115 protein-coding genes, 1 tRNA gene and 1 riboswitch (2 of these 117 only partly in view) are annotated in these 115,343 nt (G+C 36.2%); of the genes, 44 read left to right on the top strand and 72 right to left on the bottom strand.

From position 1 onward, the window contains the following. Nucleotides 1-578, bottom strand: partial view of a dipeptidase gene (locus tag BD809_RS01725; RefSeq protein WP_148781223.1) — the 5' portion only. The gene continues 817 nt to the left of window position 1, outside the view; the window shows 578 of its 1,395 coding nt (coding positions 1-578); it begins with the start codon at nt 576-578; its stop codon lies off the left edge, out of view. Between the two features lie 238 nt (nt 579-816). Between BD809_RS01725 and BD809_RS01720 the strand changes: the two genes are divergently transcribed. After that, a tRNA-Leu gene (locus BD809_RS01720) sits at nt 817-898 on the top strand. Nucleotides 899-1,023: 125 nt separating this feature from the next. On the opposite strand, the gene BD809_RS01715 is transcribed toward BD809_RS01720, so the two are convergent. After that, the gene (locus tag BD809_RS01715) at nt 1,024-1,383 is read right to left on the bottom strand and encodes a response regulator (protein WP_148781222.1); all 360 of its coding nucleotides are present in this window, start codon (nt 1,381-1,383) and stop codon (nt 1,024-1,026) included. A gap of 9 nt (nt 1,384-1,392) precedes the next feature. Next, nucleotides 1,393-5,436 carry a chemotaxis protein CheB gene (locus BD809_RS01710; protein WP_148781221.1) on the bottom strand — a complete coding sequence of 1,348 codons (4,044 nt, stop codon included), beginning with the start codon at nt 5,434-5,436 and terminating at the stop codon, nt 1,393-1,395. A 428-nt stretch (nt 5,437-5,864) separates the two neighbouring features. Between BD809_RS01710 and BD809_RS01705 the strand changes: the two genes are divergently transcribed. Both BD809_RS01705 and BD809_RS01700 read left to right on the top strand, forming a co-directional pair. Beyond that, nucleotides 5,865-6,056: a cold-shock protein gene (locus tag BD809_RS01705; protein WP_148781220.1), complete on the top strand. Its 192-nt coding sequence runs from the start codon at nt 5,865-5,867 to the stop codon at nt 6,054-6,056. Between the two features lie 267 nt (nt 6,057-6,323). Beyond that, on the top strand, nt 6,324-7,337 hold the full coding sequence (locus BD809_RS01700) for a helix-turn-helix transcriptional regulator (RefSeq protein ID WP_148781219.1): 1,014 nt from the start codon (nt 6,324-6,326) through the stop codon (nt 7,335-7,337). A 51-nt stretch (nt 7,338-7,388) separates the two neighbouring features. Here the strand turns inward: BD809_RS01700 and BD809_RS01695 are convergent, their stop codons facing one another. Continuing rightward, complete coding sequence (locus tag BD809_RS01695) at nt 7,389-7,826, bottom strand: hypothetical protein (RefSeq protein ID WP_148781218.1); 438 nt, start codon at nt 7,824-7,826, stop codon at nt 7,389-7,391. 373 nt (nt 7,827-8,199) lie between these two features. Here BD809_RS01695 and BD809_RS01690 point away from each other — a divergent pair, with 373 nt between their 5' ends. The 4 genes from BD809_RS01690 to BD809_RS01675 all read left to right on the top strand — a co-directional run bounded on the left by BD809_RS01690 (nt 8,200) and on the right by BD809_RS01675 (nt 11,609). Further along, nucleotides 8,200-9,228, top strand: coding sequence for a helix-turn-helix domain-containing protein (locus BD809_RS01690; RefSeq protein ID WP_148781217.1), 1,029 nt, complete (start codon nt 8,200-8,202; stop codon nt 9,226-9,228). Nucleotides 9,229-9,363: 135 nt separating this feature from the next. Next, nucleotides 9,364-9,906, top strand: coding sequence for a hypothetical protein (locus BD809_RS01685; RefSeq protein ID WP_148781216.1), 543 nt, complete (start codon nt 9,364-9,366; stop codon nt 9,904-9,906). A 70-nt stretch (nt 9,907-9,976) separates the two neighbouring features. Next, nucleotides 9,977-10,192, top strand: coding sequence for a hypervirulence associated TUDOR domain-containing protein (locus tag BD809_RS01680; protein ID WP_148781215.1), 216 nt, complete (start codon nt 9,977-9,979; stop codon nt 10,190-10,192). 52 nt (nt 10,193-10,244) lie between these two features. Beyond that, complete coding sequence (locus BD809_RS01675) at nt 10,245-11,609, top strand: NAD-dependent succinate-semialdehyde dehydrogenase (RefSeq protein WP_148781214.1); 1,365 nt, start codon at nt 10,245-10,247, stop codon at nt 11,607-11,609. Between the two features lie 170 nt (nt 11,610-11,779). On the opposite strand, the gene BD809_RS01670 is transcribed toward BD809_RS01675, so the two are convergent. Next, the gene (locus BD809_RS01670; protein WP_148781213.1) at nt 11,780-12,859 is read right to left on the bottom strand and encodes a DNA topoisomerase IB; all 1,080 of its coding nucleotides are present in this window, start codon (nt 12,857-12,859) and stop codon (nt 11,780-11,782) included. A gap of 316 nt (nt 12,860-13,175) precedes the next feature. On the opposite strand from BD809_RS01670, the gene BD809_RS01665 reads away from it, so the two are divergent. The 3 genes from BD809_RS01665 to BD809_RS01655 are packed head-to-tail and all read left to right on the top strand — an operon-like array spanning nt 13,176 to nt 16,614. Continuing rightward, nucleotides 13,176-14,462, top strand: coding sequence for a DUF2254 domain-containing protein (locus BD809_RS01665; RefSeq protein WP_148781212.1), 1,287 nt, complete (start codon nt 13,176-13,178; stop codon nt 14,460-14,462). A 9-nt stretch (nt 14,463-14,471) separates the two neighbouring features. Then, nucleotides 14,472-15,080 carry a DUF2652 domain-containing protein gene (locus tag BD809_RS01660; protein WP_148781211.1) on the top strand — a complete coding sequence of 203 codons (609 nt, stop codon included), beginning with the start codon at nt 14,472-14,474 and terminating at the stop codon, nt 15,078-15,080. A gap of 4 nt (nt 15,081-15,084) precedes the next feature. Further along, on the top strand, nt 15,085-16,614 hold the full coding sequence (locus BD809_RS01655; RefSeq protein ID WP_148781210.1) for a GH3 family domain-containing protein: 1,530 nt from the start codon (nt 15,085-15,087) through the stop codon (nt 16,612-16,614). On the opposite strand, the gene BD809_RS01650 is transcribed toward BD809_RS01655, so the two are convergent. Together BD809_RS01650 and BD809_RS15525 are read right to left on the bottom strand one after the other, a co-directional pair. Beyond that, nucleotides 16,615-17,187, bottom strand: a complete 573-nt coding sequence (locus tag BD809_RS01650; protein WP_148781209.1) for a hypothetical protein — start codon at nt 17,185-17,187, stop codon at nt 16,615-16,617. A 23-nt stretch (nt 17,188-17,210) separates the two neighbouring features. Next, nucleotides 17,211-17,363, bottom strand: coding sequence for a hypothetical protein (locus BD809_RS15525; protein WP_170251722.1), 153 nt, complete (start codon nt 17,361-17,363; stop codon nt 17,211-17,213). 203 nt (nt 17,364-17,566) lie between these two features. Between BD809_RS15525 and BD809_RS01645 the strand changes: the two genes are divergently transcribed. After that, nucleotides 17,567-18,466, top strand: coding sequence for a metallophosphoesterase family protein (locus BD809_RS01645; protein ID WP_148781208.1), 900 nt, complete (start codon nt 17,567-17,569; stop codon nt 18,464-18,466). 5 nt (nt 18,467-18,471) lie between these two features. Here the strand turns inward: BD809_RS01645 and BD809_RS01640 are convergent, their stop codons facing one another. From BD809_RS01640 to trmB, 5 genes are all read right to left on the bottom strand, one after another. Continuing rightward, on the bottom strand, nt 18,472-18,711 hold the full coding sequence (locus BD809_RS01640; RefSeq protein WP_148781207.1) for a NifU family protein: 240 nt from the start codon (nt 18,709-18,711) through the stop codon (nt 18,472-18,474). 3 nt (nt 18,712-18,714) lie between these two features. Then, the gene (locus BD809_RS01635; RefSeq protein WP_148781206.1) at nt 18,715-19,854 is read right to left on the bottom strand and encodes an Mrp/NBP35 family ATP-binding protein; all 1,140 of its coding nucleotides are present in this window, start codon (nt 19,852-19,854) and stop codon (nt 18,715-18,717) included. A gap of 168 nt (nt 19,855-20,022) precedes the next feature. Next, a complete protein-coding gene (locus BD809_RS01630; protein ID WP_148781205.1) occupies nt 20,023-20,352 on the bottom strand; it encodes an MGMT family protein in 330 nt (109 codons plus the stop codon). Further along, nucleotides 20,353-20,979 (bottom strand): LysE family translocator, encoded by a 627-nt coding sequence (locus BD809_RS01625; protein ID WP_148781204.1) that lies wholly within the window; start codon nt 20,977-20,979, stop codon nt 20,353-20,355. A gap of 13 nt (nt 20,980-20,992) precedes the next feature. Next, nucleotides 20,993-21,667, bottom strand: a complete 675-nt coding sequence (gene trmB, locus BD809_RS01620; RefSeq protein WP_148781203.1) for a tRNA (guanosine(46)-N7)-methyltransferase TrmB — start codon at nt 21,665-21,667, stop codon at nt 20,993-20,995. Between the two features lie 187 nt (nt 21,668-21,854). Here trmB and BD809_RS01615 point away from each other — a divergent pair, with 187 nt between their 5' ends. Continuing rightward, nucleotides 21,855-22,910: a glycosyltransferase gene (locus BD809_RS01615; protein WP_148781202.1), complete on the top strand. Its 1,056-nt coding sequence runs from the start codon at nt 21,855-21,857 to the stop codon at nt 22,908-22,910. Here the strand turns inward: BD809_RS01615 and BD809_RS01610 are convergent. From BD809_RS01610 to chrA, 5 genes are all read right to left on the bottom strand, one after another. Then, the gene (locus BD809_RS01610; RefSeq protein ID WP_148781201.1) at nt 22,848-23,927 is read right to left on the bottom strand and encodes a sensor histidine kinase; all 1,080 of its coding nucleotides are present in this window, start codon (nt 23,925-23,927) and stop codon (nt 22,848-22,850) included. The two genes, BD809_RS01615 and BD809_RS01610, sit on opposite strands and share 63 nt — an antisense overlap. Beyond that, a complete protein-coding gene (locus BD809_RS01605; protein WP_148781200.1) occupies nt 23,927-24,610 on the bottom strand; it encodes a response regulator transcription factor in 684 nt (227 codons plus the stop codon). Before BD809_RS01605 ends, BD809_RS01610 begins: the two co-directional genes overlap by 1 nt. A gap of 225 nt (nt 24,611-24,835) precedes the next feature. After that, entirely contained in the window at nt 24,836-27,229 is a 2,394-nt protein-coding gene (locus BD809_RS01600; RefSeq protein ID WP_148781199.1) for an inorganic phosphate transporter, read from the bottom strand. Between the two features lie 80 nt (nt 27,230-27,309). Continuing rightward, complete coding sequence (locus BD809_RS01595; protein WP_148781198.1) at nt 27,310-28,512, bottom strand: porin; 1,203 nt, start codon at nt 28,510-28,512, stop codon at nt 27,310-27,312. A 254-nt stretch (nt 28,513-28,766) separates the two neighbouring features. Continuing rightward, nucleotides 28,767-29,900 carry a chromate efflux transporter gene (gene chrA / locus BD809_RS01590; RefSeq protein ID WP_148781197.1) on the bottom strand — a complete coding sequence of 378 codons (1,134 nt, stop codon included), beginning with the start codon at nt 29,898-29,900 and terminating at the stop codon, nt 28,767-28,769. 202 nt (nt 29,901-30,102) lie between these two features. Here chrA and BD809_RS01585 point away from each other — a divergent pair, with 202 nt between their 5' ends. The 6 genes from BD809_RS01585 (at nt 30,103) to BD809_RS01560 (ending at nt 37,221) form a co-directional block, all read left to right on the top strand. Beyond that, on the top strand, nt 30,103-30,456 hold the full coding sequence (locus BD809_RS01585; protein ID WP_148781196.1) for a toxin-antitoxin system YwqK family antitoxin: 354 nt from the start codon (nt 30,103-30,105) through the stop codon (nt 30,454-30,456). Between the two features lie 336 nt (nt 30,457-30,792). Beyond that, a complete protein-coding gene (locus BD809_RS01580; protein WP_148781195.1) occupies nt 30,793-33,549 on the top strand; it encodes a TonB-dependent receptor in 2,757 nt (918 codons plus the stop codon). A 182-nt stretch (nt 33,550-33,731) separates the two neighbouring features. Further along, entirely contained in the window at nt 33,732-34,961 is a 1,230-nt protein-coding gene (locus BD809_RS01575; RefSeq protein ID WP_148781194.1) for a hypothetical protein, read from the top strand. A gap of 205 nt (nt 34,962-35,166) precedes the next feature. Beyond that, nucleotides 35,167-35,511 carry a T9SS type A sorting domain-containing protein gene (locus BD809_RS01570; protein ID WP_148781193.1) on the top strand — a complete coding sequence of 115 codons (345 nt, stop codon included), beginning with the start codon at nt 35,167-35,169 and terminating at the stop codon, nt 35,509-35,511. 144 nt (nt 35,512-35,655) lie between these two features. Further along, entirely contained in the window at nt 35,656-36,636 is a 981-nt protein-coding gene (locus BD809_RS01565) for a LuxE/PaaK family acyltransferase (RefSeq protein ID WP_148781192.1), read from the top strand. Between the two features lie 138 nt (nt 36,637-36,774). Next, nucleotides 36,775-37,221 carry a YHS domain-containing (seleno)protein gene (locus tag BD809_RS01560; RefSeq protein ID WP_148781191.1) on the top strand — a complete coding sequence of 149 codons (447 nt, stop codon included), beginning with the start codon at nt 36,775-36,777 and terminating at the stop codon, nt 37,219-37,221. Between the two features lie 104 nt (nt 37,222-37,325). Here the strand turns inward: BD809_RS01560 and tyrS are convergent, their stop codons facing one another. Next, entirely contained in the window at nt 37,326-38,621 is a 1,296-nt protein-coding gene (gene tyrS, locus BD809_RS01555; protein ID WP_148781190.1) for a tyrosine--tRNA ligase, read from the bottom strand. Nucleotides 38,622-38,732: 111 nt separating this feature from the next. Here tyrS and BD809_RS01550 point away from each other — a divergent pair, with 111 nt between their 5' ends. Further along, a complete protein-coding gene (locus BD809_RS01550; protein ID WP_148781189.1) occupies nt 38,733-39,740 on the top strand; it encodes an NAD-dependent epimerase/dehydratase family protein in 1,008 nt (335 codons plus the stop codon). Here BD809_RS01550 and BD809_RS01545 read toward each other — a convergent pair. From BD809_RS01545 to BD809_RS01535, 3 genes are read right to left on the bottom strand one after another with little or no spacing between them, the layout of a single operon-like run. After that, entirely contained in the window at nt 39,718-40,227 is a 510-nt protein-coding gene (locus tag BD809_RS01545) for a DUF4296 domain-containing protein (RefSeq protein ID WP_148781188.1), read from the bottom strand. The genes BD809_RS01550 and BD809_RS01545 overlap by 23 nt on opposite strands. Nucleotides 40,228-40,254: 27 nt before the next feature. Further along, on the bottom strand, nt 40,255-41,601 hold the full coding sequence (locus tag BD809_RS01540; RefSeq protein ID WP_148781187.1) for a dihydroorotase: 1,347 nt from the start codon (nt 41,599-41,601) through the stop codon (nt 40,255-40,257). Between the two features lie 2 nt (nt 41,602-41,603). Beyond that, the gene (locus BD809_RS01535; protein WP_148781186.1) at nt 41,604-42,335 is read right to left on the bottom strand and encodes a polyprenol monophosphomannose synthase; all 732 of its coding nucleotides are present in this window, start codon (nt 42,333-42,335) and stop codon (nt 41,604-41,606) included. Nucleotides 42,336-42,500: 165 nt separating this feature from the next. Here BD809_RS01535 and BD809_RS16015 point away from each other — a divergent pair, with 165 nt between their 5' ends. Next, entirely contained in the window at nt 42,501-43,157 is a 657-nt protein-coding gene (locus tag BD809_RS16015) for a DUF4271 domain-containing protein (protein ID WP_148781185.1), read from the top strand. Between the two features lie 26 nt (nt 43,158-43,183). After that, nucleotides 43,184-43,930, top strand: coding sequence for a uroporphyrinogen-III synthase (locus BD809_RS01525; protein WP_148781184.1), 747 nt, complete (start codon nt 43,184-43,186; stop codon nt 43,928-43,930). Nucleotides 43,931-44,007: 77 nt separating this feature from the next. Here BD809_RS01525 and pckA read toward each other — a convergent pair whose 3' ends face one another. Further along, nucleotides 44,008-45,564: a phosphoenolpyruvate carboxykinase (ATP) gene (gene pckA, locus BD809_RS01520; protein ID WP_148781183.1), complete on the bottom strand. Its 1,557-nt coding sequence runs from the start codon at nt 45,562-45,564 to the stop codon at nt 44,008-44,010. A gap of 52 nt (nt 45,565-45,616) precedes the next feature. Then, complete coding sequence (locus tag BD809_RS01515; protein WP_148781182.1) at nt 45,617-46,015, bottom strand: DUF423 domain-containing protein; 399 nt, start codon at nt 46,013-46,015, stop codon at nt 45,617-45,619. Between the two features lie 124 nt (nt 46,016-46,139). Between BD809_RS01515 and BD809_RS01510 the strand changes: the two genes are divergently transcribed. Then, nucleotides 46,140-47,534 (top strand): saccharopine dehydrogenase family protein, encoded by a 1,395-nt coding sequence (locus BD809_RS01510; RefSeq protein ID WP_394348843.1) that lies wholly within the window; start codon nt 46,140-46,142, stop codon nt 47,532-47,534. A gap of 301 nt (nt 47,535-47,835) precedes the next feature. Then, nucleotides 47,836-48,306, top strand: a complete 471-nt coding sequence (locus BD809_RS01505; RefSeq protein ID WP_148781180.1) for an Lrp/AsnC ligand binding domain-containing protein — start codon at nt 47,836-47,838, stop codon at nt 48,304-48,306. A 90-nt stretch (nt 48,307-48,396) separates the two neighbouring features. On the opposite strand, the gene BD809_RS01500 is transcribed toward BD809_RS01505, so the two are convergent. From BD809_RS01500 to BD809_RS01485, 4 genes are all read right to left on the bottom strand, one after another. Then, nucleotides 48,397-49,092, bottom strand: coding sequence for a zinc metallopeptidase (locus BD809_RS01500; protein WP_148781179.1), 696 nt, complete (start codon nt 49,090-49,092; stop codon nt 48,397-48,399). Nucleotides 49,093-49,192: 100 nt separating this feature from the next. Beyond that, a complete protein-coding gene (gene ald, locus BD809_RS01495) occupies nt 49,193-50,308 on the bottom strand; it encodes an alanine dehydrogenase (RefSeq protein ID WP_148781178.1) in 1,116 nt (371 codons plus the stop codon). A 414-nt stretch (nt 50,309-50,722) separates the two neighbouring features. Then, nucleotides 50,723-53,536 (bottom strand): leucine--tRNA ligase, encoded by a 2,814-nt coding sequence (gene leuS / locus BD809_RS01490; protein WP_148781177.1) that lies wholly within the window; start codon nt 53,534-53,536, stop codon nt 50,723-50,725. 87 nt (nt 53,537-53,623) lie between these two features. Beyond that, nucleotides 53,624-54,547, bottom strand: a complete 924-nt coding sequence (locus BD809_RS01485) for a ketopantoate reductase family protein (protein WP_148781176.1) — start codon at nt 54,545-54,547, stop codon at nt 53,624-53,626. A 137-nt stretch (nt 54,548-54,684) separates the two neighbouring features. Between BD809_RS01485 and BD809_RS01480 the strand changes: the two genes are divergently transcribed. From BD809_RS01480 to BD809_RS01455, 6 genes are all read left to right on the top strand, one after another. Continuing rightward, nucleotides 54,685-55,563 (top strand): cell division protein FtsX, encoded by an 879-nt coding sequence (locus BD809_RS01480; protein ID WP_148781175.1) that lies wholly within the window; start codon nt 54,685-54,687, stop codon nt 55,561-55,563. 10 nt (nt 55,564-55,573) lie between these two features. Further along, on the top strand, nt 55,574-55,966 hold the full coding sequence (locus BD809_RS01475; RefSeq protein WP_148781174.1) for a hypothetical protein: 393 nt from the start codon (nt 55,574-55,576) through the stop codon (nt 55,964-55,966). Beyond that, nucleotides 55,959-56,222: a DUF3098 domain-containing protein gene (locus BD809_RS01470; RefSeq protein WP_148781173.1), complete on the top strand. Its 264-nt coding sequence runs from the start codon at nt 55,959-55,961 to the stop codon at nt 56,220-56,222. Before BD809_RS01475 ends, BD809_RS01470 begins: the two co-directional genes overlap by 8 nt. Nucleotides 56,223-56,283: 61 nt before the next feature. Next, nucleotides 56,284-57,078, top strand: a complete 795-nt coding sequence (locus BD809_RS01465) for an undecaprenyl-diphosphate phosphatase (protein WP_148781172.1) — start codon at nt 56,284-56,286, stop codon at nt 57,076-57,078. Nucleotides 57,079-57,087: 9 nt separating this feature from the next. Then, a complete protein-coding gene (gene truB, locus BD809_RS01460) occupies nt 57,088-57,795 on the top strand; it encodes a tRNA pseudouridine(55) synthase TruB (RefSeq protein WP_148781171.1) in 708 nt (235 codons plus the stop codon). Between the two features lie 32 nt (nt 57,796-57,827). Beyond that, nucleotides 57,828-58,556 (top strand): hypothetical protein, encoded by a 729-nt coding sequence (locus tag BD809_RS01455; protein WP_148781170.1) that lies wholly within the window; start codon nt 57,828-57,830, stop codon nt 58,554-58,556. Here BD809_RS01455 and BD809_RS01450 read toward each other — a convergent pair. Then, nucleotides 58,544-59,173 carry a thioredoxin family protein gene (locus tag BD809_RS01450; RefSeq protein ID WP_246131391.1) on the bottom strand — a complete coding sequence of 210 codons (630 nt, stop codon included), beginning with the start codon at nt 59,171-59,173 and terminating at the stop codon, nt 58,544-58,546. The genes BD809_RS01455 and BD809_RS01450 overlap by 13 nt on opposite strands. A 95-nt stretch (nt 59,174-59,268) precedes the next feature. Between BD809_RS01450 and BD809_RS01445 the strand changes: the two genes are divergently transcribed. Then, a complete protein-coding gene (locus tag BD809_RS01445; RefSeq protein ID WP_148781169.1) occupies nt 59,269-59,823 on the top strand; it encodes a DNA-3-methyladenine glycosylase I in 555 nt (184 codons plus the stop codon). A 27-nt stretch (nt 59,824-59,850) separates the two neighbouring features. Here the strand turns inward: BD809_RS01445 and upp are convergent, their stop codons facing one another. The 4 genes from upp to BD809_RS01425 all read right to left on the bottom strand — a co-directional run bounded on the left by upp (nt 59,851) and on the right by BD809_RS01425 (nt 62,669). Next, entirely contained in the window at nt 59,851-60,504 is a 654-nt protein-coding gene (gene upp, locus BD809_RS01440) for a uracil phosphoribosyltransferase (RefSeq protein ID WP_148781168.1), read from the bottom strand. Between the two features lie 44 nt (nt 60,505-60,548). Further along, complete coding sequence (gene aat, locus BD809_RS01435; RefSeq protein WP_148781167.1) at nt 60,549-61,187, bottom strand: leucyl/phenylalanyl-tRNA--protein transferase; 639 nt, start codon at nt 61,185-61,187, stop codon at nt 60,549-60,551. A gap of 225 nt (nt 61,188-61,412) precedes the next feature. Beyond that, the gene (locus tag BD809_RS01430) at nt 61,413-61,784 is read right to left on the bottom strand and encodes a DUF3127 domain-containing protein (protein ID WP_148781166.1); all 372 of its coding nucleotides are present in this window, start codon (nt 61,782-61,784) and stop codon (nt 61,413-61,415) included. Between the two features lie 9 nt (nt 61,785-61,793). Next, nucleotides 61,794-62,669: a flavin reductase family protein gene (locus tag BD809_RS01425; protein WP_148781165.1), complete on the bottom strand. Its 876-nt coding sequence runs from the start codon at nt 62,667-62,669 to the stop codon at nt 61,794-61,796. A gap of 132 nt (nt 62,670-62,801) precedes the next feature. Between BD809_RS01425 and BD809_RS01420 the strand changes: the two genes are divergently transcribed. Next, complete coding sequence (locus BD809_RS01420) at nt 62,802-63,998, top strand: sensor histidine kinase (RefSeq protein ID WP_148781164.1); 1,197 nt, start codon at nt 62,802-62,804, stop codon at nt 63,996-63,998. A 33-nt stretch (nt 63,999-64,031) separates the two neighbouring features. Further along, nucleotides 64,032-64,394 carry a hypothetical protein gene (locus BD809_RS01415; RefSeq protein ID WP_148781163.1) on the top strand — a complete coding sequence of 121 codons (363 nt, stop codon included), beginning with the start codon at nt 64,032-64,034 and terminating at the stop codon, nt 64,392-64,394. A 5-nt stretch (nt 64,395-64,399) separates the two neighbouring features. Here BD809_RS01415 and BD809_RS01410 read toward each other — a convergent pair whose 3' ends face one another. The 3 genes from BD809_RS01410 to greA all read right to left on the bottom strand — a co-directional run bounded on the left by BD809_RS01410 (nt 64,400) and on the right by greA (nt 65,787). Beyond that, nucleotides 64,400-64,813, bottom strand: coding sequence for an acyl-CoA thioesterase (locus tag BD809_RS01410; RefSeq protein WP_148781162.1), 414 nt, complete (start codon nt 64,811-64,813; stop codon nt 64,400-64,402). Continuing rightward, a complete protein-coding gene (locus BD809_RS01405) occupies nt 64,806-65,201 on the bottom strand; it encodes an HIT family protein (protein ID WP_148781161.1) in 396 nt (131 codons plus the stop codon). Before BD809_RS01405 ends, BD809_RS01410 begins: the two co-directional genes overlap by 8 nt. A 112-nt stretch (nt 65,202-65,313) precedes the next feature. Next, on the bottom strand, nt 65,314-65,787 hold the full coding sequence (gene greA, locus BD809_RS01400; protein WP_148781160.1) for a transcription elongation factor GreA: 474 nt from the start codon (nt 65,785-65,787) through the stop codon (nt 65,314-65,316). Nucleotides 65,788-65,970: 183 nt separating this feature from the next. On the opposite strand from greA, the gene BD809_RS01395 reads away from it, so the two are divergent. After that, nucleotides 65,971-66,411, top strand: coding sequence for a hypothetical protein (locus tag BD809_RS01395; RefSeq protein WP_148781159.1), 441 nt, complete (start codon nt 65,971-65,973; stop codon nt 66,409-66,411). Here the strand turns inward: BD809_RS01395 and moeB are convergent. From moeB to BD809_RS01350, 9 genes are all read right to left on the bottom strand, one after another. Further along, nucleotides 66,401-67,462, bottom strand: a complete 1,062-nt coding sequence (gene moeB, locus BD809_RS01390; protein ID WP_148781158.1) for a HesA/MoeB/ThiF family protein — start codon at nt 67,460-67,462, stop codon at nt 66,401-66,403. The genes BD809_RS01395 and moeB overlap by 11 nt on opposite strands. A gap of 18 nt (nt 67,463-67,480) precedes the next feature. After that, complete coding sequence (thiH, locus tag BD809_RS01385) at nt 67,481-68,590, bottom strand: 2-iminoacetate synthase ThiH (RefSeq protein WP_148781157.1); 1,110 nt, start codon at nt 68,588-68,590, stop codon at nt 67,481-67,483. Between the two features lie 32 nt (nt 68,591-68,622). Then, complete coding sequence (locus BD809_RS01380; protein WP_148781156.1) at nt 68,623-69,390, bottom strand: thiazole synthase; 768 nt, start codon at nt 69,388-69,390, stop codon at nt 68,623-68,625. Between the two features lie 25 nt (nt 69,391-69,415). Beyond that, complete coding sequence (thiE, locus tag BD809_RS01375; protein WP_148781155.1) at nt 69,416-70,036, bottom strand: thiamine phosphate synthase; 621 nt, start codon at nt 70,034-70,036, stop codon at nt 69,416-69,418. Between the two features lie 29 nt (nt 70,037-70,065). Next, nucleotides 70,066-70,824, bottom strand: a complete 759-nt coding sequence (locus tag BD809_RS01370; protein ID WP_148781154.1) for a hydroxymethylpyrimidine/phosphomethylpyrimidine kinase — start codon at nt 70,822-70,824, stop codon at nt 70,066-70,068. 2 nt (nt 70,825-70,826) lie between these two features. Then, complete coding sequence (locus tag BD809_RS01365; protein ID WP_148781153.1) at nt 70,827-71,432, bottom strand: thiamine phosphate synthase; 606 nt, start codon at nt 71,430-71,432, stop codon at nt 70,827-70,829. 50 nt (nt 71,433-71,482) lie between these two features. Beyond that, nucleotides 71,483-73,342 carry a phosphomethylpyrimidine synthase ThiC gene (gene thiC / locus BD809_RS01360; protein ID WP_148781152.1) on the bottom strand — a complete coding sequence of 620 codons (1,860 nt, stop codon included), beginning with the start codon at nt 73,340-73,342 and terminating at the stop codon, nt 71,483-71,485. A gap of 37 nt (nt 73,343-73,379) precedes the next feature. Then, nucleotides 73,380-73,580, bottom strand: coding sequence for a sulfur carrier protein ThiS (thiS, locus tag BD809_RS01355; protein WP_148781151.1), 201 nt, complete (start codon nt 73,578-73,580; stop codon nt 73,380-73,382). A 76-nt stretch (nt 73,581-73,656) separates the two neighbouring features. Then, a riboswitch (TPP riboswitch) is annotated at nt 73,657-73,756 on the bottom strand. A gap of 67 nt (nt 73,757-73,823) precedes the next feature. Further along, nucleotides 73,824-76,007 carry a TonB-dependent receptor gene (locus tag BD809_RS01350; RefSeq protein ID WP_148781150.1) on the bottom strand — a complete coding sequence of 728 codons (2,184 nt, stop codon included), beginning with the start codon at nt 76,005-76,007 and terminating at the stop codon, nt 73,824-73,826. A gap of 315 nt (nt 76,008-76,322) precedes the next feature. Here BD809_RS01350 and BD809_RS01345 point away from each other — a divergent pair, with 315 nt between their 5' ends. After that, entirely contained in the window at nt 76,323-78,761 is a 2,439-nt protein-coding gene (locus BD809_RS01345; protein ID WP_148781149.1) for a hybrid sensor histidine kinase/response regulator, read from the top strand. On the opposite strand, the gene BD809_RS01340 is transcribed toward BD809_RS01345, so the two are convergent. From BD809_RS01340 to BD809_RS01305, 8 genes are all read right to left on the bottom strand, one after another. Then, entirely contained in the window at nt 78,758-80,149 is a 1,392-nt protein-coding gene (locus BD809_RS01340) for a sigma-54-dependent transcriptional regulator (RefSeq protein ID WP_148781148.1), read from the bottom strand. The genes BD809_RS01345 and BD809_RS01340 overlap by 4 nt on opposite strands. 262 nt (nt 80,150-80,411) lie before the next feature. Beyond that, complete coding sequence (locus BD809_RS01335) at nt 80,412-80,735, bottom strand: hypothetical protein (protein WP_148781147.1); 324 nt, start codon at nt 80,733-80,735, stop codon at nt 80,412-80,414. Between the two features lie 193 nt (nt 80,736-80,928). Next, nucleotides 80,929-81,330: an alternative ribosome rescue aminoacyl-tRNA hydrolase ArfB gene (gene arfB / locus BD809_RS01330; protein ID WP_148781146.1), complete on the bottom strand. Its 402-nt coding sequence runs from the start codon at nt 81,328-81,330 to the stop codon at nt 80,929-80,931. Beyond that, a complete protein-coding gene (locus BD809_RS01325; protein ID WP_148781145.1) occupies nt 81,327-82,892 on the bottom strand; it encodes a DUF4301 family protein in 1,566 nt (521 codons plus the stop codon). The genes arfB and BD809_RS01325 overlap by 4 nt, the downstream gene beginning before the upstream one ends. Continuing rightward, complete coding sequence (locus BD809_RS01320; protein WP_148781144.1) at nt 82,889-83,458, bottom strand: AAA family ATPase; 570 nt, start codon at nt 83,456-83,458, stop codon at nt 82,889-82,891. The genes BD809_RS01325 and BD809_RS01320 overlap by 4 nt, the downstream gene beginning before the upstream one ends. Further along, on the bottom strand, nt 83,419-84,051 hold the full coding sequence (gene pnuC / locus BD809_RS01315; RefSeq protein WP_148781143.1) for a nicotinamide riboside transporter PnuC: 633 nt from the start codon (nt 84,049-84,051) through the stop codon (nt 83,419-83,421). The genes BD809_RS01320 and pnuC overlap by 40 nt, the downstream gene beginning before the upstream one ends. Beyond that, nucleotides 84,035-84,295: a thiamine-binding protein gene (locus BD809_RS01310; protein ID WP_148781142.1), complete on the bottom strand. Its 261-nt coding sequence runs from the start codon at nt 84,293-84,295 to the stop codon at nt 84,035-84,037. Before BD809_RS01310 ends, pnuC begins: the two co-directional genes overlap by 17 nt. Nucleotides 84,296-84,327: 32 nt before the next feature. Continuing rightward, entirely contained in the window at nt 84,328-84,957 is a 630-nt protein-coding gene (locus tag BD809_RS01305) for a 4'-phosphopantetheinyl transferase family protein (RefSeq protein ID WP_148781141.1), read from the bottom strand. Nucleotides 84,958-85,093: 136 nt separating this feature from the next. Between BD809_RS01305 and ahcY the strand changes: the two genes are divergently transcribed. Further along, the gene (gene ahcY, locus BD809_RS01300) at nt 85,094-86,410 is read left to right on the top strand and encodes an adenosylhomocysteinase (protein WP_148781140.1); all 1,317 of its coding nucleotides are present in this window, start codon (nt 85,094-85,096) and stop codon (nt 86,408-86,410) included. A gap of 111 nt (nt 86,411-86,521) precedes the next feature. Here the strand turns inward: ahcY and BD809_RS01295 are convergent, their stop codons facing one another. The 4 genes from BD809_RS01295 to BD809_RS01280 form a co-directional block, all read right to left on the bottom strand. Then, nucleotides 86,522-86,857, bottom strand: coding sequence for a hypothetical protein (locus tag BD809_RS01295; protein WP_148781139.1), 336 nt, complete (start codon nt 86,855-86,857; stop codon nt 86,522-86,524). Nucleotides 86,858-86,955: 98 nt separating this feature from the next. Then, a complete protein-coding gene (rpmA, locus tag BD809_RS01290) occupies nt 86,956-87,216 on the bottom strand; it encodes a 50S ribosomal protein L27 (protein ID WP_148781138.1) in 261 nt (86 codons plus the stop codon). Between the two features lie 27 nt (nt 87,217-87,243). Then, a complete protein-coding gene (gene rplU / locus BD809_RS01285; protein WP_148781137.1) occupies nt 87,244-87,747 on the bottom strand; it encodes a 50S ribosomal protein L21 in 504 nt (167 codons plus the stop codon). A gap of 88 nt (nt 87,748-87,835) precedes the next feature. Beyond that, nucleotides 87,836-88,309: a DUF4199 domain-containing protein gene (locus tag BD809_RS01280; protein WP_148781136.1), complete on the bottom strand. Its 474-nt coding sequence runs from the start codon at nt 88,307-88,309 to the stop codon at nt 87,836-87,838. A 160-nt stretch (nt 88,310-88,469) separates the two neighbouring features. On the opposite strand from BD809_RS01280, the gene BD809_RS01275 reads away from it, so the two are divergent. Both BD809_RS01275 and BD809_RS01270 read left to right on the top strand, forming a co-directional pair. Continuing rightward, a complete protein-coding gene (locus tag BD809_RS01275) occupies nt 88,470-89,795 on the top strand; it encodes a M16 family metallopeptidase (protein ID WP_148781135.1) in 1,326 nt (441 codons plus the stop codon). 12 nt (nt 89,796-89,807) lie between these two features. Beyond that, nucleotides 89,808-91,874 carry an insulinase family protein gene (locus BD809_RS01270; RefSeq protein WP_148781134.1) on the top strand — a complete coding sequence of 689 codons (2,067 nt, stop codon included), beginning with the start codon at nt 89,808-89,810 and terminating at the stop codon, nt 91,872-91,874. Nucleotides 91,875-91,911: 37 nt separating this feature from the next. Here the strand turns inward: BD809_RS01270 and BD809_RS01265 are convergent, their stop codons facing one another. The 5 genes from BD809_RS01265 to mutY all read right to left on the bottom strand — a co-directional run bounded on the left by BD809_RS01265 (nt 91,912) and on the right by mutY (nt 96,433). Further along, the gene (locus BD809_RS01265) at nt 91,912-92,799 is read right to left on the bottom strand and encodes a DMT family transporter (RefSeq protein WP_148781133.1); all 888 of its coding nucleotides are present in this window, start codon (nt 92,797-92,799) and stop codon (nt 91,912-91,914) included. A 67-nt stretch (nt 92,800-92,866) separates the two neighbouring features. Continuing rightward, nucleotides 92,867-93,442: a gliding motility lipoprotein GldD gene (gldD, locus tag BD809_RS01260; RefSeq protein ID WP_317130838.1), complete on the bottom strand. Its 576-nt coding sequence runs from the start codon at nt 93,440-93,442 to the stop codon at nt 92,867-92,869. Continuing rightward, on the bottom strand, nt 93,426-94,769 hold the full coding sequence (locus tag BD809_RS01255; protein WP_148781132.1) for a gliding motility-associated protein GldE: 1,344 nt from the start codon (nt 94,767-94,769) through the stop codon (nt 93,426-93,428). The genes gldD and BD809_RS01255 overlap by 17 nt, the downstream gene beginning before the upstream one ends. Nucleotides 94,770-94,792: 23 nt before the next feature. Further along, nucleotides 94,793-95,251 (bottom strand): single-stranded DNA-binding protein, encoded by a 459-nt coding sequence (locus tag BD809_RS01250; RefSeq protein ID WP_148781131.1) that lies wholly within the window; start codon nt 95,249-95,251, stop codon nt 94,793-94,795. 129 nt (nt 95,252-95,380) lie between these two features. Continuing rightward, nucleotides 95,381-96,433: an A/G-specific adenine glycosylase gene (gene mutY, locus BD809_RS01245; RefSeq protein WP_148781130.1), complete on the bottom strand. Its 1,053-nt coding sequence runs from the start codon at nt 96,431-96,433 to the stop codon at nt 95,381-95,383. A gap of 131 nt (nt 96,434-96,564) precedes the next feature. Here mutY and BD809_RS01240 point away from each other — a divergent pair, with 131 nt between their 5' ends. The 3 genes from BD809_RS01240 (at nt 96,565) to BD809_RS01230 (ending at nt 99,263) form a co-directional block, all read left to right on the top strand. Beyond that, nucleotides 96,565-96,855, top strand: a complete 291-nt coding sequence (locus BD809_RS01240; RefSeq protein WP_024768281.1) for an HU family DNA-binding protein — start codon at nt 96,565-96,567, stop codon at nt 96,853-96,855. 280 nt (nt 96,856-97,135) lie between these two features. Next, nucleotides 97,136-98,674, top strand: coding sequence for an Rne/Rng family ribonuclease (locus BD809_RS01235; protein ID WP_148781129.1), 1,539 nt, complete (start codon nt 97,136-97,138; stop codon nt 98,672-98,674). Between the two features lie 109 nt (nt 98,675-98,783). Beyond that, nucleotides 98,784-99,263, top strand: a complete 480-nt coding sequence (locus BD809_RS01230; RefSeq protein WP_148781128.1) for a regulatory protein RecX — start codon at nt 98,784-98,786, stop codon at nt 99,261-99,263. Here the strand turns inward: BD809_RS01230 and BD809_RS01225 are convergent. The 4 genes from BD809_RS01225 to BD809_RS01210 form a co-directional block, all read right to left on the bottom strand. Beyond that, nucleotides 99,253-100,068 (bottom strand): cupin-like domain-containing protein, encoded by an 816-nt coding sequence (locus BD809_RS01225; RefSeq protein ID WP_148781127.1) that lies wholly within the window; start codon nt 100,066-100,068, stop codon nt 99,253-99,255. The genes BD809_RS01230 and BD809_RS01225 overlap by 11 nt on opposite strands. A gap of 97 nt (nt 100,069-100,165) precedes the next feature. After that, nucleotides 100,166-101,269, bottom strand: a complete 1,104-nt coding sequence (gene bioB, locus BD809_RS01220) for a biotin synthase BioB (protein ID WP_148781126.1) — start codon at nt 101,267-101,269, stop codon at nt 100,166-100,168. Nucleotides 101,270-101,378: 109 nt separating this feature from the next. Continuing rightward, on the bottom strand, nt 101,379-102,350 hold the full coding sequence (locus BD809_RS01215; protein ID WP_148781125.1) for an alpha/beta fold hydrolase: 972 nt from the start codon (nt 102,348-102,350) through the stop codon (nt 101,379-101,381). 18 nt (nt 102,351-102,368) lie between these two features. Beyond that, nucleotides 102,369-103,529, bottom strand: coding sequence for a beta-ketoacyl synthase N-terminal-like domain-containing protein (locus BD809_RS01210; protein WP_148781124.1), 1,161 nt, complete (start codon nt 103,527-103,529; stop codon nt 102,369-102,371). A gap of 126 nt (nt 103,530-103,655) precedes the next feature. Here BD809_RS01210 and BD809_RS01205 point away from each other — a divergent pair, with 126 nt between their 5' ends. Then, on the top strand, nt 103,656-104,096 hold the full coding sequence (locus BD809_RS01205) for a cytochrome c oxidase assembly factor Coa1 family protein (protein WP_148781123.1): 441 nt from the start codon (nt 103,656-103,658) through the stop codon (nt 104,094-104,096). Here the strand turns inward: BD809_RS01205 and bioA are convergent. From bioA to BD809_RS01190, 3 genes are read right to left on the bottom strand one after another with little or no spacing between them, the layout of a single operon-like run. Beyond that, nucleotides 104,093-105,361 (bottom strand): adenosylmethionine--8-amino-7-oxononanoate transaminase, encoded by a 1,269-nt coding sequence (bioA, locus tag BD809_RS01200; protein WP_148781122.1) that lies wholly within the window; start codon nt 105,359-105,361, stop codon nt 104,093-104,095. The genes BD809_RS01205 and bioA overlap by 4 nt on opposite strands. Nucleotides 105,362-105,388: 27 nt before the next feature. Next, nucleotides 105,389-106,030: a dethiobiotin synthase gene (bioD, locus tag BD809_RS01195; RefSeq protein WP_148781121.1), complete on the bottom strand. Its 642-nt coding sequence runs from the start codon at nt 106,028-106,030 to the stop codon at nt 105,389-105,391. Further along, complete coding sequence (locus tag BD809_RS01190) at nt 106,020-107,195, bottom strand: aminotransferase class I/II-fold pyridoxal phosphate-dependent enzyme (protein ID WP_170251720.1); 1,176 nt, start codon at nt 107,193-107,195, stop codon at nt 106,020-106,022. Before BD809_RS01190 ends, bioD begins: the two co-directional genes overlap by 11 nt. 257 nt (nt 107,196-107,452) lie before the next feature. Between BD809_RS01190 and BD809_RS01185 the strand changes: the two genes are divergently transcribed. Beyond that, a complete protein-coding gene (locus BD809_RS01185) occupies nt 107,453-109,300 on the top strand; it encodes a M61 family metallopeptidase (protein ID WP_246131390.1) in 1,848 nt (615 codons plus the stop codon). After that, entirely contained in the window at nt 109,293-109,844 is a 552-nt protein-coding gene (locus BD809_RS01180; RefSeq protein WP_148781119.1) for a GNAT family N-acetyltransferase, read from the top strand. Before BD809_RS01185 ends, BD809_RS01180 begins: the two co-directional genes overlap by 8 nt. Nucleotides 109,845-109,916: 72 nt before the next feature. On the opposite strand, the gene BD809_RS01175 is transcribed toward BD809_RS01180, so the two are convergent. Together BD809_RS01175 and atpD are read right to left on the bottom strand one after the other, a co-directional pair. Further along, nucleotides 109,917-110,195 carry a FoF1 ATP synthase subunit delta/epsilon gene (locus BD809_RS01175; protein WP_148781118.1) on the bottom strand — a complete coding sequence of 93 codons (279 nt, stop codon included), beginning with the start codon at nt 110,193-110,195 and terminating at the stop codon, nt 109,917-109,919. Between the two features lie 88 nt (nt 110,196-110,283). Further along, on the bottom strand, nt 110,284-111,792 hold the full coding sequence (gene atpD / locus BD809_RS01170) for a F0F1 ATP synthase subunit beta (RefSeq protein ID WP_148781117.1): 1,509 nt from the start codon (nt 111,790-111,792) through the stop codon (nt 110,284-110,286). 267 nt (nt 111,793-112,059) lie between these two features. Here atpD and BD809_RS01165 point away from each other — a divergent pair, with 267 nt between their 5' ends. Continuing rightward, entirely contained in the window at nt 112,060-113,346 is a 1,287-nt protein-coding gene (locus BD809_RS01165) for a sterol desaturase family protein (protein ID WP_148781116.1), read from the top strand. A 3-nt stretch (nt 113,347-113,349) separates the two neighbouring features. Here the strand turns inward: BD809_RS01165 and BD809_RS01160 are convergent, their stop codons facing one another. Further along, a complete protein-coding gene (locus BD809_RS01160; protein WP_170251718.1) occupies nt 113,350-114,816 on the bottom strand; it encodes a G-D-S-L family lipolytic protein in 1,467 nt (488 codons plus the stop codon). Nucleotides 114,817-114,840: 24 nt separating this feature from the next. Beyond that, a protein-coding gene (locus tag BD809_RS01155) for a TonB-dependent receptor (protein ID WP_148781115.1) crosses the window boundary here: on the bottom strand, nt 114,841-115,343 show its final stretch. The gene runs 2,257 nt beyond the window's last position; only the last 503 of its 2,760 coding nucleotides appear in the window; its start codon lies beyond the right edge, outside the window — the gene reads right to left on this strand; its stop codon occupies nt 114,841-114,843.

Raw genomic sequence — 115,343 nt, 5'->3', positions numbered from 1 at the left:
ACATCTTTGGCAATCATGCCTGTATCACTAATTAAGATGACATCATTAGCTAGCTTCTCTTGATTACGCTCTACAAACCAACTTAAACTTTCACTACCTACTTCCTCTTCACCCTCAATCATAAACTTCACATTGCAAGGCAATTGATTAGTTTTGGTCATTAATTCAAGTGCTTTGACATGCATATACATTTGCCCTTTATCATCACATGCTCCTCGTGCATAAATCGCTCCATCAGGATGTAGCTCTGTCTTTTTGATTACCGGTTCAAAAGGCGGGCTTGTCCATAATTCGATAGGATCTGCCGGTTGCACATCGTAATGACCATATACTAAAACGGTGGGAAGTGCAGGGTCTATAATTTTCTCACCATAGACAATGGGATACCCCGGCGTTTCGCATATTTCAACTTGATCACAACCAGCTTTTTCTAAGCTCTTTTTAATTTCTTCGGAAGTTTTAATCACATCTTCTTTGAAGGCAGGATCTGCACTTACTGAAGGGATTTTGAGCAATTCGATTAATTCATTGACAAATCGATCTTTATGTTCTTGAATATAAGAATGTATATGTTGCATAGACTCGCTTTAATTTTTGCTTAAAATTACTAAAAATGCGGCAGATCTCTGGGCGATGCAACCGGTAAAATCTTCTTTGACACCCAAGAAAAAAATCTGGACTACTTTATTGTAAGGATGGTTTACTTTTCTCTGGAAAATTATTTAAAAAAAAATCACAAAGTGCTTTGTAGTTGATTACAATTATGTATATTTGCACTCGTTTTACAGATAGTCCTAAGTTCTGTAAAGTTATAATGCGGGCGTGGTGGAATTGGTAGACACGCTAGACTTAGGATCTAGTGCCGCGAGGTGTGAGAGTTCGAGTCTCTCCGCCCGCACTGCAAAAAAGCCGACTTTAACGAGTCGGCTTTTTTATTTCATTTATTTTATATTCTTCTCTGAAATCTTTGAAAAATAAACCAGTGAGATCCGGCAATAAATGCCCGATCCCACTTGTGTGATTTTATTCAGTTAAGTTTTTTACTGCGGTTACAAAAGCCTCCATTTCAAAAGGCTTGCTAATAAAATCAGTTGCCCCTGCTTCTAAACAAACCTCTCTAGCTTCGTGCATTGCGGTCATCATTAAAATTGGTATAGCGTTAGTTTCATCATTACCCCGTATCCACTGACACACCTCGGTACCATCGGTACCAGAAATCAGTTTGTCTAAAATAATTAGGTCTACATTATTAGAAATGCTGTTTTCTACGGTATCACAAGCTGTTTTGGACAGTACAATGTCATACTCATACCACTCCAACATATCCTTGATCATCTCTCCCAAGAAAGGATCATCATCTACAACTAAGATTTTTTTTCCCATTACTACTATTTAATTATTGATTGGTATTATGAAAGTAAACGTAGACCCCTTGCCTAGCTGACTCTGTACCTCTACAGTTCCCTTATGTCTTTCTATTATTTGCTTCGCCAAAAATAAGCCTATACCAAAACCGGCATACGTTGCTTCATTTTTACCACTAACCCTATAGAATTTATTAAAAATTTTATCTTGATCTTCTTCGGCAATTCCAATCCCATAGTCTTGGACACTTACAGCTATATTTGTCTTGTCTCTTTGCTTCACAAACACATCAATTGTATTATTAGTGGTGGCGTATTTTAAAGCATTTGTTATAAAATTGATAAGCACCTGACCTATTCGATCTTCATCTGCAACTATTACATTTTCTTCTAAATCAAAAGATAATTCAATATCGGTAAAACCTGTTGAGTGTTTGATATCATCTACTGTATTAACAACTAAAGTATTCAAATCAAACTCCGTTCTATGGAGCTCCATAGTACTGTCATCCATACGAGAAAGATCCAGCATCTCTGCAATCAAAATCGTAAGCCTGCTAATTTGATTATCTATTCGCTTTAGCGATGGTACCAATGGAAAAGAATCAATGGTACGTGCCGTATCGGATTCTATCATATTTAATAAAAGCTGCACATATCCCTTAATAGAAGTAATTGGCGTTTTCAACTCATGACTTACTAACTTAAGGAAATCTCCTTTTCGTTTTTCTTCTTCTTTCAGGTTTTGAATGAGCGCATTGGACCCTATCCAAACAACTTCACCATCGGCATTTGTAATGGGTATGGCTCGAGACAAAAACCAATAATATTCTCCATTTTTATTTAGAATACGTAATTCCATATTGAAATCGGTGAGATGGCGCAAGGAATATTCAAATTTTTCATTAACCTTATCCAAATCCTCAGGATGTATGATTTGTTCCCACCCTCTGTCCTTAAGTTCATTTAGATCATATCCAGTAAAGTTAAACCAACTACTGTTGTAATAAAAGACATTTGCTTTATGGTCAGCAAGGGTTATTAAATCCGGCAGCTGATCGGATAGTTGATTGAATTTCTTTTCACTTTCTTCCAACTTTTTAAATAATTCTACCTGATCGGTAACAATGGTGGCGATGATTGAGATTCCTACGATTTCTCCTTTACTATTATGCTGTGGATGATAAATAAAATCGTAATAATTTAATACCTTCTCTCCATTACGGTGAATTACTGCCGGAACTTTAAATGCTTCATAAGGTATACCCGTATCATATACCTGTTCCATCAGATCAAAAAAACCTTGCTCTTTGAGCTCGGGCGCTAATTTTTTATACGATTTCCCAATAATTGATTTGTCTTTACCCAAAACATCTAAGAAAGTATCATTAATAATCTCGAACTCCATATCCCTGCCCTTCATGACGGCTATAAGCCAAGGAGAGCTTTCAACGAATTCTGTAAATTTATAATTGCTTTCTACTAATTTGTTTTGAATGTCTTTCCTCTCTGTAATATCTTCAAAAACTAAAAGAATCGCTTCCTTTTTACCTTTTTCCTGTGTTAGTTTTTGACCATTTAATAGTAAGGTTCTTTGTCCAAGATTTTCGAATTCATGAACTACCTCATAATCTTTAAAGCTTTCATGCTTTGGTAAAATCTTTTCTAAGAGTTCTTTTAACTTTGGAATATTCCATTGATTATCATACAATTCATATATTGATTTTCCCAGTGTTTGCTTTTTTGTTACTTTAAAATGGGTATAAAAAGCATTACTGGCCATCTTCACCTTCAGGTTTTTATCGAGTACCAGCAATGGGTGACGCATCGTTTTGACAATGGCTTCAGAAAATTGTTTTTCTTTGAGAACCTTTCTATTTAAATCAACCAATTCCCTATTAGCTATCGTAATTTCTTCAACTGTACTTTGTAATTCTTCTTTACTGGTTTCAAGTTCTTCATTGAGACTTTGAAGCTCCTCTGTTCCACTCATCAACTCTTCATTAGCACTCTGAAGCTCTTCATTTACCGATTCTTGCTCTTCGGTAATAAGCACTAATTCTTCCCTTGCTCTTAAAAGCTCTTCTTCGAGTTCTTTTATCCTTAGATCTTTACTGGTAGCACCGCTCGTTATTGGTATCGTTGAACTGTCCTCTTCTTTATTTACTTTTCCCTTTTTAAAAATCACCAAATAATGTGATCCTTCTACATCTTTCATGGGGACAACTTTAACAGAGACGTGATTTCTCTTCCCTTCGGATTCAAGAATGATATTTTTTTTACTTTGAGATTTTCCGGTTGCAGAAGCATGCTTAACTAACTGTCTAATCTCAAATCCTAAACCTCCTTTGGCTAGTTTTAATAAATTATTACTAGGTCTTCCTTGCGGTTGTTCGAGATATTTAGCCGTTTTACCATGCACATGTATTAAGTCCAATTGCTGGTTTACAACTACGCTAGCTGGCGTGAAGTCCTTTAATAAGAGTATTTCAGCATTTTTTTGAAAATCTGTTTTATCTGTATTTTTAAAATCTGCTGCTTTAGGTTCCAAAACTCGGCGTGATGCCGAGTTGATTTTTTGCAATGATAAAGGTTGCTTTGACACAACATCCCGACGTTTATAGATTTTTTGAGCTTTATCGATAGGTTCAAAAAGATCAGACGCACTTGTTACCGTCTCTGATTGACCTAAAAGTAAAATGCCATCATCTTTTAAAGCATAATGAAATGTTTTGAGCGCCTTGTTCTGCAAATAGGGTTTCATGTAAATCATCACGTTACGACAGCTTACCAGATCCATCGAACTAAACGGATAATCAATCAAAAAATCATGCACTGCAAATACACACATTTTACGGATTTTCTTTTTAATTTGATAACCGCTATTCTGGGGTATAAAATATTTTTTTAATTGTTCATCACTTAATCCGCTGATTTGAGAGGTGTCAAAAAATCCCTTACGTGCACTCGCAATAGAATTATCGTTTAAGTCTGTAGCAAAAATTTGCACTTTAAATGAAGGCTCATCTGCATATCCTTGAGAGAAATTAAACTGTGGATGCTTCTCTATAAATTCGGCTACACTAATAGCAATCGAAAAAGCTTCTTGTCCTGTACTGCAGCCGGCCACCCAAATACGTACCGAATTACTATCTGCTTTTTTATTTAAAATTTTTTGTGCAATTATATCGTCGAGCTCTTTAAAAGTCTCCGGATTTCTAAAAAACTCTGTAACCGGGATTAAAAGATCCTTAAATAGATTCTTTACTTCCTCGTCATTAGAATCAATAAATGACCAATATTCCGACAGATTTGAAACTTTGCTTAACAACATTCTTCTCTTGATCCTTCTGCCTATGGTTGATCGTTTGTAATTACTAAAGTCGGCTCCTTCTTGTTCTTGAAGCTTGTTGATTATGTTATCAAATGACTTACTATCCTCCTGTCCAAATTCTTCATCCTTAGATTCACTTTTTAACCCATTACGAAGTGTTTTCAATTTCTCAAAAATTTCTTCGGGTTTCACTACATAATCAACTTTACCAGAAGCTATGGCGCTTTTCGGCATATCTTTCCATTCTGCCGACTGCTCCTCCTGAGCAAAAGTAACACCGCCATTGTCTTTGATTGCTGCTATTCCGTTGGTCCCATCATTTCCAGTGCCCGACAACACGATTCCAATTGTATTTTGTTTATATACTTTAGACAAGGAAGAGAAAAAAATATCAATCAAAGAGACTTTTGTATATACTTTTTCTTCCCTCGATATGAGCTTAAACTTTTGTTCGTAAATTGACAATTCCTCATTACTCGGAAGCACATAAATTGTATTGGATTCTATTTTGGCACCATCCGTGATTTCTCTCACCGGGATACTTGAATGTTTTTGTAATAACTCTGGCAAAAGGCTCTGGTGTTTGGGGTCCAAATGTTGTACTAATATATACGCAAAGTCCGTATCGAAAGTGATATTTTTAACGAAGTTTCTAAAAGCACTAAGACCTCCCGCCGATGCTCCAACCCCCACTACATACTGAGGATAATGATTTTCAGAAATCTCTTTATTTTGCACTAATGTTCTTATTAGAAATTGAAAAGTAGCAAGGTAGGATGTTTTTTGTTTTTACCACATTTTTAAAAAAAAAGTAATTAAAGATTAAGAATATTTTATGAAAAATATGTCAGTCATCGATGATATCATTGTTGGGCAAGAAATAACACCTGCTATTTCACCTTTTTCTAAAGGAAACCCAAAACCAAAATAATTATAAACAGGGTTCTCTAAATTTTATTACTGTTTTGCCTTACAATTTATAAGCTTAACCGTTTGATTGATTAATAATTATGAAGAAATAAGAAAAATTATGAAAAAAAATAGGTGGTGAGCTCAGTAAAATCGGGGGGAACGTTATCTTACTATTAATTAAGTTCTAAAATATTGCCAGATCCAATAACAATGTACTACATTTGCATCTAATATATATTTTTTAATTTATTACAATGAATAAAGGCACAGTAAAATTCTTCAACGAATCTAAAGGTTTCGGATTTATTAGCGAAGAGGACTCAAACAAAGAACATTTTGTACACATTTCTGGACTTATCGATGAAATTCGTGAAGGTGACGAGGTAGAATTTGATCTTCAAGAAGGTAGAAAGGGATTAAACGCAGTTAACGTTAAAGTTATCTAATTATATTTCCTATAAAATGATAAGCCTATTCTTAGTTGAATAGGCTTTTTTTATGCTTTTTAGCCAACTCATATAGTTTGGGGAAGGAGCTCGTTTCATAGCCACAATTGTATCTTTTACAGATCTTCTGGGACGCTTTTCTAAAATTATCACTCCTTCTTTTTTGTTAAAATATATCTCAAAAATGTTAAATGATAAGTGATTTTTACAAGTTCTTTGTTATTCAAATACTACGCATAAAAACTTTTGAATAGTAGCATACAAAGAATGATTAAGAATACCCCTCTACATATTAAACGCACATTAAACTATTTCCTCCAACTCTTTAATGGTTCCCATACGCAGTCAGCTAATGAATATACACTTGTTTTCAACTCATCCCTGGGTAATGGCAAGATTATTTTAAACGCCCTCAACTGGGGGGTGTACGTATTTCGTCTAGATATATTTACTAATTGCTCACTTGCATTCAATGAATGTAGTTTAGAGCATGATGCTTTAGAGCTTCTATTTATATCTAACGGCACCATTGACTACACAAGAGACAATTTAGCACCTATGCACTTAGAGTCATATAGCAATATCTTATCATCTACCAAATCCGGCCTGAAACGAAGCCTTCAATTTCAAGCAAATAAAAACGTTTCATTTACTTATACTTACATTCCCTGCAAAGATTTTTTTATCAGCGAAAATCTCATGGGTAATGCACAAAACTATAAGGAGTTTTACGATTTACTGAATACAGCTGACCGCGCGTCTTTTATGCATGTTGGACCGTATAGTTTGAAAATTGAGAACCAGATTAAAAAATTAAATAAAACCTGGAATAACCCCGCCATCACTCGCCTGTATTTTGAAGGACAATTCTATTTACTCTTGGCACTTCAACTGAGTGAGTACAAGGATAGCATGGCAAAAAACCATCCTTTCTCCAGATCTGAGATTAAAAAAGTACAGCACGCTGTGGATTTTATAAATACACATATATCCAGTCCCTTATCAATTCCTCTACTTTGTCAACATGTTGGACTTACTCAAACGAAATTACAGGCAGGTTTTCAGTCTGTATTTTCAAAAACAGTGAATGAATACATGCGTCATGTCCGTCTAGAAAATGCCCATACACTCATAGCAACTACTGATCTTTCTATTTCAGAAATTGTGTATCGAGTGGGACTAAACAGCAAAAGTTACTTTTCTAAAATTTTTAAAGAACACTATGGTGTTTTACCAACAGAATTTAGAGCGTATCGCAAAACTACATCCACCTTAAAGTAAATGTGCCCCTGCAAAAATCATTCTAAGTTCAACACATGGACGTACATTACACTAATTATAAACAGATACTACGCGCTGCAACTCTTTTACCAAAGCATCAATCTTATATAAATGATCTTGAACTATAGTATACAGTCCAGAGGGTAATGTTTCTTCTGCAAGCATTTTTTCATAGTGAGCTCTTAACAGAATGTCCTCTTTAAGAGTTCCACGCAAACTAAGCTCGTAATCAAAGTAAAGGGTTTGGGCTGGATCTAACATCGCTTTATCACTGAAACCCTTATCAACAGCTACTTTTAGTCCATTAGATTGCATTGCGTTTTTTATTTCTTCTACAAAATTTAGTCGCAGCTGAAATGTTTCCTCATACCGATCTTTTTCGATACGGTTATTGACATGCGATGCCATATGCTTATAATTGGAAAGTGTTTGTTGTAACTGATACAACAACAACCCACACTTTCGCTCTAAGTTTTCCTCACTATTCATAGCCCTGTAAGATTAAAATTTGTGAAAATATTGCTGTATTAATACGTGTGAAGGTATTGAACTATACAAAAGTCATTCGCTTTACTTAGTGTTATTGATGCATTTCGCATTATGTTTAACACAATTAAAATCTTAACAAAAATTAACTTTCAATAAATTGTAGATTTAGCCCTATATTTAATGATTGATAATCAGATTACTAATTTTTTGTTTATATCAATTCACTGCGGAATTGTGGTAAATAGCAGTTATATAATGACACAAAAACCAATCTATACATAGTACACCTGACCCAACACTATATGTGTTTTGATCTCAAAACGTATTAGTCGTTTTCATATAATTCATCAAATTATCTTTAAAGCTCATCATTTTGAAAATATTTCATGTTCATTCCCTACCACTTGCCGAAGTTATCAGAGACCTTGCAGAGGCGTTTAACACCAATTATGATCATAGCTGTGGAGAATATTTTCTAACCATCCCTCCTGATATTGGAAAAGGTTTTATAAAAGGAATGAACTTTAACGATGGTCTTGGTTTGATATATTACGATTGTACGTTTCTTGAAGATATTGAACTTCATTTTATTGTGAACCATGTACATCCCTTAAAATTCCTATATTGTCTCGACGGTTCCATATCCCATCGCTTTGAAAATGAAACTCTGACACACACCATCGATCAATATCAAAATGCAGTGGTGTCAAGCAGTCGCTATAATGGTCATGTACTGCATTTTAAAAAAGATTTTCGCAACTACATAAGTAGTGTCGAGATTTCACGTAGGGAATTTAAAAATAAAATGGAATGTGAGCTTCATAGTATGGGCAAACAACTACAGGATTTGTTTCATGATGTAGAGGCAAAATCCTCCTTTTATTATGATGGCTTTTACAGTTTTAAAATAGCTGATTTAATCGCAGATACACAAACATTTATGCACGAAGACTTTCTGAGAAAAATATACCTGGAAGGTGTGGTGTACCATATTCTTGCTGAGCAAATATTACAATATCAAGATGACAGTAAAGACGAAGGGAACCGCATATTACTTAGACGATCAGAAATTAAACTTATAGAAAAAGCTGCCACTCTGATTGAGAATGAACTATCTGACCTAGAAACCATTGATGTGATCGCTTCTAAAATTGGACTCAATGTAAATAAACTGCAAGAAGGTTTTAAAATTCTTCATAAAATGACGGTAAATCAGTACATTCAAAAGTTACGATTTACTCTTGCAAAGAATTTATTACTCAACACTGATTTGTCCATGTCCGAAATTACAGATCGTATTGGATTGTCCAGTAAAAGCTACTTTTCTAAAATATTTAAAGAACATTATAACCTTACGCCTTCAGAATTCAGGGCTAAACACCTTTCTTTTAAGAAACATTAGGCTTTACCCTATATTTTTTGGCATTTCTTTAATCTAATTTTTTTTAGATACTATTTATCTTAGTTTAGAATTTCAGTTACTATGAGTCAGTTAAACAACTTATAGACTGATTACTATTCATTTAAAACAATTCCAATGAGAAATGTAACTATGTTGATTTTATTTGTGTTTGCAATTTCTATGCATGCTCAAGAAAATCCAAAAAGTGTAAAGGTCGAAGAGACCACCAAAACCGTAAAAGTTAAAGACAACAAGGGCACGACCGAGAATAAAGTAAAAACTATAGTAAAAGAAGAAAGCGAAGTTAAAATGAATCCTGCTGACAAGGAGAAGGTAAATCAAACACGTATTGAGACACCTGCTACAGTAACTGAGACCAATGTAGTCGACAATGATCAGGATAATGCGTATGACTTCATTACTAAGAAGACATATTATCGTCACAATAATATAGATTACACCTTTTCACCAGAACAAAAAGGATTTAATGTAGCCACTAAAACTGATTCAAAGAGTGTGGGCAAGGCTATTAGATCCAGTCGTCCAAACTATTATTTCTATGATTCTGATAGGGATCGTGGCTTTGGATATTTTGATAAAGATGGTAATTTTACCGTAGAGTACTACGATAGCAGTACAAATGAAATCAAAATGGAAAAATATAGTATTCTAAAATAATCAATATTCTAATACATGTAAACATAAAGCCTTTCTAAGTAAAATTTGAAAGGCTTAAATTTTTTTAATCATGATTAAAGAAGGCACAAAAGTACGATGGAAATGGGGTAATGGTGAAGCCGAGGGAAAGGTAGAAGCGACCTATACCTCCGAAATCACAAAAACTATCAAAGGCTCTGAAGTAACCCGTAAAGGCGAAGAAGGCGACAAGGCGTTATACATAAAACAAGAGGATGGTGATTATGTATTAAAAAGTGAAAGTGAAGTTGAGCGTGCTGACGACTAGTCAAAAGAGTAGCTTCTCAACAGCGTTTTAATTATTCTAATTCTATGCATTTATGACAAAAAAGATAAAGTCCATTAATCCTTATACAGGAGATCCTATAAAAACTTATGAAACTCATACCACACAAGAGGTATCATCTATTTTAAAAACTGCTGATCAAACCTTTAGTTCATGGAGTACAACACCAATTAATGAACGCGCCGAACTTATGTCCCGGGCAGGAGAAGTTTTACTTGAAAACAAGAAGGAATATGCCGAAATGATTACTGCAGAGATGGGTAAACCTATTACGCAAAGTATCGCAGAGATTGAAAAATGTGCTTGGGTATGCGAATTCTATGCGGTTAACGCTGCGCAATTCTTGGCAGATGCCATGATAGAAACCGAAGCAAGTGAGAGCTTCATAAGTTATGACCCACTAGGTTGCATTCTGGCAGTCATGCCTTGGAATTATCCATTTTGGCAAGTTTTTCGCTTTGCCGCGCCAAGTTTAATGGCTGGTAATGTGGCTGTTTTAAAACACGCATCAAATGTCATAGGCTCTGCGCTTCTTATTACCGATGTATTTAAAAAAGCAGGATTCCCCGAGGGATGTTTTCAGAATCTACTGGTGGGACATGAAGAGATCGAGGACTTGTTAGAGGATGATATTATAAAAGCCGCCACCCTTACAGGAAGTGAAAAAGCAGGGGTTTCAATTGCTGCGACAAGTGGTAAAAACCTAAAGAAAACAGTTTTGGAGTTAGGTGGCAACAATGCATGTGTTGTTTGGAAAGATGCTAATCTCGATAAACATATAGAAACTATGGTAAAAGCCAGAATGCAAAATACAGGTCAAAGCTGTATTGCTGCCAAGCGCTTTATTGTAGTTGAAGAAATTTATGAGGAGTTTCTTGAGAAATTCACAGAACAAGTGAATGCTTTGAAAATAGGAGATCCTCAGGATAAGGAAACAGACATCAGTGTAATGGCTCGAGAAGATCTTGCAAGAGAAGTTAAAAAACAAATTACAGAATCTATTGATCAAGGTGCAAAAGTTCTGTTAGGAAATACACAAAACAAAACCTACTACGAACCAACCATTCTAGTAGATGTCAAACCCGGTATGCCGGCATTTGATGAAGAGGTTTTTGGCCCGGTGGCAGCAATAATAAAAGCGAAAAACGAAACAGAATCATTAGAACTAGCCGCAAATTCGAGATTTGGATTAGGAACCATGCTATTTACAGAAAATATAGAAAAAGCAAAGAAAAGTATTTCAAAAATCGAGGATGGTGCTTTTTTTATAAATGAAATGGTAAAATCGGATCCAAGATTACCTTTTGGCGGCACCAAAGCTTCAGGTTATGGTCGGGAATTGTCAAAAGACGGTATTATGGAATTTGTAAATGCTAAAACTGTTTACATATCCAAATAAATTAATGATCCCGATTCTTTGACAGCATCGGGATCTATTTTTACAGTAAATACCAATTATACACAAGTAAGATAAGCGTAATTATTACGAAACTGACCAGTGTATAGATTGTAAAATAACTTACAAAACTTCCCAATTTTGACTTTCTATTCATGGCCTCTTTATTTACATTAAACTTCAATTCTGAAATTTTTGATAGCATCTCTAACTACATTTTCTGTTTGAGACATTAAATTTTCAGACATGTTATCCTCGTCCACAGCTTCAAAATATGAAACAATACTACCATCCTTGTAACTATTCACAATTTCAGGATGTACATAATATTTCCTACATACATTTCTCGTGTTCCCTAAAGCGATAGCTGCGGCATCAAAACCAATTAATATATTTTTCTGATTTTGCTTTTCATCTTTGGTATACCCAATGTCACGCAAAGCTTCAAAAAATACCACCGTAGCCGCCCAAGTACGAAAATCCTTTGCTGAGAACAGATCTCCGCTGATATCTTGTATATACTCATTAATCATACCACTATCAATAGTTTGCTTTTGATTTTCGTCATCAAAATACTTAAATAGCTCCCAGCCAGGTATTTCCTCACATCGATTGACAAGCCGGATTAATTTTTTATTACGCAGCGTAATACTATGTTCCTTTCCCTTTTTACCTACAAAATGAAATTTAAGTGTATTTTTTACATTTGATATATGTTTGGATCGCAGCGTTGAGAGTCCATACGTCTTATTGCGTTTTGCGTAATACTCGTTACCAACTCTAATATGCGTTTCTTCCATTAATTTAATCACCAGAGCTAACACTTTTCTTTTGGGCATTCCCTCTAACTCTAAGTCTTGCTCAACATGACGACGTATTTTGGGAAGAATATTTGCAAAAGAAGCCATTTTAAAAAATTTAGTCTGGTTTCTAATCTTACTCCAAAGCGGATGGTATTTATATTGTTTTCTGTTTTTGAGATCTCTACCCACTACCTGTAAATGGCCGTTTGATATATGAGTTATTCTTACGTTTTCCCAGGCTGGAGGAATTACCAATGCTTCAATACGCTCTATGGCTACCTCTTCCTCAATTATTTCTCCATCCTGTTCATACACAAAATCCTTATCAGCACGTTTGCGCCGTATAGAAAAATTAGTTTTGTCATCATTAAGATAAATAAGATTAGCTACCACAGCCGCTTTTTCAGGATTGGATATTATTTCTTTTACCAGAGGTTGCTTTAGTATCATATTATAGATTATAAAATATCCACTTGATTAATGGAGAACCTCCAAGCTATGCTTATGTGCTAAACTTAGTATAAAGGTGAAAAACTGTTTAATTTAAAAATAGTAATTAGTTAAATAATTCGACAATTAATTACCTGAGATACCTTGAGGATTATGCTAAGATTAACATAGAATTACTTTCATTTTAACAACTGTATTAAATAATGTTAATTGTAATATAACGTACTATTTAAGCTCAACAGTAATCTTTAATTTAACCTCCGGAAACAGAAAGTCGGGCACAAATTTCTTATCAATTTTTGAACTTAAAGTAACAATGAATATTTATTTGATAAAAATCAGAAGATTTTTAAAACGTGTTACACGTAGTATAGCTTTTTATCCTATCATTGTTTCGTTTGGTTATTTTATTGCATCCTTAGTTGTCCTGGCGGTAGAACAATATCCCGTAATTCAGGATTTGAAAAATACACTTCCATTCTTAGTCATTCAAAATGATGAAACTGCAAGAACTATTTTATCTACCTTTATAGGTGGTTTATTTACACTCACCGTCTTTAGTTTTACTATGGTTATGGTGGTACTCAATCAAGCTTCTTCTAACTTTTCTCCCAGATTATTGCCAGGGCTTATTTCGGACATTAAACATCAAATCATTTTAGGAATTTATATTGGTACTTTGCTGTTCTGTATGATTGTATTAATCTCTGTTCGATCCAGACCGGACACTGAAAACATTATCGGGTTTTCTGTTATGATCTCTGCCATCTTAGGAATTTTCTGCTTAGCTAATTTCGTATATTTTATCCATAACATATCCCAAGAAATTCAAATTCAGAATATTATTCAGGAGATCTATAACCGGACAGATAAACTTGTAGATGATGAAAAAAAGCGCAACAAAGATTCTACTATACAACAAGCTCCCGACACTTCAGAATGGACTACTATTTATAGCAAAAGTTCGGGATATTACAGAGGGTGGAGCGAGAGCTTGTTTGATGAGACAACACGACAAATTAAAACAACACTACAGATCCTGCCGTATCAGGATCAATATATTATACAAGGGGATCCTGTTTTAAAAAGTCAACATCCCTTATCACAAGAAGAAAAAGACAATGTTTTGGATGGTATTCGCATCTCTGAACGAAAAAAAGATGGGACTGGATATCTCAATGGTCTTATTAAACTAATGGAAATTGCCGTAAAAGCAATGTCCCCAGGTATTAACGATCCGGGTACTGCGATTAATGCCATTGATGCGATATGTTTACTTCTTAGAAAAAAATTGACCTATACTGATATTTATGAAGTACAATTTGATAAAGATGGTTTACGGGTAATAATAACAACAATTCCAACACAGGAATTGATGCGTATTATATTTGAACCTATACGTAAATACTCAAAGCAGGATGCTTCAGTAATGTATAAAATGACGCAAAGTTTACTGGGGATATATCGCATTCCGGATTTTCACCCCAGTCATAAGAAAGTTTTGATAAATGAATTTTTAATGATTGGTCAGGATATTAAAAAACACAACGAAAATGAAAATGATGTTGAACCCATTGTAAAGCTTTTACACAATGTATCTTAAACAAACCTAATGAATATAGAACCCACCCTAATTTGTATACCGGATATTAGCGGTTTTACTAAGTTTATGAGCGAAACGGATATTGAAGTAAGCTCTAAGGTTATCCCTTCTTTGCTTAATCAAATCATTTACAGCAATGAGATTGGTTTAAAAGTTTCTGAAATTGAAGGTGACGCCGTACTTTTTTTTAAAAGTGGTGAACTGCCAAGTTTCAAGGAACTTATAACGCAGTGCCGCCTGTTTTACACTCGTTTTTATGAAAAACTGCATAAATTAAGAACCAGCGAAGAGTTTCCTGAGTATGAAGTTAATATTCCTGAAGTCTTGGGACTTAAGATCATCCTACATTTTGGAGAGATTGGCGCAACTCGCATTGGCAATAAAATTAAACTTATTGGTGAGGACATTATTGTAGCCCATCGCCTTCTTAAAAATTCCATTTCGGTAGATGAATATTTACTGGTTTCTGATAATTTGATGCAGCAATATGACGAATTGGATATCGAAAGAAATTTTGGCTGGGGGACCTTAATTGATATGCAAGAAAATTATGAACATATAGGTGATATACGATATAGTTATATTAATCTACAACCTTTAACCAAACAACAAAATTAAAATCATGGCTGTTCTAGGATCCATAATAAAAGGTGCTATTCACCTAAAAGATGCATTAACTCCGGAAAAAAATGCAGTTGAGGCGCAACAAGAGGTATTACAAGATTTACTTTCTACGGCAAAGAACACTGCTTTTGGAAGACACTATAAGTTTGAGGACATTCTTAACGCTGAGGACCCTGCTAAGCTTTTTGCTAAGGCCATTCCTTATTTTGATTATCATACAATTAGCGAACAATGGTGGAGTAAATTACATGATGGTGAAAGTGATATCACCTGGCCGGGAAGACCTCCCTATTTTGCTTTAAGCTCTGGAACTACAGGAAAAACCAGTAAACGTATTCCGGTTACCGAAGCAATGATTGAAGCTATACGCAGTGCAGGTATCAAGCAAGTTAGCGCATTGTCAAACTTTGATCTACCTGCAGATTTTTTTGAAAAAGATATCATGATGCTGGGTAGCTCAACAGATTTGACAGAAAAAGAAGATCATCTTGAGGGTGAGATTAGCGGTATCAGCGCTAGCAATATCCCTAATTGGTTTAGAAACTATTATAAACCGGGAGAAAATATCGCAAAAATTGATGATTGGGACGAACGTGTCTCCGAAATAGCAAAAAATGCCGAACAGTGGGATATTGGTGCACTTAGTGGCATTCCTTCTTGGATGGAGCTTATGATGCAAGAGGTGATCAACTATCATAAACTAGAAACCATCCACGATATTTGGCCCAATCTGCAAGTATACACCTCGGGAGGCGTAGCCTTTCAGCCATACGAAAAAAGCTTCAATTCGCTTCTAAGACATCCCATAACAGTTATTGATACCTATCTGGCTTCCGAAGGATTTATGGCGTATCAGGAGCGTCCCGAGACAACTTCTATGCGATTGATTACGGATAACGGAATTTATTTTGAGTTCGTCCCTTTTAAACCAGAGTATATCAATCAAGACGGATCCATCACGCAAGATGCCCCATCTATTGGCCTTAAAGACGTGCAATTGCATCAAGACTATGTATTATTAATTAGCACCGTTTCTGGTGCCTGGCGATACTTGATAGGTGATACTATTGAATTCACGGATCTGGATAGATCAGAAATAAAAATTACCGGTAGAACAAAATTTTTTCTCAATGTTGTGGGGTCTCAGCTGTCCGTAAATAAAATGAATACCGCTATACAAGAACTGGAAGAGAAATTTAACCTGGAAGTTCCAGAATTTACGTTAGCAGCAGTCCGCATCGACGATGAATTTTATCACTCTTGGTATCTGGGAACGAAAACCGACGTGGACAATGATGTACTGGCACAATTCCTTGACAAGTCGTTACAAACAGCCAATAAGAATTATAGAGTTGCACGATCCAAAGCCCTTAAAGGAATTAAGGTTACATCTATTGATCCTGCATTATTCTATGACTGGAATGAGAAAAATAAAAAGAAAGGCGGCCAGGTCAAAATGGAGCGCGTCATGGGAGAAGAAAAATTTGGAGAATGGGAACGTTTTATAAAAGAAAAGCAGACTGTTTAATCAGTCTGTTTTTTCTTCTATCAATTGCATGATTTCTTCAGGTGATAAGTAGAGTCGTTTTATCCTGTTTTTATACGTATCTGATAAACTTGTATGTTCTAAAATAAAGTTTTTAGTAGCAATAATATACTGACCCATGCCGTGTCGCACAGCATACGTATCAGCAGTTCGTTCTACTTCTTGAATGTGACGTTGAGAAAACAAGTATTTAAATCCAAAAATTAGCATTCCGGCAGAGGATCTTTCTCTGTAATCCATTACATGCCCCAGCTCATGCCCTAACCAACCAATCAGAACTTCGGATGGCACATCAGTTATCAAAAAGTTTTCTCCTTCAATATTAAACCGCCGACTCATCAAAATTATATATTTTCGATTTTTCTTTGTTCTAAAAAAACTTCCCCAAGTAGGCTGAGCCTGCATGGTAGACTTCCTGACTTTATCGGTAAATTTAAATTCTATAGGGGTATCACGCAGCTCAGGATAATGCGACAACGCGATCATCGCTTCTTCCTCAATTGATGAAGGAATAATATGAATCATACTAAGCACTAAAATTTTAATGAGTAACATACATAGTTGCTTTTAGCAGCAGCTTATAGAAATTCAAAATATATTCCTGATATTATAATTCCTACAATAAGAACTACCAAAGTCACCACGATTATCGTAGTACCTACGCGTGTTTTTTTATTGTCTTGGATAATATAATCTTCAGACGTATTGTCGTCTTCATCTCTAATTTTCATAATTTGAATAGTTTTTAGTTAATGTACTGCAAGATAAAGAACATGAAGCTTGGAAATCATTAATATTATGTGAAAACCATGTATTACCTCTTTATTTTTAGAATATATTAAGATAAAATATTAATTTCCCCTTAACTTTTGAAGCTTTCATCTGATCTTAGCTTTTACTAAATTTCCGAAACCTTTAAATCAAAGGATTAACTATGGTTTTTTCTTCTCAATCCCGTATAAACCGTGCGTTCATCAATGCACCAATACTTCCTTTTGATGATACCTCTAAATTTATTGTTTTTAGTGATTGTCATCGAGGGGATAATAGTTTTGCCGATGAGTTTTCAAACAATCGCAATATTTATACCCATGCCCTAAAATATTATTACAAAGAAAACTTTGTGTATTGTGAATTAGGTGATGGGGATGAATTATGGGAAAATCGTAGGTTTGACACTATTTTTAGAGCGCATGAAAATGTGTTTCAACTGCTTAAAAAATTTCATCTCGAACGCAGATTGGTAATGATCTGGGGAAATCACGACATGGTGTATCGTGATCCTGATTATATAAAAAAACATCTACACGCATATTTTGATCGAAAATTAAATCGAAAGATGCCGCTGTTTCCAAACATTAAATATCATGAGGCGGTACGTTTACAACATACCGAAACTTTACAAGAATTATTTTTGGTACATGGGCATCAAGCCGAATTCATGAATTATGTTGGCTGGCGATTTCATCGTTTTTTGGTCAGAATCTTATGGAGACCGCTACAGGTTATTGGTATAGCAGATCCCACCAGTCCTGCAAAAAACTATAAAGAAACCATAAAAGTGGAACGTCGTTTTAAACGCTGGATTAGAGCCAACACTAATCAATTTACAATGATTGGGCACACCCACAGACCGAGATTTCCAGAAGTCGGAGAACCAGCTTTATTCAATGCAGGTAGTTGTGTGCATCCAAGATCGATTACGGGGATGGAAATTGAAAACGGAGCCATCACCTTAATTAAATGGCAAATAGCAACAACGGATGATGGTGTTTTAAAAATCGTCCGAATTCCGTTAGAAGGACCTCAAAAATTAAAAGAATTTAAAAAATAGCAACCTTATTCGATGCTAAGCACTTGTTCTATTTGGGGAGCGTATTTTTTAATCGTCATCTCCACACCCGATTTCAGCGTCATTTGATTTACACTACATCCTACACAAGCCCCTTGTAATTGAACTTTGACAATCTTATCCTCTTCAATACTCACTAACTCAATGTCTCCACCATCACTTCTTAAAAAAGGACGTATTTCGTCAAGCGCTTTTTCTACATTTAGTTTTATTTCTTGCGATGTCATGATCTATTTTTTTACAGCAGAACAACCTGCCATGGTAGTTATTTTAATCGCTTCGGTTGGTGGTAAAGACTCGTTTCTATTCACCACTTCTTGTACCACATTACGTGTCATTTCTTCGAAGGCTTTTTCTAGAGGCGTAGCTGTTTGTAAAGCTGCTGGTCTCCCTACATCTCCTGCCTCTCGAATACTCTGTACTAACGGAAGATCTCCTAAAAATGGCACATTTAAATCTTCAGCTAGATTTTTAGCGCCATCTTTACCAAAAAGATAGTACTTGTTTTCCGGTAACTCTTCTGGTGTAAAATACGCCATGTTTTGGATAATACCTAATACCGGTACACTTATACTTTCTTGTTGAAACATCGCAACTCCTTTACGAGCATCGGCGAGTGCCACATTTTGAGGCGTGCTTACCACTACCGCCCCTGTGATGGGAAGCGACTGCATGATAGACAAGTGTATATCACCTGTTCCCGGAGGTAAATCAACTAATAAAAAGTCTAATTCACCCCAAGCTGCGTCAAAAATCATTTGGTTTAGTGCTTTTGCTGCCATAGGACCTCTCCAAACGACGGCCTGATCAGGTTGTGTAAAAAACCCAATAGAAAGTATTTTAACTCCATAACTCTCAACGGGTTTCATTTTTGATGCATTACCAACTTTAACAGATAGTGGACGCTCCCGCTCTACATCAAACATTATCGGTGCAGACGGTCCGTAAATATCGGCATCTAACAAGCCTACCTTAAATCCCATTTTGGCTAAAGTAACTGCTAGATTTGCAGTAACTGTAGATTTACCTACTCCCCCTTTTCCTGAGGCTACCGCCACAATATTCTTAATCCCGGGGATTGGATTCCCTTTTATCTTCGGGACTTCTGCTTTTGCAGCTGCCGCCTCAACTTTTACATTAACTTTGACTTTTGCTTTTTCATACACTTTTTCGTGAATCACCTTCATCACATCAACTTCAGCACGTTTTCTAATATGCAGGGCCGGAGTAGCAAGCGTCATATCCACCACCACTTCATCTCCGAAAGTAATTACGTTGGTGATCGCTCCGCTTTCTACCATGTTCTTTCCCTCTCCTGCTACAGTTATAGTTTTTAAGGCTTTCAGTATTGCTTCTTTCTCTAACTTCATTTTTGATCCTTTAATATGTACTCATTTTAAGATGAGTCGTAATGATCGCACAAAGATACCTTGAAAAGTTGAAAATAAGAAGGCAGAAAATTGAAATGATTTATATCATCATAATTGAAGACGATTGTCTTTCAAATCTTAATTGTTCACCTGAAAAATCTGTAGTAATTATAGGTGTTTCGCCGGATCCCAAAGGTGGGCTTCAAAATCTACTACTTTATGATCTTCGATTTGTATACCTTCGGCTTCTAACAGTTGTTGCATCACAGAGGTACCTTCAAAATGATGTTTTCCGGATAATAACCCGACTCGATTGACCACACGATGTGCTGGGATATCTTCATGTTTAGCAGAGGCATTCATAGCCCAACCTACCATTCGTGCGCTTTGCTTAGCACCCAAAAAATTTGCAATCGCGCCATACGTAGTTACTCGACCGTAAGGAATTTTTTTTGCTACGTCGTATACCCGTTCGAAAAAATTATCATTTGTAGCCATCTACCAGGTGTAAACAATTCTCACCATCGTTATTATCACTAATATAAGCATTAAAACACCCATAAAATAGTTGGAGTATTTTGTGATAGATTCAGTTTTTGTTTCAATCTTTAAAAAAGAAAGTACATATAAATATAGTGTAACAAATGTTCCTAATCCAGCAGCAAGTACAAATGAGACGATCTCAATATAATCATAATCTATATTTCCACTCACGCTCATTCCTGCAGCAATAGCGCAAAAATATGGAATTGGCAAAACGTTGATAGCAGACATCATCACACCTTTTAAGAAACTGCGTGTATCATCGTTGCTACGAACTTTAATCTTAGTTCGGCGTTGTCTGGCTTTGACAAAAAAATAAACCGCTAATAATAAAAAAATCACTGCTCCGGTTCGCAATAACATAGTTCTCACAAAGGGATTGAAAAAAATATATTTTGCTAATAAGATAGCCACCAAGGCTTGTGCAAAAACAACTAAGGATGCTCCAACAGCGACCAGAATTCCGTTCTTTTTACCCTTCTCGAGACAGGTTCTGGCAACCGTCATATTAATCAAACCCGGCGGTATAACCCCAACCATTGATGCAAAAAAAGTAATTAAAAAAAGTTTTGTAGCCTCCACGGATATAGTTTAATTAAGAGATCTTAAACTGGATGTAAGTTATGGGTTTATTCTTTTCCAGATATTGTTTTTCATAAAAAGTTTGAACAGATGTAACTTCCTCGGGCGCTCCTGCCTGCTTATATACATCGTGATTTGCATACAAAACTTCGTGTCCCGCACCATGAAGCAACCCTAAAGTATATCCATGCATAAACTCGCTGTCCGTTTTTAAATGCATAAGCCCATCAGGCGTTAGTATAGTCTTATAGCGGTCCAGGAACACTTGATTGGTCATGCGATGCTTCGTGCGCTTGTATTTAATTTGTGGATCCGGAAATGTTATCCATATCTCAGAAACCTCGTGTTCTGCAAAAATATGATCGACTAATTCAATTTGGGTCCGAATAAAGGCTACATTAGTGATCTTTTCTTCAATTGCGGTTTTAGCCCCTCTCCAAAACCTAGCACCTTTGATATCAATTCCTATAAAATTCCTGTCTGGGAATTTCTTTGCAAGCGCAACAGTATACTCACCTTTTCCACAACCCAATTCTAGGATGATAGGATTGTCATTTTTAAAAAACTTTTTGTTCCAAGCTCCTTTATATCCCAGTGAATTTTCTAAAACTTCTGAACGGGAAGGTTCAATTACATTTTCAAAGGTTTTATTTTCATTAAATCGTTTCTGCTTATTCTTACTACCCACTGTATTTTTTTGATTAAAAAGGTTTATGCTATCGAGAAGTTTTTTTCAAAGAAACAGGAAAATATTCTGAAGAGCACCTAATGACATGTAAACTTAATTTTTTGGTAAAATTAAGGAAATATATGCATTCAATTATAGCTTTACTTTTATAAATACAAATTGAACTAACCACTTAAATGAAAGCACTTTGAAGAAAAAAGTTCTAATTGCTCCTCTCAACTGGGGGCTGGGTCATGCCACACGGTGCATTCCTATTATCAATGCACTTATAAAAGAGGGGCTAACTCCTGTTATTGCATCTGATGGGGCTGCTCTAAATCTTTTAAAAAAAGAATTTCCTGATACAGAGACTAAAGAGCTTCCTTCCTACAATATTGAGTACTCCAAAACGGCGAATACTTTTAAATTAAAAATGGTACTTAATAGTCCTAAAATTGTTCGCGCTATTAAAGCTGAGAAAAAAGCAATTGAAGAACTTGTTGCAAAAGATCATTATCATGGTATCATTTCTGATAACAGATTGGGAGTACGACACAGGAATGTTCCTTCAGTTTTTATTACACACCAATTAACTGTTTTAAGTGGAAAAACAACCGCGTTGAGCACTAAGATACATAATAAATATATAAAAAAATTTGACGTATGTTGGGTGCCCGATATGGCTGATTCTCCTAATCTAAGTGGAGTGTTAGGACATCCCAAAAAAGCAAAATTGCCCGTTACATATTTAGGTCCATTAAGCAGGTTTTGCTATCAAGACTTACCAAAAGAATATGATATTATGGTTTTATTATCCGGACCCGAACCTCAACGTACGCTATTGGAAAATAAATTATTTAAAGAATTTACACAAAGTGACAAACGAATTGTTTTCATCCGCGGACTTATAGAGGAAACGCATAAAACTTACCATAAAGACAACATAACCGTCCACAATTTTTTGACTGGGAAAAATTTACAAAACACTATCAATAGTAGCGGTTTGATCATTTCGAGGTCTGGTTACACTACGGTCATGGATTTAGCCAAATTAAACAAACGTGCATTTTTTATACCTACTCCGGGGCAGTCTGAGCAAGAATATTTGGCTGATCGTCTCAATAGCAATAAAATTGCGTCCAGTTGTAAACAGCAAGATTTCTCTTTGAAAGAGCTATATAAGTTATCTTCTTATAAAGGGTTAAGCAGTTTTAGTACCGACATTGACTATGGGGAACTTTTTCACTTTTTCCAGCGTAAATGAGAATTCGCTTCCAACATGATAATCACTTTCAACATAAATACGTTCATGATGCGCTTCTATAATATGCTTGACAATAGCCAAACCAAGACCCGACCCTCCTTCTTTACGAGAACCACTTTTATCTACGCGATAGAAACGTTCAAATAATCGCGGGATATGCCGTTGGGCAATTCCTTCCCCATTATCGGTTACACGTACTATAAGTTTGTTTCTGATTAAATCCTCTATACCCACTTCGGTGGTGCCATCCTCTTTGCCATATTTGATTGAATTTACAATCAGGTTGGACACCACTTGCTGTATACGTTCTTTATCGGCATGAACCATGATTGGCTGCGTATACCTCCTATCAAAAGCCAAGAGAATATTTTTTTTTGCAGCTTTCATTTCAAATAAATCAAACACACTTTGAATCAACTCTACGATATCAAAATTAACATAGTTGAGATGTAAATCACCGGTTTCGAGCTTGGTGATCATATCCAGATCTTTTATAATATAAATCAAACGCTCAACCCCTTTACTGGCGCGACTTAAATATTTCTCTAAAATCTCCTTGTTATTCATCGCTCCATCCAGCAAGGTAAGAATATAGCCTTGAACGGTAAATAATGGGGTTTTTAGCTCATGTGAAACATTACCAAGAAATTCTTTTCTATAGGCTTCACGTATCGTCAAGGTTTCAATTTCTGATTTGCGTGATTTTGCAAATTTTTCAACTTGCTTCTTTAAAGTATCCATATTGGTGGTTACCGGAGTACCTTCAATATCATCTACGTCTAACAATTCTACCTCATCATAAATCGCTTTAACCCTCCTGTAAATGAACCGTTCTGCTCTATACTGAATTACAAAAAATGAGATACAGAAACAACTGAAAGCAAAAGTTAACAAAGCAATGTAATCTATTTCCAAACGGAAATATAAAAAAACGCCCAGAACGAGCGTTAGCAATAGAGTAATATATAAAGAAGTCATTAGGGCGAACCTATAAGACTTTTTAAAAAAATCTGCCATTATACTACAAATTTGTAACCTACGCCTTTAATGGTTTTAAAACTTTCATCTCCTATTTTCTCACGTAGCTTTCTAATATGAACATCAATTGTTCTACCTCCTACAATTACCTCATTACCCCAAACTTTGTCTAAGATATCTTCCCGTTTGAAGACCTTACCAGGCTTTGATGCAAGTAAAGATAATAATTCAAATTCTTTCCTAGGGAGTACAATTTCCTTTTTATCTTTTACAATTTTATATTCATCTCTATTTATAACCAGGTTACCTATCTTTACTACACTCTCTGATATATCTTCGTTCTTAAAACGACGTAGCAATGCATTAACCTTGCTTACCAAAACTTTTGGTCGAATGGGTTTGGTAATATAATCATCTGCCCCTGCATCAAATCCCGCTAGCTGGGAATAATCTTCGGACCTAGCAGTCAAAAATGTAATGATGGTGTTTTGGAGTTCCGGTATTTTACGGATTTGCTCACACGCCTCGATGCCATCCATCTCGGGCATCATAACGTCTAATATTACGAGTTGTGGTTTCCTTTTCTTTGCTAATTTGATAGCTTTAACTCCGTTATCCGCAGTAACCACGGTAAACCCTTCGGCTGATAAATTGTAGCTCACTATTTCTAGAATATCAGGCTCATCATCAACTAATAAAATTGTAATATCTTTATTACTCATTCTTTTCTAATTATGTAATCTATAGGTTAAAGATACTATTAAAACAGAAGTTACCATATCATTCCCTACTTGGTAACAATTAACTAACATCCCGTCTGATATTTCATAACATTAATTTAACCTGATAGATTTCAATTGTTTACTCTAAGATAACCTTTTATGTGATGATCTAAAAAAGCCGAATACTGTAAAAGTATTCGGCTTGACCTTAGTTTTACCAAAAAATTAATTCTTATAATGATCTCTGTACGTTGTTAACAGATTCATTGTTGCAGTTATTAAATCTTTTGTTTCTAACAAGAGTCCAAAATATAGTGTGGTATTTTTTGGGCTACTTTCTTCAGATCGAGTTCGTTCGATCTGACGATTGATCTTATCATTTACTTTTTCAAAAAGCACTTGCTTTTCGTTAATAATCACATCAATACGTTCAAATTCACGATTACTAAATGCTTCTTTTATTTGTCCGAATAAATCATTAAGCTCTTGTTCTATCTCCTTCAAGTCCTTAATTTGATTAAATCTTAGCTTCTTATGATTATTATTAACATGCTTATGACTCGCTTTTGCAATATACTCAAGAGACTGAGACATATCTTGTAAGTATCCTAAGATAGAAATATAAAAATTACTCGCACCGACACTTGAATCATCAAGGTTTTTGATAAAGTAAAAAATATTATCCCGCAATCCTTCCACTTCTGCATCCAGCTTAGCTACACCTTTTTTACTTTTCTTTAAGTCCGAAAGATCATATTTGGCCAAACTACTCATCGTGTTTGAATAAATTTTACTAGCTCGTTTAATAAATGATTTAATATTATCAGAGCTCTCTTCAATCACTCCTTGTATAGAGCTACTTTCAGATTTTGTAAGACTATCCTCTGCTTTTTCTGCTTTCACCTTGTTACGGTAATTTACAGTGTTACGAATTAGTAACAATACCGCAATTAGTAACAATACTGCAATCATAACGGGTCCCCCGAGGTTGATTAAAAAAGCAATCGTCGCCGCAGCTAGAAAAGCACTGATCGCAGTAAAGAACCATCCACCAATTACATTTAGTACACCGGCTACTCTATACACAGCACTTTCTGTACCCCAAGCTCTATCAGCTAAGGATGTACCCATTGCTACCATAAAAGTCACATACGTAGTAGATAACGGTAATTTCATCGAGGTTGCAATAGAGATAAGAACTCCAGCTACCATAAGGTTAACAGCTGCACGCACCATATCAAAGGCAGGCATCTCAAACGTCTTAGATTTTGGTAGCTTCACTACTTTTTTGGTAAATTGTTTGTCCAAGAATTTCTTCATTGGTACTGGGGTAATCACATTCAATCCCTGACCTATTAAAATCGTACCTCGAACCACACCCCTGGAAAGAAAATTGGAATCAAAGCGTTCCTTGGATTCACCTTCACGCGATAAATTAATTTCAGTCTCAGCAACATATCGAGCCTTTTTAGAAAACCATAGCGTTAGTACCATTACCATTCCCGCTACAAATAATAATACTGTAGGTGTATCAACTTTAGAGCTTAATACATTCATAGAAAATTCTGATGCCGGAATCCCGGAAGCTACCCAAGCCTCGTATGATTGCCATGCTGCAATGGGTACTCCGATAAAGTTTACCAAGTCATTTCCTGCAAATGCAAGCGCTAAGGCAAAGGTCCCAACTGCAATAATTAACTTGTATACATTAATCTTGAAAACTGCAGTTAATATATAGGACAGCACAGAACAAATCACAAAACCTACAGCAACAATTGGCAGCACATACGTCTCAAGCAATCCTCGTAAGGTAAGATCAATAGTACCTGCCTCTATATTTATTTTAAATAAATCTTTTTTCTCTTTTGCCAATTCTTTCACCGTTTCATATGAAGCGTTAAAATATGAGTTCGCCCAATCTAATAATTGTTCAGGAGAACCACTGTAGATGGTATCCACAACAATTTTAGCATAATTGGTACCTTTAATTCCTTTCATGAAAATGAAATACAAAATTGCAGTTAATGCAACCCCGCCAAACAAGGCGCCTACCCATTTGGCTTTCTTTTCAAAATCAAAAGAAAGCAACATTCTGGTAATAAATTGTACTATAGCACCTACAGAAAAAGCAACCACCACAGAGAGTAAAATCCCTGATATAATCTCCATCGCCTTTTTAGTGTTAATATAATTCCCTAAATCGGCTATTGTTAAATCAGCATCTGCTCCAATTTTAATTAAGGCAATACACACTGCAGCACCTAGTAATTCAAAAACTATAGAAACCGTCGTAGAGGTAGGCATCCCCAACGTATTGAAAAAGTCTAACAATAATATATCGGTGATCATCACAGCCATAAATATGATCATGATTTCATCAAAATAAAATTCTCCCGGAACAAAAATTCCTTTTCTCGCAACTTCCATCAATCCACTAGAAAAAATTGCTCCTGCAGCGATACCGACACTGGCCACAATCATAATAGTTCTAAACGATATCGCTTTTGAACCAATTGCCGAGTTTAAAAAGTTAACCGCATCGTTGCTAACTCCAACTACTAGATCTGCTATTGCCAGTATAGCAAGTGCAGCGATCATTAAAATATAAATATTATCCATTTACTTTGGTGTTTTAAAGTGCAAATATTAAAATCAAATTCGGGTCTAATGTTACCAAACTGTTATGTATCACTAAGCTGCTAGAAATGTATATCAAATTGCAGTCTATAGACTAAATCCCTTGCAATTCCCGCTTCTGTAATATACGTCAAATCTGTTTGTACCTTCAGTTTATGACCTACGATAAATTTTGATAGTCCAATAGTATAACGTTCTTCTAACGCTGCATTAACAATTGCATCATAATTTATTGAGGTATATCGTCCTGCAAGTTCCCAATTATTTTTAAACATGTGTCCAGCCTGTAAGCTAAGCGCATTTCCCACATTCACCACATCACCTGTTGGTGTTATACCGTCTTCCTGTACAGCAACAGCATCCTCTGCATCACGATGTGCAAACTCTCCCATAAAAGAAAACGATTTATATTTAAACATGGCATCTGCAAAGAAGGTCGTGATGTCTGTGGTGTAAAATCCTGTGTCAGTAACCATATAGTCTCCTAAATTACTCCTCGTTTTTACCGCGTCTTTATTATAATCATAAGTAAAACCAAGCGCCAGTTTTGGAGTTTCTTCTCTTTTAATAGCGCTACCGATATAATCCCCTTTGCTTAAAAAATTTCCGAAAGGCAGTATCTCTAATCTACTTGTATATTGATGCCCTCCAAGGTTTCCGCTCGTGACATTTCTACCTTCCCCTTGTGATACCGCAAAAGCTTCTTTAATCAGGAATTGCTTCCCGATTTTGAAATGATGTCGTAATTGTAATCCTAAATCACGGTCTATATTAAACCTACTATTTAAGCGTGAACGATCCACAAACTGAAGATTTCCTGAAGAAATCACCCGCTCTCTGTTTCCAGGAAGTTTTGTTTGACCCGCCCATAGCGTAAAGTTTTTGTAAAAATTCCACTTGATCACCGCATCCAGTATGTATCTTGGAGCATTGCTAGTGAACTCTGAAGCACCAGAAATATCTCTATTGGATAATCCCAGCTCAATTTTATACTGTAACTTAGGTGAATAGGCAAAACCCCCAAATTTAAGACGCGCTCGTCGAACTAAGAAGTTTGATTGTGCTTTCCCGAAGTTGTCATCTACAATATCCCATTGCGTCGTAGATAAGAACTGCATACGAGCAGCAAATTTCATACTCCAGGAGCTATCCTTTGCGATAACATTGAAAACTCCTTTTCCAAATTTTGTGTTCGTTACTTCCTGCGAAGAACCTTTAAAAGCAAGCAGCAAGAACACTGTTGCTAGTGAAACTTTTAATTTCATTATTATTAGTTTTTGTCGCCGCAAAGAACCAATAACAATGTTAACTTAAGGTTAACTAAAAGTTTTTAAATGATTATTTAAAAACCAGAACATCCTGTTGATCAATAGAAAGGCTGACCGGCCTAGTCAGCCTTTGTTTCAAAAATCGAAGTCGACAAAAACTAATGAGATTTAATGAAACTAATCATATCATATGATACCCCAAATTTATTTGAATTCACAGCGTTGTATGTTATCTCAACTTTAAGCTAGTGTTAAAAATAATTTTGCACATACAGAAGGGCATATCCCAACAACGCGCCTCCTAACACAATCCAAATCACACTGACTTTTTTAAATAAAAAAACCAGAATAAGCGCTATTCCGAAAATTACTAGCGATATCCAGTCTACCACAGTTGTGATAGCCATACGATACAATACTACAAGCATGACCGCCACGGCTGCTACATTAACCGAGTCCAAAAAATGCCTAAAAAAGCTGGATTTCTGTAGTTTGGGTAGTAGAGGGTTTAAAATAAGTACAAAAAGAAAGGAAGGTAAGAAGATTCCTAATGTCGCCAGAAGAGCTCCCCAGAATCCCCCTAACTGAAATCCAATAAAGGTTGCAGTAGATAATACCGGACCGGGAGTAAACTGCCCCACAGCTATGGCATCTATTAATTCTATACGTGTTAACCAACCGTTACCCACTAACTCGGTATCCAAATAGGCAAATAACACATATCCGCTTCCGTAGAGTACCGCTCCAACCTTCAAAAAGGTTAAAAATATCTTGAGATTGGTAAGTTTAGTAATACCGAGCAACAGCATCATCATAGGACTAAAAGAAAAAACTTTATTTTGAGTGCTTCCTAAGCTGCTAAATACAACGGCTCCCAAAACCCCTGCACATAAGAGTGCCAAAATTTCGTTTACTCCGAGAAAACTGGTAATGGCTACCAAAACTCCTAAAATCAGTAACTGATAATTCTTTAGAGCTTTTTTGCCTAGTTTTAAAATAGCCGAAGCAATGATTGCCAATACTGCTGGCTGAATTCCAGCTAAAAAAGGTGCAACTTCGAGAAGCGTGCCATATGTAGTGTAAAAATATGCAAACAGTAAGGTAATTACAGTTGCCGGCAGAATAAAACAAAAACCCGCCACAAATAGTCCGATTTTCCCGGCACGTTCATGTCCGCAATGCATAGTCATTTCGGTTGAATTTGGACCCGGAATCAGGTTAGTAGCTCCTATCAAATCCAAAAAATGTTGACGTGTCATCCACTTACGCTTCGTTACAATTTCATCCTCCATCATAGCAATGTGTGCAGCAGGTCCACCAAAAGCTATACACCCTAATTTGAAAAAAACCGAAGCTACTTCCTTTAAATTCTTATTTATCAGCATAGTAAATAATTAGAAAAGCAAAAATAGAAGAACAACTTGACAAACTAAAAAGATATAAATCCAAATTTAATTTACTGAAAATTAGCTCTTTATCGTTTCAATGTTAACTTAATGTTACGTAAACGTTGTTTGAATGTAAATTTATCTCTATCTTTATATAACTAATACGAACAAGACCTCATAAACACTAAAAACATATACTATGAAAAACTATATAACAGCTATAATCGCTTTATTGCTAACGACTACATTATTTGCGCAAGACATAAAACCTACATTTGAGAAGGAAGGTGATCTGATTAAAGGAACGTTTTATTATGAAAATGGAGAGGTAAGTCAGTTTGGTTTCTACAAAAATGGTAAATTACATGGTAAATGGATTTCCTATAACCGTGAAGGAAAAAAAACCGCAATTGGTAATTATGACCAAGGTGTAAAATCCGGAAAGTGGTTTTTCTGGAACAATGATAATTTATCAGAGGTCGACTATTCAAAAAATCAAATTGCTTCAGTGATCAACTGGGGATCCAAACAAAATATTGTAAGTAGAAACTAATAATTTCTGAACTATTGAAATTACAAAGCTATCATTTAATGGTAGCTTTTCTTATTTTTGAAAGAGTACAAATTCTCATACTAAACCTGAGGTTAATATTATAGTAATACTAGCTCTTTCTCACCTAGTGAATTACAATTCCTTAACATAATACAATCTTGGCTCTTACAAGTTTAATTACCTTATTTTCAGATTTTTGAACTAAGCTATATAGTTGTTTTCGACTCAAAAAACGCCCTTAACTGCTAACTTTATAATTACAGATAGATAATATACTCTTAATATCACTTCATTCTTCTTACAGTTTCTTTGCAGCAAAATTAGAGAGACAAAAAAATGAGGAATTTAATTATTGTACTACTAGTAATATTCGCAAGCAGTATTTCGGCACAGGACAAGGGGTCAATCTCAGGAACACTTCTTGATAAAGAAGCTGGCGACCAACCTTTACCATTCGCAAATGTTATCATCAAAGGAACTTCTATGGGAACAGCTTCAGATTTTGATGGTTTGTATACCATCGAGAATGTTCCAGTGGGAATTCACACGCTCGAAGTAAGCTTTACAGGTTATGAAACTGTCACATTACCTAATATTCAAGTCGAAAAGGATAAGGTAACAGTGATGGACGCTTCACTGGGAGCTACTGCAGCAGCACTGGATGAAGTAGTAATTAAGGTTCAAACAAATAAGGAGCGTGAAGAGGCTCTAATTCTTGAACAAAAAAATGCCGTAAAAATTGAACAAAAAATCGGAGCTCAGGAGCTAGCACGTAAGGGAGTTAGTGATGCCGAGGGTGCCGTGACTAAAATAGCCGGAATCACAAAATCAGAAGGTGTAAAGAATGTTTTTGTTAGAGGACTTGGAGATCGTCTTAATGCTACCACCTTGAATGGTTTACCGTTACCGTCAGAAGATCCTTTATATAAGAATATTTCACTCGATTTTTTTAGCTCTGATGTGATACAAAATGTCGGAGTTAATAAAACCTTTGGTTCTTCTATGTACGGCGATGTAGCAGGAGCTACTATAAACATTGCTTCAAAAGAGCACACAGGTAAAGAAGAGTTTAAAATTGATGTTTCAACCGGAATCAACACCGTTACTTATAACAAAGAAAACTTCTTAACCGTTGATGGTGCAACACGACTGGGAACTAACATAGATAATACTATTCCTACTGAAAACTTTGAAGTTTATAATTTTGACACCTCCTTTAAACCACGATCACAAGACTTGCAAACAAATAGTAGTATCAGTTTATCGTATGGTAATACTTTTAGAATTAAGGATAATAAGCTTAGCACCTATTTCTTAGCATCATTCGATAATGATTATTCATATAGAGATGGAGACATCTTTAGAATTACTACAGAAAAAACAAAATTTTCGAAGGATGTAAGAAATGAGTCTTATAACTACAATGTCAAGCAAATTTTAATGGGCAACTTAGGCTATACGTTTGGTGAACTAAATAATACCATCGAATATAATGGCTTAGTGACCCATAATAATTCACAAATAGTCTCAGAACAGTTTGGAGTTTCAGGTGATGAACAAGGCGATAACGAGCTTATCTATATTAGACGTCAACAACAAAACTCTAATAAATTATATGTGAATCAGCTTTTGTCTGAAATCAATTTGAATGAGCGTTTTTATTTTGATTTAGGAGCGTCATACAATATTGTTAGAGGAGATGAACCTGACAGAAGAATTGACTCCTACACGTTTGATCCGGATACAGAAATATATCTTTTTGATCCAAATGGTCAGGCAAATACACAACGATTTTATGGGGATTTAAAAGAAGATGAATACGCAGGTAAATTTAGTGTAAACTACAAATTTGGAAACTTCGAAGATGCCGAGCGCAATTTTGGCGATATCAAATTAGGATACGACTATCGCAATACTGATAGAGATTTTGAAAATATAACTTTTGGTTTCGTTCCACTAGCCGTAAATCAAAGGACAGATATTGATCCAGATAATATTGATGCCATTTTAACGCAAGGGGCTATACGTAATGGTGAATTCGAATTTAGAACCAATAGAGGTCGTAGTAATGCTATATCCGACTTCGCTCCATATACCTATAATGGTAATAAAGAAATTCACGCAGGATACATTGATGTCTTCTATAACATCTCTCCTTCATTTGTTGCTAACATAGGGTTGCGTGCAGAAAAGGTAGATCAATCCATTATCTGGGATACAAATATTAGTTCCAGTGATGATCCCAGTAATCGTGGATTAGGTACAATTGATGAAAATTATTTACTGCCTAGCCTTAACTTAAAATATTCTGTCAACGACAAAAATATTGTTCGTCTGGCAGCGAGTAAGACCTATACATTACCACAATTCAAAGAACTAGCACCGTTCAAGTATGAAGGAGTTGATTTTGATGATATTGGTAATCCCAACATGATTCCTGCAGATAACTATAACATGGATATTAAATGGGAACGGTACTTTAGTTCTGGCGAACTTTTGACAATAACAGGATTCTATAAACACATCAAAAACCCAATCAATAGATACGAAGATACCGTAGGTAACTTAACCTTTGATAATACAGGAGAAAAAGCAGAAGTTTATGGTATTGAATTAGAGGTAAGAAAAAAACTATATACCTTTGAAGGTACTGATGGAGAAAATGACATTTCGTTTGGATTGAATGCCTCATTTTTGGAGACCGAACAAGATTTGAAAGAATCACTTAGTTTTACCAATGCTTCAGATGGTTTGGAAGGCGCATCTCCTTTTTTAGTAAATACCGATATTACTTTCAATACGAAAGGGAAAAAATTAAATACTACCTCATCCTTGGTTTTCAACTATTTCAGTGATCGAATATTTAGTCTTGGCGTTCAGGGAAATCAAAATACAATAGAATCAGCCATCCCAACGCTAGATTTCATTTTCAAAACCGAAATAGGAGAAAAAACTACGCTTAAATTTGGTGCTAAGAATTTATTAAATCCAACTTACAAACTTACCAAAGAGACCATAACAGGTGAAGAAATTACCGTGACAAGTTTTGAGAAAGGTATGAACTTTTCATTAGGATTATCATACAAATTCTAACGCGCTGTAGCTATGAAAAAGAAAAGCTCAATCAGCAATTTGATTGAGCTTTTCTTTCATTAACACACAGGTAACACTGGTAAGATGCAATTAACGAAGCGTTAAAGTTCTAGTAAAGACTTCTTGTGAATAAATCATTTTATTTGACCCAAGAAATTAAATCAACAAAATTTAAAAAAACGATGAAAAAAGTAGTTTTAACAGCTTTAACATTAGCAGCGTTAGTTTTTACAGGATGCTCAAGTGATGATGATGTTGCCTTAAATCCGAATGGAGGGGGAAATCCAGACGGAGGAGCTAGTGGTGATGGAATAATCACTTCGACAGATGATGAAGACTTTAAACCTTCAGATCTAAAAGGTGATGTAACCGGTACTATAAAACTAGTAGCAGGGACAGCATATACGTTAACGGGTCCACTAAGAATAAAAGAAGGAACAACCTTAGAAATAGAAGCCGGAACTACCATTAAAGCAACTGCTGGAGGTTCTGATGTTTTTGTAGCTATAGAGCGAGGAGCTAAAATTGAAGCGATAGGAACAGCAAGTGCACCGATCACTTTTACTTCTTCTGCGTCAAACCCAAGGTCTGGTGACTGGGGTGGTATTGTAATTGCCGGTAAGGCACCATCGAATGTAGGGGCAGATGCGCAAACAGAAGTTGCAGGCTTGAAATATGGCGGAACAGTTGCTGATGATAATTCGGGAACGTTATCTTATGTTATTGCTGAATATACAGGAGCACGAATAGACGGAGAACAAGAATTTAATGGATTCTCTTTCTTTGGCGTAGGATCAGGAACTACTGTTAATAATATCGCAGTAAAAAATGGTGATGATGATGGAGTAGAGTTTTTTGGCGGAACTGTGAATGTAACGAATGTTATGGTTGTAAATGCAAAAGATGACATGTTAGACTGGACTTTTGGATGGACAGGAACGGTTAATAATGCAATTCTGATCAGAGAAAAAGATTTCACTGCAGTAACTAAGGACCCAAGAGGTATCGAAGGTGATAGTAACGAAGATAATAATGCTGCAACTCCTTTATCCAACCCTACTATCAACAATATCACTATTGTCAATGATGCTTTGGGTACTATCGAAATGTCTGACATGATTAAAGTGAGAAGAGGTAGTAAAGTGACCATAACAAATGCTATTGTCGCTTTGGGAACTGACAACAGTTCAAAGGCCGGTGATTTTATTGATCTTAGCGATTCTAAAGGTAATGCTGATGCTGCAGCTACTATAACCGTAAGAGGTATAAATATTGATGAAACTGACGTAAAAAATGAAGTAAATGCAACTGTCAATATTGATGCATCTACGACAGGTGCGGATATATCAAAATTTGCGTTCACTAATTATAATTTTACTACAGTAAATAAAATTTTGAACCCAACATTATAGGCGTAAGAACCTAGCGATAAAAGCGTAAAAGCCTTGTAGTTTTAATAATTACAAGGCTTTTTTTCTTTCTCTAAAATCGCCAAATCCCACTATCTCAAATCGATATTGATTAAATTTTTACATTATTTTAACGATGCCAATACAATAAGTATAGTTCGATGTATGGATTTATTTGTATCTTTAAACCCCCAAAAGCAGTGATAATATGAAAAAAATCTACTCCTTAATACTTTTAATGCTCATAATCTCCTTGTCTTTTACCTATGGTGGTAAAGCGCAATCAGATAGTGCCATTGCAGAGGCCAGAGCCGCTCAGGTAATTGATGGTTTACGCATTTATCCTAATCCGGCAACCGGCAATATCCTTAATATCAGTTCTGACAGAGCCTTGACCAAGACGGTTACCATATATAACGTACTTGGTGCAAAAGTATTGTTCAAAGTGCTTATTGGTAGAGAATTAGATATATCATCACTAAATTCCGGAGTATATATAATTCAGATAAAAGAAGAAAAAAAGACCGCAACCCGAAAATTAGTTATTCGCTAGCTTTAATCTTTTTTTGTAATATTTTTAGCACGTTTTAGGTTTGTTGGAGAATAGGACACGTTTCTCCTAACGATTCCCAATAATTCCGTTCGCTTTTACCCTTACACTTTTATACCTTTGCACTTACTTTACAATAGGTACCCTATGCTCAGCGAAGATATATTTTCAATTCAAAATCAAGTAGACTTTGACAAGGTAGCACTTCGTGTTTTCGATTATCAATATACCCATATCCCTGTATATCAAAGATTTTGTAATCTGCTGGGTGTTGCAAAGTCATCTGTAACGGCTCTCAATGACATTCCGTTTCTTCCGATTGCTTTTTTTAAATCTCATACCGTCATCAAACCAGAGGTTCTCACACAACAAGTTTTTAGCAGCAGTGGTACTACCGGATCGGTTGTAAGTAAACATCATGTCAGAGATGTATCCCTTTATGAACGAAGTTTTACTAAAGGATTTAATTATTTTTATGGAGCTATAAAGGAGTATACCGTTTTAGCTTTATTGCCCTCTTATCTCGAGCGTAGTGGGTCCTCTTTGGTATATATGGCGCAACATTTTATTACACAAAGCGAAGATCCAGACAGCGGATTCTATCTACACAATCTTGACGCATTAATTAAAAAACTTGTAGCGTTACAAAAGGCCCATAAGAAAGTATTGCTCATCGGCGTCTCCTTTGCTCTATTGGATTTGGTCGAAAAACAAACTTTCAATTTGGGTGACACTACTATCATCATGGAAACCGGCGGAATGAAAGGTAAACGTAAGGAACTGATTAGAGAAGAACTTCATGATACTTTAAAAAAAGGATTTGGCGTAGAAAAAATTCATAGTGAATATGGAATGACCGAATTATTATCACAAGCTTACTCTCTGGGTGATGGCCTTTTTAATTGTCCTCCCTGGATGCGAATATCAACTCGTGACCCTGAAGACGCATTGACCTTATTAAATGTAGGTAAAAGCGGCGGTATCAATGTAATTGATCTTGCGAACTTACACTCCTGCTCATTTATTGCCACTCAGGATTTAGGAAAACTATATCCTAATAACAGTTTTGAAATTTTAGGCCGTTTTGATCATAGCGATATAAGGGGCTGTAATCTTATGGTCCTTTAAATATCCCTTTGATTAGAAATATCTGCTCACTAGTATCCTGCCCAGTATTATTAATCAATAACAGGGATTTTTTAGAATTTCTTATAATTCATGTAAGGTTTCTCTAATATATCCGTCTAGTATAATAAATCACTTTATATGAGGATTACGTCTGTTATTGTACTTGTTTTCTTTTTTATACTTGGAACAAATGCCCAGAAAGCAGATGTTAATCTAAATAAAGAATATGCCGCACAAGGTTATGACGTTATTGAATATTTTAATGGAAAAGCCATAAAGGGTGAAAAAACTATTGAAGCCTCTTACGAGGGAGCGTTATATCTTTTTACAACCGGCGCAAATAAGAAAACATTTGAAGCAAATCCTGAACAATACATTCCTCAGTTTGGTGGCTACTGCGCGTATGCGATAGGAGTTAAGTCTGACAAAGTGGATGTTGATCCCAAAACTTTTGAAATACGTGATGGTAAGCTTTATCTTTTTTACAATTCATGGGGCGTTAATACCCTTAAGAAATGGCAACGAGGAAACACAGCAATACTTCTGGAAAGCGCTAACCGTAAATGGGAAGTATTACAAAAATAAATAGTTAAGTAGTGATACTGAAAAGAAAGAAATAGTTAAGTTTTTTCAATAATTGATTGGTTAGTTAGCAAAGCCTACCGCGTGTAAAAACAGGTAGGCTTTTTTTATATCACGCGGATAATGAAATAATTTTTCTTACCTCTTTGCAATAATATAAACTGATCATTGATCAAGTCATCAGTTGAGATGGTGTAAGAATCTGATACTTTCTCCCTATTCACAGCAATTGAATTTTCTTTTAATGCACGGCGCGCTTCTCCGTTAGATTTCAAAAATCCGGTTTTCTCTGCCAAGGCTGCAATTATATCTATCCCAGCAGTTATCTCTGTTGAAGAAATTTCTGCCTGTGGTACCCCTTCAAAAACATCCAAAAAAGTGGCAGCATTTAATTGTTTTAAGTCCTGAGATGAAGATTTTCCAAAGAGAATAGCAGATGCTTTTATTGCATTATCTAAATCCTCCTGAGAATGTACCATTATTGTAATCTCTTCTGATAATTTTTTCTGTAAAGCTCTTTGATGTGGTGCTTCTTTATGTTCACGTACCAAGGTTTCGATCACATCTTTAGTTAAAAATGTAAAGATTTTAATATATTTTTCAGCATCTTCATCACTGGTATTTAGCCAATATTGGTAAAATTTGTAAGGTGAGGTTCTATTAGCATCCAACCAAATGTTGCCGCCTTCGGTTTTTCCAAATTTTGTACCATCGGCTTTGGTGATCAAAGGACACGTCAAAGCATAGCCTTTACCCGAACCGATACGACGTATTAATTCTGTTCCGGTGGTAATATTTCCCCATTGATCACTTCCTCCCATTTGCAGTGTGCAATCATGAGATCTATATAGGTGTAAAAAATCGTACCCCTGTACCAGTTGATAGGTGAACTCAGTAAAAGACATCCCTTCGGCAGCTTCTGACGATAGACGCTTTTTTACCGAATCCTTGGCCATCATATAATTTACCGTAATATGTTTACCGACATCCCTGATAAAATCTAAAAAAGAAAAATCCTTCATCCAGTCATAGTTATTGACGAGCACGGCAGCATTTTCAGAATCACTTTCAAAATCCAAAAAACGGGACAATTGCTCCTTCAACGCTTGTTGATTATGTCTCAACGTTTTTTCATCCAACAGGTTCCGCTCAGCAGACTTACCTGAAGGATCTCCGATCATACCTGTCGCTCCTCCAACCAAAGCAAAGGGTTTATGACCGGCTAATTGGAAGTGTCGTAACAACATGACGCTCACTAAATGACCTATATGAAGAGAATCAGCCGTAGGATCAATCCCCACATAAGCACCTCTCATACCTTCAAGCAAATGTTCTTCGGTTCCCGGCATTACGTCATGCAGCATGCCTCTCCAAGTGATTTCTTCAATAAAATTTTTAGTCATTAGTAGAATTTTAAAATACAATCAACAAAGATAAAAATCTGAAGAATATTCTACCATCAATACGGGATAAATCCCAATTATACTTACCTTAGTCTATACTTAAAGTTTACTATGGTATTAGTTACAGGAGCCACCGGGTTAGTTGGCACACATTTATTAATCAAACTGGTGCAAAACAATAAATCGATTCGTGCACTGTATCGATCAGAACAAAAAAAACACCATGTCCAACAAATCTTTGCTTCCGTTTTTGGAGCAACCTCTGATCAATTCTTTAATAAAATTGAATGGCATCAAGCTTCAATCAATGATATTCCGGCATTAACGCCTGCTTTTAAAAATATTAATGAAGTTTATCATTGTGCCGCTATTATAAGTTTCAACCCGGCAATGGATAAACAATTACGCAAAGTAAATATTGAGGGCACTGCTAATATTGTCAATTTATCTATTATCAGCGGAGTCAAGAAAATCTGCTATGTAAGTTCAATTGCAGCTTTGGGAGAACCTAAAAATCAATTCAAAATTGATGAAACATCAGAATGGAATCCTGAATCAAAACACTCAATTTATGCCATTACAAAATATGGTGGTGAGATGGAGGTCTGGCGGGGAACACAAGAGGGTCTACAGGCAATAATTATCAATCCGGGTGTAATCATTGGTCCGGGATTTTTTAATTCCGGTAGTGGATTTCTTTTTAAAAGGATTTACAAGGGACTAAAATATCATACTCCAGGCATCACAGGCTATGTCGCTATACAGGATGTAACCAAAGCTATGATTGAGCTTATGGAAAGTAGACATGCTAATGAACGTTATATCCTTGTAGCTGAGAATATGAGTTTTAAACAAATATTTACTCTGATAGCCGTAAGCCTGAAAGTAGAACCACCAACTAAAAGAGTCACCCCGTTTTTTATGAAAGTTGCAGCAAACATTCAATGGTTGTTATACAGGCTGTTCGGGATTTCCCCTACTATATACAAGTCCTCTGTTCAAAGTGCTTTTTCTGCATCCATGTATGAAAACAAAAAAATAAAAGAAACCTTAAATCTTGAATTCACTCCAATTGAGAAAGCAGTTGAAGAAACGGCTAAAGCTTTTTCAAAGAAGTAGTTCTTTTTTCTCTTTTTTGAATTCTGTCTAGCTCAGAACCTCTCAATTTATCATTTCTGTTATCAAGGGAATCCCTTTGTTTAATTTCCTGAATAGAGTCTGTTATTTTTTGAATAGAATCTTCTTTTTTCTTCAAAATCTCGTAGTTGGATTTTGCACTGTCAATATTCGCTTTAACTCTGGTGAAAATATCTTTATAAACTTTAATTTTACTAAGATACCATGCATTATTTTGAGCAAATACAGCACTGTCTATTGAATATTTATTGAAGATTAAAGCTTCAGGATCAACATTATTCTCATTCAAAATGTTACGATGAGAAGACTTGGCCGCTTTGATAAACGCTATATCTGTTAAAATCTCAACCATCTGATCTTCCTCAAGTAACACCTCGGGTTTTTCAACCTTTTCGACACTGTCACATCCTATTATCATTAAAATAAATAGGGTTGCTAATAACTTATTTAGTATACCGGTAGTACCCATAAAGGTGCAATTTATGTTAGATAATCTCTAAGCTGGACGATTAAATGTTAAACGCGCTGCATTTTTTATATCGTAAAACTTGAAGTTTTTATACACTAGACTTCCATTGACAAATGTATGTGTAATTCGTGATTTAAACGTAGTGCCTTCAAATGGAGACCACCCACATTTATACGCTATGTTTTCATTATTCACTGTCCAGGGTGCATTAAGATCGACCAATACTGCATCAGCAAAATACCCCTCTTTAATATACCCTCGTTTTTCTATTTCAAATAAGATAGCAGGGTTATGACACATTTTTTCAACAATTTTTTCGAGTTCAATTTTCCCCTCATGATAAAACTCAAGCATAGCAGGAAGTGCATGTTGCACTAAGGGCCCTCCTGAAGGGGCTTTGGTGTACACATTTTCCTTTTCCTCTCTGGTATGTGGTGCATGGTCAGTAGCAATTACATCCAGTTTATCATCCAACAATGCCTGAAACAAGGCATCCCTGTCTTTTTCTCCTTTGACTGCGGGATTCCATTTAATAAACGTTCCCTTATCATGATAATCCTTGTCAGAGAACCATAAGTGATGTATACACACTTCTGCAGTTATTTTCTTTTCTTTTAACGGAATTGTATTATCAAAAAGTTCGAGCTCTTTAGCTGTTGACAAATGAAAAACATGCAAACGTGCCCCTGTTTTTTTTGCCAAAGCTACCGCCTTTGATGAAGAGAGGTAACAGGCCTCTTCACTTCGTATTATGGGATGAAAATTTATTGGAATGTCTTCCCCGTAACGTTCTTTGTAAATAGCGGTGTTTTTCTTAATAGTGTCTTCATCTTCACAATGTACAGCAATTAGCAAATTGGTTGAAGCAAATATTTTTTCTAAAACTTCAGGGTTATCAACTAACATATTACCTGTAGAAGATCCCAAGAATAATTTTAAAGCAGCAACTTTTGAGGCGTCTAACTTTTTAATTTCTTCTAAGTTATCATTCGTGCCTCCAAACATAAATGAATAGTTTGCGTAACTGGATTTAGCCGCTATCTCAAATTTTTCTTCCAGCTTTTCTATCGTAGTTGTTTGCGGATTGGTGTTGGGCATCTCTATAAAAGAAGTTATGCCTCCAGCGACTGCAGCTCTTGACTCGGTTTCAATAGTTGCTTTGTGTGTTAACCCGGGTTCCCTAAAATGAACCTGATCATCAATCACTCCTGGTAAGAGATATTTATTCTCGCCATCAAACACTTGAACATCCGGCGACTTTGCACTAATGTTAGCTGCTATTTCTTTGAATATTCCGTCTTCAATATACACATCACTATTAACAATCTCTCCCTCGTTGACGATATTTACATTTTTTATTAGTACGCTGCTCATGATTATATTTCGTAACGGTTAAATAAACTTTTAATTTTCATTGTTAAAACGCCAAAAATTGCTTCAGAAATAATTCCTTTACTCATTTTTGAAATTCCTTTTGTTCGATCCGTAAATATGACCGGAATCTCTTTGATTTTATAGTGTAACAGGTGTGCCTTAAACTTCATCTCGATTTGAAAAGCATACCCGACAAACTGTATTTTATTCAAATTGATATGTTCTAAAACTTCTCTTCGATAACAAATAAAACCTGCTGTTGTATCATGAATATTCATCCCGGTAATTAGCCGAACGTATTTTGAGGCTAACCAGGATAAGAGCACTCTACTCATTGGCCAGTTAACAACATTTACTCCGGTAACATAGCGAGATCCAATAACCATACTCGAAGAACCCTTTGCACAAGCATTATATAGGCGAATCAGATCGTTGGGATTATGAGAAAAATCAGCATCCATCTCAAAAATATATTGGTAATCACGAGCCAGTGCCCACTCAAAACCCAAAATATACGCTGTACCTAACCCTAGTTTACCTTCGCGAACCTCAATAAACAACTGGTCTGTGAACTCCGTTTGCAATTCGCGAACCAAAGCAGCAGTCCCATCGGGTGAATTATCATCTACGATTAATATATGAAACTTGCGCTGTAGAGAAAACACATTACGTATAATCCGTTCAATATTTTCAATTTCGTTAAAGGTTGGTATAATTACCAAGGCATCAACCATCAAAGCTATTTTTCACGCAAATATAACCAAATAATCACAAGATCTTGAATGGTTTTACCATAGTATATCTATGAATTTATACTTTTATCAGCCCTCAAATTATTTTTGTATTCAATATTTTCACATGTTATCTATAAATACTATTTTTAACCCGATTCACTACCTATGCAAAGTCTTCCAAGGGAAATATTATCGAATGATTGGGTTACCATTTTGTTGTTTTTAAGCTTATGCCTTCTAGCTGTAGCCAGAATGCTCAACAGTTATAACTTTTCAAGTTTCATTATGTTATTTAATACCAATAAGTACATTTTGACGCATCAAAAACACACCAATTTGTCAACTGCTTTTACAATCACTCTTACCTGCATGCAGTGCATTGTGTTTTCTTTACTGATTCATTTAATTTTTTACACATTCGAATGGCAGATTAATGAAGAACCAATACTTCAGTTCTTACAAATTTTTGCTATTTATTCCACTTTATTCCTCGCCAAGATTCTGATAGAAAAAATTATCGGAATTGTTTTTCATATAGACTCATTGATAAATAGTTACATTTTTTACAAGCTATCGTATCGCAATTTCTTTGCTGTACTTTTGTTTCCTTTACTCTTCTTGTTCTTTTATACTGTAGCACCAAGCACCAATTCCGCGTATGTAATCGGAGTTTTGCTTCTGTTATCACAATTGATCATATTGATTTCATTTTACAAAAAGAATGAAAACCTTATTTTGAATCACTTGTTTTATTTTATTTTGTATCTTTGCGCACTTGAATTCGCACCTTATTTTATACTGTATAAGCTATTTATAAAGTAAGGCGGAACGTTACAAAATAACTATATATGAAAGTGAAAACGATTTTGGTCTCACAACCAGAGCCTAAAGTAGAAAATTCACCTTATTTTGAGTTGGAAGACAAAGAAAAGGTAAAAATTGATTTTATACCGTTTATTCACGTAGAAGGAGTTGATGCAAAGGAAGTAAGACAGCAAAAGGTAGATTTATCAAAGTATACTGCGATAATTTTAACCAGTCGTAACTCGGTAGATCATTTTTTTAGAATTGCCGAAGAAATGCGATTTAAAGTTCCTGATAGCCTTAAGTATTTCTGCCAAAGTGAAGCGGTTGCTTACTATTTGCAAAAATACGTAGTATACCGCAAACGAAAAATCTATGTAGGTAAACGCACTTTCCAAGAGTTATCTCCTTTAATAAAAAAGTATAAAGGTGAGAAGTTTTTGCTACCATCTTCTGATCAATTGAAGCCTGAAATTCCTGAAACATTGGACAGCTTAAAGATTGAATGGAAACAAGCCGTATTTTACAAGACCGTTGTAAGTGACTTATCAAATTTACGAGAAGTTTTTTACGACATTTTAGTGTTTTTTAGCCCATCGGGTATCAAGTCACTTTTTGAAAATTTTCCTGATTTTAAGCAAAACAACACGAGAATTGCTGTTTTTGGAAATTCTACCGTTCAAGCTGCTGAAGAACATGGTTTAGTCGTGAATATTCAAGCACCCACCCCCGAAACCCCTTCAATGACAATGGCCTTGCAGAAATATATTAAGCTGGCCAACAAGAAATAAAACGTTATATCGCGTTTACAAAAAAAAGGGATCGATTTAAAATCGATCCCTTTTCATTTTTATAGTTTTACCAAGAACTATTCAAATTTCTTAAAATTCTCCTTAAAGGAATTCAATAACTCTTGTGCTTTTTGATCGTATTTTTCTTTATCCGTCCACGTATTACGAGGGTTAAGAATTTCTGAAGGCACATTAGGACATTCTTCCGGTACAGCCAAATCAAAATAAGGATCCTTTGTAAACGTAGCGTCTGCAAGCTCTCCATTTAAAGCAGCATTAATCATTGCACGTGTATATTTCAACTTCATACGACTTCCCGTACCATAAGAACCACCTGTCCAACCCGTGTTTACTAACCAAACGTTAGCTCCGGTTTTTTCAATCTTTTCCATAAGCATGTCACCATACTCTTTTGGATGTAGCGGCATAAAAGGAGCACCAAAACAAGCAGAAAAACTGGGCTTAGGCTCATTGATACCTGCTTCTGTTCCGGCAACTTTTGCCGTATACCCGCTAATGAAATGGTACGACGCTTGTTCCTTTGTTAACTTAGAGATAGGAGGCAGTACTCCAAACGCATCAGCAGTTAGGAAGAATATATTAGTAACCGTTTTACCACGGCTAGGCACTTTAATATTTTCAATATGATGTATTGGGTAACTTACTCTGGTATTTTGTGTGATACTGGTATCGGCATAATCCACCTCGCCATTATCTTTAATAATCACGTTTTCAAGCAAGGCACCCTTCTTAATAGCTCCGTAGATTTCAGGTTCGTTCTCTGCCGATAAGTCAATTACTTTAGCGTAGCAACCACCTTCAAAATTAAAAACCGTGTTTTCTTCAGTCCATGCATGCTCATCATCTCCAATAAGTTGACGATCAGGATCAGTGGATAAGGTAGTTTTACCGGTTCCGGACAATCCAAAGAAAAGAGACGTATTGCCGTCGGCTCCCTCATTTGCAGAACAGTGCATTGGCAAGCAATTACGCTCCACAGGTAGTATAAAGTTCAATGCTGAAAAAATACCTTTTTTAATCTCACCGGTGTATCCTGTCCCGCCAATCAAAGCAATCTTCTTTGAAAAATTAAGAATTGCAAAATTATGCTGACGTGTACCATCCACGGCAGGATCTGCCATAAAACCAGGAGCATTTACAATAATCCAATCTGGATCAAAAGATGCTAATTCATCTTCCTCCGGTCTCAAAAACATATTATATGCAAACATATTTGACCATGGATACTCATTTATCACCCTAATATTCAATCTATATTCTGGATCTGCACAGGCATAGCTATCGCGAACGAAAACTTCCTTGTCAGATAGATACGAGGTAACTTTATCATATAATTTGTCAAATGCATCTTGCTCAAAAGGAATGTTAATATTTCCCCACCACACCTTATCTTCGGTGATCCGATCTTTTACAATGAAACGATCCATTGGAGAGCGCCCTGTAAATTCTCCCGTATTGATGGCGAGCGCGCCAGACTTAGTTAGTTTTCCTTGACCTTTTTCCAACACTTCCTTCTCCAATTGTTCTGGTGATAATTGGTAGCGCATTTTGGCATTGTTAATACCGTAATTCTTTAACGAAAACGTTTTCGTAGTTGGATACAGTGATTCCATAAAAATTTGTTGTGTTTGTTATGTGGGTACAAAATTAGAAATATTTCTCGCACTATCCGTTAAAATTTTGCCTAATCTTAAATAACGAAATTACCAGCAAAATCCAGGAAATAATAAGAAGCAAGCCTCCCAAAGGAGTAATAAAACCAATAGCTGAGAGATTTACACCAAAAATAACATCAACTACTAACAGGTAGATAGAACCGGAAAATAGAATTATTCCACTTAACAAAAAGTTAAAAATTCTTCTTTGCCAAGCACTTCCTATTTCACCGAAAATGCCCAAAAAAAGACATAATAAAGCATGATACATCTGATAAGTAACCCCCGTTCGAAAAGAGGCTACTTCTTTGGCCGAAACAAATTGCTCTAAACCATGTGCTGCAAATGCTCCTAAGATCACTGCTAAAACTCCTAACATCGCTCCTGTAATCAAAATCTTTGTTTTCATTCGTTCAAATAATTAATCTGATTATAAACTGTCTGTTGATTTAAAAAGTTCGCATATTTATCCTTGAAACCGCGTTAATTCTTAAGTTAAATCTCATAATTTTTATCATATTCATTACATTCGTATTCAGGATTTCAAACATACATTCATGCGTAAAATATTAGTCATAGGAGCAGGTAAATCTACTGCCGTTTTAATAAAATACCTACAAGATAAATCAGTTTCTGAAAAACTTCATATCACCATTGGAGACATTTCTATTGCAAATGCGCATAAATTGGTTAAAAATCATGAAAACACGCGTGCTATCACTTTGGATATATTTAACCCTTCCTCTCGCAGAGATGCCATCCAAAAAGCAGATATTGTTGTATCTATGCTTCCCGCCAGACTTCATATAGAAGTTGCCAAAGATTCTCTTCAGCTGGGCAAGTCCATGGTCACAGCTTCTTACGTAAGTGAAGAAATGAGAGCCTTAGATCAAAAAGCGAAGGATAAAGGTCTGATTTTTATGAATGAAATTGGTGTTGATCCCGGCATCGATCATATGAGCGCGATGAAAGTTATTGATGAAATCAGAGATAAAGGTGGTAAGGTTATACTGTTTGAATCATTTACAGGAGGTTTAGTGGCGCCAGAAAGCGATACGAATTTGTGGAATTATAAATTTACGTGGAATCCGAGAAATGTCGTAGTGGCAGGACAAGGCAGTGCGGCCGAATTTTTACAAGAGGGCACTTATAAATACATCCCGTATCACAAACTTTTTAGACGAACTGAATTTCTCGAGATCGATGGATACGGTCGTTTTGAGGCGTATGCTAATCGTAATTCTCTTGCCTACAAAGAGGTCTATGGCCTAAACGATGTTCTAACTTTGTATCGCGGAACCATGCGTCGAGTAGGTTTTTCCAAAGCATGGAACATTTTTGTGCAATTAGGGATGACAGCTGATGATTACACTTTAGCCAACTCTGAACACATGAGCTACCGAGATTTCATAAATTCCTTTTTAGCCTACTCTCCCACAGATTCAGTCGAACTTAAATTACGTCATTACTTAAAAATAGATCAGGATGACTTAATGTGGGACAAATTATTAGACCTTGATATTTTCAATCCGGATAAAAAAGTCGGAATCCCGAATGCTACTCCCGCACAAATTTTGCAGAAAATTTTAATGGATCGATGGAGTCTTGACAAAGGGGATAAGGACATGATTGTCATGTATCACAAGTTTGGATATGAACTTGATGGTGAACGTAGGCAAATTGATGCTACCATGGTTAGTATTGGAGAGGATCAAACCTATACTGCTATGGCAAAAACCGTTGGCCTGCCTGTGGCGATGGCCACCTTGAAAATTTTAAATCATGAAATAACTACTCCCGGAGTACAAATACCTATACAAAAAGAAGTTTACGGACCCATCCTGGAGGAACTGGAATCTTATGGAATTGTTTTCAAAGAAAAAGAAAGAGACTATTTGGGCTATAACCCAGATGTTGTAATTGGCTAGATCCTTAGAGTTATTTTTAACAGGATAGATTAAAAAAAACGTTGATATACCGTGCTAGTTTGGTTAATCCTGTTTTGGCTCTGGAAAAACTTTCATTACTGACTCACATTCAACTTAGATTCCATACAAAAAGGAAGCAAGTTATAAAGTCTATTAGTGCAAAGGGAACTTAAATTGGTATATGGAGAGTATTGGTTTTAATGCCATATAAACTTGAGCAATTTGTTTCTGTTTTTCTTAAAATTTGTTTCAAATTGAAATCTGATACCTTACATTTACTAGATACTTGTAACAGTTGGCTATGAAATCTCAAGATGGAATTATTAAGATTGACGGAATTGATAAAGAGATTCTCAGGAACCTGATGAGCGATGCGCGAAAACCCATATTAGAAATCGCACGAAAAATAGGTATTTCTGGTGCTGCCATTCATCAACGTCTTAAAAAACTGGAAGCCTCGGGCTTAATCGCGGGTTCCAAGTTTATTATTGATCCAAAAGTCTTAGGATACAAAACTATGGCCTTCGTCGGGGTGTTTCTCGATAAAGCAGTTAGCAATCCAAAAGCGGTACGACAATTAAAAGATATCCCCGAAGTAATCGAATGTCATTACACCACAGGAAATTGGTCAATATTTCTTAAGATATTGTGTAAAGATAATGAACACCTAATGACTGTACTGAATAAAGAGATTCAGGCTATAGAAGGCGTCTCCAGAACTGAAACATTTATATCTTTGAATCAACAAATTGATCGTCAGATAAAAATCTAAGATACTTTATATAAATAAAAGCATGAGATAATAGGTTATTATCTCATGCTTTAGACTTTGTTGACACTTTCAATTTAAGGTAAAGCGTGACTAATCTCTACGATTTCCTAGAAAAATAGATATAAAATACAACAAGGTCGCAAGGGATCCAATCGCGGCAACTACATAGGTTCTGGCCGCCCATTTTAGCGCATCCTTTGCTGCATCATGCTCTGCACTGTTCAACATATCTGTCCTTTCCAACCACGCCAAGGCTCGTTTACTGGCGTCATATTCTACCGGTAATGTGATGAATGCAAATAGCGTGGTGGCTGCAAATAAAATAATTCCAATCAAAAAAATCGAATTCCCTAATAAAGATCCGGTAGCAGATAAGATCAAGCCTCCCATAATAACAAAATTAGAAAGTTTACTAGCGATCCCCACCACAGGAACAATCTTAGAACGTAAGGTAAGCCAGCTATAGGCCGTAGCGTGCTGTACTGCATGTCCACATTCATGAGCTGCTACAGCAGCAGCAGCAGCATTACGCTGACTGTATACGCCTTCACTCAAATTAACTGTTTTATTTGCCGGGTTATAATGATCTGTAAGCATACCACTTGTCGATATGACCTTGACATCTGTAATATTATTATCGTGTAACATCTTGGTGGCAATTTCTGCACCACTCATGCCATTCTGTAAGTATACATTTGAGTATTTCTTAAATTTACTCTTCAATCGACTGCTCACCCAAGAACTTGCTAGAAAAATTAATCCTGCAATTATATAATATCCAATCATATTTTTTTTATGTAAAGTTAGTTAAAAGATAAAAGCAAAAACCTCGCCAATTATGACGAGGTTTCCAATACTAAAACTTAAAGTTTTCTTATTTACATCCTTAATTGAGATAAGCATCCACATCATGTAACGGCAGATTGAATGCCTCAGAAATTGCAGGATACACCACATCACCATTAATTACGTTTAATCCTTTTTTCAATGGTAAATTATCTGTACATGCTTTTTTCCATCCCTTATTAGCTAATTGTACTGCATATGGCAAAGTTACATTCGTCAGTGCTAAGGTAGAAGTATAAGGAACAGCACCTGGCATATTTGCTACAGAGTAATGTACTACATCGTCAATAATATAGATCGGGTCTTGGTGCGTGGTAGGCTTAGTTGTTTCAAAACAACCCCCTTGATCCACAGCTACATCAACCAGTACAGTTCCTGGTCTCATATCTTTCAACATGTCACGTGTAATTAGTTTTGGTGCCTTTGCTCCAGGAATTAACACCCCGCCGATAATTAGATCTGCAGTAGAAAGGTGTTTGCGAATATTATATTCGTTAGAGAATTCTGTTTTGACGTTTGCCGGCATCACATCATCCAGGTAACGCAAACGTTTCATACTAATATCAAGAATAGTAACATCTGCTCCCATTCCAGCTGCCATTTTCGCAGCCTGCGTTCCAACCACACCGCCACCAAGTACAATCACTTTGGCAGGTGCAACTCCGGGAACGCCTCCTAAAAGAATACCAATTCCTTTTAAAGGTTTTTCAAGGTATTTAGCCCCCTGTTGTATAGACATACGTCCTGCAACTTCACTCATAGGTGTTAATAAGGGTAAGCTACGATCGGCTTCCTCAACAGTTTCATAAGAAACACATACAGACTTGCTTTTAATCATAGCTTCTGTAAGTGGCTCACTGGAGGCAAAATGGAAATATGTAAAAACTAATTGATCTTCTTTAATCAATTTATATTCTTGTTCAATGGGTTCCTTGACCTTAATTATCATCTGTGCAGTATGATACACATCTTCGATGGTTGGTAAAATCATAGCCCCGGCATCTATATATGCCTCGTCAGTGAATCCGCTTTGTACACCAGCAGTATGTTGTACAAAAACAGTGTGACCATTACGTACGAGTTCCATCGTTCCAGCGGGTGTTAACCCTACACGATTCTCGTTGTTTTTGATTTCTTTTGGAACACCAATTATCATATTCTTAAATTTTTGTCGAAAATATATGTTTTAACGAAATAAAACAATAAAGATGAACCAAAAAATATTTTAATACTATTTATAACTATTTCACAATTATTTAGTTAACAAATGCATGTTAAAATAAGTAACAGGTAATTTTTGTTAGTAAATTATCATTCATAATGTCCAAGTAAAAGTTAGGAATTTCAAATTTTAACCATGAAATAGCACTCAGAATGTCCGGTATCAATAAAAACAACCTCTTTTTTAATTGTGATACCTTGCGCAGAGGAATCAGATCAGTAACATGATGATTTCATCTATCCACTATAGCAAGTTTTCGAGTCTTTGATTTTTCAATTATTTAGAAAAAAATAACCCAAAGCAATTTTCATTGCTTTGGGTTACACTAATTTATTATAACAAAAGTTATTAACCTACGATATTTATAATCTTGCCTGGAACTATAATTATTTTTTTTGGTGTTCGGCCATTAAGTTGCTGCTGTGTTTTTTCATGAGCCAACACTATTTTCTCAATTGCATCCTTACTCATATCTAATGGCAACTCTAGCGTAAAACGCATTTTACCATTAAACGAAATTGGGTATTCCTTTGTGCTTTCTACCAAATATTTCTCTTCGAAGATTGGAAATGCAGCTGTTGCTATTGACGTTTTATGACCTAACCGTGACCAAAGTTCCTCGGCTATATGAGGTGCATAGGGCGATATGAGTATTGTTAAAGGCTCCAAAATAGCTCTGGAGTTACACTTTTGAGCCGTTAATTCATTTACTGCAATCATAAAAGTACTTACTGTGGTATTAAAGGAGAAGGTCTCAATATCCTCCTGTACTTTTTTGATAGTTTTATGCAATGTTTTTAAGCTATCCTTAGTCGATGCCGCATCAACAACCGTGAACGTTTCATTATCATGATATAGTTTCCATAACTTTTTAAGGAAGTTATAAACTCCTGTAATCCCCGCAGTATTCCATGGCTTTGCTTGCTCCAAAGGACCCAAAAACATTTCGTATAAACGTAAGGTATCTGCTCCATACTGCTCACAAATCTCATCTGGATTCACCACATTATATTTGGATTTGGACATTTTTTCTACTTCGCGTCCTACAATGTATTTTCCACCTTCTAAAACAAATTCCGCTTCAGCAAACTCAGGTCTCCATTGTTTGAATCCTTCGACATCTAGCTCATTGGATGCATTAACCAGTGACACATCCACATGTATTGGAGTCACTTCAGTTTTTGAAGTCAACCCTTTTGAAATTATAGTATTGGTGTTTACATCCCTATATACAAACGCACTCGTACCCAATATCATCCCTTGATTGATTAGTTTTTTAAACGGCTCGTTCACCGGTACATACGCTCTGTCATTTAAAAACTTCGTCCAAAATCGGGAATACAACAAGTGTCCGGTTGCATGTTCGCTCCCTCCAATATACAAATCTACCTGTTTCCAGTAATTGAGCGCTTCCGCGGAAGCGAACTCTTTTTCATTATGCGGATCCATGTATCGAAACAAATACCAGGAGCTTCCTGCCCATCCGGGCATGGTGTTTAATTCTAAAGGAAAAACTGTCGAATGATCAATTAAATTGTTATCTACCACCTTATTTGCCGTAGTATCCCAAGCCCAAACCTCAGCACGTCCTAAAGGCGGCTCTCCGGTTTCGGTCGGTAAATATTTTTCTACGTCAGGTAATTTGATAGGTAAATGGGCTGTATCGATCATTTGTGGCATTCCATCCACATAATATACCGGAAAAGGTTCTCCCCAATATCGCTGACGACTAAAAACAGCATCTCGTAAACGATAATTTGTTTTTCCTTCACCTTTACCCAATTTTTCCAGTTCATAAATTGCTGTTTTGATTGCTTTTTTTGCATTGAGGCCATTTAAGAAGTCAGAATTTGCTATGACCGTTTTTTCTTTATCAGAAAAGGCTTCCTCGCTAATATCCACTCCCTCAAAAATATTAGGAATCGCAATATTAAAATGCTTTGCAAAATCATAATCACGTTGATCACCACATGGAACTGCCATGACAGCCCCCGTACCATATCCTGCCAACACATAGTCCCCGATCCAGATGGGTACAGGTTCATTAGTAAAAGGATGCAAAGCATAGGCTCCTGTAAAAACACCACTGATCGTTTTTACATCCGCCATTCGATCGCGTTCACTACGCTTTGCAGTTGCTTGCACATAGGCTGCAACTGCTTCTTTTTGATCAGCTGTTGTTATTATGTCAACCAAGGCATGTTCTGGGGCCAACGTCATAAAACTTACTCCAAAAATAGTGTCAGGTCGGGTTGTAAACACTTCGATAATATCATCATACCCTTGTATTGCAAAGCTTACGCTCGCTCCTACTGATTTTCCTATCCAATTGCGCTGAGATTCTTTTAACGCATCGGTCCAGTCGATGGTCTCTAAGCCTTGTAGTAAACGCTCTGCATAGGCTGAAATACGCATACTCCATTGTGTCATTTTTTTTCGGATCACCTCGAAACCTCCACGCTCTGAAACACCGTTGACTATCTCGTCATTGGCTAATACTGTACCTAGTTGCGGACACCAGTTTACTTCAGTTTCTGCTAAATACGTCAATCTGTATTGCAACAGAATTTCTTGTTGCTGTTTAGCTGAAAAATTCACCCATTCACTTGCTGAAAAGAAGGTAACGTCTTCATCACAAACCGCGTTGACATTAGTATTTCCTTCTTTTTCAAAAAGGGATTCAAGTGCTTCTACAGGCCGCGCTTTATCCTGATCTTTATCATACCATGAATTAAATAACTCTATAAAAATCCATTGCGTCCATTTATAATACTCTGGTGAGCTGGTGCGAACCTCTCTGCTCCAATCAAAAGAAAATCCTATTTTATCTAATTGTTCTCTGTAGCGTGCTATATTTTTTTGAGTAGTAATTGCAGGATGCTGCCCGGTTTGTATGGCATACTGCTCTGCCGGTAACCCAAAAGAATCATACCCCTGGGGGTGCAATACATTGCATCCTTTGTGGCGCTTGTAGCGAGCGTAAATATCACTGGCAATATATCCCAACGGATGTCCCACATGCAATCCCGCACCAGAAGGATAAGGAAACATATCCAATACAAAAAATTTCTCTTTTGTATTATCTCGTGTAGTTTGAAAGGTTTTGTGGTCTGCCCAGTGTTTTTGCCATTTTTCTTCAATAGCAGTAAAATCGTAGCTCATGAATTCTTTTTTTTCAGACGGCAAATTTACAATTTCTTTTTGGTAACACCCCATCCCTCAAAAAAAGCTTACACAACCAATTCCCTCCTATGCTCTCGCTTTTTTTTCCATGGGCATAAGACAATAATAAATAAAGCTATTCACAGGAGTGGGCACGCCTAACCTTTCTCCTTCCCTGACCATAAATCCATTAAAGTTTTCTAGTTCTGAGGGTCGACCTTCCATAATATCTCGTTGCGTTGAAGCAGTTGCATCATACGGTTGATTTTTTATTATATTCATGACAGCAGAAACGCTGTCTTCTGGGAGATTGATATGCTTTGCTTGAGCAACCGCACAAATCTCCTGGGCCGTTCGCTCCAATAAATCTCTCAGGTTTTTGTCTTCATATAAAACTCCGAGTGTTGCTCTGGTAAGTCCTCCTAGACCACTTACCGTAGCGATAAATAAAAATTTTTGCCAAATTGCTACTTGTATATCTTTAGCTATTTTATTTTTAATTTTTGCTTTATCAAAGAGTGTACTTACTTCTTCTAATCTATCGTTTGAAATCGTATGCAATGCTCCAAAAATAATTTCAGGAACAAAGCCGAAGTGATTTATAATACCGGGAGCCTCTATTTTGCTGTATATTTTGCACAAACCGCCGATAACATGCTTTTTATCGATTATCTCTAGTACCTTCTCAGCATTGTCCGCGCCATTTTGCAGTGGGAGAACCAATGTATTCTCTTTTATCAAATGCTTTATTTGATTTGCTGCCTGTTTTACTTGCCAGGATTTAGTGCAAAGTAAAATTAAATCGGCCGGTTCCACTCGAGAAACGTCATCTGTGACCAAATGTGGATGCACATTAAAATCACCATCCACACTTTTTATATGAAGTCCTTGTGCCAGAATTGCTTTTTTATGTACTCCCCGAGCGATTAAAGTAACCTTACAACCCGACTGAATGAGCTTGCCTCCAAAAAAGCCACCGACACCTCCAACCCCAACAATTACTATATGCATTTGTTATTCTATTTATTATTTATACTAAAATCGACCCATTGACATGCCTCAACAGTTAATATAACACTTTAAAATGCGTTAGATAATAGACACTAAAGTTAATTAACTTTATTATTTTTACCTGCAAATTATTTTTTATGAGCTCATCTTTTGAAAAGTATCAAAAACGAAGACTAATATCCTCTTATTTCTCTGTTGTTATTAGTATTTCGTTGGTATTATTTTTATTGGGTTTATTGGGTTTATTAGTACTTAATACTAAAAAAGTTGCTGACCACTTTAAAGAAAAAATAGCACTCACAATCTACTTAAAAAATTCTGCTAAAGAAATTGAAATTAAACAACTTGAAAAAACATTAGCATTAGCCGAATACACCAAGTCCACTACCTATGTTTCAAAAGATGAAGCGGCAGAAGCGCACAGTAAAGAAATTGGAGAAAATTTTATGGAGTTCCTTGGATACAATCCTTTGCAGAATTCTATTGATGTCTATTTAAAAGCAGACTTTGTAGACGCCACCAAAATGGAAGAAATAACAGCAAGCATTACTAAAAAAGATTTTGTGGATGAAGTGATTTATGATAAACCCTTAATATCACTACTTAATGACAATATAAAGCGTATAAGTATCTGGGTGTTGCTAATAAGTGGCATTTTCACTTTTATTGCTGTGCTGCTTATTAATAGCTCTATTCGGTTATCTGTATACTCAAAGCGATTTATCATTAAAACTATGCAAATGGTAGGCGCTACCAAAAAGTTTATTCGCAGACCTTTTATATGGAAAAGTGTTCGCTTGGGTATGATTGGAGCAACGCTAGCCCTTATTGGTGTGGGCATCGTACTGTACTACTTAAATGAAACCTTCCCCGAACTTGCATTATTAAATGACTATTATTTATTAGCTATTCTTTTTGCAGGTATTTTTGGAATGGGCGTTTTAATTACATGGATCAGCACCTTTTTTGCAACCCAGCGTTTTTTGAATTTACGAACAGACGAACTTTATTATTGATCCATTAGCCATGAGTACTGCGGTAAAAATATATTTTATAAGTGTAGGTATTCTCTTTCTGGTTGGGATGGGCATTGTGATACAATCATTTCGTCCTGTACGTAATGTAACCAAGGATGATGTCTTAAAAATATACGGAAAGGTAACGGATATCGAAGAAGCTCCGGGAAGGGACATTGCAATTACGCTGGCAGACGACGATCATTATTATTATATTAATCGTGGATTATCGCGACTAAAGCTTGAGGAGTTACGTAAAGAAATTTTGGATACCTTTGTTACCCTGTACCCTGTACATCGATGGACAATTTTTACACGAGATGGTAATATGGGGCATGTGTCCAAAATCACAAGAGAAAATACAGTTATTTATAACGAAATAATTAAAGATACTGATGAGTAAAACATCCGATACACCCAAAAAACATGCATCTGAATTTATTTTCAAAAAGAAAAACTATATTATGATGGGCATTGGTCTTGGCGTCATTGCTTTAGGCTTCATTTTAATGACTGGTGGAGGAAGTGATGATCCCAACTATTTCAATCCCGAAATTTATAGTTTCAGAAGAATTCGCCTGGCTCCAACGATCGTTCTTATAGGTTTTGCCATCGAAGCGTATGCTATTCTTTTAGATCCAACAAAGAAGAAAAAATAATTTTCCAACCTTAACTAATCAGGTAATTTTATATTTGCCAAAAAATAAAGCATAGAGGACTATGGAGATTATTGATGCTATTATTTTAGGGGTCATCCAAGGATTAACAGAGTTTCTACCTGTGTCTTCCAGCGGTCATCTGGAATTAGGAAAAGCTATTCTGGGAGATACCAGCGTCCCCGAAGAATCTTTATTATTCACAGTAGTATTACATTTTGCTACCGCGTTGAGCACTATCGTGGTATTTAGAAAAGATATTTGGGTTCTATTAGAGGGTATTTTTCAATTCAAAAATAACGAAGAGACTCAATTTGCTCTCAAAATACTGATCTCGATGCTCCCCGCCGTCATTGTTGGTTTACTTCTCGAAGAGCAATTAGAGCAATTATTCGGCGGTAATATAAGTTTTGTGGGTGCAATGCTGATAGTAACAGCAGTTCTACTATGGTTAGCTAACAAAGCAAAAGATACTCAAAAATCTGTAAGCAAATCAAATGCATTTATCATTGGAATTGCTCAAGCAGTTGCTATGCTACCGGGAATTTCTCGAAGTGGTGCCACTATCTCAACTTCTGTACTGCTGGGTAACGATAAAACAAGGGCTGCCAGATTTTCTTTTTTAATGGTGATTCCATTAATTTTTGGAAAGATTGCTAAGGATATCGTTAGTGGAGATCTAACCTATGCTGCAGGGGCAAGCTTACCGCTATTATTAGGTTTTGCTGCCGCATTTATATCAGGACTTTTTGCCTGTACCTGGATGATTTCTATAGTGAAAAAGAGCAAGTTATCTTATTTTGCCCTATATTGTGTAATCGTTGGCGTAATCGCCATCATCTTTGGTTTTATTAAATAGTCCCAGATAATGTTAACCGATCAAGCATATAAAGACGGTCAAATTCTCTTGATCGATAAGCCCTTACAATGGACTTCGTTTCAGGTTGTAAATAAAATTCGTTGGCTGATTCGTAAAAATTACAACATAAAAAAGATCAAAGTAGGGCATGCTGGTACGTTAGACCCTTTGGCCACAGGTTTGTTAATCCTATGTACAGGAAAATTCACCAAACGCATTGAAGAATTTCAGGGTCAGGTAAAAGAATACACCGGGACCATAACGCTTGGAGCTACCACGCCATCCTATGATTTGGAAACAGCGGTGAATCAAGTTTTTCCTTTGGATCATTTGACTGAGGATAGGATCAAATCCACCACAGCTCAATTCACGGGAGTCATAAATCAATATCCGCCGGTGTTTTCAGCATTAAAAAAAGACGGAAAGCGTTTGTATGAATACGCAAGACAAGGAGAAGAGGTAGCAATAGCATCTAGAGCTGTGCAGATAGATGTATTCGAAATCACCGACATAGATCTGCCCAATATAAAATTTAGAGTACAATGTAGCAAAGGAACGTATATACGATCTCTAGCGCATGATTTTGGAAAAGCACTAAACAGTGGCGCCCACTTAAGTGAGCTGCGGCGCACTAAAATCGGGAACTTCTCTGTGGATGATGCGATTAGTCCAGAAAATTTTGAAAAACAATTTAGCGAAACATTCCCCCAAATGTAAAATAAATTGAACTTAAAAAAGTTATATAAACTATGGCAATTATAGAAAAACACAAAGCGCTTATAATTACGAGCATGCTTATGGGCATATTTATTTTAACGCTCTATAATATAAACATGGTTGGTAAGCAAAAGATTAAAACAGAAATGCTTATCGAGTTACCGTTAGAAGAAATGGCTGCGCTAACAGAACAGGAAGAAGAGGATGTAGATGAAGTGGAACAGGAAGATCGCAAGCTAATTGCTGCCAAACGAACACATGACGCATTTAATGAAGACTTTGACGATCCTGATCATCAAGAATTTGAAGAACGCATGAAGGCACTAACCGAAGATCCGGGGAAAGGTACAGAAGGAGATAATGACATGCTTACCAATGCAGATGGTGCAGATATGATGACAGAACCTGAGTATTCTGAAACTAAAAAAGAAGACACGGGGAATGCAGAGGATGAAAAAGCATCCAATGTCGAAACAAACAATCGTAATAGCTCCTTGAGCTATACTTTGAAAAACCGAAAGGCTTTGAGATTACCTAACCCCATTTATACCTGTGAAGGTAGTGGCAAAGTTGTCGTCAAAATAGAAGTGAACAAAAACGGATATGTTTATCAGACTAAAATAGATAAGCGCAACTCTACCACTCGTAACGAATGCTTATTTGATAATGCGATGGTGTACGCTAAAAAAGCCCTTTTTTCCTCTTCTACTAATGAGGAACAAAAAGGCTCTATAACCTATTATTTTAACTATGCTGAATGATTTTTCAAAAGTTCAACAAAATCATTAACAAGGGTTTCTCCTTTATCTTTATTATACCATACCTGTAAGTCTTGTTTGAAAACAGCATTAAGGTTACCATGCTCCTTTTTAAATGCTTCCACCATTTTTGTAGCAATCGACGGTCTGGGTCCCCAAGTGTACAATACTTGCTCTTCATTTGCGTCGTATGCGATCAGCTTGGGTATGGATCTTCCATTATTAGTTAAGAACTTATCCATTAGTTCTGTATGCTGATCCCGCAACACAATACGTAAATTGATTCCAGGATTTATTGCTGCAAGTTTGTTAAGAATGGGCAATGATTGTGCTGCATCCCCACACCATCCTTCTGTTAAAACCAGCCAGGTAACATCCATGTGCATAGTTGCTATAGCCTCCCTAATAGACGAATTGATTGTAATAGTTTTATCTAATCTTTTCATGCGTCGTTCATTGAGTAAGCTATAGTTAGTTAAAGCTTCAGATTGCTCCTGTCCAGTAGATTTACCTGTTTCTAATAGCGTGCTCACCATTTCTTTATATGCTGCATAATCAAATGAGGCAGCAATGCCTTCCTTTACAAGCTCTATAACCGAGGTTATCATGGTTTCCTTCATATACTTATTTTTACTAGTTGACGCGTCATATCCCTATTCCTTACAGTTTTTACTGTCATAAAAATAGTATCTTTAGTTCTTCAAAACTAAAATAAATGGAAAAACGACGTTGTCACTGGTGCTCTTCCGATCCTTTATATATAGACTATCACGATCAAGAATGGGGCGTTCCTGTACATGATGATACCGTTTTGTTTGAATTTTTATTACTAGAGAGTTTTCAAGCGGGGTTAAGCTGGATTACTATCTTGAAAAAAAGAGAACACTTCAGAAAAGCCTTTGATAATTTCGACTATCAACATATCGCCCTTTATGATAATGACAAGAAGGAAGTTTTATTGCAAAATCCCGGTATTATCAGAAACAAACTTAAAGTGAATTCGGCTGTTACCAATGCTCAAAACTTTATAAAGGTACAGCAAGAGTTTGGTAGTTTTGACAGCTATATTTGGGGATTTGTAAATAACAAACCTATTAAAAATCATTGGAAATATTATGAAGATTGCCCGGCAACTACTCCGCTATCTGATGCCATAAGTAAGGATTTAAAAAAGAGAGGTTTTAAATTTGTAGGTTCCACTATTGTCTATGCTTTTATGCAGGCAATTGGGATGGTCAATGACCACGAGGTGAATTGTTTTAAATATTAGAATAATTACCAGCCTAGTAAGAACTTTTTATAATTTTGACCCATAACTCAAATCCCCCGCATCCCCAAGTCCCGGTACGATATACCCTCTGGAACTTAATTTATCATCAATTGTAGCAATCCAAATATCCGTATTTTCAGGGAAAATAGTTTTTACATAGTCCACTCCTTCAACAGAACCAATCACTGATATGATATGAATGTGTTTGGGCGTTCCATGTTTGAGTAATGCATGATAGGTATTTTCCAGGGTTTTACCCGTAGCCAACATCGGGTCAATCAACAGCAACGTTTTACCTTCAATCGATGGGGCAGCCAGATAATTAACCACCACCTCAAAAGCATCGGAATCATCCGGATGATATCTATAAGCAGAAATAAAGGCATTTTCTTCCTTATCAAAGTAATTTAGCAACCCTTGGTGTAAAGGCATTCCTGCTCTTAAGATCGAGCATAAAACCAGCTTTTCATCAGGAACTATAACCGTTTTGATTCCCAAAGGGGTTTGCACTTCTCTAGACGTCACAGTTAGTTTTTTACTTAATTCATACCCCAGTACCTCGCCTATGCGCTCAATATTTCTTCTGAAACGCATTTGATCTTTTTGGATAACCTCATCACGGATTTCAGCAATAAATTGGTTTAAAACCGAAGTAGAAGTTTCAAGATTATGTAGCGTCATGGTTTATGTTTTAGGATTATTAGAATCTACAGCAAGGTAAAATTTTATTTTAAATACATCATAAAGGTTTTACGATCAATTTCTCTTGCGCCCAAACTCGCAAGATGATCGGTATACATTTGACAATCGATCAACTTTACACCTGTTCCCTTCAGCCAATCAACAAGATAAATAAATGCACATTTTGATGCATTACTTACCTTCGAAAACATACTTTCTCCACAAAATACTCCTTTATCTTTCAGCAAAACTCCGTACAAACCCCCGACTAGTTCGTTTTCTTGCCAGACCTCAATTGACTGTACGTAACCTAATCTAAATAATTCTTGATAAGCAGTGATCATATCGGGGGTAATCCATGTGCCATCCTGATCGTAACGCGGTATAGAGGCACAGGTCGTAATAACCTCGGTAAAGCTTGTATTCAGGGTGATTCGAAATATATCTTTTCTAAGCACCTGCCGCATACTCTTACTGATTTTCAACTCGTCTGGAAAAAGTACCATACGAGGATCAGGACTAAACCACAATATTGGCTGCTCTTCAGAAAACCATGGGAAAATTCCGCTATAATACGCATGTAGCAAACGTTTACTGGAGAGATCTCCTCCTACAGCTAGCAATCCATCTGTATTAGCAAGATGTACTTGAGGGAATTCTATGGCATTAGTTAAAAAATACAAAATTAAGCGGCTTGATTATCACGTTAAATATCAAATAGTTGTTTGATTTCACCAAAAAAATCACAATATTTGTTAATGCCTTTTAAGTTAAATTTTGTTCATCATTGCTTTTTTGAGTTTTATTAGAAGGTATAATCAAATTCACAATATGAAAAGTCCGATACGTAAGGTATCGGACTTTTTTACTTATTATTTTCAACCATCGAAGGTTTTAAAAATTTATTTCTAGAAAGGTAAGTCATCATGATCCTCTTCCGACAGGTCAGTTGCAGGCTCGAAAGCATCTGCTGGAGGCATTGGAGCTGCTGTCGGAGCAACCGGCTGCAAGTTCTCAATTCTCCAACCCTGAATAGAGTTAAAATACTTAGTCTCTCCCTGAGGATTAACCCATTCTCTTCCTCTTAAATTGATACTTATTTTTACGTCCTGTCCTACCTGAAAATTATTAAGTAAATCACATTTATCCTGAACGAATTCAACCATAATATGTTGAGGATATTGCTCATCTGTAGTAACAACAATTTCACGCTTTCTAAAACCATTGCTCCCAAAGCTCTGTACCTCACCTACCATTTTTACTTTTCCTTGTACTTCCATCTTAATCTATTATTTATTTGCTGCTAAAATATTCCAGGCAGTAGTTATATCATTTTGATCCAAATACTGTTTCGCAAATTTATGAATTTCTGTTGGGTTTTCAGAAATTATTTGTGCTTTAATCTCTGGGTGGTTAGCAAAAAACTGTCGTATATCAGCCTCTGCAGGAAGCGCTTCTACATTACCTAATTTACCAAGGTCATTGCCTGTTAACACAGAACTTAACCGAATACTTTCTGGCAAGGTGTCCACTCCTATTCCTAGAGTAGTCACGGGTTTTGGCACCTCAAACATGCCTGCTTTAGCTCTTGTATACCAGTTGCCTCCCATTCTGGCTACCTGATCAATTTTATGTTGATCTATTTTTCCCTCATTATCTAATACAGCTTCTTTTACATGCATGAGCAACACCTCACAGATTACTAGGTTACCTGCTCCTCCTTCTTCTCCCAAAGCTACAACTTCTCTAATCTTACATTCGAATTGCACAGGAGATTCTCCTACCCTAAAGGGTTCAACTTTTGTAGAAGGAACCATAGTTAAGCCCGCTTTCTCAAACTCGTTTACTCCTGTAGCATACTCGGTACTGGATAGAGACATTTGTTGTACGATATCATAATTTACAATATTAATGACAACCTCTTTGGTCGCATGTACATTATCCAGCGTATGCTTGCTAGTATTATCCCGCACTCTTCTTGCAGGGGAAAAGATTAAAATTGGCGGATTCGCACTAAAAACATTGAAAAAACTAAAGGGAGATAAATTTGGGACACCATCTGTATCTATCGTGCTCGCAAAAGCTATAGGTCTGGGACCAATAGCTCCTAACATCATACCGTGCAACCTACCTGTACTTACTTCTTTAGGATCTATAGTTATCATACTGTATTTTTGTGATTCACAAAGATACTAAAGTTTGAACGCAAGGTGATCGTTTGAAAATAGATTTAGCTTTTTGGTTAATACACTAATTGTCTAATAAATCGTTTATATTTAAAAACTAATATTTATTACATGAATTTTTCTGATGAGCGGAAACTAGCGAGTTATTTTATCATCGTTGCTGTTCTTTCAATAACCGGACTAGTTCTCTGGAACACATCTCTTTTTTTACAAAGACTGAAAGAAGACGAGCGTATTAAAATGCAGGTTTGGGCCCAATCGCAAAAAGCATTGAATAGTGAGCAATCAGATGACTATCTTGATTTATCCATTTTAATAGGAGGGACAAACAATACAATTCCTATAATTATCACAGATGGAAAACATAATTTTATACGAGATTCGTCTGGTAATCTAGATCCGGGTTATTTTAAAAACTTATCCTCAAATCTCTTGGAAGATGAGGGTGATTTGAGGGCTTTTCTCATGGATCTAAAGTCAGAGAACAAACCTATTGAATTAGATTTAAAAGGCACCGTTCAATACATTCACTTTGGAAATTCTGCGATTCTCAAAAAATTAAAATATTACCCCATTGCCATTGCGCTTATTCTGTTCTTACTTATTGGAGTTATCTACTTCTTTTTTACCACCTCAAAAGCTAGTGAACAAAATAAATTATGGGCAGGAATGGCTAAAGAAACTGCACATCAAATTGGAACCCCACTATCCTCCTTAGTTGGATGGAATGAAATTTTGAAATCTGAAAATGTAAATCCGGAATATCTTGTCGAAATCGAAAAAGATATTGAACGTTTACGAGTTATCACAGAACGATTCTCCAAAATTGGATCCATTCCGAATCTTGAAGAAAAAGATATTGTAGCAGAAACCAAAGAGGCTTACACCTATATCGAGGCTCGAAGTTCGAAGCTTATAAATTTTTCAATTAAATTACCTAACGCTCCCATTATTGTAAAGCTTAACTCACAATTGTTTGGTTGGACAATAGAAAATCTGGTAAAAAATGCCATTGATGCGATGAAAGGAAAAGGGGATCTCAAAATTGAAGTTACACAGGACGCTAGGCGAGTGTTTATTAAAATTAAAGATTCCGGAAAAGGACTCCCAAAAAGTAAGTTTACTAAAATATTTGAACCTGGGTATACTTCGAAGAGCAGAGGTTGGGGATTAGGATTATCTTTAGCCAAAAGAATCATAGAAGAGTATCACCTAGGTAAAATAAAAGTGCTGCGATCTGAGCTCGGCAGAGGTTCGGTTTTTCAAATTACACTGAAGAAATTTGAATCAGAAACACAAGAAAGTTAAATCTTTACCGTTATAGTTGAAAACCAAATCAACGTGAAAACTGAATACATCAACCTTAAAAAAGCCATCTTAAACAATAATTGTCCCGAATGTTTTGCTACCGAAAGTTTAGCGTTAAGTTTTGATCAAAAAAGAATTACTACTCCGCTTATCGTTCATACTAAAAAAGAAGTCATTGAGAGTATGCAGTGTTTAAAATGCAATACCGAAATTTTTCCAGGAAGATATACCGATGATATTGACCGTGTATATCAATATCATAAAAAAACCGTACAGCCCAAAAGTGCCTCTATTAAACTGAGAATTTTAGCTATTGTAATTTTATTTTTAATAGTATTAGTCAGTATTGCATTGTATGTGTTTATCGCAAAACCAGCGGTATTAGCAGGAGTATGATAAACTTATTTGTAATGTAGCATCGTTTTTCTAAGAACTTCTGGAATAGGAAAAGTTTTGTTGTCATTAAAATCGAAACAAACTGCCACATCATGTCCTTCTGCACACAAAACTTCATTGTCATTATAAAGGTAATGATGTAATCCAAAACTAGAGTTTTTAATAAATTCTACGGAGGATTTAATCAAAACATTTCCTGGATAAAATAGGGGATGCTTAAAATCGCATTTTGATGAAACCAGCATTGGACCTTTATTCGTATTGGCATGCATGGTTGCCAAACCCGAAACTTCCCAAAACTGAACACGTGCACTTTGCATATATTTCATAAAATTAATATTGTTCACATGCTGGTAGGTGTCCATTTCACTCCAATCAATTCGCAATACTAATTCCAGACTCTTTATTTTACTATCCATTGAAGTTATCTCTTATCTCTTTGGCCAATGCTTTGAACGCTGCTTCATCCATTTCAACTTTTTTCTGAAATCTCATGTCATCCATGGTTTGTAAAGGTATAAGGTGCACATGAACATGTGGAACTTCAAGACCCACTACGGCCATCCCAACTCGTTTACATGCTATTGTTTTTTCTAACGCTTTTGCTACTTTTCTGGAAAAGCGCATTAGTTCTATATAAACCGATTCATCCAGATCAAATAACTTATCTTCTTCCACTTTGGGCACGCACAAAGCATGTCCTTTAGCATTAGGGTTTACATCTAGGAAAGCGTAAAAATTATCATCCTCTGCTAGCGTATACGATGGAATTTCTTTATTAATTATTTTAGTAAATAAAGTTGACATTTGGTATGTTTATTAATTTATTGGAAATATAAATCTTTTGTTTTAGTCAGAAATAAAAAAAACCTTTCTTTATTGTTAAAAAAAGGTTCTCGATTTTAGAAATAATAAAAAATTACCTAGAAATTTCTACAATATCAAATTTCATTGTTCCGTTAGGTACTTGGATCTCTGCTACATCCCCAATACTTTTACCTAACAAACCCTTGCCAATAGGGGAATCAACCGATATTTTACCTGTTTTTAAATCCGCCTCACTCTGAGCAACCAGCTTATAGGTCATTTCGGCTCCATTGGTTTGATTTTTGATTTTCACGGTAGAATGTATTAATACCTTGGAAGTATCCAATTGAGACTCATCGATTAATCTGGCATTGGACAAGGTCGCTTCCATTTTTGATATTTTCAATTCCAAAAGACCTTGAGCCTCCTTGGCGGCATCGTACTCTGCGTTTTCACTCAGATCACCCTTATCTCTAGCCTCTGCAATTGCTTGCGAAGCCTTAGGACGCTCTATATCTTTTAGTTGATTCAATTCATCTCTCAACTTCTTGAGTCCCTCTGCTGTATAATATGATACTTTACTCATAATTCCTTCATTTATATAAATAGAAAAAATCCCACTGTCATGGGACTTCAACTTAACAAATATAAGAAAAATTAATAGGTGTAAATAATTTTTGCTAGTCCATTAGATAAGAGCTTTATCATAATCATAAAACAATATGATAAACAGGATTAAAACGGTAAATTTGTAAAATAGTTAATCAAAATGAAATATTTTACTTTACCATTACTTTTAGTTTTCTTGATGGTTTCATGCGCTAGTGATGATGATGCAAGAATAAGCAATCCATTTATTCCTTCTGTAAATTTTACCCATAGTATTAATTTAGATTTACCTCAGTACAATATGCTAAAGTTTCCAAACAATTCTTATGTTGAAACGTTGGCTGGCGTTGGTGTTAAGGGCGTAATTATCTATAATATCGACAACACTTTATATTCAGCCTTTGAATTAAGCGATCCCAATATAACTCCCAGTTCATGTTCTGCATTAACGGTCAAAGGAATCGAAGCATCTTCTAACTGTGACAACACTACTAATGTGTACGAAATTGTGAATGGAAAGCAGATAAAAGGCGAAGGTGGATATCCACTGGTACGCTATGCAATACGCCGAGATGGTAACCGACTTACTATTACGAACTAAATTGATTAAGCCCGCCTTCTAAATTCAATAATGTAAGATCTTTTCTAAGGTTTGAAAGTAGTTGAATGGCTTTTTTGCTACGTATGCCCGATTGACAACACACCACAACCGGTTTATCATGAGGTAGCTCCATTGCTTTATTTACTAAGTCATGTAACGGAATATGGTAGCCGCCGATATTAAACTTTTCGTGTTCTGAAATGGTTCTTACGTCTAGTAATACATATTCTTTACATTTATTCTGATAATCATCTAAGCTAATGCTTTGTATTTCTTGAGTTCCGCAAAAAATATGGTAATCATCTTGAAGGGATGTGATTTTACTATTTTCATTTTTGCTGAAGGTTACTATCTGCTGATACAGGCTTAGTGCGTCTAAACATAAAAGTTTTCCGTTCAATGACTTCCCGAGATCCAGTATCATCTTCAATACTTCATTGGCCATTAAACTTCCCATTATTCCCGGTAACACCCCCAGCACTCCAATGTCCGAACAATTTGGTAATGCATCTTCACCCGGAGGTTCCGGAAAGAGACACCGGTACGTAGGTCCATGTTGGTAATTAAACACAGAAACCTGCCCTTCAAACTTAAAAATAGAACCAAACACTACTGGTTTATTTGCTAGCACCGCCCCGTCATTGACCAAATAACGAGTAGGAAAATTATCGGTTCCGTCTACGATAATGTCAAACTTTGAGAAAATAGCTACTACATTTTCTTTATTTAAACGCTCATTATAAATGTCAAAAGCAATGTTTGGATTAAGTCTTTTGAGTTTTTGTGAAGCAACCTCAACCTTGGAGCTTCCAATATCATCGACCGTATACAACACCTGACGCTGTAAATTTGTTTGATCAACAACGTCGTCATCAACGATTCCAATAGTACCAACACCAGCAGCAGTTAGGTACTGCAAAACAGGACAACCTAATCCTCCTGCTCCTACTACCAGCACTTTAAACTGCTTTAATTTTTCTTGCCCCATACTCCCAATTTCTTCAAGAATGAGGTGCCTATTATATTGTTTCTTTTCGTTTTTAGATAACATATTATAATTACTTCTACATTATTTGAAATACTCCCAATCCTTCCAAACTACTTCAAGTCCTTTTTCTCTTAGCATTGCCGTAACCTCTTCGGTCGAACGTTCATCTGAGATCTCAAATTGTTCTAAAGATTGAGGTGCTACAGCATAGCCCCCCGGATTGGTCTTGGATGCCGCACTAATCGAAGTGATCCCTAAATCCACTATATGTTCTCTAAATAGTTCACTCTCCCGGGTTGACATAGACAATTCCACATCTTCATCAAGTAATCTAAAAGCGCAGATAAGTTGCACTAAATCTGCATCTGTCATTTCAACTTTAGGTTCTAAACCTCCACTGTGTGGACGCAATCTTGGAAATGAAATAGAATATTTTGTCTTCCAATATGTTTTTTGCAAATAAAGCAAATGAAGTGCCGTAAAAAAGCTGTCAGCCCGCCAGTCCTCTAGACCAAAAAGCACTCCCAGTCCGATTTTATGAATTTGAGCACGACCAAGGCGATCAGGAGTCTCTAATCGATAGTGAAAGTTTGACTTTTTGCCCTTAGGATGATGTTTTTTATATTCTTTTTGATGATATGTTTCCTGATAGACGAGTACCGCATAAAGACCTGCTTCAATGAGTTGTTCATATGCTTCCTGATCCAACGGTTGCACCTCAATTGTTATGTTAGTAAAGTGAGAGCGAATAAGTGCTATAGCATTTTTAATATAATCAACACCCACGGTCTTATTGGCCTCTCCCGTTACTAAAAGGATATGATCATACCCTTTGGATTTGAGATAGGCTACTTCTTTCAGAATTTCGGCATCTGTCAACGTGCGTCTGGGTATTTTATTAGTCATACTAAAACCACAATAGGTACAAATATTTTGACACTCGTTACTCAAATACATGGGTGCATACATCTGTATGGTGTTTCCAAAACGATTTTTGGTAGTCCTATTACTTTTTTGCGCCATTTCTTCTAAAAAAGGACGTGCTGCCGGTGATAACAACGCTTTAAAATCCTCTAAATCCAATTGGTCTGAGCTTAGTGCCTGTAAAACATCGGTCTCTCTTTTTAGATAAATACTCTGCAAAACGTCTTCCCAAGTATAGGAGTCAAATAGATCTCTAAAAGTTTTCATACGTATAGGGTTACTGGGTCTGACATTAAAAATTACTGTAGAAAGGAGGTTAATGGGCTACTGGCTGTAGCGGTATCGCGAAGCGGAGCTAATTTTGAGGTGTATGCTAATCGTCCTGCCTGCACCGCCAGTTTAAATGCTTGTGCCATGGCTACCGGGTTCTTACTAACGGCAATTGCGGTATTTACCAAAACCGCATCGGCGCCAATTTCCATAGCATGAGCTGCATGCGAAGGGCTTCCAATCCCAGCATCTACAATTACCGGCACATTGCTCTGAGCGATTATGATTTTTAAAAAATCCAATGTTTTAAGCCCTTGATTAGTGCCTATAGGGGATCCCAAAGGCATAACACACTGCACTCCCACCTCTTCCAATCGTTTACACAATACTGGATCGGCATGAATATATGGCATCACCACAAAACCAAGTTTTACCAACTCCTCTGCCGCGAGTAATGTCTCGATGGGATCGGGCAACAGATATTTCGGATCCGGATGGATTTCAAGTTTAATCCAATTGGTTTCTAAAGCTTCTCGAGCCATTTGCGCCGCAAAAACCGCTTCTTTTGCAGATCGAACTCCTGACGTATTAGGCAACAAATTAATTTTGGGATGCTTCAGATATGTGACAATATCTTCATCCTTATTTGTTATATCAACGCGTTTTAACGCTACTGTAACCAGCTCACTTTCTGCTGTTATCAGTGCATCCTTCATTAGTTGTGAAGAGCTAAATTTTCCCGTTCCCGTAAATAATCTGGATGAGAATTCTTTATTTGCAATCTTTAGTATATCCATAGTGCGTGGTAATTTAAAGTCAGGTCTATGCGATTAGGTTTTTGAGCGCATTTATTTTTTCATCAAAAGAGTCTCCCTTCGTCAACAAGCTTGATACTGCAATTCCTGATATTCCTGTTCTCATTAATAATTCTACATCATTCTCTGTGATGCCTCCAATAGCAACCACAGGAACTTTAAGCTTATGATGTTTAATTGTGTCCAAAATCTCCTGATATCCCATGAAACCCAGTACCGGACTCAAATCTTTTTTAGTAGCTGTATAGCGTAACGGTCCCAAACCCACATAATCCACCTTCTCCTCAAAAAGTTTTATACAATCCTCTGCTGTGTTGGCTGTCCCTCCTATGATAGCATTATTTCCTAATATTTTACGAGCCTCTTTTATAGTCATATCATGAGTCCCCAGGTGTACACCATCGGCTTGCGAAGCTCTTGCAATACCCACTGCGTCGTTAATAATTAAAATTGCTTCGAATTGATCACAAAGTACCCGGCACTGCAACGCTGTTTTTAAATGAATAGCAAGATCAACGTTTTTTAGTCGAAGTTGTATCCATCTTACTCCTGCTTTGCACACTCGCTCTATATTAAGAAGGTGATCTTCGGGAGTTAAACCCTGAGAAATATACTGTAGTTGATGCATAAATGTTTAATTGGTTAGGTAGTAAAAGTTTAGTATCGTTGATGATAACCTAAAAGGCTTTCGTTTGAGGTTAAAAAGGTTTCAATATATTGCTTTCCTTTTCTGCAGGCTTCCTCTAGGCAAGAACCTAAAGCCAAATATCCAGCGATTGCAGATGATAAGACACATCCACTTCCATGTTTTTCGAAACAATTCTTATTAAAGGGTTCAAAAATAATATGCGTACCGTCGGTTAAGAACAACTCATCTTGCCCAACAGAATCTTTTCTATGACCACCTTTTAAAAGAATATTGGTACTATTGCTAATCAGCTTCACCGTTGCTTCTATTGTTTTCTCCGGATATAGTGTTTGAATTTCATTAAAATTAGGTGTCAGTAGGTATACTCTTCCTAAAACTTCATCAAACTCAATCATATTGTTATGAAAACTAAAATTGGAACTGGAGCTCAACACAGGATCGAGTATAATTTTGATTTTGCTGTTTTTTACCAATACAATATCTAAAAGTTGATTTAACACACTCCAATTCTCAAAAATTCCAATTTTGACAACATCGATAGTAAATCGTTTGAAAAGTATATCAATTTGATTCTTCATTACGTCGATATCTGTCCAGTGACATGATTGAAACTCAGTATCATCTTGCACAGTGTTGGCTGTACATACCGCTAAACCATACACTTTCAGCACTTCAAAAGTTTTGATATCAGCTGTCAGTCCTGCACCACCAGAAGGGTCAAATCCCGCTATAGTTAGCACAAAAGGTCTTTTCTCTACTGACTTCATTTTCATTTATTTAGCTTTGTGCAGTTATAAGCATTTTTTATAGTATTGAAACTCTCCAAAAAATCCGTTGTATTCCAAATACTACCCAATACGCCTACTCCTTTAAACCCAAGATGAAAAGCTGTAGCCATAGTTTTCTCATCAATTCCGCCCAACCCAATAACAAACTCTTTTATATTAGATACGTTAAAAGATTTGCCCTTATACCCTGTTTTTGATATAGCATCGAAAACAGGACTGAGTAACATATAGTCGTAGTGAATAGGGGAGGCCAGTATATCTTGTGGATTATGAAAAGAACTGCTTACTTTATAATCATACAGGATGAAGTCCAACACATACTCCTTCAATTTATCTCCTAAATCAATACGTTGTTGCTCCTGCAGGTGGATACCCCTTAAATCGAATTCTACTACAAGTTCATGAAACTGGTGCAACATTATTTTCTTATAATAATCCGGATTAATAGCATTCAACAAATATCGGTAACCGTTTACATTCATAGAGGGCTTACGTACATGCAAATATTCTAACCCATGATCAAACAATTGATTGATTTTAGTTGCTTCGTCGTCAAGTTCTTTTTCTGATGTCAAAACAATGAGCATTGAGATAGTATTAAAAATTCATTTTAATTCATACGCTTTTTATTCGCATACTATAGATACACTTCGCTTCCTTTTTCTTTAAATTCTGCCGCTTTTTCCTGTAACCCCTCTTCTAATGCGTTTGATGCTTCTATTTCTTTTTTGGCAGCATAATCTCTTACTTCTTGCGAAATCTTCATTGAGCAAAACTTTGGCCCACACATACTACAAAAATGAGCTATTTTGGCCCCTTCAGCCGGCAAGGTTTCATCGTGATATTCTCTAGCTAGCTCAGGGTCCAATGCCAGATTAAACTGATCGTTCCAACGAAATTCAAAGCGAGCTTTACTTAACGCATCATCTCGATGTTGAGCTCCCGGATGACCTTTTGCCAAATCTGCAGCATGCGCTGCAATTTTATAGGTAATCACACCGGTTCGTACATCTTGCTTATTAGGCAAGCCTAAATGTTCCTTGGGCGTAACATAGCATAACATTGCTGTTCCGTACCAGCCAATCATAGCTGCTCCTATACCAGAAGTAATATGATCATAGCCCGGTGCAATATCTGTTGTCAAAGGACCTAAGGTATAAAACGGCGCTTCTCCACATGCTTCTAGCTGCTTATCCATATTAGTTTTAATCATATGCATGGGTACATGCCCCGGACCTTCAATAAAGGTTTGTACATCGTGTTTCCATGCTATTTTAGTTAACTCTCCTAAGGTTTCCAACTCTGCGAATTGCGCTTCATCATTGGCATCGGCTATACAACCCGGACGCAGACCATCCCCAAGAGAAAAAGCAACATCGTATGCTTTCATAATCTCACAAATCTCTTCAAAATGCGTGTAGAGAAAACTTTCTTTATGATGCGCTAAGCACCATTTAGCCATTATAGAACCACCGCGTGAGACGATGCCCGTAATTCGCTTAGCAGTCATAGGAACATAAGAAAGTCTTACTCCGGCATGAATGGTAAAATAATCTACACCTTGTTCTGCTTGTTCGATTAAGGTATCTTTGAAAATTTCCCAGGTTAAGTCCTCGGCTTTTCCATTTACTTTTTCCAGTGCCTGATAAATCGGCACTGTACCTATAGGAACTGGAGAGTTACGAATAATCCACTCGCGTGTTTCATGTATGTTGTCTCCTGTAGAAAGGTCCATAATATTATCAGCACCCCAACGACATGCCCAAACTGCTTTTTCAACTTCTTCCTCAATACATGAGGTGGTGGCAGAATTACCAATATTCGCATTTATTTTTACTAAAAAATTACGTCCTAAAATCATGGGCTCGCTCTCGGGATGATTGATATTAGAAGGTAATACCGCACGCCCTCTGGCAATTTCATCTCTCACAAATTCTGGTGTAATGACGTCTGGAATATTAGCTCCAAAATTTTGACCTGTGTGCTGTTTTGAGAGTTGCTTTACTTCATGTAATTTTTGATTTTCTCGTATAGCCACATACTCCATCTCTGGCGTTATAATCCCTTGTTTTGCATAATGCATTTGAGAAACATTTTTGCCTTTTTTTGCCTTTTTGGGTTTATGCAGATGGTTAAATCTTAAATGATCCAAATTTTTATCCTTAAGCCGCTGGTTACAATAAGTAGAAGAAAATTCTTCTAACTGTTCCACATCATTCCTTTTTACAACCCACGACTCTCTAATACGCTCAATCCCATTATGGACATCCACATTTTTAGCAGAATCTGTATAGGGCCCACTCGTATCATACACCGTTACGGGTTGATTCGGTGTTTTCTTCTTCGTGTAACTATCAGTAGTATCTTCGAGTTGAATTTCTCGCATTGCCACCTTGATCTCCGGGTGCATTGTACCGCTGACATATATTTTTCTTGATGCAGGAAAAGGAGTCGTTGTAATAAGGTGCTGTTGTGGTGCCGTGTCTTGTTTTTTCATAGTACTATAATTAAACGAGTTTACTTGATGTCTTAGATTAACCGCCTTGCGTGGCTTGGATTATTGTAATAGTGTCATTTTCTTGAATCTGTGTGGTATCCCAACATACTCTGCTAATGACACAGTTATTTTGCGCAATGGCGATACCTTTGTCGCTAATTGACAATTGAGTAAGAAGATCTCTTAGTGTACTAAGAGCTTCAATTGTTTGAGATTTATGATTTAAAGTTATGGTCATATAATAAATATTAGTAACCATAAACTTCAAGAGGGACATAACTAATATGTCGTAGAAGAATTTACTATTGCAAAAACATTGCATAGTAACTTTTCCCTTCGGCGGTATTAGCCGCATCAGGTTCAAAGGGTATTTCTCAGACCTAACCTAAGTTAAGGACACCCCCAAAGTTTATGTTATAAAAATAAGGAAACTAAATCAATATTTACCCCTAAATAATTCAATAGTTCCCTTATTGGTTGTTTAAAATTTTAAAGTCGCCCCTACCAAAAAGTTGATACCGGCTTGTGGATAAAATCCAACACCTTCTACTGTGGTAGTGGTTCCCGGAGTACTAAAATCATCGTCATACGTATAAAAATATCCATTAGACTCATAGATTTCATCAAAAACGTTGTTTACCAATCCTGTTAATGCGATAGATTTAAATACAGGAACCTTGTTCAGCTCATAAACGATATTGAGATCATTCACAAAAAAAGCATCTAACTTTGAAGTTTCGCTATCTATGTTCCCCATGTATTGTTCTCCCACATATTTAGATAAAAATCCAATTTGCAAATTTTTTAGCGGACGGTATAGAATCATATTTCCTGCCACTAATGAAGGTGAATACGAAATATCAGTATCTCCGAGCTCCACTAAACCACCGTCTCGTGTAGTGACAAAATCTTTATTTTTATTTGTACTTAGTGCAATGTTCGGTTTAATACTCAACTGATCGGTTATAGTAAAATCAGCATCTATCTCGATTCCTAACCTATAACTTTCTCCACTGGTAGTTCTCTCAAAATTACCAGTATCATCCAACGCTCCGGTAAGCACCAACTGATCCTGATACCACATATAATAGATATTAGCATTGATGATTGTTTTAGTTTTTTGAAATCTCCAGCCCAGTTCTATATCATTTAACCGTTCGGCAGTATAAATTTTATTTTCAAAATCCGCTCTACGTGGTTCCCTGTTAGCCACAGCGTATGAAGCATACAGTTGATTGGAGGTGTTTAATTGGTAGGTAGCTCCCAACTTTGGATTAAAGAAATCATAGCGCTCATCAACCTCTAGCGGAGCCCTGTCAGAAGTTAAACCGCTAGTTTCATAAGCAACAAAACGCCCTTGCAAATCTAAAAATGCACTCCACTTATTGTTGATTTTGTACGTAGCTTTACTAAAAATTGATATTTCTTCCTTCTTACCGTTACCAAAATAATAACGATCGCGTATCTCTGAACCTCCTGCATTTTGAGCCCAAATTACTTCACCGAAATGATCTCCGTCGTAATAACTATAAAAAGCACCGAAATCGATATCAATTGCATTATTTTTATAATTGGCGGAAGCATTTACTACGTAAAAATCATTGTCTAACCAACGCCTGCGTATTAAGTCAGTAGTATTTATGGAGTCTGTTCCTACAACTATTGGTTCAAAATCATAGGTCTCAAAGTCCTGATCTTCCTTGTATTGTTCGAAATAGCCCCTTCCGTAGGTATAATTTAGTCCCAGGTTTGTCGACCAGTGGTTATTATATTTTTGATTCCAATGCAATTGATAGTGATCTTGCTTATAGTTATCTACTTCGTTATCATAAAAACGATTGTTCCCGTTTTCGTCAGTATATGCACCAACAGAATTGAACGTTCTATTTTCTTCTAAAGTTGTTGGGTCGACTCCGTTCCATGATTGATAGGTTATTTCGTGCCCTCCAAAAGTGATGGCCTTGATCAATGTATTATCATCAACATAGGAACCCTGAAGGTAATATGATTTTAAATCCGACGATGCCCGGTCAACATATCCATCTGATGCTATCGCTGAAAGTCTACCCGCTATTTCGATATGCTCATTAAGGAGTCCGGTACTAAATTTTACATTGTGTCTTCTGGTGTTAAAAGAACCGAAGGAATTCGCAATTTCTCCGTAGCCTTCTTTTGAAACTGCATCGGTTAGCAAATTTAAACTGGCACCAAATGCGCCGGAGCCATTTGTAGAGGTTCCCACACCGCGTTGCAGTTGCAAGTTTTCAATTGACGAAGAAAAATCAGGTAAATTGACCCAAAATGTTCCCTGGCTCTCGGCATCATTAAATGGAATTCCGTTAAGTGTTACATTCACTCGCGAAGCATCGCTTCCTCGCACACGTATATAGGTATACCCCACACCTGCACCTGCATCAGATGCAGTGACTACTCCCGGAAGATAATTTAATAAAACAGGGATGTCCTGTCCCAAGTTACGGGTTTCAATTTCTTTCTTTGAAAGGTTAGAATGCGTTATTGGCGAGTCAGCTTCCACACGAACAGCTTTTACTAAAACTTCCTCCAATTTTTCTGATACTGGAGGGATGCTGTCATTTTGGACGGTTTGCGCAAAAGCGGCACAAGTGCTCAAAAAACTGAATGCTATGAATATACTATTTTTCATTCGTAAAACTATTACGAATAAAAGGGGTAATTATTCTATGATTTATTATTGCTTAAAAAGTGAGTGATTTGAGTAGAGTTCATATCAATGATCTCTATATACTCCTATCACTCGTTATCAAAAGATCACTAGATCTGTTGACACCGTCGTCCCTTGGCAGCATTACCTGCCCAGGTTCATCGGGTATAATCTCAGCCTTTAAAAAAAGCACCCCTTATGAGATAAGGGTACAAAAATATCATGTTTAAGGGATTTATCATACCTTTAATAGAACTAAATTTTTAAGTTACTTAATTTTGTAGCTTGACATAGCTTATGAAAAACACGAAGAGATCAGTAACTTTTAAAATTGTAGCCAGCTATATCCTAGCGGGAGTACTTGCTGTGATTGCTTTTTGGGTTATATATCGACAGATAAATAACTATACTCAGATTACTGAAATAAAAAATAAGAATAACGAAAAACTTTTCTTAGTTGGAGAAACTTTGACCGGGCTCTACGAGGCAGAAAGTTTAACACGTAACATCATACAAACAGCGGATGTAGAAAAATTTAAAAACTACAAAGCAAAAATTGATACCATACTTCAAACCATTCATAAAGTCTCTGCCATATCAGAAGACAGTCTTCAAACCATCAAAATCGATAGCCTAAGGCATTTGATTGACAGTAAGAACAAGAATTTTGAAGAACTAATCAAGCTGTATAAACAACGAAAAGAAAAAGGAATTTATGCCACAGCCATTGATGAGTTAAAAAAGGCAAATGAATCTTTTGACGATTCTAATTATGAAAAACGTTTTAGAAGTCTGGATCCACAGTTTCGAAAATCAGTTGTTAACATTATAAGCTTAACGAAGGAAGATAATGCCGAGCGACTTACTAATCAAACCTTGGACTCCCTGACCACAACAGTCAGACAAGTGCTGACTGAATTAGAAGAGCGTGACAAAAAATACAAGCAGCAAATTTCGCAGAAGGAAAACAACCTTTTAGAAAAAGATCAAGTAATTACCCGTCAATTACGAGATCTTTTAGCTACTATTGAACAAAATGAACGCAATGAATATTATCAGCGCCTTGAGGCTTCTAGCCAAATGTTGGATAAAACCTCTAGAATAATAGTAATAATTGCACTTACAAGTCTTTTAGTGGCTATTGTCTTCCTATTTTTGATAATTAGAGATGTATCGAGAAGTCAAAAGTATAGAATTGCACTTGAAGAGGAAAAGGCCTATAAAGAATCGCTGTTAAAAACGAGAGAAACCCTTATTAATACTGTTACCCACGATCTTAGATCTCCTCTCAACACCGTTATTGGATATTCGGATTTACTCGAAAAAACTGAACTGAACACCAAACAGGAACACTATCTTGATCATTTGAAGAAATCTTCTGACTATATTCTTCATCTAGTGAATGATTTGCTGGATTTATCTAAACTGGAAGCGGGCCGGATGGTCATTGAGGAATTACCTTTTACACCAAAAAATGTCATAGAAACTACGGTCATAAGCGCCATTCCAATTAATGATCCAAAAAAATTGGATATTCACCTTCATACCGAAGAGAATTTGACAAGACAATATCTGAGCGATCCCTTCAGGATTAAACAGGTTCTTACTAATTTAATAAATAATGCATATAAGTTTACGGATAGCGGGTCCATAACCGTTTCCAGTAAAATATTAGAGAACGGCGTATCAGAAAAACAGTTAATTATAAAAATAAAGGATACCGGTATCGGCATCACAGAAGAACAACAAAAGCATATTTTTGAAGAGTTTTCTCAGGGGGATGATAGTACAGAAAAGCAATATGGCGGTTTTGGGTTAGGACTGGCAATTACGAAGAAAATTATCATGTTGCTCCAAGGCACAATAAGTCTAGAGAGTACGCCTGGAAAAGGTAGTACCTTCACCGTGGCTATTCCTGTAAAACGCAGTCATATTTTATTAGTAGAAGAGGGTTCTGACCATAAAAATTACAATGCCCTAAAAAATCGATCTGTGCTCTTGGTAGACGACGATCCTACGCAGTTAGCACTTACAAGTGAGGTGGCAGACTTAGCGGGTTTAAAGTACGATAGCGCTCAGGACGCCCAAACTGCGTTAGCGCTAGCCGATGAAAAATATTATGATCTTATTTTGACCGATATTCAAATGCCGAGAATGGACGGTTTTGAATTGCTTGACGAATTACGTAAAAATGAAAAAACTAAATCTATTCCTGTAATCGCATTATCTGGCAGAACAGATACCACCGACGCGGATTATAAGAAGGCCGGATTTGTATATAGTTTACGCAAGCCTTATGCTCCTAATACTCTTTTACAACTTATGGCACATGCTTTAAATATCAATATTACACTTGCAGAAACAGAATCAACTGCCGATCCGTCGAATTCTGATACAAAAAATAAACAATACTCTTTAAACGATTTAATGATGTTTGCTCAAGGAGATTCTGAAAGTTTATATGCCATATTAGATACTTTTTATGATAGCACTCAAACAAACCTGAAACTTCTAAAAGAAGCAGTTCGCAGCAAGAATGTGGAAGAAATAAAATCAATTACTCACAAAATACTTCCCATGTTTAGGCAAATAAAAGCTACGGAGGTTGTAGAACTGTTAGAACGCTTGGAGCAGCCCGACAATTATGGGGTTTCCAACAAGGAAATTTATAAGCTCACAAAACAAAGTATTACGAAAATCTTGCTGCTTATTGACAAACTTAAAGTTGAAAATTAAAGACTAATATCGTATTGTTTTAGCTTGTTATACAAGGTTTTACGATCAATTGACAACATACGTGCAGCTTTAGCCTTATTTCCATTTGCTTTCTCGAGTGCATCGAGAATCAGCTCTTGTTCGTTTTGGTTTTTGAATAACCCATAGGTGTTTTTAGTAGTTGCCGTAGCATGAGCAATATCACTTGGCAAAACCTCTTGTGCCACCCAATCATTTTGAGTCAATAACACAGAGCGTTTTACTATATTTTTGAGCTCTCTCAAATTGCCCGGCCAGCTATACTTCTTAAAAGATTCTAATACCTCATCTTCAAAACCAACCACACTTTTTTCTAGTTCATCATTTGATTCTTCAAGAAAATAGTTAGCAAAAAGCATAAGGTCTTCTATACGCTCTCTTAAAGGTGGGACTTTAATCGAAAATTCATTGAGACGATGATAAAGATCTTCTCTAAACTCACCTTCTTTAACGGCATTACTAAGATCCTCATTGGTTGCTGCAATAACTCGTATATCAACTGCAATTTCTTTATTACTCCCAACAGGTTTTACTTTTCTTTCTTGTAAAGCTCGTAATAACTGAACTTGTAGTTCGTAACTCAAATTCCCAATTTCATCAAGAAATAAGGTTCCTCCATTAGCTGCTTCAAAGTGTCCAACTTTATCATTTACAGCTCCAGTAAACGAACCCTTAATATGACCAAAGAACTCACTGGATGCAATCTCTTTAGGTATTGCTCCACAATCTACTGCAATAAAAGGTTTTTCTGCACGATTACTAGCCTTATGGATACTACTTGCAATATATTCTTTACCTGTACCACTATCGCCAATGATTAAAACCGACATCTTGGTTGGGGCTACCAGGGCAACATATTCATTTAACTTTTTTGACGCATCGCTAATTCCCTTGACAAAAGAAGTATCCGTTTTTTTTGAAGGAACAACTTTCTTCTTTTCTTTTGGTAACTGTTGGGATATTTCTTGTTTGTTTTGAGAGATAGTACTGTTGTTAGCAGCTACTTGTTTTTCTTGTTTGAGAGCACTATCGATCGTCTGAAGTATTGTATCTGGATTAAAAGGTTTGGAAACATAATCAAATGCCCCTTGTTTAATAGCGGTTACGGCCATATTCACCTCTGCATATCCTGTCATTATAATTACTTGAGTAGTCGCATCTTTTTGCTGAATTTCTTTTAGTAAAGTGATTCCGTCTCTATCAGGCAATCGTACATCCGTCAATACTACATCATACATATGATCCTGAATCTTAGAGGAAGCTTCGCTTCCTGAAAATGCTGTGGTCACTTCATAATTCTTTTTAGCTAAAAAGGTCTTAAGCATTGTACAAAAAGCTACATCATCTTCTACAATCAATATTTTGGACATATTCTCTGAAATTGAAAAAATTATACTGCCATTAAACAGTATTACCTAATTATTAAAACAGACATGGGCATAGTCTACTCTAAAACACCCAAAGATAAGCAGATATCCTATAAAGTTAATGCTTTTTTAGAAGTCGTTAACGTATTGTAAGTAAAGAAATAGAAATAAAAAAGAGACTCTTGGGATCGAGTCTCTTTTTAGCACTAAACAACTTTATATCGCTTTATGGTTGTGAAACGATATTCCTTTTCTACCCCTAGATTTAAGATTTGTCGTTTGGCTTAATCCATTCGCCTTTAGCGCTTGCAAATACAACTTGTGTGAAGTTATCTTTGTTCACGAGAACAATCTTATAAAGCTCATTCTCAGAAATATATGCTTCTTTAATTCTAAAATTTTCAAAATCAACAGCTGCTTTATCTTGAATTGCCATTGGTAATTCAACAATTTCAATAGCGCGAAATTTTAAATTTTTAACTTCCTTAGCTTCCCTCATTACGCTTAGTTCTTCCCTTTCTTGAGCCTGAACACCCTGTGCTGAAACAATACCAATCACTGCTAAAAATATATAAGGCAACTTCTTCATAGGAACTAGTTATAAACTATTCTACATGTAAGTAATAGTAATAACTGTTCCAAAAAATAAAAATAACCACAAATACATTTAACATATTGTAAGTCAATAACTTAATAAAATAATTAATTTTATAGATTTTTAATAAGCATAGAGGATTACCCAAAATTGTGTGGATTTTTTACACATTTCTACTATAAAGAACTCAGAAATCCGGATTTCTTCGATTTTCTTTACGTTGTGACTGTTTTTTCTTACTGTCAAGCCGTTTTTGAATGCTCGCTCGGGAAGGTTTTGTAGATTTTCTGACTTTTTCTCTTACTAGAGCAGCTTTCAACATATCCAGTAGACGTTGGATTGCCAAATTTTTATTGCGGTGTTGATTACGACTTGCATCACATGATAGTTGTAAATATCCCTCATTAGAGATTCGTGACACCAGTTTACTGCGTAGACGTTGTTTCTCTTCTAATGTGAATCCTTGAGAATTGTCAATATGCAATCGAACAATAATTTTTGTTGACACTTTATTTACGTGCTGTCCTCCTGCTCCAGAACTACGTGTTGCTTTAAACTCTAACTCTTTTAATAGGACGTCTGTCTTCACGAAAATAATTTTACCTGATGCGCGGATTTCAACAGATCATTAACTGATTTGACTGGATTAAATGTTGTTAACGGCACTTCCACAAAAACACTTATCCAGTTGGACATGGCACCATTCCACAATCCAGGAAGTTCCAAGGCTTTTAATCGTCGTCCGTTCATAGTTTTTGTGGTAATAAAACCCGCATCGGGATCCACAAAATCTAATAGATTGAATTTTTCTCCTTTGTAATTTCTCACTCCACAGACCAAATCTACTGGGTTAAAATGTGTAGCACCGGCTAAAATTTCCTTTTGTCTGCGATCATTTTTGTTAATTTGCGGGGCTTCAATTATCTGTAGTACAACACGACCGTTTTCTTGTTTTACCCAAAAAGGGCCTCCTCCCGGTTCACCTTCATTAATAACCATACCACAAACTCTGATAGGTCGATTCAAAGATTCTTTTATGAATAGGACTTTAAATTTATCAGAAAATTTATCAAAATCTAAAGGTAGCCGGACATTTAGTTCTTCAACAAGAAACTGTTTTATTTGTTTTAGCTTTTCTTCGGTAGGCACCTCTTTATCTATACACTTTAGTATATCAAAAACTTCTTGTTGAATTTCTAAAAGCTTACCTGCTAAAACTTTTTTGAAACCTGATAATTCATTTTGATACTTACGAACTACTACATTATCTATGTTTTTAATATAAATGATATCTGCATCAAGATCATTGAGGTTTTCAATTAAGGCTCCATGACCCCCTGGTCTGAATAGCAATTCTCCGTTTTCAAGTCTAAAAGGTTCATTATCCATAGTAACCGCAATGGTGTCGGTTTCCGGTTTTTGGAATGAATAGGAAATGTCAAATTTTGTTGCTGTTTTTAATTCTACGTCTTGCTGTATACGTTCAAATTCTTCGTTAAAAGCTTCTAGATGTTCTTTTGAAATTGTAAAGTGTATTTTTGAAGCCTTATCACCATTGACATTATAACCAGCAGCTTCGTAGAGATGCTCTTCAAACGCTGTGGCGATTCTTTCAGAATACTTATGAAAGGGTAACAGACCTTTGGGATACCAACCATAATTTAATCCCCTTTCTCTTAGCATAACCTCTACAAATAAATACAGCTGTTCGCCTTCAGAAAGGGAATCAAAATCAGGTGAAAAACGCTTAACTTCATTCATCACAGTGCTATAAAAAGGAAATTTCTCTAATCCAATTAAAAATAATCGAATAGCATCCGCCTTTTCATGATTCGTATAGGAATTCAAGCTTTCTTTATCGGCATCATAATAATCTAAAAACCGAAATAGTTCTTTAAACATCCTCGACGCCGCACCCGAAGCTGGCACAAATTTAATTGTCTCCAAATCATATACTTTTTTCTCATAGCGTTCAATTAATTCTTTTTGATACGTGTCAGAGATTTTAGAAATTCCGTTTTCCAGTGTTGCAGCACTTCGTAGAGCAACAAACGGAATTTCATTTTTGAAAATTTCAATTTGGGACAATACTTTGTCAACAGTTAGTCCTTTTGATTTTATTAATTTTATATCGCTATCTGTAATATTCACTTTTTAAGTTCTTTAAGAGTATCAATAGTTGTTATAGCCTTCGCCAACCTTGTGGATTCATTACCTTTTAAAATAACATACGGTCTGTTTTCACGGTCTAAAGCATTTTTAAAATGTTGAAACATTACTTCTCGCTCGTCTGGTTTATCCCGTAGGTCATCAGGAATCCATGGGGTATCAATATAAGTTAAAAGATATAAATCGTAAGAATTCAAACGTGAAAATTTATCTAAAAGTTGCGGAACCTTTCCGTCAAAATATACTTCTGAATACACTTTGGTCTCCAGTAAATCCGTATCGCAAATCAGAATCTCCGGGTTTTGCCGCACAGCTCCGTTCTCCAGATTCATTTGACCTATTGCTATTGGCAACAAATCCTCATATGTGCAAATTTTCTTTTCCTTATCCCATTTCTCCTGCAGGTAAGGACGCGCATATTCCTCAATCCATAACATATCATAATGTGATGCTAATTGCTTGCATAAGGTTGTTTTTCCAGTAGATTCTGGTCCAAAGACAACTATTTTTAAGCAGTGACTAGGGTGTTGTTTAAGTTTTTCTTCCATGATATATATCCGAAAATTGCAATGACGGTGAAGATTAAATATTGTAAACTGGTAAAGGTAAACCCTTTATAGAAATACAACGGTATTGAAATAAGGTCTCCAATAATCCAATAGATCCAGTTTTCAATTTTACGTTTTGCCATCAACCACATCCCTACAAAAAATATAGCGGTAGTGAGGGTATCTACATACGCGGTCCAGTCATTCCACTTGTCAAAAATTTGATACACAGAATACGTAAATACTATGGTGAGCATTCCTATACCTAATTGTATCCATTGCTCCTTTTTGGTTGTACTACTGATTGGCGTCACGTTTGTATCATCAACTTTTCTAGTCCATATATACCACCCGTAAATACTCATAACAAAATAATATGCGTTAATGAGTAAATCTCCAAGAAGTGACCATTTAAACAAAAGATATACAAAAATACTTGTGCTGATAAGACCTGTCGGATATACCCATATTCTATTCAATCTTGCAAAATATACACTTAGAATTCCAAAAAAAACAGCTATGATTTCTAGCCATATATGCAGCAAGGTATACGACCTGTATTGATTAAAGAGTATTTCAAAAATTTGGCTCATAATCGCTTCTATCACTTTTAACCAATTTCATATACACTAAAACATTGTCCATTGTTCCAAAAGCGACTTTTATCTCCTTTGTAAGAAAGGTCATTACTTCATCATAATCCCCGTAAACCTGTGTGCTTAAAGGGTTCTCCAATACGGTAAATTTGGACCCTCTCAAAACTTTTATAAATTCAATAATATGAGATTCAAAGTCCGTTTGCAAAGGGGTCAAGGTTAATTCTATCGATATTTTCATTGGTTACATTATTTTATTTGCAATTGAACCATTTATCCATAAGGTTGCGCATACACACAGGTAAAATCCTCAAACTCCATAAAGCTAATGTCGTAATAAGAAATTTCTTCCTTGTAATTAATACTACCCGCAGTAAATGGCATTCCTAAGTCAAAAGGAACGATGTCAATATGCTGCTCAAAACTCAAACCAGGTGTAGCATATAGCTTATATAGAGATTCCTTTGCTCCCCAAATGATGGTTAGTGCACGAACTTTCTGGTCATGATTGGCCACGAATTCGGTTTCAGAAGAAACAAATTTATGAGCAATTCGTTCAATCTTATCACGCTGCTTTTCAATATCTATCCCTACCGGTTTATCGCTGATTATAATCGCTGTAAAAATAAATGAATGTGTAATCGATATATGGCGTCCATCAACAAGATGTGGCTTTCCAAATTCATCATAAAACAAATCATGATCGGTATAACCAAACATCGCCAGTAAATGTCTAATACTCATAAAACCTCTGCGATGCAGATCAGATTTCATATTATCAACACGTTGTCGGCAATTATCGGTTAGCGAAATTCCATCACTCAACCACTCAAAAGACTCTTCAATCTTCCAAATCAATATATTAGTGTTCTCGTCTACTGTTATAGTTTTGTAAAGAGGCATTTAGATTTTTAAAGTTATTACGTACCTTTGCAAACCAAAAAATGTATAAAAAATATGTTTTTTGGACACAACGAATTTAGAATAAATTAGCACGATTTACTAACATAAACGTGCAGTATAACTAAAAGATACATTTATGAGTACTAAAACATTGCCGTACGTTCCTTACAAGGTTAAAGATATTTCACTGGCAGCTTGGGGAAGAAAAGAAATTGAATTGGCTGAAGCTGAGATGCCTGGATTAATGTCTTTGCGTGAAGAATATAAAGATTCTCAACCTTTAAAAGGGGCTCGTATAGCCGGATGTTTACATATGACCATACAAACAGCTGTTCTTATTGAAACGCTTGTTTCTTTGGGAGCTGATGTAACCTGGAGTTCTTGTAACATCTTTTCTACTCAAGATCAAGCAGCAGCAGCTATTGCAGACGCAGGTATACCGGTATATGCTTGGAAAGGTATGAACGAAGAAGAGTTTAACTGGTGTATAGAACAAACATTATTTTTTGGAGAAGATCGTGAACCTCTAAATATGATTTTAGATGATGGAGGTGACCTGACCAATATGGTCCTTGATAAATATCCTGAATTGGCAGAAGGAATCAATGGATTATCTGAAGAAACTACAACCGGAGTTCATCGCTTATATGAGCGTATGAAGAACGGAACGTTGCCTATGCCTGCAATCAATGTAAATGACTCTGTTACCAAGTCAAAATTCGACAACAAATACGGCTGTAGAGAAAGTGCCGTGGATGCTATTCGACGTGCTACTGACACGATGCTGGCAGGAAAGCGAGTTGTAGTGTGTGGTTATGGTGATGTAGGAAAGGGAACTGCTGCGTCGTTTAGAGGTGCCGGATCGATTGTAACTGTAACCGAAATTGATCCAATCTGTGCATTACAGGCTGCTATGGATGGTTTTGAAGTAAAACGTTTAGAAACTGTTATCGGAAAAGCTGACATTGTTATCACAACAACAGGTAATAAAGATATTGTACAAGCAAGACACTTTGAAGCCTTAAAGGACAAAGCGATTGTATGTAACATCGGGCATTTTGATAACGAAATTGATATGGGCTGGTTAAACGCTAATCATGGAGACACAAAGGACGAAATCAAACCACAAGTTGATAAATATACTATTAATGGTAAAGATATTATTATACTTGCCGAAGGTCGTCTAGTAAACTTAGGTTGCGCAACTGGGCACCCAAGTTTTGTTATGAGTAACTCCTTTACAAACCAAACACTTGCTCAGATTGAATTATGGAATCATCCTGAAAATTACAAGAATGAAGTCTATATGTTACCAAAACATCTTGATGAAAAAGTAGCAGAGTTACACTTATCAAGACTTGGAGTAGAATTAGAAAAACTACGTCCAGAACAAGCTGAATATATCGGCGTGACAGTAGATGGACCCTTTAAACCAGAGTACTACCGATACTAGTAAGAAAATGATGGTGCTTTGTGAAGTTTATAATGCTTCGCTCTTAGCATACGGATAAATAAAGAAACCCTTGCCACATGGCAAGGGTTTTGCTTTTAAATCATTATTCGATTACTTACGCTTTCTAAAAATATAACTCATCCAAACCGGATCGTTCTCTTCAGAAACTATGGATTGTCTGTCCACAAACTCCCAATTTCCGGTATTCATATAATTAAGTAAATCAGAAGAACCTTCCAGTTGTTCGAGTTGTTTGATAGTTATTTGTTTACCGACTAGCGATTTTTGTTCTTGTACCTTAATGCGCTTGACTCTACCACTATTATTTGCTTTTTGAATAACAATAACTTCGAGATAATCATATTTAGGAATCTCTTGAGCTATTGAGCTGTTTGAAAGAAAAAACAAAAAACTACTTAGTAAAATGATATTTACAGAATATTTCATAATTGATATAGATTAAGAGTTCCTAAGATAGACATAAATAAAAAACCCTATTTAAGTCAAACTTAAATAGGGTTTTTTATAAAATCTAATCCTACTATCTATGCCTCAAAAGGAACTATAGAAACGTATGATTTATTGTCTTTTTTCTTAGTGAATTGTACCATACCATCAACTTTGGCATGCAAGGTATGATCTTTACCTGCATATACATTTTCACCTGGTCTATGTGCTGTACCTCTTTGTCTAACAATGATGTTACCAGCTACGGCTGCTTGACCACCAAATATCTTAACACCTAAGCGTTTTGATTCCGATTCCCTACCGTTTTTAGAACTACCTACTCCTTTTTTGTGAGCCATTTTCTTAAGATTTTAAAATGGTTAGACTTATTTTTGCAAAGCAGCAATCAGATCAGCTTTCTTCATTGAAGAGATACCTTCGATTCCTTTGCTTTTTGCCAAATCTTTCAACTGAGCAACAGTCATTGAGCTCAAGTCTTCAGAATTATTACTTTCTTTTTTGTCCTCTGCTTTAGGTGCTGCTTTTTTAGCTTCTGTCTTAGAAGATTTTTTTGCACTAGATGCATCGATACTTTCAATTACGATTTCAGTTAAAGCCTGACGATGACCGTTTTTAACACGGTAACCTTTACGTCTTTTCTTTTTGAAAACAATAACTTTATCACCTTTAAGGTGCCTAGTGATTTTTGCTCCTACTAGAGCTCCATCTATAGCCGGGGCGCCAAGGTTGATTGAATCACCATCACCAGTCAAAAGAACTTTGTCAAAAGAAACTTTGTCTCCTTCTTCTCCTGGTAAACGATGTACAAACACTTTTTGGTCTTTTGCAACTTTAAATTGCTGCCCTGCTATCTCTACAATTGCGTACATAGCGTAACGTTTAATAATTAAAAATATAGTACTACCTATTTTATAGGCGGGTGCAAATATACTCTTAATTAATTAAACAACAAATGTTTTATGATTTTAACGGAGGAGAATTAGGGCTTTTTTTTACATTCCAACTATCTTTAAAGAGCTGCATAAAAGAAAGTGTCAAAACAAAGGTGGTCGCAAATCCCATGATTGCAGCTACAAATACCACTATCCCAACACCAACATGATAATGACTACTCCAGTTATCAAGCATCATAGGCAAAAAATCAGGATTGATATTAGTAACATAAATAGCAAAAAACACCGTGAAAATTATAGTTGCATTAAAACCTGTTAACAACCCAGCCATAAAACCTTTTTGATACTCAAAATTACTTCCCTTTTCCGCTTTATACCGTTTCATTACCGTATACAATCCTAAGGCCACTATAACGCCATTGCCTAAGCTAAAAACCGGCTTAGTCTGTACTCCGAATAACGAGAGTAACATGAAATAAACTATCAATCCTACTGCTATAATTATTCCATAGGTTATTGGAAGTGTTGACCTTTTCATAAAAAATAAATTAATTTTGTTAATCTAATATAAACATTATCAAACCTATGGTTACTTAAAGACCTGTTAATTTTAGGTTGGCTTCGCTATAAGTTTCTTTATTTTACTGTAACGAATTATGATCTTTTTTTACTTATAAGAAAACTTATTATTAGAACCAATGAAAAATATACTACACACCCTTGCCTGCGGACTTTTTATTTCGCTTTCAGGCAACAGTCAAGAAGTAGAATTTACGGAGTATGACCTCAAAAATGAACTGCATGTAATTTTACATCAAGATAATTCTGCACCCGTTGTCACCGTTGGAGTAATGTATCACGTTGGCGCAAAAGATGAAGATCCTGGCAGAACAGGCTTTGCTCATTTTTTCGAACATTTACTTTTTGAAGGCACTAAAAACATTGAACGTGGTAAGTGGTTTGATATTGTCTCGGCAAATGGCGGACGTAATAATGCAAACACTACGCAGGACAGAACGTACTATTATGAAACCTTACCTTCGAACAACCTTGAGCTTGCATTGTGGATGGAATCTGAAAGAATGCTCCACCCTGTTATCAATAAAATAGGAGTTGACACTCAAAACGAAGTAGTAAAAGAAGAAAAGAGACAACGAATTGACAATGCTCCCTACGGTAAAATAATTTATCGTACCGGTATCAATAAGTACATCTTTAAAAAGCACCCTTACGGTCAATCAGTGATCGGAAGCATGGAGGATCTTGATGCCGCCAAGCTAGAAGAGTTCAAAGCTTTTAACCAAAAATTTTACAATCCTAACAATGCTACATTGGTAATCGCAGGTGATTTCAATCTGGAAAAGACTATTAATTTAATTTCTGATTATTTTGGTCCTATTGCAAACAATGGTGAGAAAATTAAAAGATCACTCGTTTTTGAAGCACCAATCACTCAAGAAATTAAGGCAGTTGAAAAAGATGCTAATATTCAGGTGCCTGCTAAAATTTTAGTGTATCGCACCCCCAAACAAACAGACAAAGATGCATATGTGTTAGATTATATTTCTTCAATACTTACAGGAGGGAATAGTTCTCGTATGTATAAAAATATGGTAGAAGATAAAAAAATAGCACTACAAGTATTGGCATTTACTGATGCTCAAGAAGATTACGGCACGTATATTATGGGCGCCCTCCCGCTTGGAGAGGTTGGATTAGACAAACTACAGGAAGAAATGGATGCCGAGATTACGAAACTTCAAAACGAACTTATTAGCGAAAAAGAATTTCAAAAACTTAACAATCAATTTGAAAACGATTTTGTTAATGCCAATTCCAGCATACAAGGCATAGCTAATTCCTTGGCACGTTATCACACTTTGTATGGCGATACCAGTTTGATAAATAAAGAAATTGAAATATATCGTAGTATTACCCGTGAGGATATTCAACGTGTGGCCAAAGCCTATTTAAACAAAAACCAACGTCTTAATCTTGATTATTTACCAGAATCAAGCAACTAAAAAGAGTCAATAATGAAAAAATATATCATCTTACTTATAGCATGTACCTGTACCTCTTTGAGCAGTTTTGCCCAAATCGACAGGACAAAAATGCCAAAATCCGGACCTGCACCCACTTTAAATCTTGCTGAACCCCATGAAATGATTATGGAAAATGGTTTGACAGTTTTAATAGTAGAGAATCACAAATTACCACGAGTATCTATAAGCTTATCTATAGATTCGCCTCCTCATACCGAAGGTGATAAAGCTGGTATCAACAGTATTGTTTCTCAAATAATGGGCAAAGGAACGCTATCCGTACCTAAAGATCAATTTAATGAAGAAGTTGATTTTATAGGAGCATTTTTTAATGTTGGTGTTAGCGGCGGTTATGCTCAAGCATTATCAAAGTACACTGATAAAATTTTTACACTCTTTTCTGACGCAGCATTAAACCCTAATTTTACAGAGGAAGAATTAAGCCTGGAAAAGAAAAAAATCATCGAGAGCATAAAATCAGGGGAGAATAGCGCCGCAACTGTTGCCAATCGGGTTACCAATGCATTGGCATATGGTAAGAATCATCCTAAAGGAGAATATGCAACCGAAGAGACCATAAACTCAATTACTTTAAATGATGTCAAAACCTATTATCGTAATTATTTTGTCCCAGCCAATGCGTATATGGTAATTAGCGGAGACATTACGGTTGAACAAGCTGAAGCTTTAGTTAATAAACACTTTGTGACTTGGAAAGCTGCAAAAGCTCCTTCATTCGGAATTCCGTCTGTATCTGATGCGCAATATCGACAAATCAACTTCATCGATATGCCTAATGCTGTACAAACAGAACTTGCTATTATGAATATTACTAATCTTAAAATGGCAGATAAAGATTATCATGCCGCCTTGATTGCAAATTACATCCTTGGAGGTTCTTTTGGAAGCTATATCAATATGAATTTGAGAGAAAAAAATGGGTACACCTACGGAGCACGATCTATTTTTCCTGTCAACAAATATCATAAATCAGCATTTAGAGCTGTGACCAAAGTTCGTAATGCTGTCACTGACAGTGCTGTGGTTGAGACATTAAAAGAAATAAAAAGAATTCGAACGGAAGAAGTAGATGATGAGATTTTGAAGAATGCAAAAGCTAAATTTTTAGGAGATTTCATTCTTGCATCCGAAAGTGATCGAACTGCAGCAACCCGCAGCATTGAGATAAAAACACAAGACCTCCCTCAGGACTTCTACAGAAATTTTATTTCAAAAATAAACGCAGTTACCAAAGCGGATATAAAACGTGTAGCCAATACTTATTTTAATTTGCAGAACGCAAGAATAGTTCTCGTTGGTAAAGCTAGTGATGTCCTTCCAAATTTAGAAAACATCACTTTTGACGATAAAAAAATTCCTGTTTTGTATTTTGATAAATACGGAAACAAAACACAGAAACCACAGCTGACAGCGGAGACGCCAGAGGGAGTAACTGCACAAACTGTATTGGACGGTTACTTTGCAGCTTTGGGAGGAAAAGACAAGCTTAAAAATATAAATTCTGTTTTCATGACAGCAGAAGCTGCTTTTAATGGTGCTAGCTTAGGCTTGTCCTCAAAAACCACGATCAATAACAAATCTGCTATTGAGGTAAGCTTTGGAGGTATGACTGTACAAAAAGTTGTTTTTAACGGCACCTCGGGATACGCTATGAATCAAGGACAACGACTTGAATACAACGAGGAGCAAATTGCGATGGCTAAACAAGAATCGTATCCTTTTGCAGAACTAAATGTTACTGATGCGGTATTAGAGAAAACAGTTCCTTATACGAATGGCACAGCATATCTGCTAAAGCTTAACGAAAATAAGTCCGCCTATTATGATACTAAAACAGGTCTTAAAGTAAAAGATGTTACCATTAGAGATCAAGCAGGTACAAAGATTGAAATCGCAGTCACCTATGATGATTATAAAGAGGTTGAAGGTATTAAATTTCCTTTCTCAATTTCTCAATCTTTAGGTCCACAAAATATTGATTTTAAAGTAAAAGAAATCCAGTTAAACAAAAATGTATCAGACGAAGACTTTAAATAGTTTTCTTACTGCCACAAATTATCAAAGGTTCGCTCAATTAAGAGCGAACCTTTTTTCTTTTATTAGAAAGATACACGCCAAATATAATTACGCATGCAGCAATCCCTTGATAAAAAGTAAACTTTTCACCATCCATCAAACCCCATAACAAAGCTACTATCGGAATCGTATAGGTAACCGATGTAGCAAATACAGGAGTGCTTATCTGCACTAATTTATTGAACAAAACTTTTGCCACGCCTGTTCCCACCACTGCCAACACACCAACATACATCAAACTGATCTGCACTTTTTCTTGTTGAATTACAGCACTATCGAAAAATCCTGAAAAATAAAGCACTATCAGGGAAGGGATGACTAAAATTATGAAGTTCCCATTAGCGATTGCCATGGGCGATATATTTTGCATGTAACGTTTGATAATATTGACATTAGCAGCATAACAGAAAGAAGCGCATATGACTAATAACGCATACCAGTAATTTTGATTCGGATTTACTACGGCGCCTTCCCATATCAAAGCTAAGCAACCTAAAAAACCAACTATCACTCCGATAATTTGATTTCTGTTAGATCCGATTGAGAAAACAACTATTCCCAAAACAAGAGTAACCAGGGGTGTAGTAGAATTAAGAATTGAAGCAATAGCACTGTCTATTTCGGTCTCGGCATAAGCAAACAAAAATGCCGGAATAAAAGTACCGGCAAACGCTGAAATTGCTACCCATTTCCATTCCTCTTTTTTAATAGTTTTTATACTCTTAAAACCTATTAAAAAAAGAAAAACTGCAGCAAAAAGCGTTCTTAAGGCACCCAGTTGCAAAGGAGAAAGTCCAAGTAGAGATTTTTTGATTAAAATAAAAGAGCTTCCCCAAACAAGAGAAAGCACTGCCAAATAAAGCCATTTTGATGAAGTATTTTGCATACCGAAAATTTTCAGTTGCAAAAGTGATTAAATTAATATCAAATTGGACATAATTACTTAAAAAAAATCAATCTTTAGTTTTCCACTTGATGGACTCCATGAGATGTTGAATGTCATTTTGCAAATAATTCGCTGCAGGGAGAATAGAATCATAATTAGGCCGGACATCAAAATATGCTGATCCCGTTATAAAATGATTCACACTATCGGTAACATAAAATTGAGCTTGTGAAGCCGCATTACCGGTAACCTCATAAAACATCCCGTAGACTTTTTGTTTATCATTTACGTAGGGCTTTTGTGCTATCCCATCTGCTTTTACAACATGCTCCTGGGTAAGGTTTTGCGCATCTCTTAGCAACGAGTCTAAATTATTTTTAATGGGATAATATGAAACATATACTTTGGCATGTAATTGGGGATACTCAAGGTTGTACCAACATTTGTTATGCTTATTAACTGGTTTTAGCTTGGCCAATTCGTTAATTTCAAAGATATAAAAACAGGGTGTATCCGCCTGAACATATATCGGTTCTGGATATTGCAGACGTAACATAGCTTTTGGCTTAGGAAATGTTTCTCCTCCGCATGACATACATAAAATTCCTACTAAAAATAAGATTGCATTATTCAGCTTCATCATTTCTCGCATCATTTATTGTCAGCTTGACTTGTTTGATTCTTTTATTATCCAGCGATTCAATTATAAAATCATAATTTTCGACCGTGAGTATTTCATTTTTTTCAGGAAAATTTCCTGAAATTTCAAGTAAAAATCCAGCTATGGTTTCAGCGTCACCTTTACGGGATTCAAACACCGAGGAATCATCTAATTTCAAAACTTTATAGAAATCCTTTAAGGCTGTTCTACCCTCAAATACATAATTTTTATCATCCAATTTGGAGAACACAAGATCTTCGTCATCAAATTCGTCACTGATATCACCTACAATCTCTTCTATTATATCTTCTAATGAAATCAAACCACTGGTTCCTCCATATTCATCCACAACTATCGCCAAATGATTTTTTTTATTTTTGAAATCATTTAGCAAGTCGTCCAACTTTTTATTTTCTGGAACAAAATAGGGTTCTCGCAATAAGGTATTCCAATCAAATTTCTTTTCATTAATATAAGGTAACAAATCTTTCACATATAAAATACCAGTAACCTGATCGATACTTTCATTATAGATAGGAATACGTGAATACCCATTTTTTATGATTTCAGGAATGATCTCTTCAAATTCGGCTGCTTGATTTAGTGCGAATACATCCATGCGGGGTCTCATTACCTGCTTAGTATCCGTGTTCCCGAAATTCACAATACCCTCCAGAATTTTCTTTTCTTCTGAAGTGGTGTCCGTATCTGATGTAAGTTCAAGAGCCTGTGATAATTGATCAACACTCAGATTGGATTTTTGTTTTCCCAATCGTTCATGTATTCCAATGGTTATTTGTCGCATTGGAGAACTTAGAGGTGACAATAACCAATCCAACACTCGCAGTGGCCTAGCCATGACTCGGGAGAACTTTATTTTATTTCTGCTCGCATAGATCTTAGGTAGAATCTCACCAAATAGCAAAATCATAAAGGTAACTACCACAACCTCTATCAAAAATCGAAGGTTCACATAGTCAAAAAGTAAGTAATCTATATCCTTAAGATAAATTTCGCCTAAGCTATCAAAGAGCAGTACAATAGCAATATTTATAAAGTTGTTTGCTACAAGGATCGTAGCAAGCAATTTTTTTGGTTTGCTCAGTAAGCGAAGGAGAATTTTTAAATCTTTCTCTGGAACTTTTTCTTCTTCTCTAAGATCAGATGGTGTGAGTGAAAATAGCGCTACCTCACTCCCGCTAATAAGTGCTGAAAAAACCAGCAGAATTAATAATATAAGAATATTGATCGTTTGCCACGCATCAATAAATAAGAACGGTATAAATAAGGCTTCAGGATCAGGGTCCAAAGTATTGGGGTTTAATTAAACATTTAGAACGGAAGGTCATCGTCTTCTGTTCCGATCTGAGGTTCCGTTTTTTGAGCATTGCCTGTGTCAACAGAACTATTGGTAGGGTTCGGTTTTTGTTCACCAGAAACTCCCGGACTATCCGCCTTAGGGGTTAAAAAAGTAAACTCAGTACATTGTATTTCTGTACTATACCTGTCTTTTCCTTGTTCATCTTGCCATTTGCGTGTTTTTAATCTCCCTTCTATGTAGACTTTATCTCCCTTTGCCAGGTATTTTTCACAGATTTCTGCAGCTTTATTGCGAACAACAATATTATGCCATTCGGTAGTATTAACACGCTCTCCGGTAGCCTTATTTACATAAGAATCATTGGTAGCTAACGGAAACCTGCCAACACAGTTACCTCCTTCAAAATAGTGCATTTTAACTTCATCTCCGGTGTGACCGATCAGCATTACCTTATTAAGTGTTCCAGACATAATTATGTTTTAGCTCCTAGGTATACTAGGTATTATTCACTAAAACTAAAAAAATATAGCTTTAGATAGTTATCAATATAACTAAGGTTCAATATTAGCAATAGTAAATGTACTAAAAAAGCGTAATACCTAAAAAAACGATTCTATAAAATTACCAATTAGAACAGGGACCGGATAATCCCGAATAGTTGCAACAGGAATCAAGGACTGATCCACCTTTAAATTAGGTGCTTCACAGATGTCTAACACATAAAATCTAGTATACAGATGTTGATGCGATAACTTATGAACAATAGGCGCCTCTTTATATCTGGTTAGTGAAAAAGATTTGTTTCTCACTAAATGAGAAAACGCTTCTTCTTTCTCTAATGCTTCAGGCTCCATGAGTTTGTTTGATTCTATTAAAGGAAATTCGTAAAGACCCTCCCAGATTCCGACATTTTTGCGCTGTTGTATTAAAAGTGTATTATCCGGTAATCTAACGACAAAATAATTAAAGTATCGCTTTTTAATTTTTGTTTTCTTAAGTTTTACCGGTAATTCTGAAACCTTAGCGTGTTGTAATGCAAAGCATCTGTCAGCAAAAGGACAAATGGTACAGTCGGGGCTTTGTGGCTTGCATTGTATCGCTCCAAACTCCATCATAGCCTGATTAAAAGTGGCTGGCCGAGATACATCAATTAGCTGTGATGCCAAACTTTTATATTCTTTTAACGCCGGGGAACTATTAATAGGAGTATCTAACCCAAATACTCTAGACAAAACTCGGTATACATTCCCATCTATCACTGGAACAACTTCATTATAACAAATAGAAGCAATGGCACTGGCAGTATAATCACCAACACCTTTAAGTTTAAGTAATTGGTCGTAAGTCTTAGGAAATACTCCATTAAGTTCTCTGACAATGTATTGTGCAGTATAGTGCAGATTTCTTGCCCTAGAATAATATCCAAGTCCTTGCCACAATTTGAGCACCTCTTCTTCTGTGGCAGCAGCTAACTCAAAAACAGTGGGAAACGCGGTTTTAAATGCCAAATAATACGGTAAACCCTGACTTACTCGTGTCTGTTGTAGTATTATTTCACTCAACCAAATGCTATACGGATCCTTTGTTTGTCTCCAAGGCATATTCCGCTGATGTTCTAAGTACCAGATTATTAGTTTTTTAGAGAATTTCATTCTTGTTATTTACAATTTGCTAAATTAATTCTTTAAAGGCGATAATTTAATCTTAAGTATTGATTTTTTGGAATTTAAATTCTTATATTTGCCCCCTTGAAAATTTAAAAAACCCCTAAATAGGTATAATAATGACTAAAGCAGATATCGTAGCAAAAATTTCAGAGAAGCTAGGAATTGAAAAAGGTGATGTACAGGCAACTGTTGAAACATTTATGGAAGAAGTAAAAAGCTCTTTGGAAAGTGGAGATAATGTATACTTAAGAGGATTCGGAAGTTTTATTATCAAAACCAGAGCTGAAAAAACCGGTCGTAATATTTCTAAGAATACTACAATCAAAATTCCGGCACACAATATACCAGCATTCAAACCGGCAAAAGTGTTTGTCGAAGGTGTAAAAACTAATGTAGAAGTTAAGTAATTAATAATCAATAAATATTATACACTATGCCAAGTGGTAAAAAACGTAAAAGACATAAGGTAGCTACGCACAAGCGTAAAAAGAGAAGAAGAGCTAACCGACACAAGAAAAAGTAGTTTCTAACTACTTTTTCTTTTTAGCAGTTCATTGAAATCAAAATAAAGTGATTGTTTGACTACCTTACAGCCTCTTTATTTTAATGGAATTTAGAAATTCCTGTGAAAATTTTGTTTAATCCATCTGTCTCGATACATTCGAGGTGGATAAAAATCTTATCAGAGTGAACAAAGAATTGATCATTAGATCTGGTTCATCTACAGATTTTGCCTTATTAAAAGATGGAAAACTTGTTGAATTTCACAAAGAAGAAGATGACAGCAATTTTGCAGTTGGTGATATATTTATTGCCAAAATACGAAAAGCTGTTCCTGGTTTAAACGCCGCATTTGTTAATGTGGGGTATGAGAAAGATGCATTCTTGCACTATCATGACCTAGGACCTCAAGTATCGACTTTATTGAAATTTATCAAACGTGTAAGCACAGGTAAACTAAAGGATTATTCTTTAAAAGATTTTCCTATAGACAATGATATTGATAAAAACGGTGTTATCACCGATGTTCTCAAATCAAATCAATCGCTATTAGTACAGATCGTAAAAGAACCTATTTCTACAAAAGGCCCAAGGATAAGCTCAGAGCTATCAATTGCCGGTAGATACATAGTGTTAGTTCCTTTTTCTAATCGAGTGTCAATTTCTCAGAAAATTGAATCCTCAAAAGAAAAAGAACGTCTTAAACGACTCGTAAAAAGCATTAAGCCCAAAGGTTTTGGGATTATTGTTCGTACGGTAGCCGAAGGTAAAAAAGTCGCAGAACTAGACAAAGATTTACAAAATCTGATTGAACGCTGGGAGACCATGTCCAAAAAGTTACATAGAGCTCCGCATCCTACCAAAGTACTTGGAGAAATGAATAGAGCATCCTCAATTTTGAGAGATGTATTTAATGATTCATTTACTTCAATATGCGTGGATGATGAAGTACTCTACAATCAGATCAAAGATTATGTGCACGAAATTGCACCAAAAAAAGAATCTATCGTTAAATTACATCAATCCAATACCCCTATTTATGAAAAATACGGTATTGAAAGGCAAATAAAAACAAGCTTCGGACAAACAGTATCCATGAGCAAAGGAGCTTACTTGGTTATTGAACATACTGAAGCCATGCATGTTATTGACGTAAATAGCGGAAATCGTTCTAATAAAGCAAAAAATCAAGAAGACACAGCTCTTGAAGTAAATCTCATTAGTGCTACTGAAGTTGCAAGACAACTACGCCTAAGAGATATGGGCGGTATTATTGTAGTTGACTTTATAGACATGAACAATGCGGATAATCGCAGAACGCTTTTTAATCATCTTCGCGAAGAGATGAAAGATGATAGAGCAAAACATAAAATTTTACCACCTAGTAAATTTGGTCTTATTCAAATCACAAGACAACGTGTTAGACCAGAGATGAATATCAAAACCCGTGAGGATAATCCTAACGGAGGAAACGGCGAAATTGAGGCGCCAATAGTTTTGTTAGACAAAATTAAGGTGGATTTAGAAAGAATTATTAAAAAAGATAAGAAAAAGATAACGCTTAGTGCGCATCCTTTTATCGCTGCTTTTTTAACAAAAGGTTTTCCATCTACCCGATCAAAATGGTTTTTAGACCATAAACGATGGGTAAAGATTATACCTAGAGATGCTTACACATATTTAGAATATCATTTCCATGACAAAGATGGTAATGTGATAGGATAAAACTCAAAGCCCGATTTATTAAATTAAATCGGGCTTTTTTGTTGACACTTTTTTCTCAAGTGAAATTGAAATTTATTTTTTAAAAAGTATAGTTTCCTATCTTTGATCTATGCATTACAAACCTCAACAATCCGTCACACTTACCGAAGCATTGCGCAAAATGGAACATTATTGTGCGTATCAAGATCGATGTCACAAGGAAGTTGAAGACAAATTGTACAGCATGAAATTAATTCCTGAGGCAAAAGAGAAAATCATTCTTCACCTTATCGAACATAATTTCCTCAATGAAGAACGTTTTGCCAAAAGTTTTGCCAGAGGCAAACACTCCATCAAAAAATGGGGGAAACAACGAATTACGCAAGAGCTAAAACAGAGAAATATCTCTGCTTTTTTAATTAAGAGCGCTCTGAATGAGATTGATATCGAAGAATATCTCAGCACTTTTCATCAGTTGGCAGAAAAGAAGAACTCCTTGATATCAGAAACAAATGTGCATAAACGCAGAAAGAAATTGATCGCTTATTTGCAATATCGTGGCTGGGAATCTAATTTGATTTTTGAAAAAGTAAAAGAACTCAACCCTTAATCCGGTTGCGTTTATTAGTTCGCTTAATAGCTTCTTCATTCTTATAATTAATCCATCGCTGTCCTTTTTTCTTGCGCATAAAATTGTCAAGATGTCGCATGATAAAAAAGTTATAAAAACCTCGTGTTAAGTGTATCCAATTAAATGGCAATGCACGAATACTCATGGAAAACCCAGGAGTCAAATAGGTCATTTGATGCCAATACCCCTCAGGCATATACAAGGTTTCACCATGCTTTAAATTAGTAACAAAACCCTTAGCATGCTTAAGAGCTGGCCAACGATCAAAATCAGGATTTGTATAATCAATCTGTTGATGTGAAATCAGCGCATGCGGTACTTTATACAAATATTTAGTTTCAGAAGGAGGAAAAAGTATACACTGTTTTTCTCCATGAAAATGAAAATGCAAGATGTTTGCATAATCAATATCATAATGCATAAAAACTTTTGAACCTTGTCCTCCAAAAAACAAAAAGGGAAATTTTTTTAAGAATTTTAATCCCACTTTCGGATAAGAATAGTCCTGTTGTAGCGGCGGAGTCTCCTTTAACAGGTTATATAAAAATATGCGGTAGTTCGTTGGCTTCTCCTTCAACAACTCAATATAGTCTCGCATTTTCATCTGAGCATGAGGCTCATTAAACTTAAGCTCAGAACTAATCGGGCGATCATCATACAGCGGCACAGTTTTATCGCCAGCTATCTTTGCTATATACGCTAAGTTCCATTTTTTGTAAGCAGGCCAGTCCTCAATCAATTTTTCGATGACAACCGGCTGTTGTTTTGAAACATAGATAGCCATAAAATCAGTTTTGCTGATCTTAGCAACTCTTGGTATCTGTTTTAAATCTAAGCCCACCGACTTACCTTGTTTTTATCCAAAAGAAAATTATCCAATCCTATTTGTCAAGTACAACATCTTTACCTTTTTCCTTGGCTAATTCATTACGCTCAATTTTATGTCCAGGTCTAGACCATTTAGGTTTTTCTCCCTTTGCCTGAAAAACTGAATCCTCAGCTTCAACAGTTTCTGGCTGCGATTTTTTTACAAATGGTTGTTGCGGATTTAAGCCTAACATCTTGAACATCTCCATATCCTCACTAACATCAGGATTTGGCGTCGTTAGTAATTTATCTCCTGCAAAAATTGAATTTGCTCCTGCAAAAAAGCACATTGCTTGCCCTTCTCTACTCATATCCGTTCTACCTGCTGATAAGCGCACTTGCGTTCTAGGCATAACAATTCGAGTGGTTGCTACCATTCGAATCATATCCCATATAGAAACAGGTTTTTGCTCCTCAAGCGGTGTCCCTTCTACCGCAACTAATGCATTAATAGGAACTGATTCCGGCTGAGGATTCAATTTGGTTAACGCTACCAACATCCCCGCACGATCTTTTGTTTCTTCCCCCATACCAATAATACCACCACTACAAACGGTTACGTTTGTCTTACGTACATTATCGATGGTTTGTAACCGATCTTCAAATCCTCGAGTAGAGATTACCTCTTTATAATATTCTTCCGAAGTATCAAGGTTATGATTATAAGCATACAACCCGGCTTCTGCTAGACGTTGCGCCTGATTTTCGGTAAGCATCCCTAAAGTACAACAAACCTCCATGTCGAGTTTATTAATAGTTCGCACCATTTCTAACACATTTTCGAATTCTGGTCCGTCTTTTACATTTCGCCATGCAGCACCCATGCAAACTCTGGAGCTTCCAGACGATTTTGCACGCAAAGCTTGTGCTTTAACTTGCTGTACACTCATTAAGTCATTGCCTTCAAGGTCTGTGTGGTATCTTGCCGCTTGCGGACAATACCCACAATCTTCAGGACAGCCTCCCGTTTTTATAGATAACAATGTGGATACCTGAACCGTATTTGGGTCGTGGTGCAACCGGTGTACAGTTGCTGCTTCGTAAAGCAACTCCATTAAGGGCTTATTATAAATATCAAGTATTTCTTGTGATGTCCAATCGTGTCTTGTATCGCTCATAAATCAACAGTATGTGAATTTTCAAAAATAGTAAAATCCCTTGGTACTTTATCAAATTTAATTAAAGATCAATAGTTGTTTCTTGGGAATTACTGGATATAGCTTTAAATTATTTATCTTTTTCTTTAATTTCGAGAAATTCATCAAACAACTTGAAAAATTTCTCTGGCTCCTCTAAATAAGGATTGTGTCCACTGTTCTCAAACATTACAAATTCTGCCTGTGGCATATAATGCTTATACTGCATGGCAAACTCTGGTGTAGAAACCCCATCGTAACGTCCCGCTACGACCAAGGTAGGTGTTTTAATCTGCGACAATTGTTTTCTAAAATCAATAGCTCCCATACTTCCGGTTACGTGAAAATCAGCATCATCACCAACTATTCCATAATACACCTCAGCGTTCCACGAGCGCTTTACTTTCTTCGGCATAGGTTGTTTTAATTTAGTATTGTGATAGTACACATACTTTACGGGAAGACTTCCATAAACTTTAGAAAAAAGACTATCTCTAGAAATAAACCCTTTTTTGCGTAAAGAATCTATAGTTTTCCATTTTTGAGGAAAATGTGTCTTTGCATATTGGTTATAACTGTCGCAGTTGGCTTGCCACATTAAACCACTGTGAAAACCACTAATCAAGATCATTTTTGAGACCTTTTTTGGGTATTTAATGGCATAGGCCTGAGCAACAATAGTTCCATAGGAATGGCCTACAACCGACCATTGCTCAAGATCCAATACTTTGCGTATCTCTTCCAGTATTTCAACATCATTAGCTACAGAGTATTCCTTCGCATCTTTTGCATCATCAGACAAACCTCTGCCTAATCCATCAAAAAAAACTACTTGATTACTTTTATAATAGGATCCAAAATTTCCTTGTAAATAATCGTGTGAATCCCCGGGACCACCGGCTATAAAAACAATAGGACCCCCACTTCCTCTTGTTTCAATATTTATATTGTACCCATTAATGGTAAACAATTGCGGTTCAAAATCATCATGGATTTTTTGTTGTGCATGCATCCCAAAAACTAACCCTACTAAGCCCCAAATTATGTGTTTTGTGTTTTTCATTTTAATTCATTAGTATTTCTAACGTTGCTCAATAACAACCGAAACAGCATTTCCACCAAAACCTACAGCGTTCACGAGTATCCTTCGTAAATTTTGCGGTGCTCCATCTGAGGTCACAAATGGAATATTAATAAACTTCTGATTTACAAGCATCAATATAGCAAATTCTAAACTTAAAATTCCGCTAGCGCCAAAGGTATGTCCGATTTTCCACTTGTTCGTAGTTAAAGCAGGCATTTGACTTCCGAAAACTTTCTTTATCGCATTATACTCAGATTGATCTCCTTTAATGGTTCCCGGAGCGTGCATTACAACGACATCTATATCGGAAGCATCCATGCCCTGAAGTGCCATTTTCATTGATTTTTGAAAACAATCAGCTTCAGTTGAAATGGATATGTTATGTTGTAATGGTTCTGTTGCAAAACCGATTCCTGTGACCAGAGCTATCGCATTATTCTGTACGCCCTTCTCCATACAAATAACTCCTGCACCCTCTCCCAAAAACATCGAATTTTGCTTTTTATTTAGGTTCATAGCTTGACAAGGGTAGTCCGCATTCGTATCTGCGGCATATATTTTTAAGGCCTTCATTTGTTCAATAGTAAAAGCCGTTAACGGCGCTTCGCTTCCTCCTACCAAAAACTTATCAGTTAGACCTGATTGAATCCAGGCTACTCCATTGAGCAAGGCGTGTAAAGCTGTAGAACAGGTGATCGAATGACTAATTTCTGGGCCTTGACTCTGTAAATCATGTGCAATCCAGGACGAAATATTACCTAAAGTAGTAGTTGGCGAACTTAATGTTGAAGATTTTCCCTTGGCTAAAAATTCTTCATGATACTTTTCAAAAAGCGAGGTGGCTCCACGCGAAGAGCCTACATTGATTCCAAAATGCGAATTTTTATCCCAACCTGCCATTTTAAAAGCATTGCGTGCTGCCAACAGTCCGTAAAGAACCGAGTTGTCCAACGCTTGATAATTCGCCGTACTGTTGCGTAAGACTGCTATCTGATCCGCCGCATGACGAGGTAGTTCTGCAACTATAGCAGCAGTACTCACATATTTTCTCGAAGTAATTTTATGTTGGTCCTTAGTGTACGCCTCCCATATTTCATTTTGGTTCATACCCAAAGGCGATACAGATGCCATACCGGTTATAGAGATAGGTTCGATCAATTTTTCTATTTTTGAACAAATGTACTGGATTGGAATGTTCTGTTCAAAGGCTATACAGTATTTTATCCGTTCTTAACGTTTGTTAAGAACAATAACCAGAAACACATATGCTATTTTTATAAGATTATGGAGCACACTACAGAGCACAAAAGTTGGTTTGGCAGAAATTGGGGATGGGTAGTTCCCCTTGGCGGATGCCTGACTATTATCTTATTAGTAATTCTTTTTTTGGGCTCTTTAGTTTTCGGAGTTAGTAAAATGGTGACTTCTTCTGATCCCTATGAATCGGGTCTAGAACGAGTTCGACAAGATCAATACATTGTCGGAATTCTGGGAGAACCTATAGAAAAAGATGGTATCATGCAAGGTTCATTATCCTTAGAAAATGATAGAGGTACTGCTGATATCAGCATACCTATTAAAGGACCCAAAGGAAAAGCCCGACTCTATGTAGTTGGCACGAAACAGGAGGATCACTGGAACTATTCTGAAATCTATGTAATTATCGATGGCACCGACGAGCAGATTGATTTGCTCGGTTTTGAACAACAAAACTCAATTTTTTAAAGTTTGTCCAACAACTTCAAAATACTTCCATATACTTTGTTCAGTTGTTCATCAGTAGTAACATAAGGCGGCAAGACGTAGATCGTATTGCCAAGTGGTCTTAGCGCCACACCCTGATCCATAAAATGGTTAAAAATTTCATAGCGTTGCTTGCCATAGCGATCCATTTCAATTTCTAAATCTAAGGCATAGATCACGCCCATTTGTCGTGTCGACCGAACTCTGGGGTGTTCCTTTATTTTTTGGTCAAATTCACGATGTCTAGCGGTAATATGCTCAATACCCTGCTGAATTTCGTCAGATTGTAATAAGATGATTCCTGCTAATGCTACTGAGCATGCTATTGGATTTGCAGAATACGTATGTGCATGAAAAAAAGCTTTCCCAATGCTATTATCCAAAAAAGCATCATAGATCGCTTGCGTACAACTCGTAACGGCCATCGGTACAAAACCTGCCGTTAGTGCTTTTGATAAGGAGATAAGATCCGGCTGCACTTGCATATATTCTGAAGCAAAATGCTTTCCGGTTTTACCAAATCCAGTCATTACTTCATCTGCAATTAGTAATACTCCATGTTCTCTGCAAACTCTTAACAACTGATCCAAATGTTCTGCTTCAAACATTGTCATAGCATTAGCCCCCTGAACTAATGGTTCGTAAATGAAGGCTGCCACCTCATTTTCTGTTATGATAGTTTTCAAAGACGCTAAAACTTCAGAGATATTTTTATCGGTAGGTACTGCAACCCGTTTAACGTCGATAAAAAATTCTTCAAAAGGACCATTGTATACAGAGAGCCCAGAAGCTGACATAGCTCCAAAGGTATCTCCATGAAACCCATCTTCGAAGGCAATAATCGTATTGCGTTTTTCTCCCCGATTAAAAAAATATTGCAAGGCCATTTTAATAGCAACCTCATTGGCTGTGGATCCATTGTCAGAAAAGAAAATTTTCTGCTGATTATCCGGTAAAATATCAATTAAAGCTTCAGAAAGTTCGATCGCCGGACCATGTGTGAAGCCGGCAAATACGATTTGATCCAATGTCTCCATTTGTTGCTTCACCTTCTCCAAAATATAGGGATTACAATGTCCATACATTGCAGTGTACCAAGATGAAATTCCGTCGATATAAGACTTTCCTTCATCATCATATAGCACAGCTCCTTTAGCCTTGACAATAGGCAATGCCTCAGGATGTATTTGATGTTGCGTTAATGGATGCCATAAATGCTTTTTATCTCTTTCTTGAAGTGTACTCATAATAGTCAATTTAAACCACCTACAGTTTTATAGTGCTTGTAATTCATGTCTAAAAAGCTCAGCATATTCTGCTATCACACGCTGGTCGAAATAAGGTTCTTCATCGATTCTTCCGACCACTTTCACCTTACTCATCTTCTGAATGATCGCTTCTGTAGTAGGGTGTGGCGCTCCACTGTAAATTAAAGCAATATTAAATCCAAGTTGTTCCAGAAGTTTTAAGGTCATAAGGGTATGATTGATACTCCCCAGATAGTGTCTAGATACGACAATAACTGTATACTCTTTAGGTATGAGATCTAAAATGGTTTCTGTATCGTTAAGTGGAACGAGTAATCCTCCAGCTCCTTCCACCACTAGGGCGTTATCCGTTTTTGGAAAAATAATATTTGCACTTTCAATTGTAACCCCTTCCTTTTCTGCAGCTGCATGCGGACTCATAGGTGTTTGAAGCGCATAACTATTAGAGTGAAATGTCGATTTTTTGTTAGCAACTAATGCTCTTACCTTATCAGCATCGCCATAGTCCAAATCTCCTGCTTGTATAGGTTTGAAATAATCTGCCTGAAGTGCTTCAACCACAATGGCAGAAGTAATAGTCTTTCCTACTTCGGTACCAATTCCGGTAATAAAAATTCGTTTAGGTGTATTACTCTTTTTAGTTGTCATGATCTTGCATTGCGTATTCTCGGACAAAAGTAGCTAACAAGTTTAAAACATTAGTGATTTCGTCTTTAGAATTATAAGAATGTATGCAAAAACGCAAGCGTTCTGCACCTGCCGGAACCGTGGGGGACAGAATCGCCCGCACATCATATCCTTGATTTTGTATTTTTTTTGCAATAGCCTTTACTTTTTCATTTCCTTGTAGCAAACAGCATTGAATCGCTGAATCGCTGACAATAAACAAGTGTTGAATACCTTCTACCTGAATTTGTTGCTTAAAAAATTGAATATTCTTTTTTAAAAGCTGCTGTTCATTCCCTTGTCTCAAAAAGTGATAAGCCGTAGCGATAGTTGCTATCGAATGTGGCGGCAGTCCCGTAGTATAAATAAAGCTTCGTGAAAAATTAATCAAAAAAGTTCTAAGCTGTGCACTCCCTAAAACTATAGCGCCATGGGCTCCTACGGCTTTGCCAAACGTTGTAATACGTGCAAACACCTTGTCTTGCAGTCCGAATTCTTGCACTAATCCTGCGCCGTAGTTCCCAAAAACCCCGACAGCATGCGCCTCATCGATAATTGGATATACTTGATACTTGAAACACAAAGCAACGAATTCTTTTAAATCAGGTGTGTCACCATCCATTGAAAATACCGACTCGGTTACTACATAAATCGCAGTTGCCTCTGGTTTTGATTGTTTAGCTGCAATGATCTTTTGCTCTAAACTATTCAAATCGTTATGTGTGTATTTATAAGCTTTGGCCAAGCTCATCTGCATACCATCTCGTATAGAAGCATGTATCAACTCGTCATATATAATTACATCACCACGCTGAGGAACTGCTGAGAAGAAACCAATATTAGCATCATAGCCAGAATTATAAAGCAAGGCCGAGTCTGCTTCATGATACTTTGCAAGATTATCTTCTAGAGTCTCAGTTTGCAGCGAAGAACCGGTTATTAATCTCGAACCTGTAGCACCATTAATCGTCCCATCTTGTGCTTGTAACTCAAGAGTTACTTGATCGTGTATGGCTTTTGATTTAGCATAGCCTAAATAATCATTTGAAGAAAAATCCACTTTGCCTTCTGAGACAGTAATTGTACGAAGTGTATTTTCTGCCTCTCTTTTAGTAAGTTTTATCGTTAAGCGATCCGGAAACTTCATTATACCTAGCGTATGTTTTAAAATCGATTAATAAATTCAAAAGCGATCAATTGATATATAACAAAATTAATGAAATCCTTTTGAGCACGTTTACACATTTTAATGGAACTCATCTTGATTTTTATGTTTAACCGAAAATGAGTTAAAATTTGACAAGATGAGACACTTTATGAAAGCTATAGCAGCGCTATAGATAAGAAAAGTAACGAAATATGGGGGGAATTTCAGTAATTTTTTAGGAAATAGAAAAAGTCAAGATGAGTTCAATAATACCTATATTTGAGAATACATCCTTATCTCAATTCGAAAAAATGAAAATACTTGCGCATTTTACAGTTTTCTTTTCCCTTACTTCACTCTTTTCACAACATACAGCATACACCATTTCGTTTGAAAATGCGGTACATCATGAAGCAACCATAGAAGCTGTCTTTACGGATATTAGCCAGGATACACTTGCCGTTAGAATGAGCAGAACATCACCGGGTCGCTACGCCTTGCACGAATTTGCTAAGAATGTATACGACGTGAAGGTAGAGAACGGCTCTGGTGAAAAGTTAAATTATACGAGACCGAATCCACATCAGTGGAATATCACAAATCACGATGGTACGGTAAAAATATCATACACTTTATTTGCGGATCGTGCTGACGGAACCTATTCTCAAATTGACGAGAGCCACGCACACTTAAATACCCCTGCTACATTTTTATACGCCCCAAGCTATAAAGACACCCCTAGTCAATTACAGGTAAAAGTTAGAAAAGATTTAGAATGGAAAGTTGCTACACAACTTAAAAAAGTGAACGATTCAACATTTACAGCACCAAATTTGCAATATTTCATGGATAGTCCCATAGAAATAAGTAATTATATGCTAAGAGCGTTCAAAGTACCGGCGGAAGGTAAAGAATACACCATTAAACTCGCATTACATCATAATGGCACACAAGAAGACGCAGACACCTATTTTGAAAAAATAAAAAAAATTGTTCCTGAGCAAAAAGAAGTATTTGGGAGTTATCCAGATTTCGATTATAACGAATACACATTTATAGCCTGTTATATTTCTCAAGCATCAGGAGATGGTATGGAACATCGCAATTCTACGATCCTTACCAACAGTAGAAGTTTAGCTGATGGCGGTATGGAAAAAAATATTGGTACCGTCTCTCACGAATTTTTTCATGCATGGAATGTTGAACGTATTCGACCCAAATCTTTGGAACCTTTTAATTTTGAAGAAGCCAATATGTCTGGTGAGCTTTGGTTTGCTGAAGGTTTTACTAGTTATTATACCAATTTGATTCTATGTAGAGCCGGCTTGATGAGTACTAAAGATTATGTAGAAGGACTTAGTAAGTCCTACAACTATGTCTGGAATTCACCGGGCCGTGACTTTTTTAGCCCAATTGAGATGAGTTTTCAAGCCCCCTTCGTAGATGCAGCAAAATCGGTAGATCCCGTTAATCGTGGAAATACTTTCATATCCTATTATTCGTATGGTAGTATGTTGGGACTGGCACTGGATCTTTCTTTAAGAACTATGGATCCGGCACTCAACTTGGACGATTATATGAAACTGGTCTGGAACAGTTACGGTAAATCTCAAACACCTTATACAGTTAAAAATTTGAAGGATGCTCTAGCCTCCTATACAGGAAAAGCATTTGCAAGCCATTTTTTTAATGATTTTATTTACGACTCTAAAAGACCGGATTATAAAACATTGTTTGAAAAAGTCGGGATCAAATTAGAAAACGAAGACTTACCGTATAGTGGCTTAACAGTAAAATTTAACAAGGAACAGGCTAAATTATCAGACTACGTCATTAAAAATAGTCCCGCTTATCGAGCGGGGCTGGAAAAAGGGGATGTGATACGTACTATCGACAATGATACGATCAGAAATAAAAAAGAGTTGGACAATATTCTTACTCCGTATAAGACAGGCGATTCTATACGTATCAATTACGAACGATTAGGTAAAAAGAAGCAAACGACACTCCACTTGGAACAAAATCCTGTGACAGCGATCATTTTGGATGAGCAGGCAAATAAAGAAGCACTTAAAAAACGAAACGATTGGTTAAAAAATGAATAGCAAGCCTTTTGAAATAAGGTATACACTTGCAGAGACCGACACAGAATTACGGGAAATTCTAAGATTACAAAATCAGAATTTGGCCAAAAATATTTCTGCAGAGGAGATTAGTAAAGAAGGTTTTGTTATGGTTCATCATACATTTGAAGTGCTTAAGAAAATGAATTTGATAGAACCTCATGTTATTGCAAAACATCGTGGCAAAGTAGTGGGTTACGCACTATCCATGTCTACAGAGCTTAAAAACGAAATCGAGGAGCTTAAACCCATGTTTACTTGTATTGATCGAGCAATCAAAAATGACCGCACCTACTTGGTTATGGGTCAGGTCTGTATTGACAAAGCGTATCGCAAGCAAGGGATATTTAAAGGCTTATATTACAAAATGCAGGAATGCTATCGGAAAAAATATGTGGTACTAATTACTGAGATTTCATCTAATAATAAACGTTCCCTTAATGCACATCATGCTGTAGGATTTGAAACATTATTAAGTCATAAAGTGTCGAATACAACATGGGAAATCGTTGAATGGAAATGGTAATTATCTAAACTAAAAAAGGTCTCAAACAATTTGCTTGAGACCTTTTCCAAAATTATAAGATGCTAAAGCTAATTAATCAGCTAATACTATCACTTTATTATCGTTCATTTCCACAGTACCCGAAGTAATAGCTAGTACAGTAGCTCCATTAGGATCCTTTGAAAACTTAGAAGCTACTTCATCTTCTAAAGCAATATTACCATATATTTTCACTTTTCCCTTGCCTAATAGCGAAACTATGGGTGCATGATTATTTAACATTTGAAACTCACCTTCGACACCCGGCACTGCAACCGAAGTTACTTCACCACTAAATAATACAGCCTCTGGAGTTACTATTTCTAAATACATATGTTCAATTATGAATTATGAATTATAAATTCAGAATAAATAGAGATGTAAGACATTCTTAATTCTGTATTCTTAATTCTGTATTAAATTAAGCTTCAGCCAACATTTTCTCACCAGCTTCGATAGCCTCTTCGATTGTTCCTTTAAGGTTAAAAGACGCTTCAGGAAGATGATCTAACTCACCATCCATAATCATATTAAATCCTTTGATAGTTTCTTTAATATCAACAAGAACTCCCGGGATGCCAGTAAATTGCTCTGCTACGTGGAATGGTTGAGAAAGGAAACGTTGTACTCGACGTGCACGTCCTACTGCTAATTTATCTTCTTCAGATAATTCTTCCATACCAAGAATTGCAATAATATCCTGTAATTCTTTATAATGTTGTAATAACTCTTTAACACGTTGTGCACAGTTATAATGATCATCTCCTAAAATATCAGCACTTAAAATTCTTGATGTAGAATCTAATGGATCTACCGCCGGGTAGATACCAAGTTCTGCAATCTTACGAGACAATACTGTGGTAGCATCCAAGTGAGCAAACGTTGTTGCCGGTGCCGGATCCGTAAGGTCATCTGCAGGTACGTATACCGCTTGAACAGATGTAATAGATCCTTTCTTAGTCGAAGTAATACGCTCTTGCATCGCACCCATCTCGGTTGCTAATGTTGGTTGATACCCTACTGCTGAAGGCATACGCCCAAGAAGTGCCGAAACCTCAGAACCTGCTTGCGTAAAACGGAAAATGTTATCTACGAAGAATAGTACATCTTTACCTTGTCCATCTCCAGCTCCATCACGGAAATATTCTGCAATCGTAAGTCCAGACAGTGCCACACGAGCACGTGCTCCTGGTGGTTCGTTCATTTGTCCAAATACGAATGTTGCTTTAGAACCTTTCATTACCTCTTTATCAACTTTAGAAAGATCCCATCCTCCTGCTTCCATAGAGTGCATGAAATCATCACCATACTTGATAATTCCTGATTCTAACATCTCACGTAAAAGGTCATTTCCTTCACGTGTTCTTTCTCCTACTCCTGCGAATACAGAAAGACCACCGTGACCTTTAGCAATATTGTTAATCAACTCTTGAATAAGTACTGTTTTACCTACTCCGGCACCTCCAAATAATCCAATTTTTCCTCCTTTTGCATAAGGCTCAATCAAATCGATTACTTTGATACCTGTAAATAAAACCTCTGTAGAGGTTGATAAATCTTCAAATTTTGGTGCATTTCGGTGAATCGGAAGACCATGATCTCCACTCTTAGGAAGATCTCCTAATCCATCAATCGCATCACCAATTACATTAAATAAACGTCCATACACATCTCCACCAACTGGCATTTGGATTGGAGAACCTGTAGCTACAGCTTCAACTCCTCTACTTAATCCATCACTGGAATCCATTGCGATGGTACGTACAGTATCTTCACCAATGTGAGATTGAATCTCTAACACTAGCTTACTACCGTCTGCTTTATTAATTTCTAACGAATCGTAAATTTTTGGTAATTCTGTACCGGCAGCGAATTCTACATCGATAACCGGACCTACAATTTGTGATACTTTACCCGTAACTTGAGACATTATGTAACTATTTAATGTTTAGTATTTAACTATCTTGAAAACCACTTATATTCAATTCAATTGAATACGAGCTTTTTTCAGGCTGCAAATATAGTCTTTTAAATAAAAAAAATAACTGCTTTTTTTCTGTTTTTTAAAAGTTAAACTTTGGTGCACAAAAACCTACGCAGAATTTCAACACAAACACTATTATTTTCTGATTATTAAAACATTATGTTCAGCTTTAGGTTCTCAAATACTTTATGTATTTTTAGTTAAACTTTTTTTATGGAAACGTATGCAACCGCATTGAGCTATGCGATCCCTGGTTTTATTGTGTTAATTCTGATAGAATACGCTGTAAGTCGATTAAAAAGAATACAGGTTAATCAACCTCTGGACACAATTTCCAGTATCAGCTCTGGTATTACTAATACCTTAAAAACTTTAATGGGTTTAGCCGTCGTTATTATTAGTTATGACTGGATGGTGAATCATATAGCGCTGCTTGAAATCAAATCTACCATAGCAGTCTATGCACTAACTTTTATCGGGTTAGATTTTGCAGGGTATTGGTCCCATCGCTTCAACCATACCATAAATGTATTTTGGAATCGTCATATTATTCATCATAGTAGCGAAGAATTTAATTTGGCCTGTGCCTTACGTCAAAACATATCAGCCATTTTTTCAATCTATTTCTTTCTGTATATACCTTTGGCATTGCTAGGTGTTCCTGCCGAAGTTGTAGCTTTTGTAGCGCCTGTTCATTTTTTTGCCCAATTCTGGTATCACACCCGACTCATTAAAAAAATGGGAATCTTGGAATATATCTTGGTAACCCCATCGCATCATCGCGTACACCACGCGATAAATGATGAATATTTGGACAAAAACTACTCAGAAATCTTCATACTATGGGATAAACTTTTCGGCACTTTTCAAGAAGAACTTCCTGAAAAGCCACCTGTCTACGGTGTGAAAAAGCCTGTTAACACATGGAACCCAATATTAATTAATTACATACATTTTTGGCAAATTTTAAAAGATGCATGGCGCACCAAACGGGTATGGGATAAAGTGCGTATATGGTTCATGCCCACAGGATGGCGACCTCAAGATATGATCAAAAAACATCCCTTGCTATATACTACAGATCCTTACACTCGCAAAAAATATTCAACCGAGAGTTCTCTATTTCTCAAGTTATGGTCTTGGTTTCAATTGCTTATGACCGTTTTATTAATGTATTACCTCCTTATTAGTGTAGCCAACTTAACTTTGCTCGAAATCGTAAATTACGCCATATTTCTCATGGTTTCAATTTTTGCTTATACTTCCTTAATGGATCGCCATATCGTTGCGGTATATTCAGAATTCATAAAAGCTAGTATCGGTTCCCTGCTAATTATCCAGAGAGGGGGCAGTTGGTTTGGTATTGATACATATCTACCGTACACCACCTATATTATTGCATTATATATAGGTCTATCCTTATTTCTAACTTGTTATTTTCATTTTATCGAAAGAAAACAAAACGTACCTTCCCTAGAAAGGGTATCTAAATCTGCATAAAGGTTAGCGCAATTTTTCAGAATAAAACAATGGATAATCAACAGCTTTCACCAGTGGAAGATTTGCCCCGTACTTGGTATTAATTACCTCTAAGGTTTTATTAGCCAGATATGCATACCCTCTCGCCGTTGGATGGACTCCATCCAATGAAAAAGCACCTCCAAAAACTAAATTACTTTGTAACTCAAAATTATCGAAAGTAATTCCACCATTATCAATTTCTTCTAATAAACCAGCTGCATCTACAAAAGCAAGATCATTTTGGTCAACTGCCCCCTTTATCACAGCATTAAATTGCATGGTAGCGTCAGCTATATTTTGTTGTTCGCTAGCAACTAATACCCATTTATCTTCTAATGGCACCGAAACTCCGTTAATCATAGTAGGATCGTTATCCACTGCTGTTCCAATAAAAGATGAACTGGGTAAGATTAATAAATCCTCTTTTGTAGCTTGACGATACTTAGGCAATCCATAAGCTGATAAATCTGTTAGATCTTCATCAACAATAACCACTGCATTAGTTCCTTCCTTAAAAACTATAGTTCTAGCGACTCTTTCTTCGGCAGAAATTGCTCCCAAACCTTCGACTTGTATCAATCCGCCGTTGTAATTCGCATAGCCTTGATTAACCTGAGTCGCAGTTGCTTCATCCATCGGTACGGGATTATAAGGAACCGTAGTGAAATGCGGTATTGTAGTTATATTAGGAATAGAGTAGAGTACCCCTGAAGCTCCGTTTTCTGTCAATCCGTTTACCAACCCTGTATACGCTTGCGTAAACAATGTAATATCTGTAATCGCATCTGAATCATCTCCTCCAGAAAGCGCATAACCCAAAACATCATTATTACCTATCCACAAAGTAAAAAAGGTAGGGTTTTGAACTAATGCGTCTCCTAAAACAGACGCATTAGAAGATGAAGCCATTCTGGCGAAATATGGATTGGCCTGACCGGTTGCTACGCCAGAAACATTTCCATAACCTTCAGCCAGCAGATGATAACTTTTTGCTCCCGGAACTCCCAAATTATTGAATGGTCCCGTAACTAAGGTCGATACTTCAGTTGTTGGTATAGCATCCAGAACTCGGGGTCCCGATTCGTTGGGCGGTTCAGGATTAGGATCTGAATAAAAATACAATCTTGGTGATCCAATTATATTTCCACCCAAAGTGATACCACCAATATTATCATTAGTTATTGGCTGCGTAAATTTACCGCCGCCAGCTAAAGCAAACTGTCCCGATAATATATTGGGCAATGAATGGTCCTGTCCTGCCTTAAATAAAGCGCCATCAGTATACCCTGCAGCCAATGAATTTCCCAGAGCTACATAGGTTGAAAAATCAGCTGTACCGGATACAATAATTTCTTTTTCTGTACTTTCAGAAGTATCATCGTCAGACTCACAAGCTAGCGAGCAACACACTGCAAACAGTGCGATTATCCATTTAGTTTGAATGTTCATATCGAATGCTTTAAATTAAAATTTCTAAAGGTTGTTGATGGTAAGCCCCAGATAATACTGAGAACCAATATATCCGGTACCAAAAGCCGTAAAATACTCATCACCTCCTATATTTGTTCCACCGAGTTTGAGAGTAGTCTTCAGTTTTGGGATTTTATAATTGATCTGGGCGTCAAATACCGAAAATGATGGTATATCTCCATCTCCAAAAGATGCTTCCCAAAAATAACTATCACTCCAGCGATAGCTTGTATTAAATCCAAAATTAGTAAACAGGTTTGTATGCCCGAATGAAGCTTTCACCTTATGCTTTGGCGTATTAAAATTAGTTCGGAAATCAGCGTCTTTTTCTTTATCAAAATCTTGTTCTGCATAGGTATAATTCACTCCTAAATCAAACTCTCCGAATATTTTTGTATTGACCCCGATTATAGCTCCCAATGAGTTGATATCCACAGCAGAATTTGTATACGCCTGATACACCTGTGCATCTCCATTTTGAAGAGCCAATAATGACAACCCATCGT

The organism is Aquimarina intermedia, assembly GCF_008124785.1.
GTDB classification, from domain to species: Bacteria; Bacteroidota; Bacteroidia; order Flavobacteriales; family Flavobacteriaceae; genus Aquimarina; species Aquimarina intermedia.
This window is presented reverse-complemented; position numbering and strand designations above follow the sequence as displayed.

Excerpts from the sequence above, each read along its gene's own strand:
- BD809_RS01715 (WP_148781222.1), bottom strand. The coding sequence starts at position 1,383 with ATGGGAAAAAAAATCTTAGTTGTAGATGATGATCCTTTCTTGGGAGAG.
- BD809_RS01705 (WP_148781220.1), top strand. The coding sequence starts at position 5,865 with ATGAATAAAGGCACAGTAAAATTCTTCAACGAATCTAAAGGTTTCGGA.
- BD809_RS01700 (WP_148781219.1), top strand. The coding sequence starts at position 6,324 with ATGATTAAGAATACCCCTCTACATATTAAACGCACATTAAACTATTTC.
- BD809_RS01695 (WP_148781218.1), bottom strand. The coding sequence starts at position 7,826 with ATGAATAGTGAGGAAAACTTAGAGCGAAAGTGTGGGTTGTTGTTGTAT.
- BD809_RS01685 (WP_148781216.1), top strand. The coding sequence starts at position 9,364 with ATGAGAAATGTAACTATGTTGATTTTATTTGTGTTTGCAATTTCTATG.
- BD809_RS01680 (WP_148781215.1), top strand. The coding sequence starts at position 9,977 with ATGATTAAAGAAGGCACAAAAGTACGATGGAAATGGGGTAATGGTGAA.
- BD809_RS01675 (WP_148781214.1), top strand. The coding sequence starts at position 10,245 with ATGACAAAAAAGATAAAGTCCATTAATCCTTATACAGGAGATCCTATA.
- BD809_RS01670 (WP_148781213.1), bottom strand. The coding sequence starts at position 12,859 with ATGATACTAAAGCAACCTCTGGTAAAAGAAATAATATCCAATCCTGAA.
- BD809_RS01665 (WP_148781212.1), top strand. The coding sequence starts at position 13,176 with ATGAATATTTATTTGATAAAAATCAGAAGATTTTTAAAACGTGTTACA.
- BD809_RS01660 (WP_148781211.1), top strand. The coding sequence starts at position 14,472 with ATGAATATAGAACCCACCCTAATTTGTATACCGGATATTAGCGGTTTT.
- BD809_RS01655 (WP_148781210.1), top strand. The coding sequence starts at position 15,085 with ATGGCTGTTCTAGGATCCATAATAAAAGGTGCTATTCACCTAAAAGAT.
- BD809_RS01650 (WP_148781209.1), bottom strand. The coding sequence starts at position 17,187 with ATGTTACTCATTAAAATTTTAGTGCTTAGTATGATTCATATTATTCCT.
- BD809_RS15525 (WP_170251722.1), bottom strand. The coding sequence starts at position 17,363 with ATGAAAATTAGAGATGAAGACGACAATACGTCTGAAGATTATATTATC.
- BD809_RS01645 (WP_148781208.1), top strand. The coding sequence starts at position 17,567 with ATGGTTTTTTCTTCTCAATCCCGTATAAACCGTGCGTTCATCAATGCA.
- BD809_RS01640 (WP_148781207.1), bottom strand. The coding sequence starts at position 18,711 with ATGACATCGCAAGAAATAAAACTAAATGTAGAAAAAGCGCTTGACGAA.
- BD809_RS01635 (WP_148781206.1), bottom strand. The coding sequence starts at position 19,854 with ATGAAGTTAGAGAAAGAAGCAATACTGAAAGCCTTAAAAACTATAACT.
- BD809_RS01630 (WP_148781205.1), bottom strand. The coding sequence starts at position 20,352 with ATGGCTACAAATGATAATTTTTTCGAACGGGTATACGACGTAGCAAAA.
- BD809_RS01610 (WP_148781201.1), bottom strand. The coding sequence starts at position 23,927 with ATGGCAGATTTTTTTAAAAAGTCTTATAGGTTCGCCCTAATGACTTCT.
- BD809_RS01605 (WP_148781200.1), bottom strand. The coding sequence starts at position 24,610 with ATGAGTAATAAAGATATTACAATTTTATTAGTTGATGATGAGCCTGAT.
- BD809_RS01600 (WP_148781199.1), bottom strand. The coding sequence starts at position 27,229 with ATGGATAATATTTATATTTTAATGATCGCTGCACTTGCTATACTGGCA.
- BD809_RS01595 (WP_148781198.1), bottom strand. The coding sequence starts at position 28,512 with ATGAAATTAAAAGTTTCACTAGCAACAGTGTTCTTGCTGCTTGCTTTT.
- chrA (WP_148781197.1), bottom strand. The coding sequence starts at position 29,900 with ATGCTGATAAATAAGAATTTAAAGGAAGTAGCTTCGGTTTTTTTCAAA.
- BD809_RS01585 (WP_148781196.1), top strand. The coding sequence starts at position 30,103 with ATGAAAAACTATATAACAGCTATAATCGCTTTATTGCTAACGACTACA.
- BD809_RS01580 (WP_148781195.1), top strand. The coding sequence starts at position 30,793 with ATGAGGAATTTAATTATTGTACTACTAGTAATATTCGCAAGCAGTATT.
- BD809_RS01575 (WP_148781194.1), top strand. The coding sequence starts at position 33,732 with ATGAAAAAAGTAGTTTTAACAGCTTTAACATTAGCAGCGTTAGTTTTT.
- BD809_RS01570 (WP_148781193.1), top strand. The coding sequence starts at position 35,167 with ATGAAAAAAATCTACTCCTTAATACTTTTAATGCTCATAATCTCCTTG.
- BD809_RS01565 (WP_148781192.1), top strand. The coding sequence starts at position 35,656 with ATGCTCAGCGAAGATATATTTTCAATTCAAAATCAAGTAGACTTTGAC.
- BD809_RS01560 (WP_148781191.1), top strand. The coding sequence starts at position 36,775 with ATGAGGATTACGTCTGTTATTGTACTTGTTTTCTTTTTTATACTTGGA.
- tyrS (WP_148781190.1), bottom strand. The coding sequence starts at position 38,621 with ATGACTAAAAATTTTATTGAAGAAATCACTTGGAGAGGCATGCTGCAT.
- BD809_RS01550 (WP_148781189.1), top strand. The coding sequence starts at position 38,733 with ATGGTATTAGTTACAGGAGCCACCGGGTTAGTTGGCACACATTTATTA.
- BD809_RS01545 (WP_148781188.1), bottom strand. The coding sequence starts at position 40,227 with ATGGGTACTACCGGTATACTAAATAAGTTATTAGCAACCCTATTTATT.
- BD809_RS01540 (WP_148781187.1), bottom strand. The coding sequence starts at position 41,601 with ATGAGCAGCGTACTAATAAAAAATGTAAATATCGTCAACGAGGGAGAG.
- BD809_RS01535 (WP_148781186.1), bottom strand. The coding sequence starts at position 42,335 with ATGGTTGATGCCTTGGTAATTATACCAACCTTTAACGAAATTGAAAAT.
- BD809_RS16015 (WP_148781185.1), top strand. The coding sequence starts at position 42,501 with ATGCAAAGTCTTCCAAGGGAAATATTATCGAATGATTGGGTTACCATT.
- BD809_RS01525 (WP_148781184.1), top strand. The coding sequence starts at position 43,184 with ATGAAAGTGAAAACGATTTTGGTCTCACAACCAGAGCCTAAAGTAGAA.
- pckA (WP_148781183.1), bottom strand. The coding sequence starts at position 45,564 with ATGGAATCACTGTATCCAACTACGAAAACGTTTTCGTTAAAGAATTAC.
- BD809_RS01515 (WP_148781182.1), bottom strand. The coding sequence starts at position 46,015 with ATGAAAACAAAGATTTTGATTACAGGAGCGATGTTAGGAGTTTTAGCA.
- BD809_RS01505 (WP_148781180.1), top strand. The coding sequence starts at position 47,836 with ATGAAATCTCAAGATGGAATTATTAAGATTGACGGAATTGATAAAGAG.
- BD809_RS01500 (WP_148781179.1), bottom strand. The coding sequence starts at position 49,092 with ATGATTGGATATTATATAATTGCAGGATTAATTTTTCTAGCAAGTTCT.
- ald (WP_148781178.1), bottom strand. The coding sequence starts at position 50,308 with ATGATAATTGGTGTTCCAAAAGAAATCAAAAACAACGAGAATCGTGTA.
- leuS (WP_148781177.1), bottom strand. The coding sequence starts at position 53,536 with ATGAGCTACGATTTTACTGCTATTGAAGAAAAATGGCAAAAACACTGG.
- BD809_RS01485 (WP_148781176.1), bottom strand. The coding sequence starts at position 54,547 with ATGCATATAGTAATTGTTGGGGTTGGAGGTGTCGGTGGCTTTTTTGGA.
- BD809_RS01480 (WP_148781175.1), top strand. The coding sequence starts at position 54,685 with ATGAGCTCATCTTTTGAAAAGTATCAAAAACGAAGACTAATATCCTCT.
- BD809_RS01475 (WP_148781174.1), top strand. The coding sequence starts at position 55,574 with ATGAGTACTGCGGTAAAAATATATTTTATAAGTGTAGGTATTCTCTTT.
- BD809_RS01470 (WP_148781173.1), top strand. The coding sequence starts at position 55,959 with ATGAGTAAAACATCCGATACACCCAAAAAACATGCATCTGAATTTATT.
- BD809_RS01465 (WP_148781172.1), top strand. The coding sequence starts at position 56,284 with ATGGAGATTATTGATGCTATTATTTTAGGGGTCATCCAAGGATTAACA.
- truB (WP_148781171.1), top strand. The coding sequence starts at position 57,088 with ATGTTAACCGATCAAGCATATAAAGACGGTCAAATTCTCTTGATCGAT.
- BD809_RS01455 (WP_148781170.1), top strand. The coding sequence starts at position 57,828 with ATGGCAATTATAGAAAAACACAAAGCGCTTATAATTACGAGCATGCTT.
- BD809_RS01450 (WP_246131391.1), bottom strand. The coding sequence starts at position 59,173 with ATGAAGGAAACCATGATAACCTCGGTTATAGAGCTTGTAAAGGAAGGC.
- BD809_RS01445 (WP_148781169.1), top strand. The coding sequence starts at position 59,269 with ATGGAAAAACGACGTTGTCACTGGTGCTCTTCCGATCCTTTATATATA.
- upp (WP_148781168.1), bottom strand. The coding sequence starts at position 60,504 with ATGACGCTACATAATCTTGAAACTTCTACTTCGGTTTTAAACCAATTT.
- BD809_RS01430 (WP_148781166.1), bottom strand. The coding sequence starts at position 61,784 with ATGGAAGTACAAGGAAAAGTAAAAATGGTAGGTGAGGTACAGAGCTTT.
- BD809_RS01425 (WP_148781165.1), bottom strand. The coding sequence starts at position 62,669 with ATGATAACTATAGATCCTAAAGAAGTAAGTACAGGTAGGTTGCACGGT.
- BD809_RS01420 (WP_148781164.1), top strand. The coding sequence starts at position 62,802 with ATGAATTTTTCTGATGAGCGGAAACTAGCGAGTTATTTTATCATCGTT.
- BD809_RS01410 (WP_148781162.1), bottom strand. The coding sequence starts at position 64,813 with ATGGATAGTAAAATAAAGAGTCTGGAATTAGTATTGCGAATTGATTGG.
- BD809_RS01405 (WP_148781161.1), bottom strand. The coding sequence starts at position 65,201 with ATGTCAACTTTATTTACTAAAATAATTAATAAAGAAATTCCATCGTAT.
- greA (WP_148781160.1), bottom strand. The coding sequence starts at position 65,787 with ATGAGTAAAGTATCATATTATACAGCAGAGGGACTCAAGAAGTTGAGA.
- BD809_RS01395 (WP_148781159.1), top strand. The coding sequence starts at position 65,971 with ATGAAATATTTTACTTTACCATTACTTTTAGTTTTCTTGATGGTTTCA.
- moeB (WP_148781158.1), bottom strand. The coding sequence starts at position 67,462 with ATGTTATCTAAAAACGAAAAGAAACAATATAATAGGCACCTCATTCTT.
- thiH (WP_148781157.1), bottom strand. The coding sequence starts at position 68,590 with ATGAAAACTTTTAGAGATCTATTTGACTCCTATACTTGGGAAGACGTT.
- BD809_RS01380 (WP_148781156.1), bottom strand. The coding sequence starts at position 69,390 with ATGGATATACTAAAGATTGCAAATAAAGAATTCTCATCCAGATTATTT.
- thiE (WP_148781155.1), bottom strand. The coding sequence starts at position 70,036 with ATGCATCAACTACAGTATATTTCTCAGGGTTTAACTCCCGAAGATCAC.
- BD809_RS01370 (WP_148781154.1), bottom strand. The coding sequence starts at position 70,824 with ATGAAGTCAGTAGAGAAAAGACCTTTTGTGCTAACTATAGCGGGATTT.
- BD809_RS01365 (WP_148781153.1), bottom strand. The coding sequence starts at position 71,432 with ATGCTCATTGTTTTGACATCAGAAAAAGAACTTGACGACGAAGCAACT.
- thiC (WP_148781152.1), bottom strand. The coding sequence starts at position 73,342 with ATGAAAAAACAAGACACGGCACCACAACAGCACCTTATTACAACGACT.
- thiS (WP_148781151.1), bottom strand. The coding sequence starts at position 73,580 with ATGACCATAACTTTAAATCATAAATCTCAAACAATTGAAGCTCTTAGT.
- BD809_RS01350 (WP_148781150.1), bottom strand. The coding sequence starts at position 76,007 with ATGAAAAATAGTATATTCATAGCATTCAGTTTTTTGAGCACTTGTGCC.
- BD809_RS01345 (WP_148781149.1), top strand. The coding sequence starts at position 76,323 with ATGAAAAACACGAAGAGATCAGTAACTTTTAAAATTGTAGCCAGCTAT.
- BD809_RS01340 (WP_148781148.1), bottom strand. The coding sequence starts at position 80,149 with ATGTCCAAAATATTGATTGTAGAAGATGATGTAGCTTTTTGTACAATG.
- BD809_RS01335 (WP_148781147.1), bottom strand. The coding sequence starts at position 80,735 with ATGAAGAAGTTGCCTTATATATTTTTAGCAGTGATTGGTATTGTTTCA.
- BD809_RS01320 (WP_148781144.1), bottom strand. The coding sequence starts at position 83,458 with ATGGAAGAAAAACTTAAACAACACCCTAGTCACTGCTTAAAAATAGTT.
- pnuC (WP_148781143.1), bottom strand. The coding sequence starts at position 84,051 with ATGAGCCAAATTTTTGAAATACTCTTTAATCAATACAGGTCGTATACC.
- BD809_RS01310 (WP_148781142.1), bottom strand. The coding sequence starts at position 84,295 with ATGAAAATATCGATAGAATTAACCTTGACCCCTTTGCAAACGGACTTT.
- BD809_RS01305 (WP_148781141.1), bottom strand. The coding sequence starts at position 84,957 with ATGCCTCTTTACAAAACTATAACAGTAGACGAGAACACTAATATATTG.
- ahcY (WP_148781140.1), top strand. The coding sequence starts at position 85,094 with ATGAGTACTAAAACATTGCCGTACGTTCCTTACAAGGTTAAAGATATT.
- BD809_RS01295 (WP_148781139.1), bottom strand. The coding sequence starts at position 86,857 with ATGAAATATTCTGTAAATATCATTTTACTAAGTAGTTTTTTGTTTTTT.
- rpmA (WP_148781138.1), bottom strand. The coding sequence starts at position 87,216 with ATGGCTCACAAAAAAGGAGTAGGTAGTTCTAAAAACGGTAGGGAATCG.
- rplU (WP_148781137.1), bottom strand. The coding sequence starts at position 87,747 with ATGTACGCAATTGTAGAGATAGCAGGGCAGCAATTTAAAGTTGCAAAA.
- BD809_RS01280 (WP_148781136.1), bottom strand. The coding sequence starts at position 88,309 with ATGAAAAGGTCAACACTTCCAATAACCTATGGAATAATTATAGCAGTA.
- BD809_RS01275 (WP_148781135.1), top strand. The coding sequence starts at position 88,470 with ATGAAAAATATACTACACACCCTTGCCTGCGGACTTTTTATTTCGCTT.
- BD809_RS01270 (WP_148781134.1), top strand. The coding sequence starts at position 89,808 with ATGAAAAAATATATCATCTTACTTATAGCATGTACCTGTACCTCTTTG.
- BD809_RS01265 (WP_148781133.1), bottom strand. The coding sequence starts at position 92,799 with ATGCAAAATACTTCATCAAAATGGCTTTATTTGGCAGTGCTTTCTCTT.
- gldD (WP_317130838.1), bottom strand. The coding sequence starts at position 93,442 with ATGATGAAGCTGAATAATGCAATCTTATTTTTAGTAGGAATTTTATGT.
- BD809_RS01250 (WP_148781131.1), bottom strand. The coding sequence starts at position 95,251 with ATGTCTGGAACACTTAATAAGGTAATGCTGATCGGTCACACCGGAGAT.
- mutY (WP_148781130.1), bottom strand. The coding sequence starts at position 96,433 with ATGAAATTCTCTAAAAAACTAATAATCTGGTACTTAGAACATCAGCGG.
- BD809_RS01240 (WP_024768281.1), top strand. The coding sequence starts at position 96,565 with ATGACTAAAGCAGATATCGTAGCAAAAATTTCAGAGAAGCTAGGAATT.
- BD809_RS01230 (WP_148781128.1), top strand. The coding sequence starts at position 98,784 with ATGCATTACAAACCTCAACAATCCGTCACACTTACCGAAGCATTGCGC.
- BD809_RS01225 (WP_148781127.1), bottom strand. The coding sequence starts at position 100,068 with ATGGCTATCTATGTTTCAAAACAACAGCCGGTTGTCATCGAAAAATTG.
- bioB (WP_148781126.1), bottom strand. The coding sequence starts at position 101,269 with ATGAGCGATACAAGACACGATTGGACATCACAAGAAATACTTGATATT.
- BD809_RS01215 (WP_148781125.1), bottom strand. The coding sequence starts at position 102,350 with ATGAAAAACACAAAACACATAATTTGGGGCTTAGTAGGGTTAGTTTTT.
- BD809_RS01205 (WP_148781123.1), top strand. The coding sequence starts at position 103,656 with ATGGAGCACACTACAGAGCACAAAAGTTGGTTTGGCAGAAATTGGGGA.
- bioA (WP_148781122.1), bottom strand. The coding sequence starts at position 105,361 with ATGAGTACACTTCAAGAAAGAGATAAAAAGCATTTATGGCATCCATTA.
- bioD (WP_148781121.1), bottom strand. The coding sequence starts at position 106,030 with ATGACAACTAAAAAGAGTAATACACCTAAACGAATTTTTATTACCGGA.
- BD809_RS01190 (WP_170251720.1), bottom strand. The coding sequence starts at position 107,195 with ATGAAGTTTCCGGATCGCTTAACGATAAAACTTACTAAAAGAGAGGCA.
- BD809_RS01185 (WP_246131390.1), top strand. The coding sequence starts at position 107,453 with ATGAGTTCAATAATACCTATATTTGAGAATACATCCTTATCTCAATTC.
- BD809_RS01180 (WP_148781119.1), top strand. The coding sequence starts at position 109,293 with ATGAATAGCAAGCCTTTTGAAATAAGGTATACACTTGCAGAGACCGAC.
- BD809_RS01175 (WP_148781118.1), bottom strand. The coding sequence starts at position 110,195 with ATGTATTTAGAAATAGTAACTCCAGAGGCTGTATTATTTAGTGGTGAA.
- atpD (WP_148781117.1), bottom strand. The coding sequence starts at position 111,792 with ATGTCTCAAGTTACGGGTAAAGTATCACAAATTGTAGGTCCGGTTATC.
- BD809_RS01165 (WP_148781116.1), top strand. The coding sequence starts at position 112,060 with ATGGAAACGTATGCAACCGCATTGAGCTATGCGATCCCTGGTTTTATT.
- BD809_RS01160 (WP_170251718.1), bottom strand. The coding sequence starts at position 114,816 with ATGAACATTCAAACTAAATGGATAATCGCACTGTTTGCAGTGTGTTGC.